The 87,328-nt window shown below is 46.6% G+C and carries 64 protein-coding genes (1 of these 64 running past the window's edge); 38 read left to right on the top strand and 26 right to left on the bottom strand.

Annotation, left to right across the window (positions count from 1 at the left end; genetic code table 11):
* The first annotated feature begins 171 nt into the window (after positions 1-171).
* On the top strand, positions 172-2,055 hold the full coding sequence (locus RID53_RS04120) for a WD40 domain-containing protein (RefSeq protein ID WP_446386909.1): 1,884 nt from the start codon (positions 172-174) through the stop codon (positions 2,053-2,055).
* A gap of 35 nt (positions 2,056-2,090) precedes the next feature.
* On the opposite strand, the gene RID53_RS04115 is transcribed toward RID53_RS04120, so the two are convergent.
* Complete coding sequence (locus tag RID53_RS04115; protein ID WP_446386905.1) at positions 2,091-3,053, bottom strand: stage II sporulation protein M; 963 nt, start codon at positions 3,051-3,053, stop codon at positions 2,091-2,093.
* 82 nt (positions 3,054-3,135) lie between these two features.
* Here RID53_RS04115 and RID53_RS04110 point away from each other — a divergent pair, with 82 nt between their 5' ends.
* The 4 genes from RID53_RS04110 to RID53_RS04095 all read left to right on the top strand — a co-directional run bounded on the left by RID53_RS04110 (position 3,136) and on the right by RID53_RS04095 (position 7,208).
* Positions 3,136-4,074 carry a DUF975 domain-containing protein gene (locus RID53_RS04110; protein WP_446386904.1) on the top strand — a complete coding sequence of 313 codons (939 nt, stop codon included), beginning with the start codon at positions 3,136-3,138 and terminating at the stop codon, positions 4,072-4,074.
* 20 nt (positions 4,075-4,094) lie between these two features.
* Complete coding sequence (locus tag RID53_RS04105; RefSeq protein ID WP_446386903.1) at positions 4,095-4,904, top strand: RDD family protein; 810 nt, start codon at positions 4,095-4,097, stop codon at positions 4,902-4,904.
* Between the two features lie 11 nt (positions 4,905-4,915).
* Positions 4,916-5,038 (top strand): hypothetical protein, encoded by a 123-nt coding sequence (locus RID53_RS04100; RefSeq protein WP_446386902.1) that lies wholly within the window; start codon positions 4,916-4,918, stop codon positions 5,036-5,038.
* Positions 5,039-5,324: 286 nt separating this feature from the next.
* On the top strand, positions 5,325-7,208 hold the full coding sequence (locus RID53_RS04095) for a protein kinase domain-containing protein (protein ID WP_446386901.1): 1,884 nt from the start codon (positions 5,325-5,327) through the stop codon (positions 7,206-7,208).
* Positions 7,209-7,233: 25 nt separating this feature from the next.
* On the opposite strand, the gene RID53_RS04090 is transcribed toward RID53_RS04095, so the two are convergent.
* The 3 genes from RID53_RS04090 to RID53_RS04080 all read right to left on the bottom strand — a co-directional run bounded on the left by RID53_RS04090 (position 7,234) and on the right by RID53_RS04080 (position 12,508).
* Entirely contained in the window at positions 7,234-10,134 is a 2,901-nt protein-coding gene (locus RID53_RS04090; protein WP_446386900.1) for a CHASE2 domain-containing protein, read from the bottom strand.
* Between the two features lie 14 nt (positions 10,135-10,148).
* Complete coding sequence (locus RID53_RS04085) at positions 10,149-11,486, bottom strand: AAA-like domain-containing protein (protein ID WP_446386899.1); 1,338 nt, start codon at positions 11,484-11,486, stop codon at positions 10,149-10,151.
* Between the two features lie 728 nt (positions 11,487-12,214).
* Positions 12,215-12,508: a hypothetical protein gene (locus tag RID53_RS04080; RefSeq protein ID WP_446386898.1), complete on the bottom strand. Its 294-nt coding sequence runs from the start codon at positions 12,506-12,508 to the stop codon at positions 12,215-12,217.
* 534 nt (positions 12,509-13,042) lie between these two features.
* Here RID53_RS04080 and RID53_RS04075 point away from each other — a divergent pair.
* Entirely contained in the window at positions 13,043-13,813 is a 771-nt protein-coding gene (locus RID53_RS04075; RefSeq protein ID WP_446386897.1) for a DUF928 domain-containing protein, read from the top strand.
* Here RID53_RS04075 and RID53_RS04070 read toward each other — a convergent pair.
* The 4 genes from RID53_RS04070 to RID53_RS04055 form a co-directional block, all read right to left on the bottom strand.
* Positions 13,788-16,595 (bottom strand): CHAT domain-containing protein, encoded by a 2,808-nt coding sequence (locus RID53_RS04070; RefSeq protein WP_446386896.1) that lies wholly within the window; start codon positions 16,593-16,595, stop codon positions 13,788-13,790. The genes RID53_RS04075 and RID53_RS04070 overlap by 26 nt on opposite strands.
* 414 nt (positions 16,596-17,009) lie before the next feature.
* Positions 17,010-19,712 carry a two-partner secretion domain-containing protein gene (locus RID53_RS04065; RefSeq protein WP_446386895.1) on the bottom strand — a complete coding sequence of 901 codons (2,703 nt, stop codon included), beginning with the start codon at positions 19,710-19,712 and terminating at the stop codon, positions 17,010-17,012.
* A gap of 634 nt (positions 19,713-20,346) precedes the next feature.
* Positions 20,347-22,782 carry a phosphoenolpyruvate synthase gene (ppsA, locus tag RID53_RS04060; RefSeq protein ID WP_446386894.1) on the bottom strand — a complete coding sequence of 812 codons (2,436 nt, stop codon included), beginning with the start codon at positions 22,780-22,782 and terminating at the stop codon, positions 20,347-20,349.
* A gap of 303 nt (positions 22,783-23,085) precedes the next feature.
* Positions 23,086-23,208 (bottom strand): hypothetical protein, encoded by a 123-nt coding sequence (locus RID53_RS04055; protein ID WP_006100076.1) that lies wholly within the window; start codon positions 23,206-23,208, stop codon positions 23,086-23,088.
* Between the two features lie 32 nt (positions 23,209-23,240).
* Between RID53_RS04055 and RID53_RS04050 the strand changes: the two genes are divergently transcribed.
* The 6 genes from RID53_RS04050 (at position 23,241) to RID53_RS04025 (ending at position 28,373) form a co-directional block, all read left to right on the top strand.
* Positions 23,241-25,133: a tetratricopeptide repeat protein gene (locus tag RID53_RS04050; RefSeq protein ID WP_446386893.1), complete on the top strand. Its 1,893-nt coding sequence runs from the start codon at positions 23,241-23,243 to the stop codon at positions 25,131-25,133.
* Positions 25,134-25,572: 439 nt separating this feature from the next.
* Positions 25,573-25,770: a 50S ribosomal protein L35 gene (rpmI, locus tag RID53_RS04045; protein WP_446386892.1), complete on the top strand. Its 198-nt coding sequence runs from the start codon at positions 25,573-25,575 to the stop codon at positions 25,768-25,770.
* Between the two features lie 45 nt (positions 25,771-25,815).
* A complete protein-coding gene (gene rplT / locus RID53_RS04040) occupies positions 25,816-26,172 on the top strand; it encodes a 50S ribosomal protein L20 (protein WP_446386891.1) in 357 nt (118 codons plus the stop codon).
* Between the two features lie 216 nt (positions 26,173-26,388).
* Entirely contained in the window at positions 26,389-27,171 is a 783-nt protein-coding gene (locus tag RID53_RS04035; protein ID WP_446386890.1) for a transporter substrate-binding domain-containing protein, read from the top strand.
* 40 nt (positions 27,172-27,211) lie between these two features.
* On the top strand, positions 27,212-27,739 hold the full coding sequence (locus RID53_RS04030; protein WP_446386889.1) for a tetratricopeptide repeat protein: 528 nt from the start codon (positions 27,212-27,214) through the stop codon (positions 27,737-27,739).
* A 217-nt stretch (positions 27,740-27,956) separates the two neighbouring features.
* Positions 27,957-28,373 (top strand): hypothetical protein, encoded by a 417-nt coding sequence (locus tag RID53_RS04025; protein ID WP_446386888.1) that lies wholly within the window; start codon positions 27,957-27,959, stop codon positions 28,371-28,373.
* 207 nt (positions 28,374-28,580) lie between these two features.
* Here RID53_RS04025 and RID53_RS04020 read toward each other — a convergent pair whose 3' ends face one another.
* The 3 genes from RID53_RS04020 to RID53_RS04010 all read right to left on the bottom strand — a co-directional run bounded on the left by RID53_RS04020 (position 28,581) and on the right by RID53_RS04010 (position 31,580).
* A complete protein-coding gene (locus tag RID53_RS04020) occupies positions 28,581-30,422 on the bottom strand; it encodes an ABC transporter ATP-binding protein (RefSeq protein ID WP_446386887.1) in 1,842 nt (613 codons plus the stop codon).
* 466 nt (positions 30,423-30,888) lie between these two features.
* Positions 30,889-31,269: a response regulator gene (locus RID53_RS04015; protein ID WP_446386886.1), complete on the bottom strand. Its 381-nt coding sequence runs from the start codon at positions 31,267-31,269 to the stop codon at positions 30,889-30,891.
* Positions 31,270-31,304: 35 nt separating this feature from the next.
* Positions 31,305-31,580 carry a DUF7219 family protein gene (locus RID53_RS04010; RefSeq protein ID WP_446386885.1) on the bottom strand — a complete coding sequence of 92 codons (276 nt, stop codon included), beginning with the start codon at positions 31,578-31,580 and terminating at the stop codon, positions 31,305-31,307.
* Between the two features lie 245 nt (positions 31,581-31,825).
* Here RID53_RS04010 and RID53_RS04005 point away from each other — a divergent pair, with 245 nt between their 5' ends.
* A complete protein-coding gene (locus tag RID53_RS04005) occupies positions 31,826-32,611 on the top strand; it encodes an endonuclease/exonuclease/phosphatase family protein (RefSeq protein ID WP_446386884.1) in 786 nt (261 codons plus the stop codon).
* Positions 32,612-32,674: 63 nt separating this feature from the next.
* Here RID53_RS04005 and RID53_RS04000 read toward each other — a convergent pair whose 3' ends face one another.
* The 4 genes from RID53_RS04000 to RID53_RS03985 all read right to left on the bottom strand — a co-directional run bounded on the left by RID53_RS04000 (position 32,675) and on the right by RID53_RS03985 (position 37,553).
* Positions 32,675-34,267 (bottom strand): hypothetical protein, encoded by a 1,593-nt coding sequence (locus RID53_RS04000; RefSeq protein WP_446386883.1) that lies wholly within the window; start codon positions 34,265-34,267, stop codon positions 32,675-32,677.
* Positions 34,268-34,495: 228 nt separating this feature from the next.
* Positions 34,496-34,897 carry a hypothetical protein gene (locus tag RID53_RS03995; RefSeq protein ID WP_446386882.1) on the bottom strand — a complete coding sequence of 134 codons (402 nt, stop codon included), beginning with the start codon at positions 34,895-34,897 and terminating at the stop codon, positions 34,496-34,498.
* Positions 34,898-35,114: 217 nt separating this feature from the next.
* Positions 35,115-36,257 (bottom strand): hypothetical protein, encoded by a 1,143-nt coding sequence (locus RID53_RS03990; RefSeq protein ID WP_446386881.1) that lies wholly within the window; start codon positions 36,255-36,257, stop codon positions 35,115-35,117.
* 228 nt (positions 36,258-36,485) lie between these two features.
* Positions 36,486-37,553, bottom strand: a complete 1,068-nt coding sequence (locus RID53_RS03985; RefSeq protein ID WP_446386880.1) for a tetratricopeptide repeat protein — start codon at positions 37,551-37,553, stop codon at positions 36,486-36,488.
* Between the two features lie 326 nt (positions 37,554-37,879).
* Between RID53_RS03985 and RID53_RS03980 the strand changes: the two genes are divergently transcribed.
* From RID53_RS03980 to tilS, 6 genes are all read left to right on the top strand, one after another.
* A complete protein-coding gene (locus RID53_RS03980; RefSeq protein ID WP_446386879.1) occupies positions 37,880-38,413 on the top strand; it encodes a Mov34/MPN/PAD-1 family protein in 534 nt (177 codons plus the stop codon).
* A gap of 170 nt (positions 38,414-38,583) precedes the next feature.
* On the top strand, positions 38,584-39,756 hold the full coding sequence (gene moeB / locus RID53_RS03975; protein ID WP_446386878.1) for a molybdopterin-synthase adenylyltransferase MoeB: 1,173 nt from the start codon (positions 38,584-38,586) through the stop codon (positions 39,754-39,756).
* 572 nt (positions 39,757-40,328) lie between these two features.
* Positions 40,329-42,065 (top strand): DUF3352 domain-containing protein, encoded by a 1,737-nt coding sequence (locus tag RID53_RS03970; RefSeq protein WP_446386877.1) that lies wholly within the window; start codon positions 40,329-40,331, stop codon positions 42,063-42,065.
* Positions 42,066-42,407: 342 nt separating this feature from the next.
* Positions 42,408-43,469, top strand: a complete 1,062-nt coding sequence (ccsB, locus tag RID53_RS03965) for a c-type cytochrome biogenesis protein CcsB (RefSeq protein ID WP_446386876.1) — start codon at positions 42,408-42,410, stop codon at positions 43,467-43,469.
* A 122-nt stretch (positions 43,470-43,591) separates the two neighbouring features.
* Positions 43,592-44,686 (top strand): KGK domain-containing protein, encoded by a 1,095-nt coding sequence (locus RID53_RS03960; RefSeq protein ID WP_446386875.1) that lies wholly within the window; start codon positions 43,592-43,594, stop codon positions 44,684-44,686.
* Positions 44,687-44,851: 165 nt separating this feature from the next.
* Complete coding sequence (tilS, locus tag RID53_RS03955; RefSeq protein WP_446386874.1) at positions 44,852-45,862, top strand: tRNA lysidine(34) synthetase TilS; 1,011 nt, start codon at positions 44,852-44,854, stop codon at positions 45,860-45,862.
* Between the two features lie 92 nt (positions 45,863-45,954).
* On the opposite strand, the gene hmpF is transcribed toward tilS, so the two are convergent.
* The gene (gene hmpF, locus RID53_RS03950; RefSeq protein ID WP_446386873.1) at positions 45,955-47,715 is read right to left on the bottom strand and encodes a pilus motility taxis protein HmpF; all 1,761 of its coding nucleotides are present in this window, start codon (positions 47,713-47,715) and stop codon (positions 45,955-45,957) included.
* Between the two features lie 783 nt (positions 47,716-48,498).
* On the opposite strand from hmpF, the gene RID53_RS03945 reads away from it, so the two are divergent.
* The 9 genes from RID53_RS03945 to RID53_RS03905 all read left to right on the top strand — a co-directional run bounded on the left by RID53_RS03945 (position 48,499) and on the right by RID53_RS03905 (position 58,450).
* On the top strand, positions 48,499-49,797 hold the full coding sequence (locus RID53_RS03945; protein WP_446386872.1) for a response regulator: 1,299 nt from the start codon (positions 48,499-48,501) through the stop codon (positions 49,795-49,797).
* A 254-nt stretch (positions 49,798-50,051) separates the two neighbouring features.
* Positions 50,052-50,417 (top strand): response regulator transcription factor, encoded by a 366-nt coding sequence (locus tag RID53_RS03940; protein WP_006099778.1) that lies wholly within the window; start codon positions 50,052-50,054, stop codon positions 50,415-50,417.
* A gap of 25 nt (positions 50,418-50,442) precedes the next feature.
* Positions 50,443-50,973, top strand: a complete 531-nt coding sequence (locus RID53_RS03935; RefSeq protein ID WP_446386871.1) for a chemotaxis protein CheW — start codon at positions 50,443-50,445, stop codon at positions 50,971-50,973.
* Between the two features lie 77 nt (positions 50,974-51,050).
* Positions 51,051-54,326 carry a methyl-accepting chemotaxis protein gene (locus RID53_RS03930; protein WP_446386870.1) on the top strand — a complete coding sequence of 1,092 codons (3,276 nt, stop codon included), beginning with the start codon at positions 51,051-51,053 and terminating at the stop codon, positions 54,324-54,326.
* A gap of 180 nt (positions 54,327-54,506) precedes the next feature.
* Entirely contained in the window at positions 54,507-55,292 is a 786-nt protein-coding gene (locus RID53_RS03925; RefSeq protein ID WP_446386869.1) for an MlaE family lipid ABC transporter permease subunit, read from the top strand.
* 56 nt (positions 55,293-55,348) lie between these two features.
* The gene (locus RID53_RS03920) at positions 55,349-55,738 is read left to right on the top strand and encodes a DUF3119 family protein (protein ID WP_446386868.1); all 390 of its coding nucleotides are present in this window, start codon (positions 55,349-55,351) and stop codon (positions 55,736-55,738) included.
* A gap of 151 nt (positions 55,739-55,889) precedes the next feature.
* On the top strand, positions 55,890-57,092 hold the full coding sequence (locus RID53_RS03915; protein WP_446386867.1) for a DUF3086 domain-containing protein: 1,203 nt from the start codon (positions 55,890-55,892) through the stop codon (positions 57,090-57,092).
* A 230-nt stretch (positions 57,093-57,322) separates the two neighbouring features.
* Entirely contained in the window at positions 57,323-57,982 is a 660-nt protein-coding gene (plsY, locus tag RID53_RS03910; RefSeq protein ID WP_446386866.1) for a glycerol-3-phosphate 1-O-acyltransferase PlsY, read from the top strand.
* Positions 57,983-58,069: 87 nt separating this feature from the next.
* Positions 58,070-58,450 carry a hypothetical protein gene (locus RID53_RS03905; RefSeq protein WP_446379027.1) on the top strand — a complete coding sequence of 127 codons (381 nt, stop codon included), beginning with the start codon at positions 58,070-58,072 and terminating at the stop codon, positions 58,448-58,450.
* Between the two features lie 179 nt (positions 58,451-58,629).
* Here RID53_RS03905 and RID53_RS03900 read toward each other — a convergent pair whose 3' ends face one another.
* Positions 58,630-59,055 (bottom strand): hypothetical protein, encoded by a 426-nt coding sequence (locus RID53_RS03900; RefSeq protein WP_446386865.1) that lies wholly within the window; start codon positions 59,053-59,055, stop codon positions 58,630-58,632.
* A 379-nt stretch (positions 59,056-59,434) separates the two neighbouring features.
* Between RID53_RS03900 and RID53_RS03895 the strand changes: the two genes are divergently transcribed.
* Together RID53_RS03895 and RID53_RS03890 are read left to right on the top strand one after the other, a co-directional pair.
* Positions 59,435-59,722 carry a hypothetical protein gene (locus RID53_RS03895; protein ID WP_446386864.1) on the top strand — a complete coding sequence of 96 codons (288 nt, stop codon included), beginning with the start codon at positions 59,435-59,437 and terminating at the stop codon, positions 59,720-59,722.
* A gap of 37 nt (positions 59,723-59,759) precedes the next feature.
* Positions 59,760-61,976 carry a pentapeptide repeat-containing protein gene (locus tag RID53_RS03890; RefSeq protein WP_446386863.1) on the top strand — a complete coding sequence of 739 codons (2,217 nt, stop codon included), beginning with the start codon at positions 59,760-59,762 and terminating at the stop codon, positions 61,974-61,976.
* Positions 61,977-62,054: 78 nt separating this feature from the next.
* Here RID53_RS03890 and RID53_RS03885 read toward each other — a convergent pair whose 3' ends face one another.
* On the bottom strand, positions 62,055-63,161 hold the full coding sequence (locus RID53_RS03885; protein ID WP_446386862.1) for a CobW family GTP-binding protein: 1,107 nt from the start codon (positions 63,159-63,161) through the stop codon (positions 62,055-62,057).
* Between the two features lie 151 nt (positions 63,162-63,312).
* Between RID53_RS03885 and cysS the strand changes: the two genes are divergently transcribed.
* Positions 63,313-64,761, top strand: coding sequence for a cysteine--tRNA ligase (gene cysS, locus RID53_RS03880; protein WP_446386861.1), 1,449 nt, complete (start codon positions 63,313-63,315; stop codon positions 64,759-64,761).
* Between the two features lie 155 nt (positions 64,762-64,916).
* On the opposite strand, the gene RID53_RS03875 is transcribed toward cysS, so the two are convergent.
* Positions 64,917-66,191, bottom strand: a complete 1,275-nt coding sequence (locus RID53_RS03875; RefSeq protein WP_446386860.1) for a hypothetical protein — start codon at positions 66,189-66,191, stop codon at positions 64,917-64,919.
* Between the two features lie 397 nt (positions 66,192-66,588).
* On the opposite strand from RID53_RS03875, the gene RID53_RS03870 reads away from it, so the two are divergent.
* Positions 66,589-67,950: a UDP-N-acetylmuramoyl-tripeptide--D-alanyl-D-alanine ligase gene (locus tag RID53_RS03870; RefSeq protein ID WP_446386859.1), complete on the top strand. Its 1,362-nt coding sequence runs from the start codon at positions 66,589-66,591 to the stop codon at positions 67,948-67,950.
* A 386-nt stretch (positions 67,951-68,336) separates the two neighbouring features.
* Here the strand turns inward: RID53_RS03870 and RID53_RS03865 are convergent, their stop codons facing one another.
* The gene (locus RID53_RS03865; RefSeq protein ID WP_446386858.1) at positions 68,337-69,218 is read right to left on the bottom strand and encodes a hypothetical protein; all 882 of its coding nucleotides are present in this window, start codon (positions 69,216-69,218) and stop codon (positions 68,337-68,339) included.
* Between the two features lie 448 nt (positions 69,219-69,666).
* The gene (locus RID53_RS03860) at positions 69,667-70,815 is read right to left on the bottom strand and encodes an MFS transporter (protein ID WP_446386857.1); all 1,149 of its coding nucleotides are present in this window, start codon (positions 70,813-70,815) and stop codon (positions 69,667-69,669) included.
* A 154-nt stretch (positions 70,816-70,969) separates the two neighbouring features.
* Here RID53_RS03860 and RID53_RS03855 point away from each other — a divergent pair, with 154 nt between their 5' ends.
* The 6 genes from RID53_RS03855 (at position 70,970) to RID53_RS03830 (ending at position 77,468) form a co-directional block, all read left to right on the top strand.
* A complete protein-coding gene (locus RID53_RS03855) occupies positions 70,970-72,046 on the top strand; it encodes an aromatic ring-hydroxylating dioxygenase subunit alpha (protein WP_446386856.1) in 1,077 nt (358 codons plus the stop codon).
* Positions 72,047-72,411: 365 nt separating this feature from the next.
* A complete protein-coding gene (locus RID53_RS03850; protein WP_446386855.1) occupies positions 72,412-72,645 on the top strand; it encodes a hypothetical protein in 234 nt (77 codons plus the stop codon).
* A 115-nt stretch (positions 72,646-72,760) separates the two neighbouring features.
* The gene (dusA, locus tag RID53_RS03845) at positions 72,761-73,789 is read left to right on the top strand and encodes a tRNA dihydrouridine(20/20a) synthase DusA (protein WP_446386854.1); all 1,029 of its coding nucleotides are present in this window, start codon (positions 72,761-72,763) and stop codon (positions 73,787-73,789) included.
* Positions 73,790-74,417: 628 nt separating this feature from the next.
* A complete protein-coding gene (locus RID53_RS03840; RefSeq protein WP_446343276.1) occupies positions 74,418-74,672 on the top strand; it encodes a NifU family protein in 255 nt (84 codons plus the stop codon).
* A gap of 102 nt (positions 74,673-74,774) precedes the next feature.
* Positions 74,775-77,021, top strand: coding sequence for a glycoside hydrolase (locus tag RID53_RS03835; RefSeq protein ID WP_446386853.1), 2,247 nt, complete (start codon positions 74,775-74,777; stop codon positions 77,019-77,021).
* Between the two features lie 87 nt (positions 77,022-77,108).
* Positions 77,109-77,468 carry a four helix bundle protein gene (locus RID53_RS03830; protein ID WP_446386852.1) on the top strand — a complete coding sequence of 120 codons (360 nt, stop codon included), beginning with the start codon at positions 77,109-77,111 and terminating at the stop codon, positions 77,466-77,468.
* 46 nt (positions 77,469-77,514) lie between these two features.
* On the opposite strand, the gene RID53_RS03825 is transcribed toward RID53_RS03830, so the two are convergent.
* The 5 genes from RID53_RS03825 to RID53_RS03805 form a co-directional block, all read right to left on the bottom strand.
* Positions 77,515-78,237, bottom strand: coding sequence for a Uma2 family endonuclease (locus RID53_RS03825; RefSeq protein WP_446386851.1), 723 nt, complete (start codon positions 78,235-78,237; stop codon positions 77,515-77,517).
* A 558-nt stretch (positions 78,238-78,795) separates the two neighbouring features.
* On the bottom strand, positions 78,796-82,167 hold the full coding sequence (locus RID53_RS03820; protein WP_446386850.1) for a tetratricopeptide repeat protein: 3,372 nt from the start codon (positions 82,165-82,167) through the stop codon (positions 78,796-78,798).
* 323 nt (positions 82,168-82,490) lie between these two features.
* A complete protein-coding gene (locus tag RID53_RS03815) occupies positions 82,491-84,668 on the bottom strand; it encodes a caspase family protein (protein ID WP_446386849.1) in 2,178 nt (725 codons plus the stop codon).
* A 425-nt stretch (positions 84,669-85,093) separates the two neighbouring features.
* Positions 85,094-86,524: a hypothetical protein gene (locus RID53_RS03810; RefSeq protein WP_446386848.1), complete on the bottom strand. Its 1,431-nt coding sequence runs from the start codon at positions 86,522-86,524 to the stop codon at positions 85,094-85,096.
* 45 nt (positions 86,525-86,569) lie between these two features.
* Positions 86,570-87,328 carry the 3' portion of an alpha/beta fold hydrolase gene (locus RID53_RS03805; protein WP_446386847.1) on the bottom strand. The gene runs 36 nt beyond the window's last position, so only the last 759 of its 795 coding nucleotides appear in the window; its start codon lies off the right edge, out of view; its stop codon occupies positions 86,570-86,572.

Genomic DNA, 87,328 nt, shown 5'->3' with positions numbered 1-87,328 from the left:
CTGGCACTTGGGTTAAGGCTTCCAGGAGATTGACCTTCATAGCAAGCAAATGACTCGATTAAACTATGGCTGCAAGATTTAGTTTACGCTAAATTCTGGTCGTCCTAATTTTCTCTCATCACAATGAATTAGCCCTGCCCCTTACCGGGCGTCAATTTCAGCTATTGCCATCTGGATAAATCCCTCTTTGCCCAAACCCTCGGCGGTGTTATCTCAGCCGCGTTCAGTCCCGATGGTCAACAGTTAGCCACAGGCGATAATACTCCAGACGTGCGTCTATGGCGCGTCAGCGATGGTCAACCCTGGTTAACGCTTCAGGGACATCGTAATCTAGTCTGGTCAGTGGCATGGAGTCCCGATGGACAAACCCTCGCCTCTAGCAGTAGCGACAAAACCATCAAACTCTGGGATACTCGCACCGGGAAATGTCTAAAAACGCTCCAGGGACACCAGGATTGGGTCTTATCCGTGGCATGGCATCCCGATGGACAAATTCTCGCCTCTAGCAGTAATGACCAAACCGTGAAACTCTGGGATACCCACACTGGTGAATGCCTGAATACATTGCAGGGACATACTCACATCGTCTGCTCAGTCGCCTGGAGTCCCCAGGGACACCATCTCGCTTCCGGTAGCGCTGACCAAACCATCAAACTCTGGGATACCCACATCGGTGCCTGTCTGAACACCCTCGAGGGACACCAGGATTGGATTTGGTCCGTCGCCTGGAATCCCGATGGATATACCCTCGCCTCTAGCAGTTCCGACCAAACCATCAAACTCTGGGATACCCGCAGCGGTGAATGTCGGAACACCCTCCAGGGACACCGGGATTGGATTTGGTCAATCGCATGGCATCCCGATGGACGCCTCCTCGCCTCCGGGTCTCATGACCAAACCGTGAAACTGTGGGATACTCACACCGGGAAATGTCTGAAAACGCTTCAGGGACAAAAGAATTGGATTTGGTCCGTCGCCTGGAGTCCCGATAAACAGACCCTCGCCTCCGGTAGCGCTGACCAAACGGTGAAACTCTGGGATACCCGCACGGGTCAATGCTGGAACACCTGGCAAGGATACCTTGATTCAGCCTTATCCGTCGCCTGGAGTCAGGATGGGCAAACCCTTGCCAGTAGCAGTAACGACAAAACCGTGAAACTCTGGGATACGACGACAGGTAAGTGCCTGAAAACCCTCCAGGGACACAATAATTGGGTTTGGTCAGTGGTATGGAGTCCCAACAAACCGATTCTGGCGTCCGGTAGCGCCGACCAAACCATCAAACTGTGGGACGCGGACAAGGGTGAATGCCTGAAAACATTGGTGGGGCATTCCAGTGTCGTCTCATCTGTGGCGTGGAGTCCCGATGGACGCATCGTGGCGTCGGGGAGTTATGACCAAACCATAAAACTATGGGATACGGACAGGGGGAATTGCCTGAAAACTTTACGGGGGCATAGCAATATCATCTGGTCAGTCGCCTGGAGTCCCGATGGGCGCACCCTAGCATCTTGTAGTTCCGACCAAACGATAAAGGTATGGGATATTCATACGGGTGAATGCCTCAAAACCTTATCTGGGCATCACCATATCATCTGGTCAGTCACCTGGAATCCCGACGGACGCACCTTGGCGTCTGGCAGTTCCGACCAAACGATAAAGGTATGGGATATTCATACGGGTGAATGCCTGAAAACCTTATCCGGACATACCAATTCCATCTCCTCTGTGGCGTGGAATCCCGATGGACGCCTCCTAGCTACAGGGTCTCATGACCAAACCGTCAAGCTATGGGACACCCACACCGATGAATGCCTGAACACCTTACTGGGACACAGCAATTGGGTTGGGTTCGTCGCCTGGAGTGCCAATGGTCAAACCCTAGCGACTGGCAGTTCTGACGAAACGATTAAGATTTGGGATGTAAATACAGGAGAGTGTCAGAAAACCCTCAAATCTCAACCCCCTTATCAAGGAATGAATATTACTCAGATTACAGGTTTAACCGATGCCCAGAAAGCCACACTCCAGCGGCTAGGGGCAAGGAAATTATAACTGTGCGTAGTGCGATATAAGGCAGAGGTAGACGTTTACAGATTAGGGCTTAAGGGACGAGTAACGTATAGGACTAACAGGGTAAACAGTCCCACGCCAGCCACATATTTAATTAAATCTGGCACCAGAGGATTCGGCGAGAAAAAGCCTTCAATAATCCCAGCCATAATTAACATCGGCACAATGCCAAAGACTAACTGGGCGGCTTGAGCCCCATACACTTTAATCGCATCCATCCGACGATATTGTCCAGGAAACAGAATTGCGCGACCGATTAACAAGCCGGCACCCCCAGCGAGGAAAATGGCGGGGAGTTCCAGGGAACCATGAGGGAATACAAACGCCCAGAAGGGATATGCCAAGTTATTTTGACCAACTAACGTGGCGACAGCACCGATATGCAAGCCGTTGTATGCCATCAAGAAGATTGTATAGGCACCCGCGGTAATGCCACCCGCAACCGCGCCGAAGGAGACGCGGATATTGTTAATCATAATATTACTAGAGGCTAAGGGTTCAATACCCACAATCGAACCCATCCATAATTCTCCGCGATCGCGCACCTTCTCGATCAAATGATCAGGAACCACCAGCGACATAAACACCGGATCAGTCCAAGCCAACCACCACGCCACCAGCGCCGCCCCCAAAAAAATCGCTGTGGCGATGGCGGTGTAAGCCCAAGTGCGCTGCACCACCTCTGGAAACCCCCAGCGACAAAACTGCCACACGGCTTGCCATTCCTGACGTCGAGAACCTTGATAAATTTGGTTATAGCCGCGAGAGGTCAACCGTTGTAAATCTTGCACCAGGAGAGTTCCCACCTGGTTCGTTCTCGCCCGGGCTAAATCTGCCGATACCGAACGATATAAACTCGCCAGTTCCCGAATTTCCGCCGCCTGTAACGACTTTAACCCTTTTTTTTCCACTTGCCGCAACAGAGTCTCCAACCGTTTCCAATTGGGTTCCCGCCGCGCAATCCAACGTTGAATGTTCATGAAATTTCACTGAAGATTCTGCCTAACTTAGCTTAAGATAGCTTTAAATTCAGCATTTCACCGATCAGGAGATGTTTAGCCAATGTCCCAGAATCCCAACCCCCGCCAATCCATAGGACCCCTGAGTGTGGGTAATGTGGTTAGCGCTGGCTTGCGGCTGTATCGCGATCACCTGAAAGTCTATTTTGGTATCGCGTTCCGAGCAACGTTGTGGGCGTTATTGCCATTTGTTGTTCTAATTCCTATTCCTCTGGTGTTAATTTATGAGCAGGCAAATCCAGCCATTTTAGGACTACTGATTCCGGCGGGTTTAGTCCTGTTTTTTTATGGCATGGCTAAATATATGGTCAACTCGGCACTTATCTCACGATTAGCCTTTTGTGAATTAACCAATCAACCCGAAAGCGCTAGAGATGCTCGCCGTCAAGTCAGTCCGAAACTCTGGATTTTTTTGCGGGCTTATCTCCTGTTTTTACTTTTAAGTTTTGGTATATGGATTGGGTTCTATCTCATTGCTTTAGTTCTGGGTATTCTGGGTGGATTTTTGGCGGTTTCTGTACAGGATAATATGGCAATATTAGTCGTTTTAGGATTAATAGGGATTATAGTATTCGGTATAGCATTAAGTTTAATTGTCCGAATTTTCACAAGGTTGTTTATGTATGAGGTTCCCTTGGCTATAGAAGAAAATATAACGGCTAGTAAAACTATCCAACGCAGTTGGAGTTTGACTAAAAATCATGTGGGGAGAGTTTTCTTGACGTTAACTGTTGCCTTTTTGATTTCAATCCCTATCTATATTATTGTTCAAATCATTGTCAGTATACTTCAGGGGGTTTTATTGAGGGTTTTAGCGGCAGATCCAACATCAGTGGGGTTTCAAATACTTTCATTGATTGTGGGATATGTTTTGGGATTAGTAAGTGGTGTATTGCTCTTACCCTTCTGGCAAGCCATTAAAGCTGTGGTTTACTATGACCTCCGCAGTCGTCGAGAAGGTTTGGGAATGCAGCTACGCTAAACTTATGAATTCTATCTGCCATGCGATTTTTTAACCGAATTACGCTGCAAACCCCAGAAAGTGTTGAACTGGAATTCACGCTTGCTGGAATCGGTAATCGAGCCTATGCCCTGTTAATTGACTATATTGTCTGGGGATTCATTCTAATTGTTTTCCTAATTACGTGGGTATTTTTATCCATTCAATTTATTGATGTTATTGAAGATGTAATCGGCAGTGAAACTCAATTAGAGCTTTGGCTGGTTTCTATCCAACTCTTAATTTCATTTTTTATCTATGTTGGTTACTTTGTTTTCTTTGAAACCTTATGGCAAGGGCAAACGCCAGGAAAGCGCTATGTGAAAATTCGCGTCATTCGCGATGATGGCAGACCTGCGAGACTCCAGCAAGCCACGTTACGGGCTTTACTACGACCCGTTGATGATTTATTTTTTCTGGGAGTATTTTTCATCGCTTTAGGAAAACGCGAAAAGCGGATTGGAGATTGGGTTGCTGGAACCGTAGTGATTCAGGAAGAACAACCCCTTACCGCCGCCAACGTTTCGGTATCGGAATCAGCCACAACTCTGGCAAATCAACTCCAGACTCAAGCTGATTTATCTCGCTTATTACCCGATGATTTTGCTGTCATTCGAGAGTATTTGCAACGGCGTGGAGGGATGACACCACAATCCCGCACGGCGTTAAGCCGACAACTGGCAAGTCAGGTGAAAGACATCATTGACCTGGAAAATGTGCCTCAAAAGGTTACGGCAAATGTCTTTCTGGAAGCCGTGTATCTAGCCTATCAGCAGCAATCTTCGACTGACTCTAGCCGTTACTCTGGATAAACTGAAAAGCAGTGATCCAGATCATTGCCAGCCAAGGGCTGAACTCAAACCAATCGCTACCGCGATCGCTCAAACTGGGAATACTCGATCGGGTACTCGTGATAGACCTGGTGATAGAGTCAGCCTTTCAATGATCACCCGATTGCGATTATCCTAAAAAGGAAGGGTGCAGGACTCTATCGAATCCAATGTCAGCAAGGAAGCGCTCATCGCTTGGCTTACAAAGCGCTTAGACCGATGCTGGGTGCTAGGATTTCATAGAGTGAATAAAGGCGTGAACATGGAGGGAATTCGTGATCCACTCAACACCGATTGATTGTTACCTTGCCGGATCACCAGCGACAATGAAGTTAGACTAATGTGCAATTTGTAGTCTCGTTGGATCAGATGGCTTTCGCTGACAACCTAGATAAAACTCTCATGACCGATATTATACTTAGTGGGCGCTACCGCGTTATTCGTCAGCTTGGGGCTGGTGGGTTTGGAACCACCTTTCTCGCAGCAGATCAACAATTACCAGGTCATCCTTGGTGTGTTGTCAAGCAACTGAAGCCAAAAACCACTGATTCGGCGATGTTGCAGACAGCAAGACGTTTATTCAATACCGAAGCTGAGGTTCTGTACAAATTAGGAAACCATGAGCAAATTCCACGACTGTTTGCTCACTTTGAAGAAAATCAAGAATTTTATTTAGTCCAAGAATTTATCGAAGGTGATAGTCTATCTAAACTCTTACCCCAGGGTAAGCCATTAAAAGAAGTAATTGTTATTCGGCTATTACAAGAGATTTTAAAGATTCTGGAATTTGTTCACCAGCATCAAGTGATTCACCGGGATCTTAAACCCGCCAATATCATCAAACGCAAATCCGATAATAAAATTGTTTTAATTGATTTTGGCGCGGTTAAACAAATCAGTACTCAACCCGTGGAAACCCATGAACCAACGGCGCTGACGATTGCCATTGGTTCAGCCGGGTATATGCCCAACGAACAATTAGCCGGAAAACCTCGCTTTAGCAGTGATATCTATGCGGTGGGAATGATTGGTCTCCAAGCATTGACCGGATCACACCCAAAACAATTGCCCCAAGACCCTGAAACCAGTGAATTTAGCTGGCGCAATCAACTCAATATCAGCCCAGGACTTGGTTATGTAATTGATAAAATGGTGCGCTATGACTTCCGTCAGCGTTACCGTTCCGTCACAGCAGTTCTAGCTGATCTGAATAATTTAAGTCATTACAATTCGGGTATCATTACATTCCCTTCAGGCAAAGGAACCCTTGGGCAACGGGGGAAAACCCCAGAGTCAAAATCGACCGATATGCCCACTAGCATGTTAAGGAAAACTAGCGGAGCAACGGGTCAGTCGGGCATGAGAAATTCTGCCCAATCGTTGACCGGAACCGGAGAAAATTCGGCAGCGACATCGCGCAAACATCCTCGAAATTCAGCCGTCAACAATCGCCCATCAGAGACAAATCTTGATAACCAAGATGCTACGGCGCAATGGGATTATGCTCCGGACGCACCAACGCAGATTATCAAGGATGAATCGCAGACGAGTCCCCGGGGAACAGTTGCGTCCAAGTCCAATCCCTCCCAATCCTTCTCTCCAGCCAAAAAACCGATTCAGTCGAATCGGCTCAATCTGCTGAAAGGGAAAAAAGCCAAATGGATAGCAGTCGTTGGCTTGCTGATTGTTGGAGTAGCGGTGACTCCTTTCTATGTGTATTGGCAACAGCGTCCGTTTTCTAATCAGGTTTCTTCTCCATCCCCAGACACCGCAAAGGATAGCGAGTCCACCCCAGAGAATCAACAGGCAAAATCTACTCTATCTCCCAATGAACCTCAACCAATCTTACCCACTCACACTGTCCTGACACCTTCACCCTTGCCGCCGATTGATTTAGCGGGAGAATTAGAGGCAAAATCGTTTATTAATTCGGTGAATAAAAGCCAACAAATTTTCTATTTACAACATGGACAATTTGCCTCTAGCTTCGAGGAGTTGGCAATTCCCTTGCAATCGCAACCTGAATCTTACCAGTATCAGATCGTCTCCGCGAATCAACAGCAGGCGCTGGTTACGGCGCAAGCCAAAAAACCGGATTTAAGGAGTTATACCGGAGCGGTGTTTGTCACTGGAGACTCAACGAGTGATCAAATTTGTCAAACGAATCAACCGTCAAAAACCCCTCCCAGTCAACCGGAAGTGGTGGAGAATACTATTCAATGTCCGGCGGGTTCTTCGTCACCATCCGAAAACAGTGATCAGTCAGAAGTAGGGGGGCAAAATTAAAATGGATGATTGAGGCGCAGAGATGTTATTTAAACTGAGAGAAAACTATCAGCATACCTCCACTCATCACCAAAGCGATCGCGGCGGGAACTAGGGGTATCCAACCCCCTTGCAGGAAAAGCACCCAGCCGCTTCCGTATAAAATAGCGATCGCGACTCCGCCTCGGATCAGAAACCCTCGTGGTGAACGAGAATTTTGGGCGAGTAGTCCGCCGATTAAAGACCAGCCGCAAATCCACAGGATCTCAATGGGTTCTGACCACCACCAGATCAGGGGTCGCTGATCTAAAACAGCACTGAGAATTTGACTGACCATCTGCGCTTGAATTTCTATTCCGGTCATGGTTTGAACGGTTCCTTGTCCTTTACTATAGGGAGTGAACCAACGATGATCGTTAAAACTGGGAGCCGTGGTGCCAATTAGAACAATACGATTTTTTACCTGTTCAGGATTGAGTTGACCATTTAGAACGTCTGTGAGCGTAATTTTCTCAGCAATCTGATTCGTGGCGCGGTAATTGAGTAAGATTTGGTGACCACTGGAATTGATCGTCGAGTAGCCGCCAGGGTTTGTATCTAAGGTTTTAAATACGGTTGAGCCAAGCTGAAGATACCCGTCGGAATTCAGGTGTGGCTTAATTCCTTGGGCGGCTAGGTAATGACTAGCAACCTGTATACTAAAAGCGTATTGATTTTGACAGGGCGAGGCGTCAGAAACCGCGAGAAGATGACGACGCAGAATATCATCGGTATCGAGGACAACATTATTAAACCCTTGTCGTTCCCCTGACACTTCCGGTGGCGGTACAACGCCAGGATTACCGTAATGACAAATAGTAAACAAGCGATCGCTCGTTTCCATGGCTTGGGCTAACTCTGGATAGTTGTCCTCTACTGGGCGATCGCGATAAATGTCTAAGCCAATGGTTTGGGGTTGATACGACTCTAATTTAGCCAGGAGTTCAGCCAAGGCGCGATCTGAGAGAGACGCACCCACTCGTTCTTCAGCGGGTTGAGCCTGAACGTCTTTTTCGGTAATCTCCACAATTAAGAGTCGTTCATCGGGTTCTTCAGGGGGTTGTAACCGCATCAGGTGATCAAAAACTTGAAGTTCCCAAGACTCCAACCCACCGCGCGATCGCACTCCTACAACCAAACCTGTCGCGATCGCGGCTGTGATCAAGAGGATGAGTATTTTCCACCACCAGGGTTGCAGGTATGGATCAAGGGTAATAATATAAACGGGGATAGGTCGGGGAATATTCTTTAACAGGCGTTCTCCGGCTTTCGTAATCTGAAGCTGTTGCTGATCCTTCACTCCATTCAGATGATCCTGAACGGCTTCATAGACGGTTTGGGAAATACAAATCCCGCCTGCTGGTGCTTCAGTTTGCAGCCGCGCCGCCACATTCACCACATTACCCATCACATCATCCTGATAGGTGTTGATAAAATTACGGGAGGGTGAAACACCGAAATCATTTTGCAAGAAAAATACTTCCCCCAGGTGGATACCAATGCGATGGCGGAGAATGTCACGCTTGGGTAAATTCGCCGCAGCGGTTTTGATGGCTTGTTGGATCGCGATCGCGCAATCGACGGCGTTTTCTGCACTATCAAAGCGGATCAACCACCCATCTCCCAACCCTTTGAGTATCTCGCCAGAAAACTGCTCACAGCATCCCCGGATTAGCTGAAAATCCCTTTGAAGAAGTGCCAAGGTATGCTTCTCATCGGCTGCCATTTTTGTCGAAAATGATTCCACATCGGTAAAAACGATGGCAAGAATCCGTTCCTTAGGACAATGTTTTTCAATCCAATCCAGATTAAACACCGATTGATAGATTGGGTTATAAACCACTAAGTTTCCCTGGTGTTTATTCACTAACCCCGATAACCGCAATTCGATATGTTCAGGACTATTTTTCGCCTCAACACTTCCCTGTTCTAAAATGATTCGATAAATCTGGAGTGATTGTTGACAACAGTGAGGTTGCCCCAACAGGCGATCGCGAATCGTTCTCAGATGTTCCGGTTCATCTTGGGCTTCCCAATTTTCAATGATCTGCGTTTGCACAAACTGTTCCACCCATCGGGGGGCTTCATTCTCAGGAATTGTGCAGAGTCCATTTTCTTGTTGGTGACAATAATTCACCAGAAGCCAACAGAATTTCTGGGTGAGAAACGGTTGACCTCCTGTCCAGTACAATACCTCTCTTAATACAGCTTGGGGACAGCTAACTCGTCCGACTAACCCTTGAATTAAAGCCGCGCTTTCGTGAACTTGAAACCCCTTCAATTCAATTGCCCGACCAATATTAAAAGGTGTCGCATGTTTGTCTTGAATTAAATCCGATGGGGTGGCGACTCCCAATAAGGCAAAGGTAAGGCGTTTGTAGTCAAATTTAGTTGCCCGTTTGTCATAACAGTTACGAATCAAGGCAAAAAAATCATCAGCCGGAAAGCTCAATCCCAAAACACTATCAATTTCATCGATAAAAATAACGATGTTTTGGGGAATCTGTGCCAGCAATACTGTTTCCAGGAATTTGCCCAAACGCTGCACCGGGGAGAGATCCTCATACTCCCGTAACCAGTTCCGTCGATTCACTTGTAAATCGAACCCACTAATTAATTCTTGGATAATTCCACCGTACCATTGCTGGGCGCTAATCTGTTGACTACCAATACCATTCAGTTCAATTTCAGCACAGGCAATTCCTTGGGATTTGAGTTTGCACATGGTACGGATTCGCAGGGAAGATTTTCCCATTTGCCGAGAATTGAGGACATAGCAATATTCCCCGGCTAATAAACCGTTATAGAGTTCAGAATCCGCTTTTCTAACCACATAAGTTGGTGCATCAGCGGGTAAGCTTCCACCAAGATGATACCGATCAGCCCTGTTGAGTTCATCCGCTCCCATTAGGCATTCGCTCCTTAATGATTGCAGAAATATTGACGATATAAATCACAGCGGGGTTCGACTTTATTTCCCGACCGTTTGACTAAACCTATACTATGAAGTTGATAGGCTTGCATGGGTTCAAGTTGTACAGGCGTTTTAGTCGTAACAACAGTTTTAAACGCCTCTGCTAGTTGAGGATGAGACTGTAAATACAACCAATTTTCTCGCAAATGACTAGCATAAATTCCTGCGTCCGTTGGCGCAGTGGCTAAGAGTTGTTCAAGGGTCATGTTGGGGTCATTTTTTAAGTGCGTAAAGGCGCGTTCGACTAAATAAGGGTGTCCTCCGATCATGTTGATTAAGGGTTGAAGGTAACTCAAATCGGGATTGAGTCCATAGTTTTGGGCAAACTCTTGTATCTGCTCTAAGGTAAAGTCAGCAAGTTCAATGGGTAAGCCAACATTAAATGGTGATTGATTAATATTGAGGCGAATGTAAACATCAGTGGAATGGACGATAATTAAGCGCAATAGTTGCCACCGTTTGCGACTTCTAGCTTTTTCATACCAGGAACGCAGGAGTCCAAAAAAGTCTTCATAAATTTCGGGATAGGCGAAGAGTAAATGGACATCATCTAAGCACAAAGCGATGGGATTATTCCCTGAAGCTAAGAGATAGTCTTCAAAGTAAGTAGTACAACTGACTTTAGACCCCATATCCTCTTCATCCCAATACTCATCTAAGGCATTGGGTAAACCGAGTTCACGCGAGAGATTAATACAAAACCAGCGCAAGAATTTATCCAGATGAGTGAAATGAATCTTACTATCAGCTAGCTTAAAGCTTAAACTTGCGGTGCGGTAGCCTTGAGTTGCCAATTCAGCTAATACCCGATTCACGAGTAAAGTTTTGCCCATTAAACTGGGCGCTTTAACCCGCACTAATGCTCCCGTTTGTAAGAGGGTTTGATAACAGGTGGTTTCCAGGGGAGAACGTTCTACATAATAGTCAGGGGCGAATGATTTGGGCGGTTTTTGCTGAGAAAGACAATGGGTTGAAGATTGCCAACTTGAATTCAAAGAAGCATCGGAAAAGTGCTGCTGTTTCCAATGTCGTTCCAATACTTGCTTAAAGTTATTTTTTTTCACTTTCTCTCCTAAAGCTTTGGTCAAGAGTCTCCACAGCTTCGGGGCAACATCTTGACTAATATAGCTGGTGGAATATTGATGTTTAGCAGCAATTTCATCATAGTCCTGACGTTGCCATGCTCCTTTGAGGACAATGACTTCTACATCAGTTAAGCTGCGGTGAGCGCTGCGGGATATGGCTTGGTTCGCCATTTGAATGGCGTCATCGATATCAAATGTCATTGGTATGGATGCTCAAACTAACCTATTTATCTTATCTTAGTAAATACGAATACACCCTGAGATGAAGTGAGATTTTGCGAAAATTACACAAGCCAATAAACCTGAATTTTCCTGAATTATTCCGATGGATTTGAACGGCAATTTTGTCGGGTAATACTGGCTGTGTAATCGTTAAATCATCACTATCCAATAGCTCGGTTTTGCCGCCTGTAGAAAGGTGACACCACGTCTCTACATTTTCGACATTTTGGCTGGGAATGCCGTTGGCGAGACTCTGGCAGCCCGAATAGAGTCATAGAGAGTTTCTAGTTTAACCATAGCAAACTGACGATATTTTTTACATATTGATACAATTATCAGGGAAGCACTGACAGAATTTAAAAGGTAATATTTGATACAATTAGGGTTCAGCTAGTTGATGAGAATGGCTCAACCTTTTTAGGGTAAAGGAGTTTCAGGATTGTGGGGTAGGATAGCGATCGGGTTTCTCACCATTAAGCTAATCGTTACATTGAGTTGTAAAATTTAATACTTATCAGGATACAAGTACGATAAAATTATCCCTAATATTTACGAAAATCAACCTCAACTTTCCCGAACACCCTGAATTTTCCTGAATTTTCAAGTCCTGAATTTTCCCGATTTATTTGGGGTAATTGTCATCGATAATGAAAACCGAAAAGGGAAGGCAAAGCCAACAAATTCACTCAGCAACCCCTTCCTAACTACTAAAAAAGGAGAATTGGTACACAGATGAGACTTAGCATTTGGAATTCATACACTCCTGATACTTCTTTACTGTTATATCCGGCGTATTCAGGATTTTTGCTAAATAGTTTTAGTCGCTCTTCTCGCTCTGAATCTTCTTTCTCACAATCTTCTTTCTCACAATCTTTTCCCTTTCTCTGTAATTTTGGTTTTCCTTGTTTTTCTATTCCAGATCCGGAACCCCCCCCTCGTCGCCACTTTCTTAATAACGGACTAAATTGGCTTCCAGAATCAGACAATTTCAGAAATAGCATTCTCACATTTTTCAATCAGGAAAATCAAAATGAACTAGAAGAGGAAGCTCCAATCACAGATATTGTCATCCCGATGTATCTTCATCTTTATCAATTGTTTGAACCCAATTTATTTTGGGGTTCAACTCCCCATCTTCCCTTATATCATATTTGGAGTAACTATTTAGTGTATTTAGAATAGGGGAAATTATCACAGAAAACGTGACGGGTGCATCTATAATTAAATATTGCGGCAAAAATATTGTCTGGGTGAGAAGTTCCAGGAAAGCCCTTTAAATTATTCCCGGCTTTCCTACTCAAATAACTGCCCTACCGATAATAAAACTACGTTCTATCCTCTAAGCTGTCATGCATTTAAATTGGGTATTAGTAGCGAGCAAGATGCTCGCACTACAAGGCTTTCGCCGTTATTGATATTAAAGTTTAAATGCCGAACAGCTTAGTATCATTACAAACAGAGACATGAACATTTTCCAATTTAGGCTTATCCCTCGATGCCAACCCGTACTAGCAATAGGTATTATCCTTAGTCTAATGACTCATCTTTCCCCAGCCATGGCACAGGTTGAGTCGTCGAATACTATCTTTGAGCCAATATCGATTCCCTCTCTTTTGCCCAATTTACCCGGTGATGATGGTAATGGTACTCCTACAACTGACAATGGCACCGGTACTCGTGGTGACTGCGAATACACCGAAGGAGATCTTTTCCTCACTCGCATGGCGGGTGGTAAGAATTTCCAGTTAACCGTGAGTGAATATCCCACCTTTTGGGTTTATGTCCCCTACGGTTCAGACAAAGTATCCTCTGGAGAATTTTCTATTCAACATGGGGAAGATGATATTTATCGTACCACCTTTAAACTGCCAGCCACACCAGGAATTGTCAGTGTCACGATTCCCAAGACAGAAAAGCCGTTAGAAATAGGTAAAACCTATCGCTGGTATTTTGAAATAAGTTGTCCCCGTTCAACACAATCCCCGCAATCAGCAACTCGACTGGCACCAGCATCGCTAACCGGGTTTGTGCGACGAGTTCCCCAATTTCCTGAACTTGAGGCGGAATTAAGTCAAACTCAAAATCCCCTAGAACGGGTTGCTGCTTACGCCCGTCATGACGTTTGGTATGATATGCTCACGGAATTAGCTCAATTACGCTTGGAATACCCTAACGATTCGACATTGAAAAGTATCTGGCTAGAACTCTTAGGGGATGAACGCATTGGGTTAAAAGAAATTGAGCAAGAACCCATTGTTGGTAGTGTGATACCGAGCGATGTTATAACCAATTCCCAATCAGAATAAACGGTGCCCAGTGATAGGGGCGTAGGTAATCTTTGTCGGGATTATCTGGATACTCGGTTAAAAACGCAATTTGAGTTTGCCGCAGAGCTTCAGCTTTACTCAGTTGAGGCTCTTTTAACTGTTGATAAAACCGTTGCATAAATTCGGCAGTGGATGCATCATTAACTTGCCACAATGTCGCCAATGTGCTGCGGGCACCTGCTCGCACGGCAATTCCGGCTAATCCTAATGCGGCACGCTTATCCCCAGTTGCGGTTTCGCAAGCACTCAAAACCAGTAATTCAATAGCGCTGGTATGATTGGGTTCATTGGTGCGTAATAAACTATCTAAATCCTGAACATTAATCCGCCCACTCCAGTCTAAGAGAAAGGTTTGTTGAGGATTAGAACTAAATTTGCCGTGAGTGGCAATGTGTACCAGATTAAAGGATGCCATATTAATCTGATTGCGGATATTTTCTTTAACAAAGTCCTGATTTTCTAGAATTTGATTCAGGGTGATTTGCTGTTGGATTCCGGCTAACTCATTAGCTACATTGTCTAGAGTAGAAAATCCCTCTTGCTCAAAGCTAGGTGCATTCGTCGTTCCCGCAATCAACCCTCGGAAATTCTCGCGGCTGAGGGGTTTGGGTTCTAGGAGTTGTAAACCGGGCGTTAACGCCACTGCATATCGCTCAATTAAATACTTTTCTCCGTCATAGAGAGTAGAGGGCGGAACATTGCGTAAGGAACCATCGAGGACAAATACTAAGGTTTTAACGGTGGGGTTATCTGAGTTGGCGGGATCTAAATCAGCTTCAAAGGGACGAATTAACCAATCGTAAAGTTGTGCCGCATCCTGTTTAATTTCACTGATGCTCGTACTGCGCTTGGTTAAATCCAGGCGCAATTGTTCCACAGCTTGATCAACTTGAGCTTCTGAGATACCTTGATGAGCATAGTGACGTAGGTTATCTTGTCCAGGTAATTTGAGAATTACATCCAAGTGATTAGGTAATATAATTGGATAAACAATCGCGGCTTGGGGATCGACGTTATCAATATCCACGGCTGCTGGTGCGGCACAAGCATCGCGAAAGAAGTTATCCAGTTCAGCCAGTTGTAGGGCTTCCATGATATTACGGGCTTGGCTCAGATTAGCTTTGCTGGGAGTGGGAGAACCCAGAAGTAAATCAACAAATTGACGATAAACGGGTTCTACTGCTTCTCGGAACGAGAACTGAATTTCGGGATTGAGGGCGACTAAATCACCACGTAAATTGTTTAACGTCTTAACAGCTTGAGTATAATAAGTAATCGCGTCTGGATTAACAGGTAGATTTTGAGAATTATCTTGGCTTTGTGCTTGCAGTAATCGCCCCATTTGCCATTGCCATTGATAGGCGATATCGGGGGCGTTCATCTGTTGAGCAATCAGAAGTGCTTTTTCAGTCACAGTTTTGGCATTTGTCCAGTCTTGGGTTTTTTCATAGAACTTACCTAAAGTACCTAAACTATAAGATATCGCCCGTTGGTCTGCTAAACGTTCAGCCTGTTGAATCGCTGTATTTAGGATTGCCACTATATCATCAGAGCTTTGCTTCTGTACCATTAAATCGGACATTTTGAGCAAACTTTCAGCAAAATTAACATGGGCATAGACAGAAGCACGACTAGCCGATAAATCTGATAATCCGGCTGCGATTGAGGATAATAATCCTTGATCCGGTGACAGGGATTCAGTCTCGATCACTAAACTCAATTGATTAAGTTGTGCTTGAATGCGGGTTATAGGAATCGTGGATTTCATCGCCGCCTGTTGATAGTAAGTCAAGGCAGCTTGGGTATAGTCTTTGGCGGCGGGTTCCTGAAACACTTGGGCGCGTTGGGCTAAGGTTCGCTCTGTATTGGCTAAACTCAATAATATCTGACTCTCTTTTTCGGATAAGGCTAAGGTTCGAGTTAACGCCAAACTTTGGGTGAGCATATCCTGAGACTTTTCTAAATCTCCCCCTTGTCGCAAAAGATTGCCAAAATTTTGCAAGCCTGCTGCTTTAACAGGTGAATCGTCTAACGCGAAAAGGGCTTGTTCCAGCCGCAGATAAAGCTGTGCCGTGCGCCGATAGAATCCCAGGGATTGCATTGCCTCGGCTTGATTAATTTTGCTGCCAATCGCACCCACAGGATCATCGGCTTGCTGATAAAAGGTTTCTGCCTCTTCCCAGGTCGCTAATGCGGCTTCAGCGTTACCTGTGGCTAATTGGAGACGCCCTTGAGCATTTAATACTTGAGCGCGAACAATTGGATTCACCTGCGGTACAGTGTCGAGTAACGATAAACTGGTTTGAATCGTTTGTTCAGCCGCTTGCCATTGTCCCAGTTTCTGATAGGTTAATGACAGCAGGCTTAAGACTTGGGCTTGCTGGAGGGGATTCCCAGTTTCGGCGTACCCCTGTGCTGCTTGTTGCAAAACCTGTATACCTGCGGCAAACTGTCCAGCATTGTAATGATTTTTACCCACTTGTACTAAGGCTAGATTGTCCGTGGCGACAGGGAGTTCTGCCCGTACCTGGGGTACTATATGGATACCCAGACTTAAGCTTAACCCCACCAGAGCCAAGAGGAGCGATCGCGCCGTTCGTGTTCGTAGTAGGCACTTGAGTGCCATAAGCGCTGAAGCGCTGACTATAAACCTTGAAGCGATCGCGCCGTTCTTAGTAGGCACTTGAGTGCCATAAGCGCTAAAGCGCTGACTACAAACCTGAGCGATCGCGCGATTCAAGAAAGGCGTAAATTTACCCATTTGGCTCACCCATTAAACGTCCGAGGAACACCGACATTTGATATTTTATTTCCATGTAAGGATACTGGATATTTCATATCATCAAACCTTCTATATTGATGTTCGTTCGTAGTAGGCACAAAGCGTGCCACAAGCGCTTCAGCGCTTACGACAAACACCTCAGGCAATTGTAGGGTGCGTTAGCGGAGCGTAACGCACCTTGTATAGCGGTGCAGATATCCTACCCGCTTCCATCTTGAAAAGCTTCCTACATTTTAGGAAGCAAGATGCACCAAAACTCCAACCCCTTTCAATTGATAAATAGTCGGACAAAAGTCAAGTTAACGGTTAAAATTAGACAACAGGCAACAGGCAAAAAGACTCAAGGTATAAAGGGAGGTTACAAAGGCGGATTGGGTATCACGAACCATTTAACTATTGACAGGGGAACGATGGCGAACCCGTTGCGTGAGGGGTCACAACTGTTGGTTCTGTCGTAAGAATAATTGTACCATTGGCATCTTTAAACCAACCTTGAGCTTCGACAAATTTATTTGGCTTATTTCCTGTAACGTCTTGGCGACTGTTCCGGTTAGATTGCTGCATCTCCGTTGATTCCTCCACAGTACTTATCCGCCAATCTTCCCAAGCCGCATCAGCATTAAGTATCTGATTCGGAGGCGTAGGCAAACCGCCACGTCCAGTTACGATAAATTCACTTCCCTGTGCAGCAGCACAAAGATTTTGTTCAACCAGCCGCGTCACGTCTACAAGTTCTGCGGGTAACTCTACCAGTCCCTGAGACGGGTCTAGTTCTAACAAAATTAGGATAGGAATACGACTCAGTTCAGGAGACGTTTGTGAAATGGCAGTAACATCATTAGATTGCAAGTTCATGGGATCTAATTCACTAGGCTCCTTCGTACCCAGTAAAGCTTCTAGCTCTTCGCGGCTGCGAATGACTAGATTAAACAAACCTTGAGTCGTGATAGTAACGTTACCCCCCTGTCCTTCAAAAGCGTTGGCAGTAATATCGCTGTTTTCATTAGGAACAGCAACGATGAAAACAGCTTCAATTATAATGTTGCCGCCATTTCCCCTTTCTTCATCCTTACCAGCATTTGTCGAGATGCGACTGTCACGTCGCAACAATAACAGGTCATCAAGAGTAAGCACAATATTACCACCTGTGTTAGCATCAGTGTCTGCCAAAAGACCAGCATTAGTATCCAGGATAAGAGAATCGGCTTCAAGGCTAATATTTCCTCCTGTTCCAATACCTTCACTTTCAACAGTGATTTGCCCTCTATCCCGAACCACTACTGTTCTCGAATCAATCATGATACTGCCGCCATTGCCACTGGAGTTTTCTCCTGTCTCAGCCAGCACTCCACTGCCATCTCCAGAGATGGTTAAACTGTCTTCCACCTGCAATAAAATGTCTCCAGCATCCCCCTCGCCAAACGTACCACTTGCAATAATTCCGCCACCATCGAGTTGCACTTGAGCGGCGTTAATTTCTATAATTCCCGCCTTTCCCCTCCTAATGGTATCTGCTGTAATTTCTGCCTGATTTTGCACCATCAGTAAGGGCGTATCAATCCTCAGATTACCCGCATCGCCTTCCCCTGCTGTTTGGGATGTTAAACGGCTCTCGCCCATCAGTTGCACCGACTCTGAGGCAAATACTTTTATATCCCCTCCATCACCTGTGCTGTCACGGGAACTGCTACTAGCAATTACAGCGCCGTCTTTCATCTCAAGTACAGGGGTGTTAATCGTTATATCTCCTCCATTCCCCTCATCCAATCGAGCATCCGTTCTCAGACCACTGGAAATTGGAGTACCATCAACTGTAACGCTGCCACTGACTTTTACCGACTCCGAGGCATTCACTACTATATTGCCCGCATTGCCTTGAGCAAAAGTAGCAGTGACAATCTGAGATCCATCCCTTAGCTGTAGCACAGGTGTTGTAACTATCACATCTCCTCCGTCTCCGGTTGCATAGTTGTTTGCAAAAAAGCCACTTTCCAAACCACTAGCTTGCACTCTTTCGGAGGCATTCACCACAATATTTCCGCCCTTACCTGTACCAAAAGAACCAGAAAAAAGTCGAGAAAAGTTAGTTAGGGTAATTTCCTTACCCCAGACTTGAATATCACCCCCACCTTCACCCGCCGTAGTGACAAAAGCGCCATTGGTCAAGGCTATATCCCCTCGCGGTATTTCTGAGGGAAAATTCAACGAGAGGCTATCGCCATCAACAGTCAGTCCTACTGTTCCTGAACCCGCAACGGCGGCTAATTCCAATCGACCTTCTATTGCAGCCAATCCTCCAAAGTTAAATTGTCCATCAATGAGGATATCTCCACCCACTAGCAGCAGACTCTGACCATCAGGGACTTTCAATCCCAATAGAGGGAATAATGGGGTAAATCCGGCAAATGCAACTGAGCGCGATTCAATTCTCCCTAGTGTGATTTGATTAAACAGAAACGCCGAAGGATTCACTGTCAGTAATGGCGAAGGAGCCTCTAACTGTGTGGTACTAAAAAACCCCTGTTCCCCAAACTGAATACCATTGGCTGTCGTTGCGACAAACGAACCGTTAACATCTAGCTTGGCACTCTCGCCAAAAATAATCCCATTGGGATTAATCAAAAACAGATTTGCCCCACCATTGACACCCAATGTCCCCAGAATATCCGAAGCGTCATTTCCCCTTACCCGACTAAAAATGTTTTCAATGCCTTGGGGAGAATCAAAATAGACACTTTGTCCTTCCCCAATATCAAATTGTTCAAAACTGTGGAATCGGTTCGCGCCACGAGTCGCTCCCGCCTCAATCAGAAAATCAGCTAGAGTTCCGTCAAGGAGTGGAGCATTAGGGGTACGAACCGATTGTTCGTCTCCCCAGGCTTCATCGGGGATAATCTGGGCAACAGTGCTGCTACCCCAAGCCAGCCAGACACAACTGGTGAGCGCTACACTGCCTACTCTGGTGTATCCTGCCAGCTTTGAACAACTTTTGCGGCTCAATCTGCCCAACATCTCCCGTATTCCCCTGGACTCTACCTCTCCAGCTTCCTCACTTTCCGATGCCTGTACCAGCAACGGATGAGTTTTTTGTGCCATATTTCCCACCTTTTTCCCTTAGTCGGGTTAAGCGATTAGCTGGTTAGAAATTATACTCCTAAATTTGTTTCAATAGTTGTATGTGTCGCCAAGTCTCTTAACTATTAAGCGTACTCTTACAAGACTATACAAATATTAACCATTTTTATTTGAAAACTGTATAAAATTACACTACTTATTGTTTAATTTACACTTACCAACAATTGAATTAATTATCGCTAACCTTATTAGCTTGCTAATGAGACTTTTTTCAATTCCCTTCTACAATTTATCTTTATCCACTACTGAGGGGGGCTTGACGCTTGATATAGTACACTTGAACTAAAAAAGTTTAATTTAAAGTGCGATCGCGCTATCATGGATACTCATAAGCTGTAATGCATTTAAATTGGGTATTAGTAGCGAGCAAGATGCTCGCACTACGGCAAGGATCTCGCAATTCTTGACATTATGGTTTAAATGCCGAACAGCTTACCAAGTTGCGTTCTATCATGTCTAGGAAGAGCGAAGATCGTCTACAATCAAAGTCCCCCTTTTTAAGGGGGATTTAGGGGATCGACAATGTACCGCATAGCAGAGCAAACTGCTGTAAGTCGGTGCGTTACGCTGCGCTAACGCACCCTACAAATTCACCCTACAAATGACTTTCCACTTCAGCCACCATCAACAGCGTTTTTAACACTGAATCGGGATTCAAACTGATCGAATCAATCCCCTCCTCCACTAAAAACTGGGCAAACTCTGGATAATCGCTAGGCGCTTGACCGCAAATACCAATCTTACGCCCACACTCTTTCGCCGTTTGTATCGCCAACTTCACCATCCGTTTCACACCGCGATTTCGTTCGTCAAAAATATGCGCCACTAACGCTGAATCTCGGTCTAATCCTAACGTCAATTGGGTCAAATCATTTGACCCAATGGAAAACCCATCAAACACTTCAGCAAACTCATCCGCCTCCATCACATTACTCGGTAACTCACACATCACATACACCTGCAACCCATTTACCCCACGGGGTAAACCATTTTTCGCCATCTCTGCTACCACCTGACGCCCCTCATCTGGCGTGCGACAGAAGGGAATCATCGGAATTACATTAGTTAATCCCATCTCATCCCTTACCCGCTGTATCGCCTGACATTCCAACGCGAAGGCTTCCCGATACTTCGGATCACAATACCGCGACGCCCCTCGCCACCCCAACATGGGATTATCTTCTTTGGGTTCAAAACTCTGACCGCCTAAAAGGTTCGCGTATTCATTACTCTTAAAATCCGACATCCGCACAATTACAGGCTTGGGATAAAACGCCGCTGCAATAATCCCCACTCCACGCGCCAATTTATCGACAAAGAACTGGGGTTTATCGGCATAATTCTTCGTTTTCTGGGTAATTTTCGCTTTCACTGATTCATCCCGCAATTGATGATAATGAATCAACGCCAGAGGATGAACTTCAATATGATTGGCAATAATAAACTCCAACCGTGCTAAACCCACACCATCACAGGGAATTGCGGCTAAACCAAAAGCCTGATCTGGATTACCTACATTCATTAAAATTTGGGTTCGGGTGCGGGGTAAATTATTTAAAGGAGTTTCTTGCACTTCAAAAGGCAATAATCCATCATAAACTCGTCCTTCATCCCCCTCTGCACAGGAAATTGTCACCCCTTGACCCGTGGTTAATACCTCGGTTGCATTCCCACAGCCGACAATTGCCGGAATTCCCATTTCTCGCGCAATAATTGCCGCATGGCAAGTACGTCCCCCTTGGTTGGTGACAATGGCGCTGGCTTTTTTCATAATCGGTTCCCAGTCGGGATCAGTGCGGTTAGTTACTAATACTTCTCCCGGCTCAAACAGATGAATGTGAGACGCATCCATAATAATATGGGTGATTCCTTGACCAATCGCTGCACCCACACTACGTCCCGTAACTAATACTTCGCTGCGTTGATTCAACTGATAGGTTTTGAGAACTTGTGCTGATTTCTGGGATTGTACGGTTTCCGGACGCGCCTGGACAATAAATAAATCCCCGGTTATGCCATCTTTTGCCCATTCAATATCCATGGGAGTATAGAGTCCCCGCAGTTGAGAATAATGGTCTTCAATTTGTACCGCCCAACGCGCTAATTGTAAGACTTCTTCGTCTTTAAGACAGAATTTCTTTTGATCACAGGGGGCGACTCGCACGTTGCGCGTCAGTCTGGAACCCCCTTCGTCATAGATCATTTCAATTTCTTTGGTTCCCAGGCGTTTCTCCAGAATCGGGCGACATCCCTGTTTTAATGTCGGTTTAAAGACCACGTATTCATCGGGATTAACCGCACCTTGAACCACCGTTTCGCCCAAGCCATAAGCAGCGGTAATTAAGGCGGTATTTTTGAACCCGGTTTCGGGGTCAATGGAAAACATCACCCCGGAACAGGCTAAATCAGATCGCACCATTTTCTGAATTCCCACCGAAAGCGCCACATCAAAGTGGTCAAATCCGTTATGTTCCCGATAAGCAATGGCGCGGTTAGTGAACAGGGAGGCGAAGCATTTATGAGTAAATTCCAGCACGCCTTTGAAACTATTTACATTTAAGTAGGTTTCCTGTTGACCTGCAAAACTCGCATCTGGCAAGTCTTCCGCCGTCGCCGAGGAACGAACCGCCACATCCGTTCCCTCTCCATAGCGATCGCACAATTCCTGATAGGCTGCCCGAATGGCTTGGGTCAGTTCTAGGGGAAACTCCATGCTGAGGATTAACTGTCGCGCTTTTTTCCCATGCTGTTGCAGATTACTCACATCATCTACATTCAAATCTGCAAACAGGTGGCGCAGTTTGACTTCTAAATCGGCGCTTTCGATAAAGTAACGATAAGCATACGCCGTAATCGCAAACCCAGTAGGTACATTGATTCCCTGGGGAGTGAGTTGTCCAATCATTTCACCCAGAGAGGAATTTTTGCCCCCGACAAAGGGTAGGTCATCCAGTCGGATTTGATCAAACCAGAGGATCAATGATTGATCTTTAGGGACTGGAGTAGATGTCTGAGGGGTTGAGGCTAACATAACTTTTTTTCTTAACCGTATAATTTAAGTGTAGCTTTATAAAATATTTGGGGTCACTAATAGGTTACGAAAAATTAACAGAAATGTTCGTCATTTGTCATTTGTCATTCGTCCTTTGTTGATTAGGAAATCCCTTCCCCATCTCCCCCATCTTCCCCAGCTTCCAGACGTGCCATGGCACGTCTCTACATTGCTTCCCCAGCCGCCCTCAACCCAAAATGCTTCCAAAAAAGTAAAAGATTGGCTGCTTATGTGTAGCCAATCTCGTCCAACATGTATTACAATTTCTCTTTCGACTGAATCTTAATTCACGGGTTCATCTACATTCACGGGTTCAAAACAGCTCCAGATAGCCTCTGGAGCTTTTTCTGTCGTGCTATCATAACAGATTTTTTTCAAAAATGGGGATTTTGCCTTTCGTGTCATAATTTTTGCACAGAGCGTCAGCGTGCATCAATATGGGCAAACTCTTAGCAAGACGTTACCAACTCATTAAAGTCCTGGATACCGATGAATTGGGTCGCACTTATTTAGTGGTAGATATTCACTCTCCCCAGCATCCTAAATGCGTGGTCAAGCAAATTCGACTTCCGCCGAACTCCTCTCCAACTCGGTCATCTATTCTCAGCCGTCTGGAAAAAACCTCAGAATTGCTGAAAAAGCTGGGTCAACATGACCAAATTCCCCGATTGATCACCTCGTTTGCCCAAATAAATCAGTTTTATCTCGTTCAAGAGTTTATTCGCGGTCATCCTTTAACTGACGAACTCATACCCGGTGATCCGCTGACCGAAAATCATGTAATTAGCCTGTTAAACGAACTCCTCAACCTCTTAGTGTTTGTCCATAAACAGGGCGCAGTTTTGGGAAACCTCAAACCTTCCACAATTATCCGCCGCCAAGGAGATGACAAATTAGTGCTAACAACCTGGGGAATTATCCACCAACTGAGTCCCCAAATCGCCCAATCATTCCACCAATCCGCCCCCAATCCGCGTCATCCGACTTCTGTTAATCGATTCCCCCAACCATTTCCCGAACCCCTCCACGTTAATCGTGACTTGTACGCCTTGGGAATCATCGCCATTCAAGCGATGACTGGATTATCCGTCAGCGAGTTAGCAGAACTCAAACAAGTGAACAATGGTCAACGTGCAACCATCCCTTGGCAAGCTTACACCCAAGTTAGCCCAGAGTTAGCCGCGATTCTGGAGAAAATGGTGCATTCTGATCGCCAGTATCGTTATCACCACGCTAAAACAGTGCTAGCGGATCTCAGTCGTATCCCGGAGAGGAACACTGTTACTCAATTTTCTCTACCCTCGTTACCGGATATCAATCCTGCGATCGCGACAATTACCTATCCCAGTCGTCAGTTTAAACCCTGGGTTATCCTCACGGCGATCGGATTGGTGGGAATCACGGCGTTAGTTCTGGCGTATACCCTGCGCCTCCCGCAACGCCTAATGGCGCAATACTTTCTCCATCAAGGAAAAATCCAAGCACAAGCCCAGCAATCTGAGGCGGCGATTGACTACTATACTCAAGCGATTACCTATCAGCCGCAAAATGCGACAGCTTACTATTATCGGGGAAAGATTTACGCGAATCAGGGAAAAACTCAGTCCGCCTTGGCTGATTTGACTCAGGCGATTCAACTCAATCCCCAACATGCTGACGCCTATTATCAACGAGGAAATCTGCGCTTTGAATTAGGCGATCGCCAAGGGGCTAAAGCTGATTATACTCAAGTTTTGCAACGTGACCCGAATTTTACCCCAGCCTGGGTGAATCGAGGTCAAATCCACGCCGACTTAGGAGATGAACAAGCTGCCATTGACGATTATACCCAAGCCATTCAACTTAAACCCAATCTGGTCACGGCTTACTGGAAACGCTGTCGTTCTCGTTCTAATTTAGGTAATCAAAAGGGTGCGATTGACGACTGTACCACCGCGATTAATTTACGACCCAATAATGCCCTAGCTTATCAAAACCGTGGTTTAGCCCGTCAGCGTCGAGGAGATAGTCGCGGGGCGATAACGGATTATACAGTAGCGATTCAATTGAATCCAGAGGCGGCAGAATCTTACTATAACCGAGGAGTAGCCCGTCAGGAAATTGAAGATACTCTAGGTGCGATCGCGGATTACACCCAAGCGATTGAACGAAATCCTGATTATGCTTTAGCTTACTACGAAAGAGGGTTAGCCCAAGCCCAATCGGGAAATCGGTTAGCCGCGATCAACGATTTACAGCAAGCGGCTCAACTTTGCCGTGATCTAGGTAAACTGGATTGTTATGAAGCGGCGCAGTCTCAACTGTCTAGAGTGACTCCCTCGCCAAACTAAGTGTGATCCTTTTAAAGGTTTTTATTATTTTGGATAGAAACTATAATCAATGGTTGTAGGGGCGAGTCGCTGCATATCGTAGGCGGCGTGAGAATTAAGGTATCTCGACTCGCCCTCATCTAATGTATGCGGTGTCAGATAATTATTGATACCCTACGGTCTTATCCGACAATTAAAAACACCGGGCGGTGTTGACCTGGAATTGTCGAGATTGTTGCCATTTATGATTAAAATATCGCGGTTTTTGTCCAGGGCGACCCGATACAATTAAGGGTTGGGTGATGCCAATTGAGTACGGCGGGTCGCCCCTACAGTCCTGCTTCCCTTAACCCAACCGTATTGCCTTTCACCCTGACATAGCCCGGTGTAGATTAAATCTTTACAATACAGACCAAAACAGTAGTACAATTGTAGATTGTGTCCTTATTCAAAGTTGTTTATGCCGAAACTGAAAAGCCGTAAAGCAGCCGCCAAACGTTTTCGACCCACAGGAAGCGGTAAAATTAGACGACGCAAGGCGTTTAAGAGCCACTTACTGGAGCGCAAAAACTCAGGACGGAAGCGGCGTCTGTCGAAACTGAACTTGGTCAATGAACGGGATGCCGAGAATGTGCGTCTGATGCTTCCCTATTTTTAGACTGCTTTAGACAAATCACCATCTAGCTCATATCAATTAGGAACAATGGCAAGAGTAAAACGCGGTAACGTCGCCCGTAAACGACGCAAGAAAGTTCTCAAGCTGGCGAAAGGATATCGGGGTTCTCACTCCAAACTCTTCCGTACAGCAAATCAACAGGTGATGAAAGCACTGCGGAACGCTTATCGCGATCGCCGCAAGCGTAAGCGGGATTTTCGCCGCCTCTGGATTACTCGGATTAATGCCGCCGCTCGTCAGAATGGCATAAGCTACAGTCAGCTTATGGGTCAGATGAAAAAGGCGAATATTCAGATCAATCGCAAGATGTTGGCACAATTAGCTGTGTTAGATCCCGCCAGCTTTCAAAAGGTTGTAGAACTTGCTAGCCAAGGCGCAAAGTAAGTTCAGAGTGTGTCTGATTGAGATCGCAGGGGGGGCAATGTAGGGACGTGCCATGGCACGTCTGGGAGCAGGGGGAGATGAGGGCGGGTTTTGAACCAACGTTATCATCAATAATAGTGAAACGAAAGTTCCTAAACCCGCCCCTACAAACCAGGTTATCTCGAGTGTTGCGAAGGTTTCCCCAATCACCCATCACCAATCCCTAATCCCAGATAGATGATCGCCCAAAGATTGTTTAATGTCAGTGTGGCACTTGGATTGATGGGGGTGGCTGTTTTTCAACCCCCATCCGCTTATCCGGCTGAATTAGCAGAAATTGAGCAACGGGGTCAATTAATCGTTGCGGTAAAAGATAATGTGCGTCCCTTGGGCTTTCGTGATGCGACGGGAAGGCTACAAGGACTAGAAATTGATATTGCCCGACGATTGGCTACCGAATTGCTGGGAAGTCCAGAGGCTGTGGTTTTGCAGCCAGTGACGAATCGCGATCGCTTGAGTGTGGTAGTTGAGGATCGGGTTGATATTGCGATCGCTAGAGTAACGATAACCGACTCCCGCGCCCGCTTGGTTGATTTCAGTATCCCCTATTATTTGGATGGTGCAGGGATTATCACGAACGATGCCTCAATTAATCTATTGAGTGATTTAGATAACCAAACCATCGCGGTTCTCAAGGGTTCGAGTACAATCCCAGTAATCAAGTATGCTTTACCCGATGCCCAATTGGTTGGGGTTGATTCCTACCAAGAAGCGCTATCTTTGCTAGAGGCGGGAGAAGCCAACGCCTTTGCTGCTGATCAGACGGTTCTGACTGGATGGGTGCAGCAATACCCAGAATATCGATTGCTCCCCTATCGCTTATCTGGTGCAGCTTTGGCAGTGGTAATGCCTAAAGGATTGCAGTATACTGAACTACGACAACAAGTCAATCAGGCGATCGAACGTTGGCACGCCGAAGGGTGGTTAGCTGAACGTGCTGCCGCTTGGGGTTTACCATGATAAAAGATTGAAACCCGTCCCGTATAAGTTGCACAGGATTATGGATGAAACCCTGCCACAAATTTATCTAATCATATTGTTAGTCCTGCTTGGCGTTGCAGCTTTGGCAGTAATTCGCCAAGTATTCAAAACCCGTAAAATCGAAAGCACCCTCTCCAAGCTGGAGCAAAAGCTGCAAAAAGAGCGAGGGTCAGTCCAAGACTACTACGAGTTGGGTAGTATCTATCTGGACAAAAAACTCTTTGCTCAAGCCGTTATTCTGTTCCAAAAAGCGCTGAAAGCTCCAGATGCTGATGAAACTAACCTAGCTCCGGTTCATAATGCTCTCGGTTTTGCCTACTTTGCCCAGGATCAGTACGATATTGCCATTCGCCAGTATAAGGAAGCCTTAAAACTAGAGCCAGATTATGTGACAGCTTTCAATAACTTAGGTCACGTTTACGAGCGCAAGCAGTTAACTGCTCAAGCGTTGGAGGCGTATGAAACAGCGCTCAAGCATGAACCGAAGAATGATACGGCGAAGCGGCGAGCTGAATCCCTCCGCAAGCGGCTAGTGCCATCGAGCTAACTTTTCTGCGGCTTAAACCTACATAACATAGATCCTGTAGAGACGTTGCAGGCAACGTCTCTACAGGTTGACAGGCTATCGCTGACCAATGTAGTGCAGAAGAACTACACAGTTTCCTACCTCACTCAGCTAGTTTTAGAACAACATTTACATAATTATTCATCATTGTTAACATAAAGTAACAAAGATAATCAATTAAGGGCAGGATTAGTTCGCGATGGGATTTCTGAGTGATTTATTTGGGTTAAAGAGCAAGTACGTCGATGAGGAGACAGACGAAGCCGAACAAGCAGCAGAAGCCCAAAAGCGGCGAGCCTACTTCTTGGAGCCAGACGACGCCAAGACCTTCGGTGATATTAACTATATGCGATCGCCCAAATCTGTGAAGAAGCGGTTTGCGAAGAAAAAAGACAACCTAGGGGAGGGCTTACAGCAGGAGGTCGAAACCTCGGCTTTTGGGCAAGTTATCCGTTCCAACAAGCAAATCAGCGCCACTCCTGAACCGCTACCAACTCCTCAAAACCCGCCAGTGAGTGAGTCACAGCCAAACAGTTTTGAGCGCCGCCGCGCTGATTCTAGCGATTCCAGCATGGATATGTTCCGCAAAATGGCTCGTGACATGAAAAAGTCGTGAGTCCCCATCGCTTACAGCATATTGATGGTTGATGAAGTATAGCAACCGCCATAGCGGTTAGGACACAACATTTATGTAGAGACGCGCCATAGCACGTCTCGACAATGGTGCTGCTATATCTCACTGATGCGTCTGTTGTAAAAATTCAGCAAAAGTGCGAAATGTACGTTGCAACAAAGCAACAAAGAACAAATAACGAATGACAAATTATTGATATCCCGCCGCCTGTAGCGCAAATAACCGCGCATAACGTCCGCCAAGCTGCACCAATTCCTCATGAGTTCCCTGTTCAATGATTTCTCCCCCCGCCATCACCACAATCTTATCTGCCATGCGTACTGTGGAGAAGCGATGAGAAATCAACACCACCATTTGATTCTGGGTAATCGTGCGGAAATGGTCAAAGACTCGCACCTCCGCCTCTGCATCCATGGCGGCTGTGGGTTCATCTAAGACTAAAATATCTGCACCAGTTCGCATAAAAGCGCGAGATAGGGCGATTTTCTGCCATTGACCCCCAGAGAGTTCCTGTCCCCCTTTAAACCATCGTCCTAACTGGGTGCTAAATCCGTCTGGCATTAATTCAATAAAGGGTTTCGCCATGCCTTTCTCTGCGGCATTTTCCCAGCGATTTTCGTCTTGCAAATAGTCTACATCCCCGACGCCAACATTCTCGCCTACGGTAAATTGATAGCGGACAAAGTTCTGGAATATTACCCCAATCCGGCGGCGTAGGGTATCAAGTTTCCAGTCCTGTAAATCTAACCCATCTAAGAGAATGCGCCCGGAATCGGGTGTATAGAGACGAGTTAAGAGTTTAATTAATGTTGTCTTTCCTGACCCATTTTCGCCGACAATGGCTAACTTTTCTCCTGGTTTCAGGTGCAGGTCAACCCCTTTTAGTGCCGGGGTTTGACTTCCGGGATAGGTAAAAAATACAGTCTCAAACCGAATCCCATCTCCCGGTTTTATCCCCTGAGTGGCTGTCCCCTGAGATTGGGGAACCTCTTGTTCCAGAAATTCGTAGAGGTTGGAAATATAGAGGTTATCTTCATACATCCCGCCAATTGAGGTGAGTATGGCGGAAAAGGTAGATTGTCCTTGGCGAAATACGGTCAAATACATGGTCATGTCGCCCAAGGAAATTCGACCAAAGATGGTTTCGATGACAATCCACGCATACGCCCCATAAAATGTCAGCGTACTCAGCAAGCCTAACAAATAACCCCAAAATCCCCGCCGAATGGTCAAATCTCTATCTTCTCGGTAAAGGCGTCTGAAAGTATTGCGGTAGCGTTGTAGCATGGTTGCGCCAAGCTGGTATAGCTGAATTTCCTTGGCGTAATCTTCTCTGGCAATTAAGGTTTCTAAGTAATGCTGCTGGCGGGTTTCTGGGGAACGCCACCGGAATAAGCGAAAGGCGACGCCAGCAAAGCGAGTTTCGGCGATAAAGGGCGGAATTGCAGCAATAATTAATATTGCCACCGCCCAGGTTGAGAATTGCAGCAGTAGTCCGCCAAAGGTGAGTAGCGACAAACTATCCCGAACCAGTCCAAAGGTTCGCGTCACTAGCGCCAGAGGACGACTAGAAGCTTCTCGCCGCGCCTGAGTCATTTTGTCGTAAAATTCGGAGTCCTCGAAGTGGGGTAAGTCTAAGGTTAAGGCTTTTTCTAGAATTAACACATTGACCCGTTGGGCTAATAATACCCGCAATAGCGACTGGCAAACCGTTTGACCGCGCTGACTTCCTGCTAGTAGCATTACTGCGATCGCTTCTAATCCGACATAGCCTAACGCCAGCCACCGATGGGCGGCTACCCCTGACTGAGACGCCAATACCACGGTATCGACAATCAATTTGCCCAAATATGCGATCGCAGCAGGTAATAATCCCGCAATAACAGTTAAAATCGCTAGCACCAGGGTTAGTCTGTGACTGGTTGTCCACACTAACTTCAAGGCGCGTCCACTATAACGGAATACTGAAAGCGATTGACGAATATTTCGGATTAGAAATCTCAGCGAGTAGCGTTTCTTGCGTCGGTTCATTGTTTCTGGTAGACATTTTCCAGCACTACTACGCAGTGTAGATCCTGATCCATTGTAGGGACGGGTTTAGCCACAATCGTAGGGGCGGGTTTAGGTTTAGGGACTGTCGCGGGTTTAGGGACTGTAGGGGCGGGTTTAGGGACTGTAGGGGCGGGTTTAGGGACTAAGGTCAGCTATTGTTGAAATAACGGAACAACAAAACCCGCCCTCCCCACCGATAAATGAACAACAAAACCCGCCCTCCCCACCGATAAATGAACAACAAAACCCGCCCTCCTCACCAATAAATGGACAACAGAACCCGCCCTCCTCACCAATAAATGGACAACAGAACCCACCCTCTTCACCAATAAATAAACAACAAAATTCCCCCTATTCGCCAATAAATAAGCAACATAACCTACCTTTATTCATACTTATAAATTGCTGTTATCGGCAATAAATATAGATATAAAAAAAACATCGTTTACTGATAAAAGTTAATATGATTAGCGATTACCTTTAAAAGTTCATCAGTTGTAAAAGGTTTTGCGAGATAACCATTTGCCCCAAACTGCTGCCCTCGGTTTCTAACAGTTTGGCTTTTTTCTGCTGAAATAAAGATAAAGGGTATAGTTCTAGTCCTTGAATATTGACGTAAAGCTTTGAGAACTTCATAGCCATCTAACTTTGGCATCCGAATATCGCACAAAATCAAATCAGGGACTAACTCTTTGGCTAAGAGTAAGCCCCTGCCAGAATCCCCCGTACCAATTGCCTGATACCCTTTTTCCTGTAAGACATTAAGGATAATGTCCCGCAAAATTTCTTCATCTTCAATGACTAAAATTGCAGCATCGTGTGTCACAGTTTTTCTCAAACGACCGTCTTATACAAAATCTATTAGGTTTTGGGGGGTTTAGCTTGACCAATACCCAAAGATTCCTTACTATGTTTCAACTGCTTCCAGAGTGACTGTACTTGCTGATAGGCTCGTTCAGAGGAAATCTTGCCGCCAGTTTCTAGGGCAGAAATATAGGACACCTTCTGGGCAAACTCTTGCAAGTTGGCATTAAAGGCTAGATCCTCTGGGGTAAACTTGCCGTAATAGCGGCATCTAGGGTAAAGAAAGTTTTGTTTACTGACCTGTGCGGAATCGGATGATGTGGACTGTGCCATATCTTACCTCCTGTCTCATAATCTCTTACTTTCCATTATATTAACAAATACTTAACCTTGCCTTAACTATAAGTTAACTAAATGTTATATAATGTTTCGATTTGAGTTATGAACATAGGGATGAGGAAAGGAAATAGGGAATAGGCAATAGGGAATAGGCAATAGGGAATAGAGACCGGGGAACAAATTATGTCGCTTGCTTCTCGCTTCCTTGAGTATGACAAATGACAAAAGACGAATCACCTATGAACATTAGAATCATAACGTTTAATATCCGTTACGATAAGCCTGATCCAGATAACCAAGATTGGAGAATTCGGCGTGATGCGATCGCGGCGCTGATTCAGGAGTATCATCCGGATATTATTGGCACCCAAGAAGGAAAAGCCCACCAGCTACTTGACTTACATCGCCGTCTCCCTAATTATCAAAGTATTGGGGGCGATCGCACGGGGACAGGGACAGGAGAACATTGTGCGATTTTCTATAACCAAGACCGTCTTAAATGCCTGGATAATGGCGATTTTTACTTAAGCGATACGCCTGATAGTGCTGGGAGTATCAGTCCTGAGTGGGGAAATCCTGCACCGCGAATGGCAACTTGGGCAGTCTTTAGCGTAGCGCAGGTGTCTAAAACGATTACCTGTTTTAATACCCATCTGGATTATACCAGTGCCAAAGCACGGGAACTGGGGGCAAGGCTGATCCGCGATCGCATGATTCACTGCAATCCTGACACAACCTATCTCTTCCTTACAGGTGATTTTAACGCTGAACCCGATAGCTTGCCACGGGAAATCTTATCTCAGTCATCAGCGAATTCTATGACTCTCCATGATGCCTTGGCGGGTGTTGAATTGGAAAAACAGCAGAGTATTCATGGGTTTACAGGTGAAGCGTTTGCGGCTGTTGATACGATTTATTACGATAGTCGCCTGAGACGAGAAACTGTGACGGTTGATAATAGGAAATGGCAAGGAATTTTTCCCTCTGATCATTTCCCAGTTATTGCGAATTTTGGGGATGATTAGATGTAGGGGTGTGGGAACCAAAGGGGTTTGGAAACCAAACCCCTACTCGGTGGGGTAACGTTTCTACAAACGTGCCATCTCATCCAAAGGATTGGGACGAGGATTGAAGGGACGATTTTGGGGTACTACGGTGAAATAAGGATTGAGGAACTCTTCCTCCACCCAACCTGAATGGTAATTCAGCTTAGTGGTCGTCTCTGTTAATTCCAATACTTCCAGATCACCCCGCAAGGCGTTCATATTGGCAGGCTTTTCCCCTGTCCATTGATCCTGATCGGATACAATTCCCAGAGGTCCACCACCAAAGAAATTTAGGGCGACTTGATCAAAACCGCGCACAAAGCGATCGCCATTCCAATGCCATTCGTGTCCCGCCCAGTATAGAGGCGGTTGCCAGGGACGAGGTTGCCATGATGACCCATATTTCTCAGACCAAGAACTCGTCCCCTCGTCTAAGGTGACGGTAAAGCCATCCTCATACCGAACTTCATACCGCCCTTTTTGGGTTTGGTAGTCCAACGGAGACCACCATAACACCTCTACCGTGTCTCCCACCTGATCCGCCTCCAGAGTAACGGCTGGAGTTTCTGCTAACAAACGGGGGTAAATCGGCAATCCCTGACTCGGCAGTTTCGCCTTTGCTGCAAATCGCCAACACGACCAATTTCCACGATTATCTGCCCTTTGCCAACGAACCTGGCAAACCCCGTTTCCGGTTCCCACCCAGAGGCGATCGCCTTCTAAGTGTAGTTGATCAGGAATTGCCCCAATAATTGGACTATTGCGGACGGTGTAGGAGGTAATGGTTCCGGATTTGAGACTAGGGGGAGAAGGACGATAGGCGACTAATCCCATTCCAGATAAATAGGGATTCCCTTCACCACTGATTTGAGTTCCCAGCCAAAAGACTGGATTGCTAGGATCTCCGGCGATGACAAAATCAGTAATTTGTTGCCCTTGAATTTCTTCAGGTTGAATCACCACCAACTTATTCATGTCGGGATTGTAACCCACCATCGTGGCAATACCACTAAATCCTTCCCCTTGTTCCGATGCGACTGACCAAAATAGGCGATCGGCATAACTGAGGGCGGAGGTAATTCGCGGAACTCCCAAGGAAAATCCGACTTCAGCCTGCCTTACCTGGTCTAAGGTATAGAGGGAGTGACGTTGGGGTTGTTCGCTATTGGGAGTAATCAGTTCAAAGACAACTGTTTCGGGTTCAATTCCTTGGGCTTCATTGCCAAAGGGATTCGGTTCGAGAATGACGCGATATTGATAAGGTTTTCCGTTAAGTTTAATAGTTTGATAGGGGGGGTTCTGGAGATTTTCTGAGTATTGTTCAGGATTATTAGCTGTCTGGACTTCATCGGCTAACGTTCCCGGTTCTACTGTCCAAGTGCGATCAAATCGGCAAAAGACAATATCATACTGCTGCGTCTGGAAGGTAATCGTATCAGCATCTGTAATAATATCGCGAATGTGATAGTCAAATTGCCGATACAGTCCCTGATCATTAGCCGACGCGATCGGTACGGGTTCAGTTTGGCTAGGGCAATTAGCGGGATTCCTGATGGCTTGAGAGGAAATGTTCACCGGGGCGGTGCAACTCTGGAGTAATCCGATAATCGCAAAAATAGGTAAGATAGGTTTCATAGAAAAAATACCAGAACTATTATTCCTTAAGACGAATTTTAGGGATTAACGTTCCTTTTTGTCATTGGTCATTGGTCATTTGTCTTCCTCGCGAAGTTTCAATCAAACTACGTCACGAGACAGGAAATGGGCAACCTATTTGTAGGGTGCGTTAGCGAAGCGTAACGCACCTTTACCCTACTTAGTCTTAATCGCTACTTGGTTCAATTTGCCCCGATAAAAGCCATTTCATTTATAATTACGGAGAAAATTGCCCCACTCCACCGCCAGAGGAATTTCGGTAAACGGAACCTGAACTGTGGATTCTGGGAGGAGAAACTCTAGTGCGATCGCGCGTCCTTTTTTGGGTGGATTCTCTAAGCCAACATCTTGCCCATCAACGACCAGTTTAATGCTTTGGACATCATTTAGAGAAAAGGTTTCTAAATCCACCGGACCCGAACGAGTCGGTTTTCCCCAGGTCAGATTTTTTTCCTTTTGTCCCAGTACGGCATAAATATCATATTTTGCTCGTTCAAATTGTTCTGCCCATACACGATACGCCTCAACTTTTTGATATTCATTCCAACCTGACCAGGCTAACCAAATAAAGACAGCGAGTAAGGGTAACCAAAGTAAACCACGTTCCATTTTATTTTTGTTCTATATTTTACAAACTCTGTCACTTAATCGGGGCAGTTTTAGTCGCATTTGGATGAAGTCATAGATGATAATAGTGAAACCCGCCCCTACATTATCCACTAAGCTGTTATGCATTTAAATTGGGTATTAGTAGCTAGCAATATGCTTGCAATACGACAAGGATTGCGCCATTATTGACATTAAAGTTTATATGCCGAGCAGCTTACTATACTAAGTCTAACTCCTTTAATGCCTTTTCTAACGCGGCTGTTTCAAAGTTGAGCGTCAGCGCCCCATGAAAATTGGGTTTTACGGTAATGTCATCTATCGTATAAACATTGACAAAGCCAAATTGTCTCGCTTTAATCTTACTCTTGCGCGGAATCACATCTACATATTTTTTTAGATAACCTTTACTGACATTGACTGTTACATCAATCCGATGATAATTCCCGACATTGACAAAGCCAAACATCTTGACATCGACTTGTGATTCTTCTTCATTTAGTTTTTCTTGTAATATAAATGCCCCTGTTTCCACCAATTCTTCCAGTTGATCTAGATCTGCCAAGTTTTTCTTATAGACTGCCAATAACTGGGCAATTGTGCCATCGTCCTGATTTTTAAGGATGAGTTCGAGATTCACGCCCAATTTTTCTTCTTTTACCGTTCCCTTCAGGAAGGCGATCGCGTTATTTTTGAGTCCCGTTTTATCCGGATTATTCCCTTGAGCATCTCGGTGGGTTTGTTGGCTGTTATCCAGTAAGTTAAATTTAACAAACAGTTGATCAATTCCTAAGATTTGCTTTTGAATCGCCACCAATAGCGTGGAACGAAGGTTAGAGCGTAATTCGCCAATCGGATCAACTAACCACCACACTTTGCGAATGGGCGAAAATCGGGGTAAATGTTTGCCCCGACGCCAGTAGTATTTTAACGTCTGGTAAGGTAGATAGCGATCCAAAACTGCCATCTGCCAGTAGGGAATTTGGATCAACAGTTTGCCTGATTCAAAGGTGACTTGATAGCGTAGATTAGATTCGACTTGAATCTCAACGTCATAAAGATGAAAAATACTGGTATGCTGACCGAGTACCCCGATGTGAAAATCTCGGAGAAAATAGACAACGGCATCAAGTTGCTGTAAGATTTGTTTTTTGATGGGATTAAGTGGTAAGTTATCACCGAGTTTTAAGGAAACGTGATAGGCTTCCTCTAGAGGACGGACTTGGCTTGACGGAATCTGCCTGCGGTTCAATGATTCACTAACTGCCTGGTTTTGATGGTGTAAGGCATCAGCGGTGTGGCTGGTAAACTCTTCCAGAAAAGTGGTATGGGCGGGGTTGTTTGGGGAGAAAGGTTTGGTCATGATGCAAGAGCCGTCAACAATGGTGTTATGATTCGTGTTGCTCAAGATTGAGTTTAGCGTAGTGGCTCGGCACAGCTCAAATTGTGGGATAGATTGGGTTCGTAGTAGGGGAACTTTAGCCCTCTCTAGCTATGCGTTAAAGCACTAAAGTGCTTACTACAAGCAAAGTCCTATTTTAGCTGTGTCAGTCCGCCATCGTGGGTTGAGCGAAGTCGAAACCCACCAGCCTTAATTCTGTGATATTCGTTCTAAGTTTTCTCGCGTCACATCAGCCCAATAGTCATCCTGATACTCTATAAATATGTCTAAGGCTGTCTGTAAATTCACCCTCGCTTCGGTGTAGTTTTCCTGGGCTTCTGCTAGTAATCCTAATTGTCCATAAGTGCGAGCTTGAGAATAGCGATCGCCAAATTCAATATAAATATCGAGAGCCTGGTGATAGTATTGCTTTGCCTGCTCATACTCCCGTAACTCTTCGGCAACCATTCCTAACTCGTGATAGGTGTCAGCTTGTTCGTAGCGATCACCAAATTCAATACAAATATCCAGAGCCTGGTGATAGTATTGCTTTGCCTGCTCATACTCCCGTAACTCTTTGGCAACCATTCCTAACTGGTGATAGGTGCCAGCTTGAGAATAGCGATCGCTAAATTCAATTTTAATATCTAGAACCTGGTGATAGTATTGCTTTGCCTGCTCATACTCCCCTAACTCTTCGGCAACCCTTCCTAACTGGTGATAGGTTTTGGCTTGATTGTAGTGCTCGCTAAATTTAATAAAAATATCCAGAGCCTGGTGATAGTATTGCTTTGCCTGCTCATACTCCCTTAACTGTAGAGCAACATTTCCTAACCCGTGATAGGTGCGAGCTTGAGAGAAGCGATCGCTAAATTCAATGTAAAGTTGAGCATCAAAAGACAAGCCGTGTTTGCGGAGTTCAAATTCGACTTGCTTAATCACAATTAAATATAAATCCGTGTAGCGAACATCATTAATATCGGTTTCCTCATTAACTTCCAGATAGATAACATAATAATCATCCCGCCAGCGCTGTTGAATCCGTTTCAATTCCGTACTTTTGCCACAGCCACGATGTCCAGTGAACAGAATCGTGGTATTGTCTCCAGGTTCTTGGAAGTCTAGGATAGTGCTAACGCTATCAACAGCAGAGGATTTCCGCACCGGGGATAAATCGACATAATAGCGCTCCATTTCTGCGGGTTCCAGGGGCGCTAAATCACAGGCTTTAAACGCAGATTTCAGGGTATTGGCGCGGGGATAATCAGATTGAGTCATCAGAGTTGAGAAAATAGCGATCGCCTGAATCCTGATTATAGTTGAGACGAGTCACCGATTAAGGGGTGTGGGGTGTGGGGAATCTGTGCCACGACGCTCTAAGCGTCCTCCATCACAATGGATTAGGGTCATTGGTGTCAACTTAAGGTGAATCCCCTCATCCCCTAACCCCTTCTCCCACCGTGGGGAGAAGGGGAACCGGACTCTCTTGCTCCCCTCTCCCGTCCAAAAAAAGCGAAGCATCCTTTGGCTTCCCCCTTTTTAAGAACCAGTAGATTATACTTGTTCCCTATTCCCCATTCCCCATTCCCTCTCCCCTGAGATTAATGTCAAACTCAGATCATTCCCCAACCCATATCGTCAACCTTAACCCTGCTCAGATTCAGGCGATGCAAACTCACGCCGAAAACACCTACCCAGAAGAATGTTGTGGATTATTAGTCGGTCATATTAAGGGAGACGTAAAAACCCTAGTGGAAGTCATCCCCACAAAAAACGCTTGGGATACTCAGGCGGCTGAAGCCTTTCAAGGGGTAAACGGTTCAGCGCGTCAGTCAGGGACGAAACGGAATCAGTTTAGCATTGCCCCAGAGGTGATGTTGAAGGTTCAGAAGCAGGCACGCGATCGCGAATTAGATATCATTGGGATCTATCACTCTCATCCTGACCATCCAGCCATTCCCTCAGAATTTGATCGGGCGATCGCATGGCAGCGTTATTCGTATATTATAATTTCCGTTCAACAGGGTATAGCTTCTGACCTCAGAAGCTGGACTCTTGATCCCCATCACCAGTTTCAGCCTGAAGAAATTATCACGGTAAAGGAACCGGGGAAAGGGGGAGCTGAGGGAGCAATGTAGAGACGTGCCATGGCGCGTCTGGGAGCTGGGGAAGCTGAGTAAGCTGGGGAGGTTAACTCACGCACCATGCCATGCCCTTGAACGAAGCTAAGGGTCACGCGCCATGCCCTCGAATACAGTGAAGGGTCAAAACTTCCCCAATCGCGAATCGCTAATCATACCAAATTGCCATGTTAAATCCCAATCTGGAAGAAATCCAGCTAACCAAAGAAGAATACGAACGATATTCTCGACACCTAATCTTGCCGGAAGTTGGACTAGAGGGACAAAAACGCCTCAAAGCGGCGAGTGTTCTCTGTATCGGTACCGGAGGACTCGGTTCACCCCTCTTACTGTACTTAGCCGCCGCAGGTATCGGACGTATCGGAATCGTAGATTTTGATATCGTTGATAGTTCCAACTTACAACGTCAGGTAATTCACGGGACATCCTGGGTAGGGAAACCGAAAATTCAATCGGCAAAAACCCGGATTCTAGAGATTAACCCCTATTGTCAAGTTGATCTCTACGAAACCCGTCTGACATCCGAGAATGCGCTGGATATCGTGAAACCTTATGATGTTGTTGTCGATGGAACCGATAACTTTCCCACCCGTTACCTCGTCAATGACGCCTGTGTAATCCTGGGTAAACCTAATGTCTACGGTTCCATCTTGCGGTTTGAAGGACAAGCCAGCGTCTTTAACTACGAAGATGGACCCAATTACCGCGACTTGTTCCCCGAACCCCCACCTCCTGGAATGGTTCCTTCCTGTGCTGAAGGTGGCGTTTTAGGCATTTTGCCCGGAATTATTGGACTCATCCAAGCCACGGAAGCCGTTAAAATTATCCTGGGTAAGGGAACAACCCTCAGCGGACGGTTGTTACTGTACAATGCCCTGGATATGAAATTCCGGGAACTGAAACTGCGACCCAATCCAGTACGCCCAGTTATCGAAAAATTAGTAGACTACGAACAATTCTGTGGCATTCCCCAAGCAAAAGAACAGGAGGCGCAACGGTTAATGGCAATTCAAGAAATGACCGTTCAAGAACTCAAGCAATTGTTGGATAGTGGAACCAAGGATTTTGTCCTCGTTGATGTCCGCAATCCCAATGAATACGAGATTGCTAACATTCCCGGTGCTGTTTTAGTCCCATTACCGGATATTGAACAGGGTTCAGGTGTCGAAAAAGTTAAGCAACTCCTGAATGGTCACCGCTTAATTGCCCATTGTAAGATGGGAGGACGTTCGGCTAAAGCCTTGGGTATTCTCAAAGAATCCGGAATCGAAGGAATCAATGTCAAAGGAGGCATTACCGCTTGGAGTCGGGAAATTGACCCATCAGTACCGGAGTATTAAACATTAGTGTCAACTTAAGCTGAAAGGTAAGGGGAGATGGGGGAGATGGGGGAGCTGGGGGAGCTGGGGGAGATGGGGGAGCTGGGGGAGCTGGGGAAACATGGGGGATAGGGGATTGGGTGAAATAAAATAGTCGGAAAAGCCTGAATTTTCTAAGTAGGTTGGTGAAAATAAACTCAACCTTATGAAGTTATGTTAACAAGCATCAAACCCTTACATAAACGAATGACGTAGCTTGCTTCTCGCGAAAGCGAGTATGACGAATGACGTAGCTTGCTTCTCGCGAAAGCGAGTTCCCCACCGTTAACTTTAATTGTCCCTACCTACTTAAGACAGAATGAGTTTAGTCGAATTATTGGTATTTTCCCAAAGTTAAGTTGTTCGTCATTTAAAGGTTATTGTCAATCCCAGCAAAATTATTGTAGTGCGTTAAGCGAAGCCATGCCGCAGGCTTTGCATCTTGCTCACAACTAATACGATTAATTTATTAAGGGCTTGCTGCATAAAATCCCAGCCTTTATAGTTGTGCTACTACTCCTCAACTCTTGACGAATGACAAATAACGAATATTCATGCTGAGAAAAAATAAACTGGTTCTACGGGTAACATTAGCCCTAATTGTTATCCTGATGAGTGGGAGTGTCATCGCCTATTCTCTGTTCGTACAACACAATCTCTGGCTGGCAAAAGCACCAGTGGGGGCAAAACTCGTTCCTCAAGATACCCTGATCACAGCCTTAGTGTCTACAGATAGCGGTAAATGGCGGCAATTGGAGCGATATGGTACACCCAACACTCTAGCGGCGTTCGTCAGACAACTTGCCCAACTCGAGGAAAGCCTGCTAACGGAAAATGGCTACGACTACGAGGATGATATCCAGCCGTGGTTGGATGAAACGGTGATGATTGCCTATCAGGGGGATAGTACATCTGCACCAGAAACGGAATCAGAGCAAATGTCCCCTGTCACGCTACCGTTTATCAAACTCCCCGACTTAATCATCTTACCCATTAATAACCCCGCCCAAGCTAAAGAAATTGTGGCTAAAACCACGTCTCAGAAAGTGACTCAGTTTGGCGAGAGAACCTATCGCGGGGTTGAGATTCGCGAAACCCAAAAGCCTAATAGCCAAAACTATTCGGTTACTGTTTTGGAACGGTTTGTCGTGGTTACGTCAAATCCCCAAACCATGGAACAAGTGATTGACACCTATAAAGGGGTGAAATCTGTGGCATCTACGCCGGGATATATCGAGGCTTTAGCAACAATTGACACCACCCAGGCGTTTGCTCAAGTGTACTTAAACCTACCCACATTTACCGCCACCGCCGCCGCCAACTCCGCGCGATCGCTCCCGCCGGAACAGTTGGCTCAAAGGCAACCCCAGCAAGGGCTGGTGACGAGTATTTCCTTGGAGTCAGATGGGATACGGTTTCGCGGCATGTCTTGGCTGAAACCGAATAGCCAAAACGCCTATCCCATCGAAAATACCAGTAGTCGTTTACCCAGACGCCTCCCTGCCAATACCCGATTAATGCTGAGTGGTAGTAATTTCGCCCAATTGTGGAAGAGTTACGCCCAAAACGCCCCCTCTAATCCCCTGATCCCCATTCCTCCCACGAATCTGAGTGCCGGAATACAGACAACTCTGGGCGTAGATGTACCAGAGGATTTATTACCCTGGATGGCAGGGGAATGGGTAATCGCCCTGATTCCCGCGACTGAGGATTTGCTCACCCCCCCAGAAAACCAGCCGCCACCCATGCTAGGCGCAGGTATCACCGTAATGATTCTATCGAGCGATCGCGCGGCTACAGAAAAAGCATTCCAGCAGCTTGATCAAGTGATGGAAACTCGCTATCAGTTGACGGTGGAAAACACCCAACTTAATAATCAACCAGTGGTACGGTGGACATCTCCCCTAGGAGGCATTACCGCTACCCACGGCTGGTTAGAAGGAAATATCGCATTTCTCACCTTCGGCGCACCCATTGCTGATGCCATTGTTCCTCAACCCCAAGCCCCCTTGACTCAAACACCACTGTTTCAGCAAATCGTACCCACCAAACCCAGTCCCCACAATGGTCAAGTTTTCATTGAGGTTGAGCGTCTCTTAAATCGAGATAATTTAAATTTGCCTCAACTTCCCTCTCAACTTGATGAGATGATGCAGGCAATCCGCGCGATCGGTTTGACGACAGCCGTCGAAGATCAGCGAAATACACGCTTTGACTTATTTGTCAAGCTAAAAACGATACTACCGTCCAATCCAGTTCCGGTTCCTTCTTCTCCGATACCCTCCCCTTGATTCGGGGGAGATGGGGGAGATGAGGAAGTTAACTCAAAACTCTACCTTACCTGTTCCCTATTGCCTAAGCTGTTCGGCATTTAAACCTTAATGTCAATAATGGCTCTCATCCTTGTAGTGCGAGGTAGTGCGAGCATCTTGCTCGCTACCCATTCCCAATTTAAATGCATGACAGCCTATTCCCCATTCCCCATTCCCCATTCCCTGACAAATGACAAATGACTAATAATCCAAAAAATCGTTATCATTATCTTTTTCGCCTCTCGTCGAGGGCATCAATCCCGATAGGATAATAGAAACGCGGCAATTCATGTCGAAACGATCAAGTCGAGAAGCGCATTTATGGATTTAGTTTCACTCCAAAACAGCTTAGATAATATTTCATTTGCAGTTCTCCTAGTCACCATGCTCCTGTATTGGGTTGGTGCAGCCTTCAAGAACATCCCCTATCTGCCCACCTTAGGCGGAACGGGTATGATCATCGCCAACCTGTGTATTGCAGCCTTACTCGGTGCCCGTTGGCTAAGTGCTGGATATTTCCCATTAAGTAATCTCTATGAATCCCTATTTTTCTTAGCCTGGGGCATCACCGCGATGCATCTGGTAGCCGAGAAAATGAGCGCGAGTCGTTGGGTGGGCGTGGTTACATCTCCAGTTGCCATGGGGATTACCGCCTTTGCCGCCCTGTCACTACCATCTGATATGCAACAGGCGGAACCGTTAGTTCCGGCGCTGAAATCCAACTGGTTGATGATGCACGTCAGCGTGATGATGCTCAGTTACGCCACATTAATGGTGGGATCACTGTTAGCGATCGCCTTTTTAGTGGTGACTCGGGGTCAAAATGTTGAACTGCGAGGGAGTTCCGTGGGTACAGGTGGCTTTCGCCGTAAACAAGACTCCACAGGGACGGCTTCCTATCAGCTTAAACGGAATCAGGATAACCTCCAGCCCCAGGGTGGCGATAATGGAGCAATGGCAATGAGTTGGCAAGACACCTCAGGTTCGACAAGTACAGCCGTTCTAGATGCTGTTACCTCCACACCTGAATTGGCTAGCCTTCCCACCCTTTCTCCCCAACGCCTCAACTTAGCAGATACGTTAGATAATATTAGCTATCGGATTATCGGGCTAGGATTTCCATTGCTGACAATTGGCATTATTGCTGGTGCAGTTTGGGCAAATGAGGCATGGGGTTCCTATTGGAGTTGGGACCCAAAAGAAACCTGGGCATTAATTACCTGGCTAGTCTTTGCCGCGTACCTTCATGCTCGCATTACCCGAGGGTGGCAAGGACGCCGACCAGCAATTTTAGCGGCAACAGGATTTGTTGTAGTCTGGATTTGTTATCTTGGGGTGAATCTATTGGGTAAAGGATTGCATTCCTACGGCTGGTTCTTCTAGGACTTCCAGGACTGATCAAGGCGACGACCAAATCGCTTACTCCTAGTGATCCAGGTGATCCAGGGAATGACCCAATTTGTACATCATGATTAAGCACAAAAGTAGAACGTTAATCGGGGAAAATGGGCGTAGATAATCAGTTTGAGCCACTCGCTAGTGGTGAAGTCTTATCCGTTGACGAATCAGCGCAAATCTTAATTGGGCATCGTACCTTTCGAGTAAGCGAATTGGCGGACGCGATCAAAACGCAGCTTGAGCATGGGTTGAGTGAATGGACTCAAGACAAAAATGCCTGGTTTAGTGACGAGGGTATCTCCTGTGAAGTCTTGCGATTTAGTTCCGGTGGCTGGCAAAAAGGCAAGGTGAGAATCAATCTGGAATTTTGTCCTCAGGTGGCTGAGGAGGAGACACCATTAGAACCTATCAGTGGAGACACTGAGACTGAGGATGAGTTGGCTGAGGAAGAGTCCTCAATCAGCATGGATGAGGACTTTGATGTAGAACAGCCGTCGATGAGTCTGGATGAGGCGGATCATGAGTATGAATTATCTGCTGAGGATCAACAGCAAGACAGCCTCGGTGACTTCATGGATGAGGCGCCAAGCTTTTCTATGGAGGGGCTAGAAGAAGAGGAGCCACCTGTTAGCTTTGAAAGCGACTTCGATGAACTCTCTACTGAGGAGGAGGAAGAGCCATCCGTCAGCTTTGAGAGCGACTTTGAGGAAATGTCTCCCGGTGAGCAGGAAGAGCCACTTGTCAGCTTTGAGAGTGATTTAGATGAAATGCCTCCCGGTGAGGAGGAAGAGTCACCCGTCAGCTTTGGTGATGACTTCGATGAACTCTCTGTCGAGGAGGAGGAAGAGTCACCCGTCAGCTTTGAGAGTGACTTCGATGAACTCTCTGTCGAGGAGGAGGAAGATAAATCAGCTAGCTTTGATGATGAATTTGATGAACTCTCCAGCAGCATCGAAGAAGAGTTGGAGATGGAAGAGGAAAGCACCAGCAACGACGAGGAGTTGCTAGATTTGGGATCGATTGCCACAGAAAGTGACGAAGAACTCGATTTTGATGAAACCTCTGCTAGTGATGACGATGAGTTTGATTTAGGTGATTTTTCCTCCTTAGAGGAAGAGGAAGAGGAGGATAATGAGACAGACTCCCTTCTCGATGATGTTTGGCAAGAAATGAGTCAAGAAGGTTGGCAAAGTAATCAGTAACGTTCAGTAGGTTGGTGGAAATGAGGGAGCAGGGGGAGTTTGGGAAGCTGGGGAAGCGGGGAAAGCGGGGGAAGCGGGGGACGATGGAGCCGTTATGATTTTAGCTCAAAACTCTACACCACCCTTTTCTCTATTCGCTCACGAATGACAAATGACAAATGACGAATGTCTCAACGTTCAGATTGGACGCTACTTCACGCCCGTCTTCATCAAACGCTACGGCAAAGGCAGCTATTAGCGCCAAGTCGTCCTGTTTTGGTGGCGGTATCGGGGGGACAAGATTCCCTCTGTTTAATGAAACTGCTTTTAGATTTGCAGCCGAAGTGGAAATGGCAATTAGCGATCGCCCATTGTGATCACCGTTGGCTTGCTGATCAAGGGTTGGCGGCTCACATTGAACAGGTGGCTCAGAGTTGGGCGATTCCTTTTTATCTGGAAGTTGCGGATCAAGTGACTAAAAGTGAGGGAACGGCTCGACAATGGCGTTATCAGGCACTCGGTAAGATTGCCCAAACCTATCAATTTCAATATGTAGTCACGGCTCACACTCAGAGCGATCGCGCGGAAACGGTTTTGTATAATCTGATTCGAGGGACGGGGGTTGATGGTCTCCAATCCCTGACCTGGCAACGTCCTCTAGTAGCCGGGGTACAGCTTGTACGCCCATTACTGAACGTTACCCGTGGGGAAACGGGGGAGTTTGTGGAGCAACAGCACCTCCCGGTTTGGTTGGATGCCTATAATCAAGACCTCCGCTATGCTCGTAATCGCATTCGCCAAGAGGTACTGCCTTATCTCAAAACTCATTTTAATCCGAGGGTGGAAACTGCTCTGGGTCATACAGCGGAACTGTTACGGGCTGATGTTGAGTATTTAGAGACAGCGGCGCGATCGCTACGAGAACAAGCTATGGGTTCTACGAGTGAGCATGAACCCACTACGACGCTTAAACTCAATCGCGTAGTCTTGCGACAAGCTGATCTCGCCCTACAACGTCGTGCGATTCGGCAGTTTCTGACGATTGTCCAACCGACGGCTGCCAATTTTGAGCAAATTGAAGCAATTACCGCTTTAATTAACGCACCCAATCGCTCTCGCACCTCATCCTTTCCCGGAGGGGCAAGCGCTCAAGTCGAAGGGGATTGGATTATTTGGCGAAATAGTCAAGGGGACTAAGCTGTCACGCTTTCTCTACACCCGACACCCGACATCCGACACCCGACACCCGACATCCGACACCCCACACCCTACACCCCGCCCCCTCAGCTCTAGGAAGCCGCCAGTTCCGGCGATTCCACCATGCTATCAACCGTTTGCCGCATTTCGGAAATTGCTTGGAGTTGATAATCGCCAACTTCCTGAATTTGATTCAGGGCTTGGGCGATCGCGTCGAGGATCTGGCGAATTTGATTCAGAGCCTCTTGCTTGGGCGGTAAGAGTTCTTGATACAAATTCACTTGACTCCACAGTTCAGCGACTTCCTGTTTCATCGAGTGCCAGTTTTCTTCCAAACCTTGTAACTCAGAGCGTTTGGCTTCTTGATCACTTTCTTGCTGAGTCAGCATTTCCTCGGCTTGGCTAATGCTTTGGCGCATTTGCTCAACTTGGTTTTCCAGTTTTTCCAGTTCGCCTTCTTGCTGTTGTCGCTGTTCCTCGAGCTGGTTTAAGACCGGACCGAGGTCGATTTTATGGGTATCGGCGCTACTCCCTTCACTAATACCCTGGCGACGGCGTAAGACTCGATTATGCTGATTGAAAATCTCTTCCCTCTCCCGCAGGTTGCGGCGTTGACCGACGAGGGTTTCATCCAACATTTGGTAGCGGTCTTGCTCGTCGGCTAGCTCACTTTCCAAACTAATGCGATCGTACTCACTCGCATTATTAATTTTATCTTGGAGTTCTTCAACCGCTTGGCGTTGGAATGTGAGTTCCTCTTCCTGGTCGTTGACAAAGCGTACCACTCTCTCCAAATCTTGCTGTAAATTTTGCACGATTTCCTGGAGTTCACCTAGGGGCATATTTTCCAGCGATTGAATGTCAACCTCTTGACTAATTTTGACATCGGCTGAACTGGTCGCTAAACGAGCAAGTTCTTGATGTAACTCTTGCTGAGTTTGAAGTTGCAGGCTGAGTAGATGTACAGATTCCTGCTTCATCTCCAAAGCATTCCGCTGCACCTTCAATTCCGCTTGTGCCTCTTCATAAGAGGTTTGAACCTGCTCTAACTCTTGCTGACGCTGGTGAATGTCCTCAGCTTGCTCGTCAATTTCGGTTTGGCGTTGCTCTGCTTGTTGGCGCTGATTGTCTAGTTTTTGCCAATCACTATCTAGTTCTGACTGCTGTTGATCAATGATGTCAAACGCTTGATTCAACTGTTCCCGCACAGTATCCGTAGGAGCGACAGCCGTCGATAGGCGATCGAGCAACTCCTGCATCGCCGCAACATCGTCCTCACTTAAACCCGAAGTTTGTTGCAGCTGTTCTTTTTGCTCATCCCAACGCCGCTGTTCACCGCGCAGATGTTCCCAAGCGCCTTCAAGTTCCTGTTGTTTGCGATCAAACTCCTCTCTGAGGCGTTCAGTTTCCTCTTTCGTACTTTCCAGGTCTTGACGCTGCTGATCAATTTGTTCAGCCTCTTCCTCCATGGCTTGCATCTGTTCCAACCGCGCTTCCATTTCCATCTCGCGACGGTTGAGTTCTTGACTTTGATACGTCAAGGACTGCTTCCACTGTTCAATTTCTTCTTCTTGACTTTTCGCCTTGTCCAACAGACGAGAAAAATTTTGTAAGATGCTCGCCAGTCTCGTCCCGGCTGGCTCAACTTCGCCTTGAATCCGATTGTTACTGACATTGACAATTGCCAAAGCCCCATCGCTCATGCCACCGGCTTCGTCTCCTGGGATGATTTCATCACCTGGGACAGCGCTCCAACTCTGATCATTCCGCTGACAAGCCAGCAGTTTGAGTTCGGTCTTACTGCCGCCAAAAGGGCCAGTTTTCTGCTTTTTGACTTCTGCTAGATACAGCACACTGATCGTCCTCTTTACTTGTCTTGTGCCCAATTCTTGACTAAGCCAACCTGAACTAAATCTTAGTTGATTGGGTTGCTGGTCGCACTGCTCCTGATGTTCTCAGAGCTAACCCTGATTTATAGACCGAGCAGCTTTGTCTACAATGCTAGCTTTTAGGAAGTGACAGAGGTAGCCGTGTCTTGGATTATTGTCCTGAATCTAAGCTACCACCGGATAGTCCTGACGGATCGAGAAAATGCTACATATCTCCAACTTAACCCTCCTTAAAGGGCAAGTTTAGGTAAGCCAGGAACAGAGTCGCCTTGGCTGATTGAACCCCTGTTCCTCAACATCTTCGCGCTCTATGTCAGTAGCGCGGGGTAGTTGAAGTTTATTTAACGAAGCCATTGCCTTGTCCCTGTATCCTAGCCAACCCTGCTAATTGGTAATTAACGCCAGCGATCGCTCACCGCCGTCCAACCCGCCTGATCAGGAGGTGTTACAGCAAGTCGAATCCTCAATTATACTGAGTACATGGAGGTTTTGATGGACTCTTCTTCTATAAATTTCAATGGCTCTATTGAGCAAAGTTAAATTTAAAGTTTAAATTGCTCTGTTGAAACACATCTGTTAAACGATCCATTCCCACCTAATTGGATGTTATCTTAACATGGTCAGTCAGCGGTGGTGGTAAAGCATCAAGTTGGGGTTGAGGTTAAGATGGCAGGCAACTTGGTAACCCAACAGACCATTCGCGCCTCAGCATTGAACGCAAGGTTTTAGGAGTACATTTTCCTTAAAATGCAGGGAACGTTAAATGAAATTGATATCCGCAGTATCCTGCAACTGATCGAACTGGGTCAGCGCACAGGAGAACTTTTAGTTGAGGCGCAAAGCTCCCACACCAATAACCCTGGTAGTGATGTGACTCATAAATTTATCCAGGGACGCTCTCACCTGGCGACCCCACCCCGTTGCCCTGGACCATTTTGGTTTGTTTTTTTTCTCAACGGACAAATTGCTTATGCGGCAAACAGTGATCACAGTTTGTCACGACTGCGCGATTACCTGCGTCGCTATCGAGCTGAAGCCGCTTTGGATGACATCGAAGAACCGTCGATTGCTTCGACCAATGCTCCCGAATATGGCTATCTTTGGGCGTTGCTAGAAAAGCATATTATCACGCCAGCTCAAGGGCGCAGCATTCTCCACAGTATGGTGCATGAAACCCTATTTGACCTATTGAGCCTCCACAATGGATACTTTGTCTTCGAGGTGGGTCCAGCCTTAGCGCCCCAACTCACCACCTTAGAAATTGCCCCCCTAGTGACCAAGATTATGAAGCAAGTCCAGGAGTGGAAGCAGTTTCATCCCCATATCCAATCCCCCAATCAATGCCCACTGATTACGGATGAAACTAAATTAAAGTCAGCATTACCGGAGAATGCATTTAGAACCCTCCAACGGTGGGCAAATGGCAAGAATTCTCTGCGACAGATGGCTCGCTATCTCAATCGTGACATCCTGACTGTCACCCGAGCCATTTACCCCTATATCCAGCGGGGTTGGATTCAATTGCTGACGTCAGTACCTCAACAAACCCTCGCTGTTCGACAACCTTGGGAATCCACCCGGGCAGATCATGCACCCTCTGTAGTCTGTATTGATGATGACAAGGCAGTTGGCAAAACCGTCGAGTATATGCTGCAAGCCCAAGGATATGAAGTAACGGCAATTCAAAATCCCCTCAAAGCTCTCAGCTTACTCTTCCAAATTAAACCGGCTCTAATTCTCTGTGATTTAGTCATGCCCCAACTCGATGGATATGAACTGTGTGGCATGTTGCGACAATCGACGACATTTCGACAAACTCCAATCATTATGCTGACGGGCAAAGATGGCTTTATTGACCGTGTGAGAGCTCGCATGGTAGGCTCAACGGACTATTTGACTAAACCGTTTGGAGCCAGTGAGCTGTTAATGTTATTGGAGAAATACGTAGGTCCGGGAGATCCGGAAAAAATGAGTTTCGATAGTTCCCGCCAAGTCCTAGAGGAGGAAGTCAAGGCAACCGATATTACTAAATCAGCATCGGCTTAACCACAGCGATCATCATGTAACACCCAGGAAGGTAATTCTTCCGCTACAATCACCTCATAGACTCATACAGCGATACGCCCTGCTCTATTTCGCAGTTAAGCCTGTCACAATAGAGAAAGGGATCAGTTCAGGATGAAGCTACCATAAAGGATACATTAATCATTACTCTATCTATGTTTAAAGGTATAGCTCAACGATACAGCTCAGTTCACGTTCAAAATTCGTGCGCTTATTGGCAAGTCAGGTAGGGGGTTATGAGTACAGTTTTGGTTGTAGAAGACAGTTTGGCACAGCGACAGATGATCTCAGACCTCCTCAAAGGCAGTGGGTTGACGGTCTCTGTGGCAAGCGATGGAGTGGAAGCCTTAGAACATATTCTGCAGTCTCGTCCTGATGTAGTGGTATTGGATATTGTTATGCCTCGTATGAATGGGTACGAGGTCTGTCGTCGTTTAAAGGCTGATCCCAAAACCCAAAATGTACCCGTGGTCATGTGTTCTTCAAAAGGCGAAGAATTTGATCGATATTGGGGAATGAAGCAAGGGGCAGATGCTTACATCGCTAAGCCCTTTCAGCCCACCGAGTTGATTGGCACAGTCAAACAGCTACTCAGGTCATAAATTATAGTTAAGACTCTAGCTGCGAATGGTTGGAAATCCGGATTTTTTAACAGATACTGGTCAAGATCAAGCCCCAGAATTGCAAGAACTAGAAAGTCCTGAGGGTGAATTACACTTGCGATTTTACGTCCCTTCTGGTATTGAATTTGCTTTACCAGCGACTGGGATCAAAGAAGTGCTTGAGCCATCTCCCAACCAGATCACCCCCATCCCTAATGCTTCCCCCTTATTATTGGGGACAATCAATATGCGAGGTCGGGTTATATGGGTTGGTGATCTGGGTCAATTTCTGGGAGATGCGATCCCTGTCAATACAGACCGATCAGAAATTCCCGTCATTGCCATCGAAGATCAAGATACAATGCTCGGTTTAGCAGTGGAGCGAATTGTGGACATGGATTGGTTAGATGTGGAGCAATTACAAATGGCAATGAATGTTCCTGATACGATGGCACCTTTTTTAAAAGGAGAATGGTTATTAGATCCAGAATCTAATCAATTTTTACGACTTCTCGATCAGGTGGCAATTCTACGAGCAGCACGGTGGGCAGCATGAATGAATAGTAAAAGAAAGGAAAAAGAGAGCAACCTTTTGTTTGTTACTTTTTCCTGGTGAGCAAAGGGAGGAGGTCAATGGCATCAAGTACAGATTACGTTCAGGAATATACACAAGCACAAACGGCTTACGCACAAGGTAAATACCAAGAAGCCGCCGATCTTATTAGTCGGTTGATTGAAGAGTATCCCGATGATCCAAGTGCTTTGTTACTTAAGGGTCATATCTGTTGCTATGGTCTACAGCAGTACGATCAAGCACGGGAACACTATGAGCAAGTTCTTAATTTAACGTCTGAACCTGATTTTATCGAATATGCCCATAAAGGTCTAGAAGATGCTAATCAATTGTCCAGTGAATTCGATTCTGCCGATTCACCCCCATCCACAGAGGACTTCGATAACAATTTCCACGATATTGATGAAACCGACGATTTAAATGAGATACCTACATTAGAAACCTGGCAAGACTCGGAAGCGATTGATGAGTCTATTGATGAGTCTGAGGATTTCGATTTAGGGGCTTTAGATTTCGATGAAGCGGGAATAGGAGATGATTTTGAATCAACCTCATCTTCGCCCTTTGCCGAACCCCTGGATAGTTCAGCTCTTGAATCAGAGACGACGGACGAGCCAAGTTCTGTAGATGAATCCAATCCATTTGCCTTGTCCGGTTTGGACGAAGAGAATGGTGATGTTGACAATCTTTATGAGTCATCGAGTGATTTTGATCTAAATGACAACCCCTTTGCTGAGGTAGACTATGAAGATTATGAGTCATCGAGTGATTTTGATCTAAATGACACCCCCTTTAGCGAGGCAGATTACCAGGAAAACGTTGAGGAAACAGGGAATAATTTCGATCTAAATGACACTCCCTTTAGTGAAGCAGATTACCAGGAGAATTTTGAGGAAACAGCCAGTGATTTCGATTTAAATGATACTCCCTTTAGTGAGACAGATTATCAGGAAAATTTTGAGGAAACAGCGAGTGATTTTGATTTAAATGACACCTCCTTTAGTGAGGCAGATTACCAGGAAAATTTTGAGGACTTTTCAGCGGAGTCTGAGGATGATACGGCGGCAACATTTGTCATGCCTCCCGGTAGCGCCCCTGAATTTGAAGATGCTCAGGAGCAGAGTTTACCCTCTTATGAGTCAGAATCCCATTTCGATGAAGACTTATCGGACGTTGATCAGGAAATGGAGGATTGGCATGATGAATCGATTGATGAGTCATATCCAGACCATCCCGTTTACGAAGACGAAACCCTACTAATGGATTCAGGGGAGTTGGGGGAAAGTTTACCAACAGATACCGATGAGTTTGACTATTCGGCTGAGGAGACGGATGAGGCGATTGAAGCATTTGAAAGCCAGGACTACACTCAGGATGAATCAGACTTCGATAAAAATGGATTTAACGCTCCCGATGATCACTTTGACTTTGAGAGCTTTGACGATGCTTTTGGCAATGACTCATTCACTATGGATGAAGTTGCTGAGGCTGATGCTGAGAACTTCTCAGAACTTGAAACGGACAAAGACTTTTTAGACGCTTTCGATGTATTTGAAGATGATTTAGGCTCTCTTCCCGATTTTGCCATAGACGATCAGGATGAATTAGCTGAGTCGGGCGCGAGTGAATCAGATTTTGATGTTTTAAGTAACAGTGGAGTCATACCAGCAGGTGGCGAAAGTGAGGGAGTTAGCGAAAACGGCGATGCCGTCCGAGATCGAGATAGTGTAGCGGCTCACCAGCAATCGGCTCAAGAGTATCGCTCAGTTGATAGTGATGAAGAAATTTTCAGTATTGGTAGCTCAACTGAACAACTCCCAGTTTTTAGTCAAGCCAAAGAGGGGGGACATGAACCTATCGTTAATGTTGATCAAGGGTGGCTGGCTCCCTTTGAAAATGCTTCTCTCCATCATAAACAGTGGATTATGGCGTTTGCGGCTGGGATTGCCTCCGCTTTTGTCGTTGCCTTAGTCAGTTTTTCGGCACAAAGTATTGCTGCGCGAAGTTCAGTACCAGAAGGGCAAGCTCAACCCGCGATCGCGAATCTCAAATTTGCCCATGCTTTAGCCAGTGGTGCAGCATTTGCGGCTAGTTTTGGCATTACACTGTTTCTGGGTCGGATCACCACTCGCCAGATTCAACAAGTCACAGTGGATTTACAAACCCAGTTTGATGCCGTTGCTCAGGGAAATCTTAATGTCAGTGTCCCGATCTACTCCGAGGGAGAACTGGGTCAACTGGCTTCAGGGTTCAACCAGATGGCGCGAGTGATCCTCACCACCACCAGCGAAGCCACCCGCAAAGCCGAAGAACAAGAACAAGCCAAAGAAGACCTGCAACGCCAGGTAATTCGATTGCTAGATGATGTTGAAGGAGCTGCACGCGGGGACTTAACGGTACAAGCTGAAGTAACAGCCGACGTTTTGGGGGCAGTGGCTGACTCCTTTAACCTAACCATTCAAAATCTACGGGAAATCGTTCAACAAGTAAAAGATGCCGCCCGTAAAGTGACCAAGGGTTCGACTGAAAGCGCGGCATTTGCCGGAAGTTTATCCAATGACGCCTTGCGCCAAGCTGAGGAACTAGCCGTTACCCTCAACTCCGTTCAGGTGATGACCGACTCCATTCAGCGAGTCGCTGAAGCCGCACGGGAAGCCGAGGAAGTTGCCCACACCGCTGCGGATGTCGCCCACAGAGGTGGTCACGCGGTAGAACATACGGTGGCAGGCATCTTGCAAATTCGGGAAACCGTAGCAGAAACTACGCGAAAAGTCAAGCGATTGGCTGAGTCTTCCCAGGAAATTTCCAAAATTGTTGCCGTAATTTCCACAATTGCATCCCGAACCAACCTGTTAGCGCTCAATGCCAGTATCGAGGCAGCTCGAGCGGGAGAGGCGGGTCGAGGGTTTGCCGTCGTTGCCGATGAAGTACGGCAACTGGCAGACCGTTCAGCCAAGGCACTCAAAGAAATTGAGCAAATCGTCATGCAGATTCAAAGTGAAACTGGGTCGGTGATGACGGCGATGGAAGAAGGTACCCAGCAGGTTATTGATGGAACCAAACGGGCAGAGCAAGCCAAACAAGCATTGGAAGATATTATTCAAGTGTCCAATCGGATTGATGCGCTGGTGCGGGCAATTAAAGCGGATACAGTGGAGCAAACCGAAACATCCCGTGCTGTTGCCCAAGTCATGCAATCGGTTGAACTAACTGCCCAAGAAACCTCTCAGGAAGCACAACGGGTATCCAGTGCCTTACAAAACTTAGTTGGTGTAGCACGAGATCTACTCAATTCTGTAGAACGTTTCCGTGTGGAATCAAATGAGAGCAGATAGTCCTTGGACAGTGAACAGTGAACAGTGAACAGTGGACAGTGAACAGTGGACAGTGAACAGTGAACAGTGAACAGTGAACAGTGGACAGTGAACAGTGAACAGTGAACAAGGACGAATGACAAATGACGAATGACAAATGACGAATGACAAATGACAAATGACAAATGACAAAAATGACGAATGAATGAAACCTCCTCCTCTAGCTTAGGATTGTGGCTCCAGCGCTTGCTAGCTGCCGTTTTATTAGGCGGTCAAGTCATCGTTCATCTTCTGGGAGGCAAAATCTACCGACGCAATACCCTGGAGCAAATGGCAGTTGTTGGTCCGGATTCACTGACCATTGCCATGATCACGGCTACTTTTATCGGTGCCGTGTTTACCATTCAGGTAACGCGAGAATTTATTAACTTTGGGGCAACTACAGCCATTGGAGGGGTTTTGGCACTGGCATTGAGCCGGGAACTTGCGCCTGTATTAACGGCTGTGGTGATTGCCGGACGAGTGGGTTCAGCATTTGCGGCTGAGATTGGCACAATGCGCGTGACCGAACAAATTGATGCACTTTATATGCTTAAAACCGATCCCATTGATTATTTGGTCATCCCTCGTGTCATTGCCTGCTGTCTAATGCTGCCGTTATTGACAATTCTCTCAATTATTCTCGGCATGACGGGCGGTGTATTGATTGCTGTTAATCTGTACAATATTCCTCAATCTGTCTTTCTGGATTCCGCCCGGAATTTCCTGGGAATCTGGGATTTGTTTACGGCGATGATTAAAGCCGCTGTGTTTGGGATGCTGATAGCCGTCATTGGCTGTAGCTGGGGATTAACCACAACAGGTGGTGCCAAAGGAGTCGGTCAATCCACGACAACGGCAGTCGTCACGGCTTTACTTGCCATTTTTATCACTAACTTTTTTATGTCGTGGCTGATGTTCCAAGGCACAGGCAGTGCAGTTCTGTAGTCAGAGGTATATTAAAATAGATCATTTGTGTCGATAAACAACAGGAATTTAGTCTAGTGACCTCTGCTACTTCTTCATCTTCATCAACCCAAACCATCGAACTTGCCCCTAGCTACGTCATTCCTTTGGTATTGGTTCTGGCGAGTATACCGATTGTGCTACTCCAAATTTGGGTCGGTTTACTCCTCGCTCTTTTCGGGTTATTTTTAATGATTCAAGCGGTAACTATCCGTCTACAATTTACCGAAACCGCATTGGATGTCTATCGCTCCCAGACTTTAATTCGCCGTTTTCCTTATAAAGACTGGTCAAATTGGCGAATTTTCTGGTCATCGTTTCCAATCCTTTTCTATTTTAAGGAAGTTAATAGCATCCACTTTTTGCCAATTTTATTTGATCCCAAACAGCTTAAACTTTGCTTAGAGGAGCGCTGTCCCCAGAGTTGAAACTACTTTCCGATATGCCTTGCTGAAATTTAACGTTTAGGCTTGAGAACACCTTGTACTAAAGGCTCTCTTGCCCGGTAACTCGCCCTTGAGAATAGTCCCCCCGTTTAGAGGTTGGGAATGTAAATCATTATCAGATATTAATTATTCAATGAATTCAGACGAACCACAAACCCAAGAATCCAATTTAGAACAACAACCAATCCTGGAGGGATTTGAGGAAAACTCTCTAGAGCCAAAACCCGAAACAGAACGCTCTGAGCCGTTAACCGATTTATCTGACCAATCTGACGTGATACAACCCCAAGCTGACGCTTCAAATGCTGTAGACTTACCTGCGCCAGATGATAATCAGATGACGCCATCAAGAGATCAACAGGAAACCGTAGCGAATTTAACTCAAACGATCGCTGACCTTGAACGCCAAGAACAACAGTTGAGGCAAAAAATTGCCCAGCTACAAGCCAGCCAAAATCAGATTTTATCTGACCAGCTCACCAAAACCCAAGGCACTATCCAACAAATGCTCCAAGAGGGGTTAAGCGAATTAGAGCAGCGCAAGCAAGCCCTTTTAATTTCTGTGGAGCAACTCGAACGCCGCCGAGAACGCATTCGCACGGAAATGCGAACCACATTTGCTGGGGTGTCTCAAGAATTGGCAATTCGGGTGCAGGGTTTTAAAGACTATTTGGTGGGCAGTTTACAAGACTTGGTTGTGGCGGCGGAGCAGTTGGAATTAGCCGAACCGATGGCAGAATCGCCCCAACCGAGGATGAATGAACCCCAACCGCCAGCCTCTTCGCCTACACCCAAATTTGCTGAACAAGCGTTTCAAGATCAGATCCGACAAATTCGCGACATCATTGACCAATACCGCAAAATGCCAGACTATTATGGTCCTCCTTGGCAATTACGTCGCACGTTTGAGCCAATTCATGCCGAGCGAGTGTCTAATTGGTTTTTTACTCAAGGGGGGCGTGGGGCGATTCGCACTATCGGTAGCCGCTTGCAAAATATTTTGGTCGCCTCCGCCGTGATGTCTGTTATGCGGACGCTTTACGGTGATAGACTACGAACCTTGGTTCTTGCTAATACCCCTGAACGTCTGGGAGAGTGGCGCAGAGGATTGCAGGATTGTCTGGGTATTGCCCGCAGTGATTTTGGTCCAGAACGGGGGGTCGTTTTATTTGAGGAAGCATCCGCCCTGGTGCAAAAAGCCGATCGCTTAATGACTCAGAAGCAACTTCCTTTAATCATTGTTGATGAAACAGAAGACCAGATTAGTCTTTCAATCCTGCAATTTCCTCTCTGGTTAGCCTTTGCTCCCGATCCTCAGCAAATGAGTAATTACTAATAACGTAGTCGGACAACATTAAAGTTGAGGGTTGGGATGGGGGAATAGGAAACAGGGAACAGAGAACAGGGAACAGGGGAAGCTGGGGAGATATAGGTAACAAATGTTACGATTTTCCTGCCATACCCTTACCTGTGTCACACGCTCCCATATAAAATCGGCTTGGGGAGATGTACCAATAAAGGTCTAATTATCTCCCCTAGCTTGTTAATTGTGGAGAGTTTAAAACAATGATGCGTGAGTTGAGTTGGATTGGGCTACTGCTGATCAGTGCTTACTTACTTGGCTCAATTCCAACTGGATATTTGGCAGGACGTCTAGTTAAAGGAATTGATATTCGGGAAATCGGTTCGGGATCAACGGGGGCGACCAATGTTTTGAGAAACCTGGGAAAAGGTCCAGCTTTAGTCGTTTTACTGATTGATGCGGCGAAAGGAGTAGGTGCTGTTGCTTTAGTGCATGGCTTCTTTGCCCTAACGGGATCATCCGTGATGCCGGATACCTGGAAACCTTGGTTGGTGGCTGTTGTCGCGTTGGCGGCTATGTTGGGTCACAGTAAATCAATTTGGATTAACTTTACGGGAGGAAAATCAGCCGCTACAGGGTTAGGTGTCTTATTCGCTATGTCTTGGTTCGTCGCATTGAGTGTATTGATAATCTTTATTGGGGTCGTCAGTTTCTCGCGGATTGTTTCTCTGGGTTCGATTGCAGCGGCGATCGCGGTGGCTGTTTTGATGATAGTCTTAGCTCAACCATTGCCCTATCAGCTATTTGGGGTTGTGGCGGGGCTATACGTTATATTACGCCATCGAGCCAATATTCAGCGCCTATTCGCTGGAACTGAACCCCGTTTAGGACAATCTGCATCAGCGGAAATGATCAGCAGTTAAACCGTTGTTGGTAGGGTGTAGCTTTTCCCCTCTCAGGTGAGACCGGATGTGAACTAGGATGGAGATAGTCAGTTTCCAACAACTACCGTGAACCAGTACGATCCTAAACTTGCTCAGTTTAACCTATCAGGCGTGGGCTGTTGGCTCACCCTATTAGCCACCTTTCTCTTATTGGGAACAGTTGGCTTGGGCTGGCTGGTCAACGGATTCTTAATTCTGATTGGGTTAGTCATCCTCGCACCAGTTATTGGCTGGATTGGCTTTCGCTGGTGGTTACAGCGTAACCTGGTTGAGGATAAATGTCCCGTCTGTACCTACGAGTTTACTGGGTTTAATCGTACCGAATGCCGCTGTCCTAACTGTGGCGAATTGTTGAAAGTCGAACAGGGTCAGTTTAACCGCTTGACGCCACCGGGTACGATTGATGTAGACGCCGTAGAGGTTTCAGTAAAGCAGCTTGAAGATTAAGTCCATTGTCAGATATAAGGCTTAGCGGGTTCAAGCCATGGCGACTCAGTAGGTTAGTGGAAATACACTCAACGATATTAGTTTCTGTAAAGTCCCTCAAACCCTCACATAAGACGTAGCTTGCTTCTTTTCGGGAAGCGAGTATAACGATCAGAGCCGTTAACTTTCATTTGTCCCACCTACTGACTAATGGAGAGGGTATAACGTTGCCCTCCAGCGCTATCGACAATATAGATCTTGTAAGTGCCTTCTTCCCAATATCCCGGTGCTTCAACGGTTTGCCCTGGCGCAGTGGCTAACACACATTGTCTACCACTTGCCACGGGTTCGCCTGCTGAATTCAAGGGTTCAATGATCAAAGCCGATTGACCAGCGCTTTGGAGGCTGAAGTTCAACGAACCGAAGTCTTGTTCCAAGGTGATCGTATACTGCGGTTGGATATTACCCACTTGGCAATTGTTCCCTTGAGCGGAAGTGCCTTGGAGTTCTAGGGCATTAAATCCTGGCGCTAACCTTTGCACGGTCTGACTATGGAGCAAACCTGTGTTCGCTAGCAGCATCGCTAAGGTGGTTGGCACAATCATCCACTGTTTCAGTCGTTTCATTCTCTGAGGCTCCACTATTGTTTGAGTCTTTCTAAAACTCATCGTCGTACATTAATAGACCCGCCGAAACTGACTCTGTTCCTGTTTGTTATTTGTCACTCGTCATTCGTCATTTGTCATTTGTCATTTGTCAGGGAATAGGGAACAGGGAACAGGGAACAGAGTAAGGTCGAGTTTTGAGTGAACTCCCTAATCTCCCCCAGCTTCCCCTGCTCCCCCAGCTTCCCACACCCGAAACCCGACATCCGACACCCAGTAGTACCCTCAAGTCCCTTGTCACTCCCTCAGCACTTAACCTATAAGAATTGCCCGAAACCTTGCTCAAACCGATAAAATCAAAACATATAACCTGATTTCTACAACTTAATTCTCTTGGCAGATGGAACCGAATCGAGACGACGACCAATCCACGCCCGTGGGCAATCCCTTTCAACCGCCCTTCTATAACACCTATCCGATGAAGCAACGGTTCAATCAAATCAGTGCTTGGTTTAACAGCCTGCCTACCGTTGGTAAAGTTATTGTGGTGATTGTTGGCGGCAGCTTGGGTCTATCCCTCTTGAAGACTGTTTTCCAACTGATTACCTCGTTAATTAGCCTTGCCCTATTGGGAATAATCCTCTATGTAGTGTATAAATTTTTCATTACTCCTAAGTCTCCCCAATAGTTGCCCACCCTTTATCCGCGTCGCGTGAGAATTGAACATGACTAGCCCTACCATAAAACAAGTCCATAATCAAACGGTTAGTCGATCATTTTCACTGCGACTAAACCGGGCATTACCGATAATGACCCGGCGGTTGGCAGCCGTGGTTCTGGAAGTGTCGTTAGTGACGGCAAGTGCGGTCATTCCTTACAGTATCGGCGAGTATGCCAAAGACCATTCCCCCGCTGAACCCGTTCCTATCAACCCTGTCGTCGCAGCAACGGAAGAGGCGATCGCAAAAACCCTGGCATATCCACGAGCGCGATTAAATCGCCAGGTTGCCCCCCTGACTAATTTGTTCTGGTGTGGGGCAATTGTTATGCCTGTTGTGGTGGTCAGTTGGCAGCTTTATCAATTGGGGAAAACAGGGCAAACCACGCCCAAACAATGGTTAAAGCTGCGGGTGGTGACACCAATGGGAACACCACCGGGATTAATCCGGGCAGTTTGGCGTGAGGCAGTCGGGCGCTGGGGATTACCTCTGGGTACAGCCTATTTGCTGTGGCGGTATACGGGCGCATTTCCCGACTTTGGCATCTTATTAGGACTGGCGGGAGTCATGCTACTCATCGAACATGGCAGTGGCTGGATTCACTCACGACGCCGCACCTTCCACGATCGCATGGCAGGTACTTATGTGGTGAATGCGTCTCAGGGATTGGCATCCGGCTCATTCAACGGCTGGCAGACCGATCGGGATCACTCCGTTACCCTAGAATTTGACAACGGCTGGCGTCAACAGAGCGAAACATCAACCCATGATCAGTCTCATCATCCCTCCGTCACCACCATCGTCCTCACTTCCCAATCCTCATCTCGACAAGTCCCTCATCTGTGGGGGTGGATGCGCCGTCATCCTGGCGCAACCTTGCTAATTCTCTCGTTTGCGGGAATGGCATCGGTTTTGGGGACTTTTGTCGGGACTCAGGTGTATATTCAACGTCAGGCAAATTGGCGAGAAGTTAATCAACAGAATAACGAAGTCTTTCTAGCGCTGGTCAAGCAGTTAAGTTCTACCTCCGCCACCGCCCTAGAAGAACGACAGGCGGCAATTCTGGCGCTGGCAAGGCTGGATGATCCCCGTGCTGTGCCGTTTCTGGTGGATTTATTGGGACAGGAAAACACGCCAAGTCTGATTGATACCCTGCAGCAAGCGTTGGTGAGTAAAGGTGCCGAAGCCCTACCTCCCCTGCAACGGTTAAATCAGGCGCTGCAAAATGACCGAGACACATTAGCCCGTCGGGGAACGCCAGGAGAGCAGCAGTTGGTGGCATTACGGCAACGGGCAACCAATCGGGCGATCGCGAAAATTCTCACCATCTACAGCAGTGAACTGCACGAGGCGGATTTGAGTCGCACTGACTTGAGTCAAATGGACACCCGTTCAGTTCAATTTACCTTAGTTTTGGATAACCTCGATCTAGCCGGACTTAATTTCCGTTCCGCCATCTTAACGGGGGGCAGTTTCCAAAACAGCCGTTTTTATGGGGCGGGTGCGGATCAACGCTGGGGTACATTTGATGATTGGATTGCAGATTTAAGCGGGGCTGAACTCAAGGAAGCGGATTTAACTGGGGCAAATTTAAACAATGTTTTGATGGCTCGCACAAATTTGATCCGGGCAATTCTCAATCGGGCAAATTTAGCGGATAGCTATCTCATTGGCGCGAACTTCAGCAGCGCTCAACTGATTGGGGCTGATTTAAGCCGAGCCGTATTAGAAAATGCTAGCTTGACCGGGGCGAATTTAGGCGAAGTAAAGGCATCTCTGGTGAATTTACATGGGGGAAGTCTCAGTCAAGTGAGTGCCGTTGGCGGAGATTTCAGCTTTGCGGATTTGACCCAATCCAATTGGCAAGGGGCTGATTTATCGGGAGCCAATTTTACTCAGGCGAAGTTACAGGATGCGGATTTGAGTTCGACAAAATTGGTTAAGGCGAATTTGAGTCAGGCTCAATTACAAAATGCCAAGCTACAGAATACGAATTTGAGTGCGGTAGATTTACGCGGGGCAAATGTAACCGGAACGGATTTCTTGGGCGCTATGTTTGCCACAGCCGTGCCTGTTCAGTCAGATCAGTTTATCACCCAACCTCCAGCCGCCGCGTCGGGGGCACGAGTAGAGGGCGTGAATTTTGCCCGGGCTAAAAATTTAGATACCAATCAGTTGCAATATATCTGTAATCATGGGGGACGGCATCCGGAATGTCCTTAATATAGAGTCGGTGAGGGGAGGGAACAGGGAACAGGGAACCGTAGAGACGCGCCATGGGGCGTCTCTACAATAGTTCGTTTAAGTCCCAAATCCTTTACCTCGATTTTCCGAGGGTAAACAAAGACAACTCTCAAGTTGCTTGTACAACTTATCATGGTCTAAATCTTGACCAATTAGCACCAATTGATTTCTCTTGTCCCCTTTCCACTGATCATCTTCGATATTAAACCGCTTACCACTGAGGTGGAAAATGTGGCGGTTTGGACTCTCATCAAACCAGAGAATTCCCTTAGCCCGGAAAATATTCGTTGTCAGTTGATTGTCTAAGAAATATTGAAACTTCCGGATGTTGAAGGGTTTATCACTCTGGAAGGAAATCGAGGTAAATCCATCATTTTCTAAGTGATGGGAGTGATCATGATCGTGATGATGTTCATGATCGTGATGGTCATGATCGCAATCGTGGTCATGGTGATGATCATGATCATGGTGATGATCATGGTCATGAGCCGATGATTCCTCAAAATACCGATCTGACTCAAACAATCCTACACTTAAAATCAATGGTAATGGCACTTGGGATTGAGTGGTGCGAATAATCCTCGCTCCTTCTTTAATTTCGCGAATTCTCACCTCCAAGGCGTCTACATCTGCCTCATCAACTAAGTCGATTTTATTCAGCAGAATGATATCGCCGTAAGCAATTTGACTATATGCCGCTTCGCTATTGAATAGATCCAAACTGAAATTCTCGCAGTCTACCACAGTAACGATGGAATCGAGGCGCGTCATGTCTCGCAGTTCGGTTCCTAGAAACGTGAGGGCGACGGGTAGGGGATCAGCTAATCCTGTGGTTTCCACCACCAGGTAATCCACCTTATCCTCCCGTTCCAGTACCTTGTAAATAGCATTGACTAAATCTTCATTAATGGTGCAGCAAATACAACCATTACTCAGTTCCACCATGTCATCCCCGGTGGTGACAATGAGTTCATTATCAATGCCAATTTCGCCAAACTCATTGACTAAAACGGCAGTCTTGACACCGTCTTGGTTGCTCAAGATATGATTAAGCAGCGTCGTTTTGCCACTGCCGAGAAATCCTGTAATAATCGTGACAGGTAAGCCATGTATCGCTGCGTCCATGGTTGGGTCGGATGCAGACTGAGTTGTGACTGATTGCATAAGGCGCTATGTTGAACTGTATTTAAACGTCAGAATATAGGAAGATAACGTACAGATGTGGTTAAACCAAGCATCAACCTGTACGCTGGATCTGCCAATCCTTTCCCATTATTGCGTATCTGTTCCCAACTGAGTTTACTGTTCTTGTGCCATGACCCTAACCCTGTACAACACACTCACCCGTCGTAAAGAACCGTTTTCCCCTGTAGAGACGGGTAAGGTGCGGATGTATTGCTGCGGCATCACCGCTTATGACTATTGCCATTTGGGTCATGCTAGAACCTGCATTATCTGGGATACTGCCCGTCGTTATTTACAATGGCGTGGCTATGATGTGAACTACGTACAGAATTTTACCGATATTGACGATAAAATCCTGAATCGGGCGCGACAAGAGGGAACCTCGATGGAGGCTGTCTCGGAACGCTTCATTCAGGCGTATTTTGAGGATATGGCGCGGCTGAATGTGAAGGATGCTGATGCCTATCCTCGGGCGACGCATTGCCTGGATGGGATTAAGCGACTCATTTATGATTTAGAACAGAAAAATTACGCTTACCCCGCCGCTGGAGATGTTTACTATGCTGTGCGTCGTTTTGGGGAGTATGGCAAGTTGTCGGGACGAAAGTTAGAGGAGTTGCAAGCGGGGGCGAGTGGGCGAGTTGAGGTAGCGGATACAGAGGCGGCTAAGAAAAAGGACGCTTTTGATTTTGCCCTGTGGAAGGGTTCTAAGCCCGGAGAACCTGCCTGGGAATCGCCGTGGGGGGCGGGACGTCCGGGCTGGCATATTGAGTGTTCGGCGATGATTCGGGACAATTTGGGGGACACGGTGGATATTCATGCGGGGGGATCGGATTTAATTTTTCCCCACCACGAGAATGAAATTGCCCAATCAGAAGCGGTGACGGGTCAACCCTTGGCGCGTTACTGGTTACATACAGGGATGGTGATTGTGAATGGGGAGAAGATGTCCAAATCCTTGGGGAATTTTATCACCATTCGGGATTTACTCGATCGCCCCACTGATCCGATGGCGGTACGGTTGTTTGTCCTCCAGGCACAGTATCGCAAGCCCTTAGATTTTACCGATGAGGCGTTGGCGGCGGCGACGAATGGGTGGCATACGCTGAAGGAGGGATTGCTGTTTGGCGTTCAGTATGGTGAACAACTGGGGTGGCAAGACTCAGATAAACGGCAAACGACGGCGGTAGAACGGTTTCAAACTGCTGTTGATGATGATTTCAATTTCGCCGAAGGGTTAGCTGTATTATTTGAATTGGCAAAAGAATTGGGGCGTGAGGGGAATATTTTGGTGCATGAAGGGAAAACCCGAACATCGCCCCAGGAGTTAGAGGCACAATGGCATACTTTAGTAGAACTGGCGCGGGTGTTTGGACTTGAGGCGCAAGGGGAGGACATTAGTCAGGAATCGACGAGTGGATTAAGTGATGCAGAAATTGAAGCACTGATTCAGCAACGTACCGAGGCGCGGAAACGGAAGGATTTTGAGATGAGCGATCGCATTCGGGATGAACTGAAAGCCCAAGGAATTACGCTGATTGATCAATCCGGTGGTGTCACTCGTTGGCATCGGAATTGAGTGTTGAGTGTGTAGGGGCGGGTTTCACTACTATCGTTTCCTTTACACCCAGATGTGACTAAACCCGTCCGACTTGACTTCGCTCAAGGGAACCTGGTTTTGAATTAACGAATGACAAATGACAAATGACAAATGACCAATGACCAATGACCAATTTACATAATTTGATTCAGGCAGGACACGTCAGCTCTACCAAAATGAATACTAAACGCAACATTTAAATTTTCCAGAGACTTAATTAACCAGGGTACACCGTCTCTCGTAGAAGACTCGTAATGGTTAAACAAAATAGAAAATCGCTTCTCTAAATAGGGCTTAACTTTACGACACAGCAGCACAATCTTAAGTAACAACACGGTAGTAACTGTTGCGCCTAAATTCGTGATCAGATCAACAAAAACAAAATGCTTCGGTCGCTGAGAACTCTCAACAACCAGAAAATTTAATAACTGGCTACAGGTTCGCAAAATCAGAAATTCGCTGGGCTTCTGATTATCGCTTTGAGGTAAGGTATTGTTCAGATGCTCATACAACCGACTATTAAATTGGCGTTTGCCATAGGCTGAATCAATGGAAGCTGTCAGATACTCATACAAATCGTCCTTAAAGTCTTTGTAGCAAGGAGTCTGGCTGCTATGGGTGAGGAAACTTTGAGCCAGATCCCGGCACGTATGAGAGCCTTGAACTTTGCCGACAAACTGTTTTAGGGCAGTCCCCAGTTCATGATCCGTTAGAAGGGTGGGATTTTTGACAGGTTGGATAATTTTAGTCGAAGCGTCTTTCGAGTCCTGTCGCTTCATTTTGGCGCATCGCACCTGATAAGTCACGTACTTTGACAAATCTAGCTCGAAGCGCTGCTGAAGCCGGGATTGAATTTGCCGGACGGTTTGTTGATGTTCATAACTGCTGTCTTCACTCAGCAAACAGTGTTCGTACAAATAGGGGTATCGCTGAATTAGAGGTCCGACTTCTTTAGAACTGGTGGATGTTTCACCGACTACCTGAGATAAGCGATGTAGGGTAAGATATTGGTCGGTTTCTTTAAAAAGCTGTAGCAGATGTCGCAGACGCCTAGAACCGCGAGAATAAACCCCGGTTGCGGGTGGAATATTATCCAGTAATGCGACCAATTCAGGGATGGCACTTTGGTGTTGCGGTTGTATTTGCCAGCGGTTAATCAGAATGTGACAGCAACGATTTAGGATAAACTTGAAATCTTGCTCAGCCTGCTTATCCATTGCCAGCTTTTCCAAGACCATCCAGATTTCCGGCTCTGCATATCGAGAGCCGTCCATGAATAGCTGTTTGAAGCGTTCAAGCGTCTGCGTCGGAGATTCTACCTGTACGCAATACAGGAGATGGTCGTACAGTTGCTGCTCTTGTGAGCTAGTTTGTCTGATGTCAGAGTCTGTCCAAGTACTAGTATTCACTTCAGTTTACCCCCTACGCGCAAACGCCGTGGGCTGGTTGATTTGAATGAAATTTGGCAGATCTAAGCTCAAATTTGACTTGCCCTGTATCTCAACAACCGAAAACCCTGATGCATTTTATGAATTACCCCGCCTAAACGAGCTTGGTCAAGAGTTGCTTAAATCTAATAAACTATATTATCTCTATATACAAGCATACTAAACTAAGTATGGATCATACTGTAAAATTATGCAGCAAAATTGTAAAGATTCAGTGAATATGGCATAAAACACTCATTTATATAGATTATAAAGATCCTTGAGTTTTTGAATCAGTCAGAAATTGGGTAGGGGATGAGTGTGGCTCGCTCACTCCCATCACCACAACTAGCCACAACCTATTCACCACCCTGGAATTATGCCTTGTCAGATTTCTTTAACCCAATTCATCGAAGTTCTCGCGGCTACTCCGGTTAATCTGTCAGTACCAATGTCTAGTCAGGAGGTCTTTGGTATTACAACCGATACCCGTAGCCTAGAACCGGGTCAAATCTTTCTAGCGCTGCGGGGAGAAACCTTTGATGGACATGATTACGCTGAGGTAGCGATTGAGAAAGGGGCGATCGCGGTGATTGCCAACCGTGACCAAGGGTATCATCTTCAAGGCATACCCCAGCTTCAAGTCGATGATACTCTACAGGCATATCAGCAACTGGCTCGATGGTGGCGCGATCAGTTTGATATTCCTGTAATTGCGGTTACGGGTTCTGCGGGAAAAACGACGACGAAGGAATTAATCGCGGCGGTTTTGTCTACTCAGGGTAATGTCCTGAAAACCCAGGCGAATTACAATAATGAGATTGGTGTGCCAAAAACATTGCTGGAATTAGACTCCAACCATGATTATGCTGTGATTGAAATGGCGATGCGGGGTTCTGGGCAAATTGCCCTATTGACCCAAATTGCCCGTCCGATGATCGGCGTGATTACGAATGTGGGGACGGCGCATATTGGACTTTTAGGATCGGAGGATGCGATCGCACAGGCAAAGTGTGAGTTATTGGCGCAGATGCCAGATACAAGCTTGGCGATTCTCAATCATGATAATCAACGCTTAATGGATACGGCGGCTACGGTTTGGCAAGGGGAAACATTGACGTTTGGCTTAAACGGGGGTGATGTTCAGGGGAAACTCATTGACTTGTTTAGGCTAATGGTGGATGGTATCACATTTCCCTTACCCTTACCGGGGGAACATAATGCCCTCAACTATTTAGCCGCCCTAGCCGTGGCGAAACATCTCCAGATTGATTGGACACCCTTGAGTCAAGGATTATCGGTTCAGATGTCTGGGGGGCGATCGCAACGCTATGAGTTGCCTAATGATATCGTGATTCTTGATGAAACCTATAATGCTGGATTTGAAGCCATGATCGCGGCGTTACAACTCCTTGCCCAGACGCCGGGTAAGCGACACATTGCTATTTTGGGCTCGATGAAGGAATTAGGAAACCATTCGGAACGACTGCACCAACAAGTTGGACAGAAAGCCCAGCAACTCAACTTAGATACAGTCTTGATTACTCTTAAGGATCAGGAAGCCGAAGCCATTACTAGGGGACTCTCAACGTTACCCAGCAAAGGTTTTGCCCAGGATGACGCCTTGGTGCAGTATTTACAGGAATTTGTTCAACCTGGCGATCGCTTACTGTTCAAAGCCTCACGTTCTGTGGGTTTGGATCGGGTTTTGTCTCAGTTTCGAGAGTCCATGTCTAAGTAGGGGTTGCTGAATAAGTCTTGTGGTGGGGAGAGGCAATAGGGAATAGGCAATGGGCAATGGTTTCAAGCCTCTGTCGAGGGAAAATTTGGCGTTGGCGGAGGCACAAATTCCAGGGTTTTGACGGTTATAGTGTAAAAACCTTGCACTTGTTGGGTAGAAAAATGGCTTAAAACCCTTATCTGGTCTAGCTTCCACGCTCATGCAGCAAGCCCTAAGTAGAGCTTGCTGAATAAGTCTGGTGGTGGGGAGAGGGAATAGGTAATAAGCTGTTCGGCATTTAAACCTTAATATCAATAATGGCGAAATCCTTGTAGTGCGAGCATCTTGCTCGCTACCCATTCCCAATTTAAATGCATGACAGCTTAGGCAATAGTTTTAATCTTCTGTTAAGGTAATGTTTTGCGTTTAGGTCGCGGTTGAGCGGTAAATTTGAGTTCCAAGGTTAAGCGATCGTTACTGCTGGGAGAGCTTTTTTTGCGAAAGCAACGGGCATCTTCTACAAATCCAAAACCTGCTTTACCACAAATAGAGGTTATATTGGGATAACCATAATACTGGCTAATTTCTCGGAGTGAATGGTCTTTACGCAAAAACCGAGAGGCAAGAGTTTTCTTTCGGTGACTCTCCAGCACGCAAACATGAGGATTACTGCACAAATCTACATCGGTTAGATAAAAGTAAAAGGTCAAACTACGCGGGTTATTCGCGGCTCGATAAAACCGCTGAGCCTCTTGGCGTCGTTCATACAGAGTTGACTCTACGGCAAAACTCCACCAAAGCTGAGTGTCTTGGTGAATGGGTTCGGCGTTGAGGTATGTAGCAGCAATTGCTAATAATGTTGAATCAGTTTCTAATTTTTTGATGGCTGGACATGACACTAGACTTTTGTTGTAAATTCCCCTAACTAATGGTTTTCCAGTCTGCCTCATCACTTCTTCTTTTTCCGAGACTGAAAAACTGAATTGGGGATTATTGGGGTCATGGCAAGTATTTGTCAGTGCCAAGTCTCGGATTTCTTGGATAATCGGTGCAGGGAGGTTAAGGTTTTGATAAATTCCGTTGTGTTTCAGTGAGTGAATAGTCTCGGTAAAATCAATATCCTGGAAAATTGAAATTTGAGATTGAGCCTGAATATCACTTATCTTCATCTTGCCAATTTTCTTGGCAAGAATAAAACGACAAATACGGTTTAAGTAATTATTACCTTTTTGAAAGGAGTTAAACTCAATACCTGCGGTAGGATTAGAAACAACATCAATGAACATCATTTTAGGTATATCTTGCAATCCATTGAAAGGAACAGTTTAGGTGTCTGAGAAATAAATTGGGGATTGATGCACGATACACCTCTAAGGGCAAGTCCTGGTCGGAATTGGATAAAGATAAGGCAGATACTTAGGTGGACAAAATCTAAGGAATAATTAACTCTAACGAGATTAAACTCAGATGATTTTTGTCCCTTAAATGTTTATGATTCCTGTGTTTATGTAATCGTATCCAATTTTTAACCAGGAAGATAGATGTTCACGTCTAGATTACTCAAATCTTTAAGAATTGGTAGATAGTTTAAAGGGGAAGTAAAGCAGCAACTTAGCGTTGGGGCTGGTTTAGTTAGATCAGGGTGAGAACAAAACGATAATAGTGAAATGCCCTGTTCCCTGTTCCCTGTTACACACCGAGCGAAGCCGAGGTGTTCCCTATTCCCGGATCAATGATTTATGGCTTATGAGCAAATAGCAACAATCCTGCCAATAGTGCCACAACTGCCGCCGCATAGAACACCCACTCTAAACCGCAGGACGCTAACACGGGTCCTAACAGGATAGGAGATATAAACTGTCCCAAAAACCCCGCACCTGTCCCAGCCGCTAGTACACTGGATTTCAGGTCTGGAGGAGCTAGATTCGCCAGAGTGCCGTAAAGGGTGGGAAGTACCAAACCAAATCCCATACCAAAGAATACAGCCGTCACCAAAATCCAACCCAGTTGGTGCAGGATGGGAATCGTACTTAAAGTTAACGCCATCAGACCTAACCCGATCGCAACAGTTGTAGGTCGTCCCCAGCGCTGGGCAAGCTTTTTCGCGCCAAATGCTGATATAATGGCTGCGCCTATTGCCCGTGATGCTAAAACAATTCCATTCACCACGCTTGTGGCGTCAATGGTTTGTTTGAGATATTGCGGGGCATAAATGACCACCGCGTACATGGCAATGGATACTAAACAGAGTGTGGATAAGAGGCGTAGGGTGTAGGGGCGTCCTAAAACCTGGCGCAGTTTACTTCCAGCATCTTTAGTGTCTGCCTTGGTTTTTGGGGAGGATTTTTCCGGTAAGAACTGTGCGGCTAAGATTGCTAGAGGTAGTCCTATCCCATACAGACCAAATGCCCATTGCCAGTGAAATGAACCCACCCAACCCCCAAGTAGGGGAAAAGCAATGCCCATAATAGTTAGGGTACTGGTTGCGTATCCCAACGCCTGCGATCGCGCTTCGCCTTCATACATGTTCCCCAAGATGCCCAAACCCGCCGCCGCAATTCCGCCACTCGCAGCACCCAATAACCCCCGCACAACTAACAACGGTATCAGTGAGTGCATGAAGGCACCAGCTACGCCAAATAAGGCGTAGAGAACTAATGACGGGATCAGCACCCGCAGATGCCCTATCCGATCTGCCACGATTCCTAACGGTGGACTAAATAGGGCAATGGTTAGGCAATGCAGGCTGACCAAATTTCCTGCTAATGCCGGATCAAGGTTAAGTTGCTGGATCATCTCTGGCAAAATTGGTGCCACCACTCCCCCCGCCATGGTGGTGAGAGAGCCAGCGACTAGCAGCACTAACAGCCGAGGATCACGTAACATAACTTAAAATACCTAAATATTTTGACAACTATAGCAGAAGGCTCCAAGCCAGGGGAGACATAAGACGAATGACATAAGACGAATGACGATCCAATGCATTGACTCCTAAAAAATTACAAGATAAATATGGTCAATCGACAACAGAGGCTCCGATATGGAACTGGCGACAACGCTAACTAGCCAAAACGTGCAAAACGTGATTAGAGAAGTAGGGATTAACCCTAACTACTGGTATCCCGTGGCTTGGGCAAATCAAATCCAACCGGGTAAAATCTTACCTGTCAAGATTTGGCAACAATCGCTCGCCGTTTACCGGACTCCCATCGGTCAACTCCATGCGTTAGAAAATGCTTGTCCTCACAAAGGTGTAGAACTGCATAAAGGCATTGTTCAAGATGAGTATTTAGCCTGTCCTTATCATGGCTGGCAGTTTGATGGTGCAGGAAAGTGTGTAGGCATTCCCTACTTTCCCCCAGAACAGAAACTACCCTGCGCTCAAGTCCGTACTTATCCGATTCAGGAAAAATACAAGCTGATTTGGATCTTTCCTGGAGATCCTACCTTAGCCAAAACCTGTCAACCGCCAGATATGCCAGAATTTGACCATCCGGACTGGTTTATGGTTCCCGTGAGTGCCAGGATGAAGTCTCATTTTTCTATCTGTAATGAAAATTCCATGGATGTTTTTCATGGATTTTTGCACCAAAACCTGCAAGGATGGTTTGATCCAGTTCTCAAGCGGTTGCAGGAAACGGAAAATACCGTCTGTGCGGAGTACGATGTCTCCTATAAAGGGCGTATGGCTCAATGGTTAGGGTTAAGCGATCGCGCGGATCAAGTGACTCGGCGCACGATATCGGTACAGTATCGCTATCCCCATTATTACAGTTCTCTAGAAGGCGTCTCTAACCTCTACCTGATGCGCCTCCCCATCGGATTAACGGAAAGTCGCTCCTTTGCTCTATTCTTTTTCAAGGTTCCCCTACCCCCATGGTTCCGTAAGCTATTCGACCCCCTCTTGTCTACCATACTGGAACGGTTTGTATTTATGCGATTTCTCAATCAAGATATTGAAATGATGGAAAGTGAGCAGCGAACCTATCTGGCAAATCCCCAGCGTCGCTATGTGGAAGTCAATCCCGCAATCATTGCCGTGCAGCGGTTGATTCGGCGGCAATTTCAACTACTCCAGGCGGCTAATGCTGAGCCTGGGGATGATCAAGACTACTGATGAGGATGGTGCATGAAGGCAAACGTTTCTGAGCATCTCTATGGAAGCAGGGGAAACAGGGGAGATTTTAGCGGGTCAGTTATTTCTGCCATGCTGCATTAACATAACATTAGCTCAGACTGGCTATAGCGCTTCGCGCTGGTCTAGTTACACTTTGTTTGTACGAACATCTCATCTGGACTCAGCTTCAGGTAAGGGAGTTGTAAATACACCAGAGCGAACTGCTATATCTGTCACACCGAATCTGTCACACCGAATGGCTGTGTCCACAGTTGTCCAGCGTTAGGGGGAAGGATCGCTCTCAAGCTGAAGATAGATGATTATGGCATGGATTGGAGTCATCCTGATAAAGGAAAAGCGAACAGATGAATCAATTACCCATGACAAAGGAACAGTCAATCCGCCAAAATCAGGATGCTACCCGCGTTACCCACGATCCCACATTGAACAAAGATGCTGTTAATGAGGTGATGGAAAGCTATGAAGCCGATACTGACTCAGAGGCGACAGAGGAACTTGATCCATCCACGGAACAGGAATTGGGTGAAGTCGAACAAGCGTTAGAAGATTTAACGATTGGGATTGAAGATCGATCGTGATCAGGTGTTGTCGTTCACTTAAGTAGCTTGTCTGCTATATGTTTGGGAAGTCCCTGAGTTGTTAGTCTGGATCTGATACAAACCGCGATCGCATCCAGACAAATTCTACAACCCAATGGTCAGTTCCAATACCGTCGTTCTACCTCAACCTCACACCATCCCGGTAACTTATCCGTTAAGTATTGCACCGATGATGGATCGCACGGATCGCCATTTTCGGTATTTTATGCGCCAGATTACCCGCTGCACTCTCCTCTATACCGAGATGGTAACCAGTGCAGCAATTATACATGGCGATCGCGATCGCCTGTTGGGTTTTTCCCCCGAAGAGAAACCCTTAGTGCTGCAAGTGGGGGGAGATAATCCCCTAGAACTTGCCGAATGCGCCCGAATTGCTGAAGGGATGGGGTATGACCAGATTAATCTTAACGTAGGATGTCCGAGCGATCGCGTGCAAAATGGGAACTTTGGTGCTTGTCTGATGGCGCAACCGGAACGGGTGGCGCGGGGGGTGGAAGCGATGATTCAGGCGGTTACAATACCAGTTACCGTCAAGCATCGGATTGGCATAGATGAGTGCGATCGCTATGAGGACATGGCAAACTTTGTCCGTATTGTCTCAGAAGCCGGATGTCAACACTTTAGTGTCCATGCGCGGAAGGCGTGGTTACAGGGATTAAGTCCCAAGGAAAATCGCACAGTTCCGCCTTTACGGTATAGTGATGTGCATCGCCTAAAACAAGAATTTCCCCAGTTATTTATTGAGATTAACGGCGGATTTACGAGTTTAGAACAGGTACAGGAACAGTTAAAATTTGTCGATGCGGTAATGATTGGACGCGCCGCCTACGATAATCCTTATCTATTTGCTCAAGCTGATTGTCAGATATTTGGTCAGGAAGGTATAGCGCCAACTCGCCATCAGGTTGTGGAAGGGATGTTGGATTATATTGATCATTGGGTGGCAAAAGGATTGAAGTTGAATAAAATTACCCGCCATATCCTGCAATTATTTTCTGGACAACCTGGAAGTCGTGCTTGGAAGCGACATTTAACCGAAAAATCTTGTATTCCGGGTGTAGGTTCTGAAGTAATGCGGGAAGCCTTGGCGAAAGTACCTAACTCGTCCCTGAGTGTGAGATGAAATGGAAAGCGATCGTGAATCGCTTGTCTGAGGAACGCCGACAGGAAGTGTTAGATTTTGCTGTTTTTTGGGTCAGAGGTAGTTACAGGATATATTGTAGGGGCGACCCGCCGCATACAATTAATATCGCCCAACCCTTAATTTTATCGGGTCGCCCTGCATCAGGTAAACTGTTCGGCATTTAAACCTTAATGTCAATAATGACGAAATCCTTGTAGTGCGTTTAGCGAAGCCATGCCGCAGGCTTTGCATCTTGCTCGCTACTAATACCCAATTTAAATGCATGACGGCTGATCAGGAATTATCGGACACCGCGTACCTTTAGAAAAGGGCGAGTCGAGATAGATTAATTCTCACACCACCTACGATATGCAGCGACTCGCCCCTACAACCCCGATAATCCTGACAATCCCGATAAGTCCAACAAACTATTGGTTCATACACCAAATTTTATTCAAGTTCAAGGTATACCTGTCGCCATACAGGTGAGAACGTTCTTGACGGCTGAAACGAGAAGGTACCAGTAAGGACTCTTTTGCCTTCTGCCTTGGGCTATAGGATGACAACCATTCAAAATGCTCAAAGAACGCTAGGATTGACGTAGTTGTGCTGTCAAACTCGGTGAATTATGGCTCAAACACTATCTCCCCCCTTAGCATTAACCTCGGAAAATGTCGAAGCTGTCCTCGATGAATTGCGTCCTTACCTGATGGCTGATGGCGGTAACGTTGATTTAGTTGAAATCGACGGTCCGATTGTAAAACTGCGGCTACAAGGTGCTTGTGGGTCTTGTCCCAGTTCTGCCATGACCCTGAAAATGGGTATTGAACGCCGCTTACGGGAATTTATCCCGGAAATCGTGGAAGTTGAACAAGTCATGTAATTATTCTGCGTTTTTAGTTTGGCGTTAAGGGTTAAGAGTTATAAAGTGAGAGAACCCCCTCTTCACACCTAAACTCTAGACCCTTAACGTTTACTATTAACGATGAGTCATCCGTTATACGTCGCCTTTATCTGGCATCAGCATCAACCTCTCTATAAAAGTCGCAACAGCGTGTCCGGCTCAAATGGACGGTATCGCCTCCCTTGGGCGCGGCTGCATGGGACGAAAGATTATTTGGATTTAGTGCTATTGTTAGAGCGCTATCCTAAGTTACACCAAACGGTCAACTTGGTGCCGTCGCTGATTTTGCAGTTGGAAGATTACATGGCGGGGACAGCCTTTGACCCCTATCTGGAGTTGACCCTGACGCCAACCGACCAACTCAAGCTGGATCAACGACAGTTTATCGTTGAGCATTTTTTTGATGCCAATCACCGCACCCTGATTGACCCCCATCCTCGATATGCCGAACTATACGAGATGCGGCAAGAAAAAGGGAAAACTTGGTGTGCAGATCATTGGACGCATCAGGATTTCAGCGATTTACTGGCATGGCATAACTTGGCGTGGATTGACCCAATATTTTGGGATGACCCAGAAATTGCCGCTTGGTTGGAAAAAGGACGAAACTTTACATTAAGCGATCGCCAGCGGATTTATTCTAAACAACGAGATATCCTTAAGCGCATCATCCCTCAACATCGCCAGATGCAAGAGGCGGGTCAGTTGGAGGTGACAACAACGCCCTATACTCACCCGATTTTACCCTTACTGGCAAATACCGATTCCGGACGGGTGGCGATTCCGGATATGACTTTACCCCTACAGCGTTTTCGGTGGGAAGAAGATATTCCCCGTCACCTGCAAAAAGCGTGGCAGATGTATGAAGAACGATTTGGACGCACACCACGCGGCTTGTGGCCCTCAGAACAGTCGGTGAGTCCAGCCATTCTACCCTATATCGCCGAGGCAGGATTTAAGTGGATTTGTTCCGATGAGGCGGTATTGGGGTGGACAGTGCAGCACTTTTTCCACCGGGATGAAACCGGAACCCTGATGGAACCCACGTTACTCTATCGCCCCTATCGCTTAGAGACACCCCAGGGGAATTTGGCAATTGTGTTTCGGGATCACCGCTTATCGGATTTAATTGGCTTTTCCTACGGATCAATGGAACCCAAGCAGGCGTCAACGGATTTTGTCAGCCACTTAGAAGCGATTTCCCGTTCGATTAAACGCCTACAGCAAGAGGGAGGGACTGGATTAGATCAACCGTGGCTAGTAACCATTGCCTTGGATGGAGAGAATTGCTGGGAATTTTACCAAAAAGACGGGATTCCTTTCCTTACCTCACTGTATGAAAAACTCTCGGCGCATCCGCAGATAAAATTGGTTACGGTGTCGGAATTTCTGGATCAGTTTCCTCCTAATGCTACACTTCCAGCCGATCGACTGCATAGTGGATCATGGGTGGATGGTAGTTTTAGCACTTGGATTGGTGACCCCGTGAAGAATCGGGCATGGGATTTACTCACCCAAGCGCGGCAAACCTTAGCCAATCATCCTGAAGCCACACCAGACAACAATCCGGAAGTCTGGGAAGCCTTATATGCGGCGGAAGGTTCAGATTGGTTTTGGTGGTTTGGTGAGGGTCATTCATCCAACCAAGATGCTATTTTTGACCAGTTATTCCGGGAACATTTGACTGGGATTTATCAGGCATTAAATGAACCAATTCCTGCCAGTCTCAAGCAACCTCTAGACACCTACGAATCGAAAGGCGATCACCGACCTCTGAGTTTTATTCATCCAGTGATTGATGGCTTTGGCGATGAGCAAGATTGGGATAAAGCGGGTCGGATCGAAGTAGGTGGCGCACGGGGAACGATGCACCGCAGTAGTGTGATTCAGCGGTTATGGTATGGTTTGGATCACCTGAATTTTTACCTGCGATTGGATTTTCAAGCCGGGATTCAAATTGGTCAGGATATTCCCCCGGAATTGCATTTATTATGGTTTTATCCGAATCGCACGGTTCACAATAGTCCAGCCCCTTTAGCTGAGGTTCCTGATACTGCCCCGGTAAACTATTTATTTCACCACCATTTAGGGATTAATTTGTTAACGGGTTCGACGTGGTTAGAAGAAGCCGGAGAATACTATCACTGGCATCCCCGCAAAAGTCGCGCCCAAGTTGCGCTGAAGCAGTGTTTAGAAGTGGCTGTTCCCTGGGCAGATTTGCAGGTGGAACCGGATTATCTGCTGCAGTTGGTAATGGTTTCTGCGGATAATGGCATGTTCCGCAGTTATATCCCAGAGGATAAATTGGTGGGGTTACAAGTGCCGTAAACGGGTTGATTGTTCATTGTTCATGGTTTTTTTCGCTATGAATGATGAACAATTTAGCCAATTGATGAGCAAAGGAGAATTTGAAGGATGACGGATTTTCGTAAGTTGAAAGAATGGAATAAAGCCCACGAGTTAACCGTTGAGGTTTATCAGGTGACTAGAGGGTTTCCGGAAGAGGAATTACTGGGGTTAACTCAACAGATTCGTCTGGCTTGTGCAGCGATTCCGATTAAAATTGCTCAGGGGTGCGATCGCGAGGAGGCGGAAGACAGACTCAGCTTCCTGCGGCTGGCGAGGGATTCGGCGATTGAGGTGGAGTATTATCTGCTGCTGTGTTATGAGTTGGAATTGCTGAGTGCTACGGACTATGATCGTTTGGTCAGTGGTGTGGTTGAGGTGAAAGAATTGTTGGAGTCTTTTATCCAAAACTTCTATGGAAATTTTTGAACTCTTTTCTCTGTGCGATCGCATATCTTGGAGTCTGGGCGATTTCCTAAACTTCAGGTTCAATCCCCGCAGCTCGTAACTGTGCAGCTAACCGTTCTGATCGTTCACGACCTGTTAACAGAAGATTGCCTTGGTCATCCCACCAGCGCAGCCACGGTAATTCGATATTCTGATACTGTCCCTGCCAAATTCCCAATTCTAGTCCTAAAGGTGCGATCGCGTAATGACCTCGTTCGTTGGCTGGAATGACCTGATACTGACCTTCGATCAAGTGATAGACTTCAATACTGGCACGGCTGACTTCATAAATGCCGTAAAATGCTGGACGAATCACTTGTTCGTAAATCCAGAATTTACCTGGCTTTTGCATTCCGCCTTCTTCTGGAAATAAAGGGGTTCTATCTCTTTCCTCTGCGCCGTTCCCTGATGCAAATTCTAAGACAATAAATGGAGGAATTAACTCTTGCCAAAGGACGTAGGAACGCCGTACTTGACCATTGAGGGTTGGCGAAACATTCGGGACATAGAACCAATCGGGTGCTTCTGCACCGCGTTCGGGGGGTTCTGTCATCCGCCAATAAATCCCGCAATCTTGACCAATACAATAACGCCCGTTAGGATGACGTTCTTGGAGAATAGGTTCTATAGAATCCGTTAATAGGATACTTTGGGGATGTTCTTGGAAATTCTTCACAAAAGAACCATCAGATTCGGGGAGTTGGGTATGGTTGGGGAGAGTGGAGTTGGGTGAGGGAACGGTGGAAGTCATGGGGAGATAGTTTCAGGGCTAGAGTAGCGATCGCTCTACTATTACAGTGTGAACTACCTACATCAAATCGAAGATTATGATGTAAGCTTCGTGTCTCATTCGCCGATGCCGCCATACCCGAAAGTATATTGGTCTTACTCAGCGTTTCTGGTTAGTCACCTAACCTTTATCTCCTCAATGGGAGAACCCACGCAGCTGCCCTGATTCCCAAGGCAGAAATTCTTAGATAGCTTGTAAGGTTTTCCGATTTTACGGGCAGAGCAGCATGGACATCTTTAGATCCAGCGGCTTTTCTGATTCCCTAGTCTCTGCCGAGTACATACTTTATACCCAAAGGGTGGCCTCTTAGTCAGCTAGGTGGGTACAACGACCGAATAAAATTATAACATAAGAAAACAGGTTTTCTTTTCCAAGTTCTAATCCACACGCGATCGCACTGTCTATCGGGAGCATGTCAGTTTTACCAAAATGCTCTTGTAGGTTGGGTAGAGCGTAAGCGTTACCCAACAGGCTAACGATGGGGTTGAGTTTCGTTCCAAGGGTTCGCTTCTGTGCTGATTACTCAGCCTCACCGATGAGGGTAAATGCTGCCCATTGTTTAGGATTAGGATATTGTTTCATTGTTGTCAGCATTGCCTGACGTAGGGCAACGGCTTTGTCAGGATTTTGTTGTAAATTGCGGTAAAATTCTGTCATTAAAAAGGCGGTAGAATCATCGTTAACTGCCCAGAGGGAGACTAAAATGCTGGGAACTCCGGCAGATATTAACGAGCGAGATAAGCCAATGACACCATCTCCTTTTATGTCGCCGCGCCCGGTGTCGCAAGCGCTGAGGACGACTAAATCAGCAGAGAGTTTCATGTCGAAGATTTCCCCGGCGGTGAGTAAACCATCAACTACATCATCAGGTTTACCGGAAGGGGCAAGGGCGATCGCTCCTGGTACGCCAAAGCCTTTAAAATCATGGAGTAAGCCGTGGGTGGCTAGATGAATGATGCGTGCCTGCTGCATTTTCTCCATCACTGCTGCTTTGGTGGCTTGGCTACCTATCAGGGCTTCGGTGTTGAAGAAGTCGGCAATTTGATTGGCTTCTCGTTCTGCACCAGGGAGAGGAGTTAAGTTGGCAACTAATTCCCCAAATTGGATTTTGGGCATGGTAGGATTGCCGACGACTAGCACATCTCCGGTTGAGTTTTGAGTGTTTGGCTTCTGCTTGCGGGTTAAGTCGAGAACTTGGATGGCGGGTGCGGTGAGGATGGTATGTTTTTCGACTAAATAGTTGCCTTGCTCGTCTTGCAGGGCGGGGAAGGGGACGAGAAAGAGGGAGGCTTGCGGGATGAAGATGACTCGCTCGTTGGGGTCTTTGGGTAGCAAGTCGGCAATGGGGGCGATGAGTAGTTTATGGAGTTGCCGTAATTTTTCGGTTGAGTTTTCGGGTTGGGGATTGACGACGGTTACATCGAAGAGACTGCGACCTCTGACACCAATATTATCACGGCTGGTGGTAACAAGTTCTTGTAGGGATGTGTTCAGGGATTTGAGGTCTACTTGTTTAAAGGCAATTTCTCCGGTGGGTTTGATAACCCAGATGTAGATAGCTTCATACCCTATTGTGGAATACTGAACCAGTGTGGCGTTTTGTTCAGAGGCAATTTGCTTAATTTCTTGAAGGGTTGGGGGTTTGATATTGAGTTGATTGCTGGGGTTTTGTGAGAGTTTTGAGTCTAATAACTCCACCAAGGCACGTCCGCGACTGCGTTCGGCAATTTCTAAGGCTTTGTCAATTTTATTCTGTGCGACTAAGGCATATTGCAGCCAAAGGTAGGTAGTCGCTTGCCGTTCAAAAATGGAGATTTTCTGGTCATCTTTTAAGTTTCGTTGTCGCAGTGACTCCCAAACCTCAATAGCTGCGAATAAGGTGATTTCGGCTTGGGAATACTTACCTTGTATATTGTAAATCAACCCAATATTGTTGAGCGTTGTACCTTCTACTGCCCGGTTACCAATTTCCGTGGCAATGGCTAAGGCTTTTTGATGAGATTCCAACGCTTGTCGGTACTGTCCTAGGTCGGCGTAAACTCCCCCAATATTATTGAGCGTTGTCCCTTCTCCTCCCTTGTTACCAATTTCCGTGGCAATGGCTAAGGCTTTTTGATAAGATTCCAACGCTTGTGGGTACTGTCCCAGATTGCGATAAACTTCCCCAATATTGTTGAGCGTTGTCCCTTCTCCTCCCTTGTTACCAATTTCCTTGTGAATGGCTAAGGCTTGTTGATAATATTCCAACGCTTGTGGGTACTCTCCCAGGTAGCCGTAAACTGCCCCAATATTGTTGAGCGTTTTACCTTCTCCTGAAGAGTCACCAATATCTTGGGCAATGGCTAAAGCTTGTTGATAGTACTCCAACGCTTGTGGGTATTGTCCCAAGTTGGAGTAAACTAACCCAATACTGTTGAGCGTCGAACCTTCTCTTCTCTTATCACCAATTTCCGTGTGAATGGCTAAGGCTTGTTGATAATTCTCCAACGCTTTTGGGTACTGTCCCAGATTGCGATAAACTCCCCCAATATTATTGAGCGTTGTCCCTTCCAATGCCCGGTTACCAATTTCCGTGGCAATGGCTAAGGCTTGTTGATAAGACTCCAACGCCTTTGGGTATTGTCCCAAGTTGGAGTAAACTAACCCAATATTGTTGAGCGTTTTACCTTCTCCTGAAGAGTCACCAATATCTTGGGCAATGGCTAAAGCTTGTTGATAATATTCCAGCGCTTTTGGGTACTGTCCCAGGCTGTCGTAAACTGCCCCAATATTGTTGAGCGTTTTACCTTCTTCTGAAGAGTCACCAATATCTTGGGCAATGGCTAAGACTTGTTGAAAAGACTCCAACGCTTGTGGGTATTGTCCCAAGTTGAAGTAAACTAACCCAATATTGTTGAGCGTTTTACCTTCTCCTGAAGAGTCACCAATATCTTGGGCAATGGCTAAGACTTTTTGAAAAGACTCCAACGCTTGTGGGTATTGTCCCAAGTTTAAGTAAACTACCCCAATATTGTTGAGTGTTACAACTTCTCCTCTCTTATCACCAATATCTTGGGCAATGGCTAAGACTTGTTGAAAAGACTCCAACGCTTGTGGGTACTGTCCCAAGTTGGAGTAAACTAACCCAATATTGCTGAGTATCGCACCTTCTCCTGAAGAGTCACCAATGTCTTGGAGAATGGCTAAAGCTTGTTGATAAGACTCCAGCGCTTTTGGGTACTGTCCCAAGTTGTCGTAAACTAACCCAATATTGTTGAGTGTTGTAACTTCTCCTCTCTTATCACCAATTTCAGTGCGAATGGCTAAAGCTTGTTGATAAAACTCCAACGCTTGTGGGTACTGTCCCAGATTGCGATAAACTTCCCCAATATTGTTGAGTGTTGCACCTTCTCCTCTCCTATCACCAATGTCTTGGACAATGGCTAAGGCTTGTTGATAAAACTCCAACGCTTGTGGGTACTGTCCCAGGTTGCGGTAAACTGACCCAATATTGCTGAGCCTTGTACCTTCTCCTGCCCGATCACCAATGTCTTGGGCAATGGCTAAAGCTTGTTGAAAAGACTCCAACGCTTGTGGGTACTGTCCCAGGCTTTGGTAAACTCTCCCAATACCGAGGAGAGTTATTCCTTCATATTGGCGCTCTCCAGTTTCTCTGACAATAACTAAAACAGTTTGAAGCGTCTCCAAAGCTTCTCCAAACTGACCTTGCTGATACTGCTGAACTCCTACTTCTAATAGGCGCAGCGCCTCGTTATTCCGTTCTTCTCTTGTCTGCGCCTGCGCCAAAGCAGCACCACTTCCCCCACTATTCCCCACCCCTGGTAACGGACAACTCACCCCAATGAGTAAGGAGGCAGTAACAACACTAAGACGGTATAAATGACGATACATAGACAACTTTCTCTATTAATGGGTTAGCAAACTGCTCGTACATATCTCCCCTACGGAGAAGGTTATGCAAAAAATTACTCAACTTATCGAGAAATGAACGCTTGTTGTATGCGAACTCTCCACACTCGCTCAGAGGGTGTTTGAAAAGTGTCACTTGTCATTCTAAGCGCAACCCTTCACGGAGCTTGCCCTTGAACGAAGTGAAGGGTTCGAGGGTAAACTCCGTGGAGCGCGAAGAATCTCTGTGTAGCGTTGCGGTTCGAGATGCTTCACTACGCTATCGCTCCGTTCAGCATGACATTTTAGACTTCTCAAACATCCTCTCAGCTCACCTCAAATGTAATCGACAACGTCGCAATCTCCGCCGTACTGATACGCCTCGCTCTCACAGCCGCAATACTGCGTTCCTCACTCAAATCCGCCAACAAATCCCCAACCACCTCAACAGGTTCCCTCAACGCCAACGCCCCCTCACTCCGATTCAACTCCTGCGCTAACGATACCAACGTTTTAACCGCCCTTTCCATCGGCGTGCGGCTAGCAATTACCAACGCTTCAGCCGTTCCGCTTTCCCTCGCCTGTAACCTCAATTGCTTCGGATCGCCAATCGTTAAAGTGCGCCCTGGATCTAAGCGCATCCCTTCCTTAGACGTGGGATAAAGATAAGGAAACACTACCACTAACCCACCCGTAGAGTCAATCAACAGCGTTGTCAGATACAGGGGTTCGCTTTCCCGGTTCGTGACGCGAAACTGAAACAGCTTTTGTACGGGTAAGCGGTTGGGATACACTGACTCTTGACTGGCTTGCTCTCGCCCTGTCGTTGTTCTAGCAAGTACCCGTTCCGGTTTTTCTACCAAATGCATCGACACCTCCACATTCAGTTGAGAAGCCCCTGCATTGAGCGTTTTTTTAATAATATAGGTAGCTAAAAAGGATTTTAGTTTGGGTTCGAGACGTTCGATCGCATCCGTAACCGTTTCCCCCACCTCACCAAACGATCGCGGTACGGGGACAAAGGCTTCGGTAAATAAACCAATACTACCCACCGCCGGAAGATTAGCAACCCCATCCCGTTGCAATTCCCGATAAGAATCGACACTCACCCGACTGAGGATAGATTGCACGCCGCCAGGATAGGGAACATTTCCCGGTTGTGCGGGAATAATTTCCGTCCGAGGCAGAGCCGCGATCGCATTTTGTAGTAGATTAATCTCACCCGAAAGTGACGGATCGACACCGAGGCGGAGAGTGAGATTCGCCGGAATGACGCGACTGTATTCTTGCAGCAGCATTCCCGGTTGCAGCGAAGTCACTCCATCGGTTTCCACCAACTTCGCTTCCCCCCACAAACCGTCACGGGATACCAACTCTACCTTGCCAGAATTCTGTCCCCCATCGTTTGCCATTGCAAATGTAGCACCCGGCTGAAACGCTTCCAAACTTTCTCTCCCAACTCCCCCCAGCCACAACATTGCCTCGTCACCGTTAACTTGGGTAATCACCGCATCCGCAGGAGGCACTTGTCGGTTAAAAAAGTAGATAGGACGATTGCGATCGCCATCCGCTAACGGCACTTGACGAGAAAGGGACTTTATGTTGTGAGCAATCTTGGCAATAGCATTTCCTACCGTATCTGTTTGCTGCCAGAGATACTGTGTCATCAGGTAGGTAAACGCCCCCGCATAAAAGCCACCTAAATAAGCATCTAAAGCTTCTTGATCCCGTTGCGCGGAGGCAACAACAATCCCTTTAGCGACTCCCCGACAGCGCCGATTAGTAACTTTTTCCGGAGATAGTTGTAACATTTCCATCCAGCGTTTTTGATAGGCAATTTCTTCCGGGCTGGGTTGAAATTCTTTACCGGAAACAGAACGCACGCGAAAGTTTCCACGAGTGCCACCCCCAGAGTAACAACTATCCAGTACTGCCGTAACATTTTCAGTATTTAACGCCGACATCAGCAGAAATAAACTGCGTCCCATAATATCTAGTGCAATGCCATTTTGCCCGTCATCCGCCGGAACTAACGTGCTATTCAATTCATCATTAACAATTTGGTTGGGGCAGTTTTGGAGGGAATTTGGGTCGTATAATCGGGAACCATGACCGGAAAAATGGAAAACAACGACATCTCCGGGTTTTGCTTGTTTAATTAAATGTTCTTCAAACGCAGTTAAGATTATCTGGCGAGTCGGTTGCTTGTCCGGAGTTTCATCACTTGTTAAGCTGATAATATCATGGGGATGGAAACCAAAACGGTGAATCAGCAGGTATTCTTGCAAATCTACATCTGTGACACAGCCTGCTAAATTGCCGAAGCGATCGCTATTGGGATACTGATTAATTCCGACTAACAGCGCCAACTTACGTGGAGTATCTTGGGCGAGAACTTTAGCATAGCGATGGCTTTTTTGGATAATATCCCACTGGCTTAATCCCAAGGTGGCTAAAGTTGAGCCAGCAAATTGTAAGAAGTGACGGCGAGAAAGGTGATACATGATAACAATTTTGGATTATGGGTTGACGCTTCACCCACATTTTTGGATTGTATTTTTATAGCACTACGAGGATATGTTAGGACATCAGTTGATCCCAAGAGGGAACAGGGAACAGGGAACAGGGAACAGGTAACAGGTAACAGGTAACAGTAAAGAATGTCCTAACCTGTCTTAGTACCGCTATACTTTCCCACCCCTGTTATGCTGGAATTTAGACTCATTCAACGGATCTGGAGACTTGCCCAAGGGAAAGTTACAGAGTACCGATTGCTGGCTTACTATACCTACTATCTCTCAACTTGAGGGAAAATATGCATAAATTGAATCACCTCTAGGCTGGGGTGATGCTGCGCGATCGCACGATGGGTTGGTTCATCCTGATAAGCGATCGCGTGGGGAATAAGGGCTAAAGCCCTGACTACAAACTATGAACGTTTTCCTCCCTGAACATCGCCTAACACATCATCACTCCAATGCACGGGAAACTCATCGCCCCTTTCACCAATAAATTGATCCAGTTTCTCTAGGGCTAGGGGTTCAGGGAGTGGGTAACGTACCCGAATCGTCTTCGGTAAATCGGTGTAGTAGTGCATAAACGTGGCAAAATCCCTGGGATATTTGTCCTCATCTACGCCAACAAACTCACCCCGTAAACGGGCGCGGTTGAGAACAGTACGCCAATCCTCAATCGAAGACAAACCGATGGAATCTGTTCCATGAGAAAAGAGCATCATGTAGATCTCATCATAAGCGTCTGTACTGTCTAAATATTGGTTTAGCCAATTGAAAGACACTTCCGTATTAAACTTCATCCAAAACGGTACTGAACCCGTTCGCAACGTCCAAAACGGTTCTTGCAGGATAAAGGATTCAACTAATAACCGATTGGAAACAATCTGACGCTGCTTGTACCACCACCGATAAAATTCAGCCACAAAGGGACTCATATCCTCCGGTTGCTCAAACGTGATCCGCCGCACCCGATACCCTCGCTGACGGGCAAAACGCTCCACATCCTCGCGTAGGCTTGGCTCAAAGCCCCACTCCGCCTCGGGGCGATCGCGATCTGGAGTGGGTGCGTCCCATTGTCGCAGAGGTGACTGGTATTTCTCCAGAAACTGAGCAACTCGTTCGCCACCGTGGAGGAACTCTTCTGCTGTTGCACCACCTAATGCGCCAAACTGGAAAATATGGCGATCGCTAATCTGAGTTGTCGGGAAGGTGCGCTGACATTCGACGAGAAAAATTGTCCCGCCTCTGGGTAACGAATTCTCCAAGAAGCGCTCATACGTTTTACCCAAGCGCAAGCGCTTGACGCGAAAATAGCTCATTCCCTGACTCGTCAGCCGATCCTGACTCGGATCATGCATCTGATATAACGTGAGATCAGGATTAGCCTCTAGTAGATCCCTAGCGGGTTGTTTACTCCACTCTAAAATCTTTTTTGGCTCGTCTGGATCAATCCCTGGATGCTTTACTGGGATGAGAAAGGTTTGGGGTAACCATGGCATGTCCAAAGCGGCGTAGAGATGAACCAACGCCCCACAGGAAGAACCGATCGCAACGGCTGGGTAGGAACGCTGGGGATACTCACTCACCATCCATTGAGCCACAGCATCAGCACTGACATTCCCTAACTGATCAGCGGCAATGGCTTCACCTGCACTACCCTGAATGTAAATCGATTCCTGGAGAGAACGGGGTAACTGGTTCACTAGGGCGATGAGGGGTTCTGTAACAGGTGGTGCGATACCGACTCCGGGAAAATCTTCCCCCCGTAAATACGCCGCCGTCGCCCGCAGCATCCCTGAGGCGGAGTCAAAGTCAGCAATGTAAGGGGGGGCTATTCGCATCATTGCCAACATAGAAGTCAACATGCGATTGTTAAAAGGTATATTCACTTAGATCTCCTGTGTCAACTGATGCGATTTTGTTGCCTCTAGGAACGCTTTTGTTATACGGCTCAATTCTACAGGAGCGCTGTAATTGAGGGTATGTCCGCCCCCAGGAATCACGGCTAATTGACCTTGGGGCAACAGTTCCACGACTTCCTCTGCCCAATACGGTGGCACCAGAGGGTCTTTTTCACCGCGCACAACCAGGGTGGGGACTTGTACGTCGGGAAGCTTTGCCTCGATGCGATCGGCTAAGGCAATCTGGATCGTACAAACAGCCCGCAGCAAACCAGCCTGCCAATAATCGTAGAGTTGAATCGGTGCTTGGGAGGAATCTTCATAGCGTGAGTCTAGAATCAATTGCCACAACTGTTCCCCGAAGGTGCGGGTGTGCCGATTCATTGTTGGTCCCTGAAGCACCGCCCGTTCGATACGATGAGGATGACGGATGGCAAACTCTACAATAATTTGACAGCCGAAGGAATTCCCCAGCATTGTCGCCTTCTCGATTCCTACGGCGTCCATCCATTTACACAAAATATCGGCTAATTCAGGTAACTCCAGCATATAGTCTGGCTTATCACTTTCACCATAACCGGGCAAGTCGGGCGCGTAGACATGAGCAACGGGTGCGAGTAACTCAGCGGTGGGCATCATATAGCGACTGGAAACCACCAGTCCATGGATCAGGATCACAGTTGGAGCGTCTTCGGGTAGCGCCTCTGCCGATCTGCGATCGTGTATGGACAAACCATCAACCATTGT

Source organism: Coleofasciculus sp. B1-GNL1-01 (assembly GCF_040220235.1).
Lineage (GTDB): Bacteria > Cyanobacteriota > Cyanobacteriia > Cyanobacteriales > Coleofasciculaceae > Coleofasciculus.
The sequence above is the reverse complement of the archived record's forward strand: the minus strand, read 5'-3'. Positions and strand labels throughout refer to the sequence as shown.

Bases quoted from the DNA above. Each gene is read 5' to 3' on its own strand.
- RID53_RS04115 (WP_446386905.1), bottom strand. From the start codon at position 3,053: ATGAACATTCAACGTTGGATTGCGCGGCGGGAACCCAATTGGAAACGG.
- RID53_RS04110 (WP_446386904.1), top strand. From the start codon at position 3,136: ATGTCCCAGAATCCCAACCCCCGCCAATCCATAGGACCCCTGAGTGTG.
- RID53_RS04105 (WP_446386903.1), top strand. From the start codon at position 4,095: ATGCGATTTTTTAACCGAATTACGCTGCAAACCCCAGAAAGTGTTGAA.
- RID53_RS04095 (WP_446386901.1), top strand. From the start codon at position 5,325: ATGACCGATATTATACTTAGTGGGCGCTACCGCGTTATTCGTCAGCTT.
- RID53_RS04090 (WP_446386900.1), bottom strand. From the start codon at position 10,134: ATGGGAGCGGATGAACTCAACAGGGCTGATCGGTATCATCTTGGTGGA.
- RID53_RS04085 (WP_446386899.1), bottom strand. From the start codon at position 11,486: ATGACATTTGATATCGATGACGCCATTCAAATGGCGAACCAAGCCATA.
- RID53_RS04080 (WP_446386898.1), bottom strand. From the start codon at position 12,508: ATGCTATTTCTGAAATTGTCTGATTCTGGAAGCCAATTTAGTCCGTTA.
- RID53_RS04075 (WP_446386897.1), top strand. From the start codon at position 13,043: ATGACTCATCTTTCCCCAGCCATGGCACAGGTTGAGTCGTCGAATACT.
- RID53_RS04070 (WP_446386896.1), bottom strand. From the start codon at position 16,595: ATGGGTAAATTTACGCCTTTCTTGAATCGCGCGATCGCTCAGGTTTGT.
- RID53_RS04065 (WP_446386895.1), bottom strand. From the start codon at position 19,712: ATGGCACAAAAAACTCATCCGTTGCTGGTACAGGCATCGGAAAGTGAG.
- ppsA (WP_446386894.1), bottom strand. From the start codon at position 22,782: ATGTTAGCCTCAACCCCTCAGACATCTACTCCAGTCCCTAAAGATCAA.
- RID53_RS04055 (WP_006100076.1), bottom strand. From the start codon at position 23,208: ATGACACGAAAGGCAAAATCCCCATTTTTGAAAAAAATCTGTTATGAT.
- RID53_RS04050 (WP_446386893.1), top strand. From the start codon at position 23,241: ATGGGCAAACTCTTAGCAAGACGTTACCAACTCATTAAAGTCCTGGAT.
- rpmI (WP_446386892.1), top strand. From the start codon at position 25,573: ATGCCGAAACTGAAAAGCCGTAAAGCAGCCGCCAAACGTTTTCGACCC.
- rplT (WP_446386891.1), top strand. From the start codon at position 25,816: ATGGCAAGAGTAAAACGCGGTAACGTCGCCCGTAAACGACGCAAGAAA.
- RID53_RS04035 (WP_446386890.1), top strand. From the start codon at position 26,389: ATGATCGCCCAAAGATTGTTTAATGTCAGTGTGGCACTTGGATTGATG.
- RID53_RS04030 (WP_446386889.1), top strand. From the start codon at position 27,212: ATGGATGAAACCCTGCCACAAATTTATCTAATCATATTGTTAGTCCTG.
- RID53_RS04025 (WP_446386888.1), top strand. From the start codon at position 27,957: ATGGGATTTCTGAGTGATTTATTTGGGTTAAAGAGCAAGTACGTCGAT.
- RID53_RS04020 (WP_446386887.1), bottom strand. From the start codon at position 30,422: ATGAACCGACGCAAGAAACGCTACTCGCTGAGATTTCTAATCCGAAAT.
- RID53_RS04010 (WP_446386885.1), bottom strand. From the start codon at position 31,580: ATGGCACAGTCCACATCATCCGATTCCGCACAGGTCAGTAAACAAAAC.
- RID53_RS04005 (WP_446386884.1), top strand. From the start codon at position 31,826: ATGAACATTAGAATCATAACGTTTAATATCCGTTACGATAAGCCTGAT.
- RID53_RS04000 (WP_446386883.1), bottom strand. From the start codon at position 34,267: ATGAAACCTATCTTACCTATTTTTGCGATTATCGGATTACTCCAGAGT.
- RID53_RS03995 (WP_446386882.1), bottom strand. From the start codon at position 34,897: ATGGAACGTGGTTTACTTTGGTTACCCTTACTCGCTGTCTTTATTTGG.
- RID53_RS03990 (WP_446386881.1), bottom strand. From the start codon at position 36,257: ATGACCAAACCTTTCTCCCCAAACAACCCCGCCCATACCACTTTTCTG.
- RID53_RS03985 (WP_446386880.1), bottom strand. From the start codon at position 37,553: ATGACTCAATCTGATTATCCCCGCGCCAATACCCTGAAATCTGCGTTT.
- RID53_RS03980 (WP_446386879.1), top strand. From the start codon at position 37,880: ATGTCAAACTCAGATCATTCCCCAACCCATATCGTCAACCTTAACCCT.
- moeB (WP_446386878.1), top strand. From the start codon at position 38,584: ATGTTAAATCCCAATCTGGAAGAAATCCAGCTAACCAAAGAAGAATAC.
- RID53_RS03970 (WP_446386877.1), top strand. From the start codon at position 40,329: ATGCTGAGAAAAAATAAACTGGTTCTACGGGTAACATTAGCCCTAATT.
- ccsB (WP_446386876.1), top strand. From the start codon at position 42,408: ATGGATTTAGTTTCACTCCAAAACAGCTTAGATAATATTTCATTTGCA.
- RID53_RS03960 (WP_446386875.1), top strand. From the start codon at position 43,592: ATGGGCGTAGATAATCAGTTTGAGCCACTCGCTAGTGGTGAAGTCTTA.
- tilS (WP_446386874.1), top strand. From the start codon at position 44,852: ATGTCTCAACGTTCAGATTGGACGCTACTTCACGCCCGTCTTCATCAA.
- RID53_RS03945 (WP_446386872.1), top strand. From the start codon at position 48,499: ATGCAGGGAACGTTAAATGAAATTGATATCCGCAGTATCCTGCAACTG.
- RID53_RS03940 (WP_006099778.1), top strand. From the start codon at position 50,052: ATGAGTACAGTTTTGGTTGTAGAAGACAGTTTGGCACAGCGACAGATG.
- RID53_RS03935 (WP_446386871.1), top strand. From the start codon at position 50,443: ATGGTTGGAAATCCGGATTTTTTAACAGATACTGGTCAAGATCAAGCC.
- RID53_RS03930 (WP_446386870.1), top strand. From the start codon at position 51,051: ATGGCATCAAGTACAGATTACGTTCAGGAATATACACAAGCACAAACG.
- RID53_RS03925 (WP_446386869.1), top strand. From the start codon at position 54,507: ATGAATGAAACCTCCTCCTCTAGCTTAGGATTGTGGCTCCAGCGCTTG.
- RID53_RS03915 (WP_446386867.1), top strand. From the start codon at position 55,890: ATGAATTCAGACGAACCACAAACCCAAGAATCCAATTTAGAACAACAA.
- plsY (WP_446386866.1), top strand. From the start codon at position 57,323: ATGATGCGTGAGTTGAGTTGGATTGGGCTACTGCTGATCAGTGCTTAC.
- RID53_RS03900 (WP_446386865.1), bottom strand. From the start codon at position 59,055: ATGAAACGACTGAAACAGTGGATGATTGTGCCAACCACCTTAGCGATG.
- RID53_RS03895 (WP_446386864.1), top strand. From the start codon at position 59,435: ATGGAACCGAATCGAGACGACGACCAATCCACGCCCGTGGGCAATCCC.
- RID53_RS03890 (WP_446386863.1), top strand. From the start codon at position 59,760: ATGACTAGCCCTACCATAAAACAAGTCCATAATCAAACGGTTAGTCGA.
- RID53_RS03885 (WP_446386862.1), bottom strand. From the start codon at position 63,161: ATGCAATCAGTCACAACTCAGTCTGCATCCGACCCAACCATGGACGCA.
- cysS (WP_446386861.1), top strand. From the start codon at position 63,313: ATGACCCTAACCCTGTACAACACACTCACCCGTCGTAAAGAACCGTTT.
- RID53_RS03870 (WP_446386859.1), top strand. From the start codon at position 66,589: ATGCCTTGTCAGATTTCTTTAACCCAATTCATCGAAGTTCTCGCGGCT.
- RID53_RS03865 (WP_446386858.1), bottom strand. From the start codon at position 69,218: ATGATGTTCATTGATGTTGTTTCTAATCCTACCGCAGGTATTGAGTTT.
- RID53_RS03860 (WP_446386857.1), bottom strand. From the start codon at position 70,815: ATGTTACGTGATCCTCGGCTGTTAGTGCTGCTAGTCGCTGGCTCTCTC.
- RID53_RS03855 (WP_446386856.1), top strand. From the start codon at position 70,970: ATGGAACTGGCGACAACGCTAACTAGCCAAAACGTGCAAAACGTGATT.
- RID53_RS03850 (WP_446386855.1), top strand. From the start codon at position 72,412: ATGAATCAATTACCCATGACAAAGGAACAGTCAATCCGCCAAAATCAG.
- dusA (WP_446386854.1), top strand. From the start codon at position 72,761: ATGGTCAGTTCCAATACCGTCGTTCTACCTCAACCTCACACCATCCCG.
- RID53_RS03840 (WP_446343276.1), top strand. From the start codon at position 74,418: ATGGCTCAAACACTATCTCCCCCCTTAGCATTAACCTCGGAAAATGTC.
- RID53_RS03835 (WP_446386853.1), top strand. From the start codon at position 74,775: ATGAGTCATCCGTTATACGTCGCCTTTATCTGGCATCAGCATCAACCT.
- RID53_RS03830 (WP_446386852.1), top strand. From the start codon at position 77,109: ATGACGGATTTTCGTAAGTTGAAAGAATGGAATAAAGCCCACGAGTTA.
- RID53_RS03825 (WP_446386851.1), bottom strand. From the start codon at position 78,237: ATGACTTCCACCGTTCCCTCACCCAACTCCACTCTCCCCAACCATACC.
- RID53_RS03820 (WP_446386850.1), bottom strand. From the start codon at position 82,167: ATGTATCGTCATTTATACCGTCTTAGTGTTGTTACTGCCTCCTTACTC.
- RID53_RS03815 (WP_446386849.1), bottom strand. From the start codon at position 84,668: ATGTATCACCTTTCTCGCCGTCACTTCTTACAATTTGCTGGCTCAACT.
- RID53_RS03810 (WP_446386848.1), bottom strand. From the start codon at position 86,524: ATGATGCGAATAGCCCCCCCTTACATTGCTGACTTTGACTCCGCCTCA.